Annotated in this window: 99 protein-coding genes, 1 pseudogene, 1 riboswitch and 1 other annotated feature (1 of these 102 cut by a window edge); of the genes and pseudogenes, 81 read left to right on the forward strand and 19 right to left on the reverse strand. The window is 32.9% G+C overall.

Features of this window, described 5'->3' with window-relative positions:
* The 13 genes from ACFVRR_RS04885 to spoIID all read left to right on the forward strand — a co-directional run.
* The coding region (locus ACFVRR_RS04885; RefSeq protein WP_387325334.1) for an NADH-quinone oxidoreductase subunit C at positions 1-1019 on the forward strand (1019 nt) is incomplete at its 5' end.
* A gap of 8 nt (positions 1020-1027) precedes the next feature.
* Positions 1028-2128, forward strand: coding sequence for an NADH-quinone oxidoreductase subunit D (locus tag ACFVRR_RS04890; RefSeq protein ID WP_387325337.1), 1101 nt, complete (start codon positions 1028-1030; stop codon positions 2126-2128).
* Positions 2128-3129, forward strand: a complete 1002-nt coding sequence (gene nuoH, locus ACFVRR_RS04895) for an NADH-quinone oxidoreductase subunit NuoH (RefSeq protein ID WP_387325339.1) — start codon at positions 2128-2130, stop codon at positions 3127-3129. Before ACFVRR_RS04890 ends, nuoH begins: the two co-directional genes overlap by 1 nt.
* Before the next feature lie 31 nt (positions 3130-3160).
* Positions 3161-3580, forward strand: a complete 420-nt coding sequence (nuoI, locus tag ACFVRR_RS04900) for an NADH-quinone oxidoreductase subunit NuoI (protein WP_025568978.1) — start codon at positions 3161-3163, stop codon at positions 3578-3580.
* The gene (locus tag ACFVRR_RS04905; protein ID WP_025568977.1) at positions 3577-4095 is read left to right on the forward strand and encodes an NADH-quinone oxidoreductase subunit J; all 519 of its coding nucleotides are present in this window, start codon (positions 3577-3579) and stop codon (positions 4093-4095) included. Before nuoI ends, ACFVRR_RS04905 begins: the two co-directional genes overlap by 4 nt.
* Entirely contained in the window at positions 4092-4406 is a 315-nt protein-coding gene (nuoK, locus tag ACFVRR_RS04910) for an NADH-quinone oxidoreductase subunit NuoK (RefSeq protein WP_025568976.1), read from the forward strand. The genes ACFVRR_RS04905 and nuoK overlap by 4 nt, the downstream gene beginning before the upstream one ends.
* A gap of 17 nt (positions 4407-4423) precedes the next feature.
* Positions 4424-6280, forward strand: a complete 1857-nt coding sequence (nuoL, locus tag ACFVRR_RS04915) for an NADH-quinone oxidoreductase subunit L (protein ID WP_387325342.1) — start codon at positions 4424-4426, stop codon at positions 6278-6280.
* Positions 6277-7785, forward strand: coding sequence for a complex I subunit 4 family protein (locus tag ACFVRR_RS04920; RefSeq protein WP_335448674.1), 1509 nt, complete (start codon positions 6277-6279; stop codon positions 7783-7785). The genes nuoL and ACFVRR_RS04920 overlap by 4 nt, the downstream gene beginning before the upstream one ends.
* Positions 7786-7788: 3 nt before the next feature.
* Positions 7789-9285, forward strand: a complete 1497-nt coding sequence (nuoN, locus tag ACFVRR_RS04925; protein ID WP_387325346.1) for an NADH-quinone oxidoreductase subunit NuoN — start codon at positions 7789-7791, stop codon at positions 9283-9285.
* Between the two features lie 176 nt (positions 9286-9461).
* Positions 9462-9698, forward strand: a complete 237-nt coding sequence (locus tag ACFVRR_RS04930; RefSeq protein ID WP_387325349.1) for a DUF1146 family protein — start codon at positions 9462-9464, stop codon at positions 9696-9698.
* 80 nt (positions 9699-9778) lie between these two features.
* Positions 9779-10498, forward strand: a complete 720-nt coding sequence (locus tag ACFVRR_RS04935) for a YwmB family TATA-box binding protein (RefSeq protein ID WP_387325351.1) — start codon at positions 9779-9781, stop codon at positions 10496-10498.
* 32 nt (positions 10499-10530) lie between these two features.
* Positions 10531-11835: a UDP-N-acetylglucosamine 1-carboxyvinyltransferase gene (gene murA / locus ACFVRR_RS04940; protein WP_387325353.1), complete on the forward strand. Its 1305-nt coding sequence runs from the start codon at positions 10531-10533 to the stop codon at positions 11833-11835.
* A gap of 278 nt (positions 11836-12113) precedes the next feature.
* Positions 12114-13127, forward strand: coding sequence for a stage II sporulation protein D (gene spoIID, locus ACFVRR_RS04945; RefSeq protein WP_387325355.1), 1014 nt, complete (start codon positions 12114-12116; stop codon positions 13125-13127).
* A gap of 309 nt (positions 13128-13436) precedes the next feature.
* Here spoIID and ACFVRR_RS04950 read toward each other — a convergent pair whose 3' ends face one another.
* On the reverse strand, positions 13437-15056 hold the full coding sequence (locus ACFVRR_RS04950; protein ID WP_387325357.1) for a peptide ABC transporter substrate-binding protein: 1620 nt from the start codon (positions 15054-15056) through the stop codon (positions 13437-13439).
* A 51-nt stretch (positions 15057-15107) separates the two neighbouring features.
* Positions 15108-15403, reverse strand: a binding site (T-box leader).
* A gap of 334 nt (positions 15404-15737) precedes the next feature.
* On the opposite strand from ACFVRR_RS04950, the gene spoIIQ reads away from it, so the two are divergent.
* From spoIIQ to ACFVRR_RS04985, 7 genes are all read left to right on the forward strand, one after another.
* Entirely contained in the window at positions 15738-16532 is a 795-nt protein-coding gene (spoIIQ, locus tag ACFVRR_RS04955; RefSeq protein ID WP_176522483.1) for a stage II sporulation protein SpoIIQ, read from the forward strand.
* Between the two features lie 279 nt (positions 16533-16811).
* Positions 16812-17081: a sporulation transcriptional regulator SpoIIID gene (spoIIID, locus tag ACFVRR_RS04960; protein WP_025569002.1), complete on the forward strand. Its 270-nt coding sequence runs from the start codon at positions 16812-16814 to the stop codon at positions 17079-17081.
* A 157-nt stretch (positions 17082-17238) separates the two neighbouring features.
* Entirely contained in the window at positions 17239-18240 is a 1002-nt protein-coding gene (mreB, locus tag ACFVRR_RS04965; protein WP_025569003.1) for a rod shape-determining protein, read from the forward strand.
* Positions 18241-18794: 554 nt separating this feature from the next.
* Entirely contained in the window at positions 18795-20126 is a 1332-nt protein-coding gene (locus ACFVRR_RS04970) for a UDP-glucose dehydrogenase family protein (protein WP_387325360.1), read from the forward strand.
* 268 nt (positions 20127-20394) lie between these two features.
* Positions 20395-21918 (forward strand): spore germination protein, encoded by a 1524-nt coding sequence (locus tag ACFVRR_RS04975; protein WP_387325363.1) that lies wholly within the window; start codon positions 20395-20397, stop codon positions 21916-21918.
* Positions 21919-21920: 2 nt separating this feature from the next.
* A complete protein-coding gene (locus ACFVRR_RS04980) occupies positions 21921-23102 on the forward strand; it encodes a Ger(x)C family spore germination protein (protein ID WP_387325365.1) in 1182 nt (393 codons plus the stop codon).
* Between the two features lie 17 nt (positions 23103-23119).
* Positions 23120-24238 carry a GerAB/ArcD/ProY family transporter gene (locus tag ACFVRR_RS04985; RefSeq protein ID WP_387325368.1) on the forward strand — a complete coding sequence of 373 codons (1119 nt, stop codon included), beginning with the start codon at positions 23120-23122 and terminating at the stop codon, positions 24236-24238.
* Between the two features lie 26 nt (positions 24239-24264).
* On the opposite strand, the gene ACFVRR_RS04990 is transcribed toward ACFVRR_RS04985, so the two are convergent.
* The 4 genes and pseudogenes from ACFVRR_RS04990 to ACFVRR_RS05005 form a co-directional block, all read right to left on the reverse strand.
* A complete protein-coding gene (locus ACFVRR_RS04990) occupies positions 24265-24522 on the reverse strand; it encodes a hypothetical protein (protein WP_387325371.1) in 258 nt (85 codons plus the stop codon).
* A gap of 255 nt (positions 24523-24777) precedes the next feature.
* Positions 24778-26193: pseudogene (locus ACFVRR_RS04995) on the reverse strand (amino acid permease).
* Positions 26190-26813 carry a YitT family protein gene (locus ACFVRR_RS05000; RefSeq protein ID WP_387325374.1) on the reverse strand — a complete coding sequence of 208 codons (624 nt, stop codon included), beginning with the start codon at positions 26811-26813 and terminating at the stop codon, positions 26190-26192. Before ACFVRR_RS05000 ends, ACFVRR_RS04995 begins: the two are co-directional and overlap by 4 nt.
* On the reverse strand, positions 26794-27933 hold the full coding sequence (locus ACFVRR_RS05005) for an aminotransferase class V-fold PLP-dependent enzyme (protein ID WP_387325377.1): 1140 nt from the start codon (positions 27931-27933) through the stop codon (positions 26794-26796). Before ACFVRR_RS05005 ends, ACFVRR_RS05000 begins: the two co-directional genes overlap by 20 nt.
* A gap of 70 nt (positions 27934-28003) precedes the next feature.
* Between ACFVRR_RS05005 and ACFVRR_RS05010 the strand changes: the two genes are divergently transcribed.
* Together ACFVRR_RS05010 and fabZ are read left to right on the forward strand one after the other, a co-directional pair.
* The gene (locus tag ACFVRR_RS05010) at positions 28004-28639 is read left to right on the forward strand and encodes a Crp/Fnr family transcriptional regulator (RefSeq protein WP_387325380.1); all 636 of its coding nucleotides are present in this window, start codon (positions 28004-28006) and stop codon (positions 28637-28639) included.
* Positions 28640-29001: 362 nt separating this feature from the next.
* Positions 29002-29424 carry a 3-hydroxyacyl-ACP dehydratase FabZ gene (gene fabZ / locus ACFVRR_RS05015; RefSeq protein WP_056469377.1) on the forward strand — a complete coding sequence of 141 codons (423 nt, stop codon included), beginning with the start codon at positions 29002-29004 and terminating at the stop codon, positions 29422-29424.
* Positions 29425-29538: 114 nt separating this feature from the next.
* On the opposite strand, the gene ACFVRR_RS05020 is transcribed toward fabZ, so the two are convergent.
* Together ACFVRR_RS05020 and ACFVRR_RS05025 are read right to left on the reverse strand one after the other, a co-directional pair.
* A complete protein-coding gene (locus ACFVRR_RS05020) occupies positions 29539-30939 on the reverse strand; it encodes a radical SAM protein (RefSeq protein ID WP_387325383.1) in 1401 nt (466 codons plus the stop codon).
* Positions 30911-31666 (reverse strand): prolipoprotein diacylglyceryl transferase, encoded by a 756-nt coding sequence (locus tag ACFVRR_RS05025; RefSeq protein WP_387325386.1) that lies wholly within the window; start codon positions 31664-31666, stop codon positions 30911-30913. The genes ACFVRR_RS05020 and ACFVRR_RS05025 overlap by 29 nt, the downstream gene beginning before the upstream one ends.
* A 138-nt stretch (positions 31667-31804) precedes the next feature.
* Between ACFVRR_RS05025 and ACFVRR_RS05030 the strand changes: the two genes are divergently transcribed.
* Positions 31805-32080, forward strand: coding sequence for a hypothetical protein (locus ACFVRR_RS05030; RefSeq protein ID WP_387325389.1), 276 nt, complete (start codon positions 31805-31807; stop codon positions 32078-32080).
* Between the two features lie 123 nt (positions 32081-32203).
* Here the strand turns inward: ACFVRR_RS05030 and ACFVRR_RS05035 are convergent, their stop codons facing one another.
* From ACFVRR_RS05035 to ACFVRR_RS05045, 3 genes are all read right to left on the reverse strand, one after another.
* Positions 32204-32737, reverse strand: coding sequence for a GrpB family protein (locus ACFVRR_RS05035; protein ID WP_387325391.1), 534 nt, complete (start codon positions 32735-32737; stop codon positions 32204-32206).
* Positions 32738-32802: 65 nt separating this feature from the next.
* Positions 32803-35559, reverse strand: coding sequence for a DEAD/DEAH box helicase (locus ACFVRR_RS05040; protein ID WP_387325394.1), 2757 nt, complete (start codon positions 35557-35559; stop codon positions 32803-32805).
* Complete coding sequence (locus tag ACFVRR_RS05045) at positions 35537-37168, reverse strand: hypothetical protein (protein ID WP_387325397.1); 1632 nt, start codon at positions 37166-37168, stop codon at positions 35537-35539. The genes ACFVRR_RS05040 and ACFVRR_RS05045 overlap by 23 nt, the downstream gene beginning before the upstream one ends.
* 509 nt (positions 37169-37677) lie before the next feature.
* Here ACFVRR_RS05045 and ACFVRR_RS05050 point away from each other — a divergent pair.
* Together ACFVRR_RS05050 and cspD (ACFVRR_RS05055) are read left to right on the forward strand one after the other, a co-directional pair.
* On the forward strand, positions 37678-39666 hold the full coding sequence (locus ACFVRR_RS05050; protein ID WP_387325400.1) for a M14 family metallopeptidase: 1989 nt from the start codon (positions 37678-37680) through the stop codon (positions 39664-39666).
* A 226-nt stretch (positions 39667-39892) separates the two neighbouring features.
* Positions 39893-40093 carry a cold-shock protein CspD gene (cspD, locus tag ACFVRR_RS05055; protein ID WP_025568675.1) on the forward strand — a complete coding sequence of 67 codons (201 nt, stop codon included), beginning with the start codon at positions 39893-39895 and terminating at the stop codon, positions 40091-40093.
* Positions 40094-40466: 373 nt separating this feature from the next.
* On the opposite strand, the gene ACFVRR_RS05060 is transcribed toward cspD (ACFVRR_RS05055), so the two are convergent.
* Complete coding sequence (locus tag ACFVRR_RS05060) at positions 40467-40952, reverse strand: CarD family transcriptional regulator (protein WP_387325404.1); 486 nt, start codon at positions 40950-40952, stop codon at positions 40467-40469.
* Between the two features lie 193 nt (positions 40953-41145).
* Between ACFVRR_RS05060 and ACFVRR_RS05065 the strand changes: the two genes are divergently transcribed.
* The gene (locus ACFVRR_RS05065) at positions 41146-42066 is read left to right on the forward strand and encodes a lipase family protein (RefSeq protein ID WP_387325407.1); all 921 of its coding nucleotides are present in this window, start codon (positions 41146-41148) and stop codon (positions 42064-42066) included.
* Positions 42067-42119: 53 nt separating this feature from the next.
* On the opposite strand, the gene ACFVRR_RS05070 is transcribed toward ACFVRR_RS05065, so the two are convergent.
* Positions 42120-42482: a group I truncated hemoglobin gene (locus ACFVRR_RS05070; protein ID WP_098846502.1), complete on the reverse strand. Its 363-nt coding sequence runs from the start codon at positions 42480-42482 to the stop codon at positions 42120-42122.
* A gap of 348 nt (positions 42483-42830) precedes the next feature.
* Positions 42831-45446 (reverse strand): Ig-like domain-containing protein, encoded by a 2616-nt coding sequence (locus ACFVRR_RS05075; RefSeq protein WP_387325410.1) that lies wholly within the window; start codon positions 45444-45446, stop codon positions 42831-42833.
* A 523-nt stretch (positions 45447-45969) separates the two neighbouring features.
* On the opposite strand from ACFVRR_RS05075, the gene ACFVRR_RS05080 reads away from it, so the two are divergent.
* The 36 genes from ACFVRR_RS05080 to ACFVRR_RS05255 all read left to right on the forward strand — a co-directional run bounded on the left by ACFVRR_RS05080 (position 45970) and on the right by ACFVRR_RS05255 (position 83039).
* A complete protein-coding gene (locus ACFVRR_RS05080) occupies positions 45970-46677 on the forward strand; it encodes a YveK family protein (RefSeq protein WP_387325413.1) in 708 nt (235 codons plus the stop codon).
* A complete protein-coding gene (locus tag ACFVRR_RS05085; protein ID WP_387325416.1) occupies positions 46664-47326 on the forward strand; it encodes a CpsD/CapB family tyrosine-protein kinase in 663 nt (220 codons plus the stop codon). Before ACFVRR_RS05080 ends, ACFVRR_RS05085 begins: the two co-directional genes overlap by 14 nt.
* Positions 47327-47578: 252 nt before the next feature.
* Positions 47579-47752 (forward strand): hypothetical protein, encoded by a 174-nt coding sequence (locus ACFVRR_RS05090; protein ID WP_387325419.1) that lies wholly within the window; start codon positions 47579-47581, stop codon positions 47750-47752.
* On the forward strand, positions 47749-49587 hold the full coding sequence (locus tag ACFVRR_RS05095; RefSeq protein ID WP_387325421.1) for a polysaccharide biosynthesis protein: 1839 nt from the start codon (positions 47749-47751) through the stop codon (positions 49585-49587). Before ACFVRR_RS05090 ends, ACFVRR_RS05095 begins: the two co-directional genes overlap by 4 nt.
* Before the next feature lie 11 nt (positions 49588-49598).
* Positions 49599-50468: a UTP--glucose-1-phosphate uridylyltransferase GalU gene (galU, locus tag ACFVRR_RS05100; protein WP_387325424.1), complete on the forward strand. Its 870-nt coding sequence runs from the start codon at positions 49599-49601 to the stop codon at positions 50466-50468.
* Between the two features lie 45 nt (positions 50469-50513).
* Entirely contained in the window at positions 50514-51668 is a 1155-nt protein-coding gene (locus ACFVRR_RS05105) for a glycosyltransferase family 4 protein (protein ID WP_387325427.1), read from the forward strand.
* Positions 51653-52762 (forward strand): glycosyltransferase family 1 protein, encoded by a 1110-nt coding sequence (locus tag ACFVRR_RS05110; RefSeq protein WP_387325430.1) that lies wholly within the window; start codon positions 51653-51655, stop codon positions 52760-52762. The genes ACFVRR_RS05105 and ACFVRR_RS05110 overlap by 16 nt, the downstream gene beginning before the upstream one ends.
* 3 nt (positions 52763-52765) lie before the next feature.
* The gene (locus ACFVRR_RS05115) at positions 52766-53650 is read left to right on the forward strand and encodes a glycosyltransferase family 2 protein (protein WP_387325433.1); all 885 of its coding nucleotides are present in this window, start codon (positions 52766-52768) and stop codon (positions 53648-53650) included.
* A gap of 32 nt (positions 53651-53682) precedes the next feature.
* Positions 53683-54771 carry an EpsG family protein gene (locus ACFVRR_RS05120; protein ID WP_387325436.1) on the forward strand — a complete coding sequence of 363 codons (1089 nt, stop codon included), beginning with the start codon at positions 53683-53685 and terminating at the stop codon, positions 54769-54771.
* Between the two features lie 39 nt (positions 54772-54810).
* A complete protein-coding gene (galE, locus tag ACFVRR_RS05125) occupies positions 54811-55848 on the forward strand; it encodes a UDP-glucose 4-epimerase GalE (RefSeq protein WP_387325439.1) in 1038 nt (345 codons plus the stop codon).
* Between the two features lie 214 nt (positions 55849-56062).
* Positions 56063-56662 (forward strand): sugar transferase, encoded by a 600-nt coding sequence (locus ACFVRR_RS05130; RefSeq protein WP_387325441.1) that lies wholly within the window; start codon positions 56063-56065, stop codon positions 56660-56662.
* Between the two features lies 1 nt (position 56663).
* Positions 56664-57293, forward strand: a complete 630-nt coding sequence (locus ACFVRR_RS05135; RefSeq protein WP_387325444.1) for an acetyltransferase — start codon at positions 56664-56666, stop codon at positions 57291-57293.
* Between the two features lie 18 nt (positions 57294-57311).
* A complete protein-coding gene (locus ACFVRR_RS05140; RefSeq protein WP_387325447.1) occupies positions 57312-58493 on the forward strand; it encodes a DegT/DnrJ/EryC1/StrS family aminotransferase in 1182 nt (393 codons plus the stop codon).
* Positions 58494-58515: 22 nt separating this feature from the next.
* Positions 58516-58848, forward strand: a complete 333-nt coding sequence (locus ACFVRR_RS05145; RefSeq protein ID WP_387325450.1) for a helix-turn-helix domain-containing protein — start codon at positions 58516-58518, stop codon at positions 58846-58848.
* Between the two features lie 25 nt (positions 58849-58873).
* The gene (locus ACFVRR_RS05150; protein ID WP_387325452.1) at positions 58874-60031 is read left to right on the forward strand and encodes a glycosyltransferase family 1 protein; all 1158 of its coding nucleotides are present in this window, start codon (positions 58874-58876) and stop codon (positions 60029-60031) included.
* Complete coding sequence (locus ACFVRR_RS05155) at positions 60000-61181, forward strand: glycosyltransferase (RefSeq protein WP_387325454.1); 1182 nt, start codon at positions 60000-60002, stop codon at positions 61179-61181. Before ACFVRR_RS05150 ends, ACFVRR_RS05155 begins: the two co-directional genes overlap by 32 nt.
* A gap of 51 nt (positions 61182-61232) precedes the next feature.
* Positions 61233-62423: a glycosyltransferase gene (locus tag ACFVRR_RS05160; RefSeq protein ID WP_387325457.1), complete on the forward strand. Its 1191-nt coding sequence runs from the start codon at positions 61233-61235 to the stop codon at positions 62421-62423.
* 23 nt (positions 62424-62446) lie between these two features.
* Positions 62447-63637, forward strand: a complete 1191-nt coding sequence (locus tag ACFVRR_RS05165; protein ID WP_387325460.1) for a glycosyltransferase — start codon at positions 62447-62449, stop codon at positions 63635-63637.
* Between the two features lie 67 nt (positions 63638-63704).
* Positions 63705-64895, forward strand: a complete 1191-nt coding sequence (locus ACFVRR_RS05170; protein ID WP_387325462.1) for a glycosyltransferase — start codon at positions 63705-63707, stop codon at positions 64893-64895.
* A gap of 16 nt (positions 64896-64911) precedes the next feature.
* Positions 64912-65952: a glycosyltransferase family 2 protein gene (locus ACFVRR_RS05175; protein WP_387325465.1), complete on the forward strand. Its 1041-nt coding sequence runs from the start codon at positions 64912-64914 to the stop codon at positions 65950-65952.
* Positions 65949-66923: a glycosyltransferase family 2 protein gene (locus ACFVRR_RS05180; RefSeq protein WP_387325467.1), complete on the forward strand. Its 975-nt coding sequence runs from the start codon at positions 65949-65951 to the stop codon at positions 66921-66923. The genes ACFVRR_RS05175 and ACFVRR_RS05180 overlap by 4 nt, the downstream gene beginning before the upstream one ends.
* Positions 66920-67828 carry an SP_1767 family glycosyltransferase gene (locus ACFVRR_RS05185; RefSeq protein ID WP_387325469.1) on the forward strand — a complete coding sequence of 303 codons (909 nt, stop codon included), beginning with the start codon at positions 66920-66922 and terminating at the stop codon, positions 67826-67828. Before ACFVRR_RS05180 ends, ACFVRR_RS05185 begins: the two co-directional genes overlap by 4 nt.
* Before the next feature lie 22 nt (positions 67829-67850).
* Positions 67851-68873 (forward strand): glycosyltransferase family 2 protein, encoded by a 1023-nt coding sequence (locus tag ACFVRR_RS05190; protein WP_387325471.1) that lies wholly within the window; start codon positions 67851-67853, stop codon positions 68871-68873.
* Positions 68870-70663 carry an ABC transporter ATP-binding protein gene (locus ACFVRR_RS05195; protein WP_387325474.1) on the forward strand — a complete coding sequence of 598 codons (1794 nt, stop codon included), beginning with the start codon at positions 68870-68872 and terminating at the stop codon, positions 70661-70663. The genes ACFVRR_RS05190 and ACFVRR_RS05195 overlap by 4 nt, the downstream gene beginning before the upstream one ends.
* Before the next feature lie 41 nt (positions 70664-70704).
* On the forward strand, positions 70705-71868 hold the full coding sequence (locus ACFVRR_RS05200) for a polysaccharide deacetylase family protein (RefSeq protein ID WP_387325477.1): 1164 nt from the start codon (positions 70705-70707) through the stop codon (positions 71866-71868).
* Between the two features lie 43 nt (positions 71869-71911).
* Positions 71912-72796 carry a 6-hydroxymethylpterin diphosphokinase MptE-like protein gene (locus ACFVRR_RS05205; protein ID WP_387325480.1) on the forward strand — a complete coding sequence of 295 codons (885 nt, stop codon included), beginning with the start codon at positions 71912-71914 and terminating at the stop codon, positions 72794-72796.
* A 176-nt stretch (positions 72797-72972) separates the two neighbouring features.
* Positions 72973-74166 carry a protein kinase family protein gene (locus ACFVRR_RS05210; protein ID WP_387325483.1) on the forward strand — a complete coding sequence of 398 codons (1194 nt, stop codon included), beginning with the start codon at positions 72973-72975 and terminating at the stop codon, positions 74164-74166.
* Between the two features lie 79 nt (positions 74167-74245).
* Positions 74246-74992, forward strand: coding sequence for a 3-deoxy-manno-octulosonate cytidylyltransferase (locus ACFVRR_RS05215; RefSeq protein ID WP_387325486.1), 747 nt, complete (start codon positions 74246-74248; stop codon positions 74990-74992).
* Entirely contained in the window at positions 74989-76611 is a 1623-nt protein-coding gene (locus tag ACFVRR_RS05220; RefSeq protein WP_387325488.1) for an aldolase catalytic domain-containing protein, read from the forward strand. Before ACFVRR_RS05215 ends, ACFVRR_RS05220 begins: the two co-directional genes overlap by 4 nt.
* 12 nt (positions 76612-76623) lie before the next feature.
* The gene (locus ACFVRR_RS05225) at positions 76624-77295 is read left to right on the forward strand and encodes an HAD hydrolase-like protein (protein ID WP_387325489.1); all 672 of its coding nucleotides are present in this window, start codon (positions 76624-76626) and stop codon (positions 77293-77295) included.
* A gap of 58 nt (positions 77296-77353) precedes the next feature.
* On the forward strand, positions 77354-78358 hold the full coding sequence (locus ACFVRR_RS05230) for a metallophosphoesterase (protein ID WP_387325492.1): 1005 nt from the start codon (positions 77354-77356) through the stop codon (positions 78356-78358).
* A gap of 94 nt (positions 78359-78452) precedes the next feature.
* On the forward strand, positions 78453-79343 hold the full coding sequence (locus ACFVRR_RS05235; RefSeq protein WP_387326046.1) for an LCP family glycopolymer transferase: 891 nt from the start codon (positions 78453-78455) through the stop codon (positions 79341-79343).
* Between the two features lie 527 nt (positions 79344-79870).
* Entirely contained in the window at positions 79871-80641 is a 771-nt protein-coding gene (locus ACFVRR_RS05240) for a hypothetical protein (RefSeq protein ID WP_387325495.1), read from the forward strand.
* Between the two features lie 54 nt (positions 80642-80695).
* Positions 80696-81262 carry a hypothetical protein gene (locus ACFVRR_RS05245; protein ID WP_387325498.1) on the forward strand — a complete coding sequence of 189 codons (567 nt, stop codon included), beginning with the start codon at positions 80696-80698 and terminating at the stop codon, positions 81260-81262.
* Positions 81262-81834, forward strand: coding sequence for a signal peptidase I (lepB, locus tag ACFVRR_RS05250; protein ID WP_387325500.1), 573 nt, complete (start codon positions 81262-81264; stop codon positions 81832-81834). The genes ACFVRR_RS05245 and lepB overlap by 1 nt, the downstream gene beginning before the upstream one ends.
* A gap of 26 nt (positions 81835-81860) precedes the next feature.
* On the forward strand, positions 81861-83039 hold the full coding sequence (locus ACFVRR_RS05255; RefSeq protein WP_387325502.1) for a hypothetical protein: 1179 nt from the start codon (positions 81861-81863) through the stop codon (positions 83037-83039).
* Between the two features lie 97 nt (positions 83040-83136).
* On the opposite strand, the gene ACFVRR_RS05260 is transcribed toward ACFVRR_RS05255, so the two are convergent.
* Both ACFVRR_RS05260 and ACFVRR_RS05265 read right to left on the reverse strand, forming a co-directional pair.
* Positions 83137-83457, reverse strand: coding sequence for a helix-turn-helix domain-containing protein (locus ACFVRR_RS05260; RefSeq protein ID WP_025671315.1), 321 nt, complete (start codon positions 83455-83457; stop codon positions 83137-83139).
* 235 nt (positions 83458-83692) lie between these two features.
* Positions 83693-83824, reverse strand: a riboswitch (cyclic di-GMP riboswitch).
* Positions 83825-84279: 455 nt separating this feature from the next.
* Positions 84280-84801, reverse strand: a complete 522-nt coding sequence (locus tag ACFVRR_RS05265) for a sigma-70 family RNA polymerase sigma factor (protein ID WP_387325504.1) — start codon at positions 84799-84801, stop codon at positions 84280-84282.
* A gap of 308 nt (positions 84802-85109) precedes the next feature.
* On the opposite strand from ACFVRR_RS05265, the gene ACFVRR_RS05270 reads away from it, so the two are divergent.
* Positions 85110-85643 (forward strand): competence protein ComK, encoded by a 534-nt coding sequence (locus ACFVRR_RS05270; protein ID WP_387325507.1) that lies wholly within the window; start codon positions 85110-85112, stop codon positions 85641-85643.
* 117 nt (positions 85644-85760) lie between these two features.
* Here ACFVRR_RS05270 and ACFVRR_RS05275 read toward each other — a convergent pair whose 3' ends face one another.
* Together ACFVRR_RS05275 and secA2 are read right to left on the reverse strand one after the other, a co-directional pair.
* Complete coding sequence (locus tag ACFVRR_RS05275) at positions 85761-86669, reverse strand: accessory Sec system S-layer assembly protein (RefSeq protein WP_387325510.1); 909 nt, start codon at positions 86667-86669, stop codon at positions 85761-85763.
* Positions 86653-89037 (reverse strand): accessory Sec system translocase SecA2, encoded by a 2385-nt coding sequence (gene secA2, locus ACFVRR_RS05280; protein ID WP_387325512.1) that lies wholly within the window; start codon positions 89035-89037, stop codon positions 86653-86655. Before secA2 ends, ACFVRR_RS05275 begins: the two co-directional genes overlap by 17 nt.
* 281 nt (positions 89038-89318) lie before the next feature.
* Here secA2 and ACFVRR_RS05285 point away from each other — a divergent pair, with 281 nt between their 5' ends.
* Entirely contained in the window at positions 89319-90968 is a 1650-nt protein-coding gene (locus tag ACFVRR_RS05285) for an outer membrane protein assembly factor BamB family protein (protein ID WP_387325515.1), read from the forward strand.
* Positions 90969-91185: 217 nt separating this feature from the next.
* Positions 91186-91764: a YARHG domain-containing protein gene (locus tag ACFVRR_RS05290; RefSeq protein ID WP_387325518.1), complete on the forward strand. Its 579-nt coding sequence runs from the start codon at positions 91186-91188 to the stop codon at positions 91762-91764.
* 142 nt (positions 91765-91906) lie between these two features.
* On the opposite strand, the gene ACFVRR_RS05295 is transcribed toward ACFVRR_RS05290, so the two are convergent.
* A complete protein-coding gene (locus ACFVRR_RS05295) occupies positions 91907-93289 on the reverse strand; it encodes a M48 family metallopeptidase (RefSeq protein WP_387325521.1) in 1383 nt (460 codons plus the stop codon).
* A 245-nt stretch (positions 93290-93534) separates the two neighbouring features.
* Between ACFVRR_RS05295 and ACFVRR_RS05300 the strand changes: the two genes are divergently transcribed.
* The 4 genes from ACFVRR_RS05300 to ACFVRR_RS05315 all read left to right on the forward strand — a co-directional run bounded on the left by ACFVRR_RS05300 (position 93535) and on the right by ACFVRR_RS05315 (position 100360).
* The gene (locus ACFVRR_RS05300) at positions 93535-94833 is read left to right on the forward strand and encodes a TcaA 3rd/4th domain-containing protein (protein ID WP_387325523.1); all 1299 of its coding nucleotides are present in this window, start codon (positions 93535-93537) and stop codon (positions 94831-94833) included.
* Positions 94834-95246: 413 nt separating this feature from the next.
* Positions 95247-95864 (forward strand): lysozyme family protein, encoded by a 618-nt coding sequence (locus ACFVRR_RS05305; protein WP_387325526.1) that lies wholly within the window; start codon positions 95247-95249, stop codon positions 95862-95864.
* Positions 95865-96171: 307 nt separating this feature from the next.
* Positions 96172-98583, forward strand: a complete 2412-nt coding sequence (locus ACFVRR_RS05310; protein WP_387325528.1) for an SH3 domain-containing protein — start codon at positions 96172-96174, stop codon at positions 98581-98583.
* 127 nt (positions 98584-98710) lie between these two features.
* On the forward strand, positions 98711-100360 hold the full coding sequence (locus tag ACFVRR_RS05315) for an Ig-like domain-containing protein (protein ID WP_387325531.1): 1650 nt from the start codon (positions 98711-98713) through the stop codon (positions 100358-100360).
* Between the two features lie 526 nt (positions 100361-100886).
* Here the strand turns inward: ACFVRR_RS05315 and ACFVRR_RS05320 are convergent.
* A complete protein-coding gene (locus ACFVRR_RS05320) occupies positions 100887-101543 on the reverse strand; it encodes a sugar transferase (RefSeq protein ID WP_097975012.1) in 657 nt (218 codons plus the stop codon).
* A 1306-nt stretch (positions 101544-102849) separates the two neighbouring features.
* Between ACFVRR_RS05320 and ACFVRR_RS05325 the strand changes: the two genes are divergently transcribed.
* The 12 genes from ACFVRR_RS05325 to secA all read left to right on the forward strand — a co-directional run.
* The gene (locus tag ACFVRR_RS05325) at positions 102850-103470 is read left to right on the forward strand and encodes a YigZ family protein (protein ID WP_387325534.1); all 621 of its coding nucleotides are present in this window, start codon (positions 102850-102852) and stop codon (positions 103468-103470) included.
* A gap of 83 nt (positions 103471-103553) precedes the next feature.
* Positions 103554-104597 (forward strand): LCP family protein, encoded by a 1044-nt coding sequence (locus tag ACFVRR_RS05330; protein WP_387325536.1) that lies wholly within the window; start codon positions 103554-103556, stop codon positions 104595-104597.
* Positions 104598-104887: 290 nt separating this feature from the next.
* Positions 104888-106081 carry a sensor histidine kinase gene (locus tag ACFVRR_RS05335; RefSeq protein ID WP_387325539.1) on the forward strand — a complete coding sequence of 398 codons (1194 nt, stop codon included), beginning with the start codon at positions 104888-104890 and terminating at the stop codon, positions 106079-106081.
* Between the two features lie 150 nt (positions 106082-106231).
* Positions 106232-106909, forward strand: a complete 678-nt coding sequence (locus ACFVRR_RS05340) for a response regulator (protein WP_387325541.1) — start codon at positions 106232-106234, stop codon at positions 106907-106909.
* Positions 106910-107206: 297 nt separating this feature from the next.
* Positions 107207-108049, forward strand: coding sequence for a DegV family protein (locus ACFVRR_RS05345; protein WP_387325544.1), 843 nt, complete (start codon positions 107207-107209; stop codon positions 108047-108049).
* A gap of 731 nt (positions 108050-108780) precedes the next feature.
* Positions 108781-109914: an ATP-dependent helicase ComFA gene (locus ACFVRR_RS05350; protein WP_387325547.1), complete on the forward strand. Its 1134-nt coding sequence runs from the start codon at positions 108781-108783 to the stop codon at positions 109912-109914.
* 146 nt (positions 109915-110060) lie between these two features.
* Positions 110061-110591 (forward strand): ComF family protein, encoded by a 531-nt coding sequence (locus tag ACFVRR_RS05355; protein WP_387325550.1) that lies wholly within the window; start codon positions 110061-110063, stop codon positions 110589-110591.
* A gap of 154 nt (positions 110592-110745) precedes the next feature.
* Positions 110746-111003, forward strand: a complete 258-nt coding sequence (flgM, locus tag ACFVRR_RS05360) for a flagellar biosynthesis anti-sigma factor FlgM (protein WP_387325553.1) — start codon at positions 110746-110748, stop codon at positions 111001-111003.
* A gap of 344 nt (positions 111004-111347) precedes the next feature.
* Positions 111348-113168, forward strand: a complete 1821-nt coding sequence (locus ACFVRR_RS05365) for an APC family permease (RefSeq protein WP_387325556.1) — start codon at positions 111348-111350, stop codon at positions 113166-113168.
* Positions 113169-113410: 242 nt separating this feature from the next.
* Entirely contained in the window at positions 113411-113608 is a 198-nt protein-coding gene (gene cspD, locus ACFVRR_RS05370) for a cold-shock protein CspD (RefSeq protein WP_056469532.1), read from the forward strand.
* Between the two features lie 271 nt (positions 113609-113879).
* The gene (gene hpf, locus ACFVRR_RS05375) at positions 113880-114425 is read left to right on the forward strand and encodes a ribosome hibernation-promoting factor, HPF/YfiA family (protein WP_387325561.1); all 546 of its coding nucleotides are present in this window, start codon (positions 113880-113882) and stop codon (positions 114423-114425) included.
* Between the two features lie 214 nt (positions 114426-114639).
* A protein-coding gene (gene secA, locus ACFVRR_RS05380; RefSeq protein ID WP_387325564.1) for a preprotein translocase subunit SecA crosses the window boundary here: on the forward strand, positions 114640-115343 show its start. Its footprint extends 1810 nt past the window's final position; the window shows 704 of its 2514 coding nt (coding positions 1-704); its start codon is at positions 114640-114642; its stop codon lies beyond the right edge, outside the window.

Below are 115343 nucleotides of genomic sequence, written 5' to 3' on the forward strand. Positions count from 1 at the left end.
AAGAGCCAGAGGCGACATCTGATGATGATAAGGCAAAGGCTTTAGCAGCAGCGAAGGCAAAAGCAGTAGCGGCAGCAAAAGCAAAGGCAGCGGCAATTGCGAAACAAAAAGCAGCGGAATCAGGCGAACAGGCTCAAGCAGAAGAGCCAGAGGCGACATCTGATGATGATAAGGCAAAGGCTTTAGCAGCAGCGAAGGCAAAAGCAGTAGCGGCAGCAAAAGCAAAGGCAGCGGCATTAGCAAAGCAAAAAGCAGCAGAAGGTGAAGAAACTCCAGCAGATGTTGCAGATGATGAAAAAGCGAAAGCAATTGCAGCAGCAAAGGCAAAAGCAGTAGCGGCAGCAAAAGCAAAGGCAGCCGCATTGGCAAAACAAAAAGCAACGGGTGGAGAAGACACAGCAATTGCTGGTTCAGACGATGAAGCGGCAAAAGCAAAAGCGAAGGCAATTGCAGTTGCGAAGGCAAAAGCAGCAGCAGCTGCAAAAGCGAAAGGCAAAACAGATGGTGGTAAAGAGGCTCCAGTTGATGAAGTGAAACCTTCTCATAATCAACCATTGTTAGATGAAGTAAAGGCATTAATTGAAAAAGAGTTTGGAACGGATGTTATTGAGGAAGCAATTATTAATACGCTTTCTAAAGATGATCCAACTTTTACAATTAAAAGGGATGCTTATTTTAAAGTAGCACAGTTCTTAAAGAGTAATGAACAGCTACAATTTACTTATTTATCTGGATTACATGGAACTGATTTTGTTGAGTACATGGAAGTCTACTCTTACATATATTCATATAAACGTAAACATGGAATCGCTTTAAAAGTAAAAGCAGACCGTGAACAACCTATTGTTGATAGTATTACTCCAATATGGGAAGGTGCAAACTGGCCAGAGCGTGAGACTTACGACTTACTTGGTATTCAGTTTGAAGGTCATCCAAAATTGGAGCGTATCTTACTGCCAGATAATTGGGTTGGCTATCCACTAAGAAAAGATTACGTTCAATTTGATGAGGGGGTGTAGGATAAGCCATGATTCGTACGGAAGAAATGCTATTAAATGTCGGACCTCAGCATCCAAGTACACACGGTGTATTTCGTCTTGTGTTAAAGATTGATGGAGAGATCATTAAAGAGGCGACACCTGTCATCGGTTATCTACACCGTGGAACAGAGAAAATCGCTGAAAATCTTCAATATACACAGATTATTCCATATACAGACCGTATGGATTATCTATCAGCAATGACAAATAACTATGTTCTCTGCCATGCTGTTGAAACAATGATGGATATTAAAGTTCCGGATCGCGCAGAGTATTTACGCGTTATTGCAATGGAATTAGGGCGTGTTGCTAGTCACTTAGTTTGGTGGGGTACAAACCTTCTAGATATTGGGGCAGTGAGTCCATTCCTTTATGCTTTCCGTGAGCGTGAAATGATTATCAATCTATTAAACGAACTGTGTGGAGCGAGATTGACTTTTAACTACATGCGCGTTGGTGGGGTTAAGTGGGATGCTCCTGAAGGTTGGATTGAAAAAGTAAAAGAATTTATTCCTTATATGAGAGAGCAATTAAAGGGATATCACGATTTAGTTTCTGGTAATGAAATCTTTATTAATCGTGTAAAAGGTATTGGTGCATATTCACAAGAAGATGCAATTAATTTTTCATTAAGTGGTGCAAATCTTCGTTGTACTGGTGTTAAATATGATCTACGAAAAGATGCTCCATATTCTATTTACGATCGCTTTGATTTCGATGTCCCAGTGGGAACAGTTGGCGATGCATGGGATCGATATATGTGCAGAATGCTAGAAATTGAAGAGTCATTAAAGATTTTAGAACAAGCTGTTGAACAATTCCCTGCTGAAGGTGAAATTTTAGCAAAAGTTCCTAAAATCATCAAGGCTCCTAAAGGTGAAGGATATGTTAGAATCGAGTCACCTCGTGGAGAAATCGGTTGCTATATTGCAAGTGATGGAAAAAAAGAGCCGTATCGTTTGAAGTTTAGACGACCATCTTTTTATAATCTGCAAATTCTTCCAAAGCTATTAAAAGGTGAAAACATCGCAAACTTAATTACTATTTTAGGTGGTATCGATATTGTACTTGGGGAGGTAGACGGATAATGATAGAAAATCTTCTACAAAGTACACCGTCTTGGATAAATTTTCTCATCTATTTAGGCTTAGGCGTTATTTTTCTATTTGTAGTTTTAGGTTTCGTAACATTTGGAATCCTATCAGAACGTAAAGTAATGGGTTTCATGCAAGGGCGTATTGGACCGAACCAAGTTGGTGGACGTTATGGTTTACTTCAAACTGTTGCTGACGTATTAAAGCTACTTTTAAAAGAGGATACAATTCCGAAAGCGGCAGATAAACCATTATTTATACTTGCACCGATCATTGCATTTGCACCAGCGTTTATGGTATTAGCAACTCTACCTTTCACAGAGAACTTACAGTTTGCTGATATAGGTGTTGGATTACTTTACTATATTGCTGTTTCAGGATTAACAACAGTTGGTGTTGTTACAGCGGGTTGGGCCTCAAATAACAAATACTCACTTATTGGTGGTATGCGTGCAGCAGCACAGATGATTTCATATGAAATTCCGTTAGTAATGAGCGTATTAGGTGTTATTTTATTAACTGGAAGCTTAAATTTAAATGATATTGTTAATGCACAGGAGAATGTGTGGTTCATTGTAACTCAGCCGATTGCTTTTATCGTTTTCTTAATTGCAGCTGTAGCTGAATTAAACCGTACACCTTTTGACTTACCAGAGGCTGAGTCAGAACTTGTAGCAGGTTATCATACAGAGTTTTCAGGATTCCGTTGGGCATTTTTTATGCTTTCAGAGTATGTTTACTTTTTTGCAATGTGTTCGCTAATTACGATTCTATTTTTAGGCGGATGGAAACCAATTGCGGGTCTAGACTTCATTCCTGGGGCTGTTTGGTTCTCTTTAAAATTTAGTGTAATTTTATATTTATTAATTTGGTTCCGTGTTACGTTCCCACGTTTACGTGCTGACCAATTAATGGAGTTCGGTTGGAAGGTATTATTACCAATTTCATTAGCTAATATTTTAATAACTGCATTAGTAAAAAGCTTGTTCTTCTAAACAAATAGACCAATCTAAAGGGGTGTGAGTCATGATTGGGTTAGTAAAAGGTTTAAAATATACTCTTCAAAATTTAACGCGCGAGAAAGTGACGTATGATTATCCAAATCAGCCGATTCCGTTACCAGATCGTTTTCGTGGAATTCAGAAATTTTATCCAGAAAAATGTATTGTTTGTAATCAATGTTCAGCAATATGTCCAACAGACTGTATTACATTAACTGGGAAAAAACATCCTGATCCTACGAAAAAAGGAAAAATTATCGACACATACGATATAAATTTTGAAATTTGTATTTTATGTGATTTATGTACAGAAGTTTGTCCAACAGAAGCGATTATTATGACAAATAACTTTGAACTTGCTGAATATTCACGAGATGAATTGTTTAAAGACCTTCAATGGCTTGATGAAAACGATCAAAACATTCGAAAGGAGAATAAAGCATGAGTGGTTTCGTAGTTGCTTTCTTTCTTCTTTCTTTATCAGCCATTTTAGGTGGCGTAATGATGTTAAACTCAACGAAAGTTATGCATATGATGCTTTCGCTTGTATTAACATTCATCAGTATTGCAGGGATTTATGTCCTTCTATCAGCTGAATTCGTAGCAGTTGTTCAAATTCTTATTTATTCAGGTGCAGTAACAATCTTAATGATTTTTGGAATCATGTTAACGAAACATGATATTGAAAGTGAAAAACCAAAAAGAAATTGGAGAAATATAGCTGCATTAATCGGTATTGTTGCATTTGGAGTCGTTATGTTTTTAGGAGTAAACGGACTTTCAATCGACGCATCAGATGTTGATTTAGCAACAAATAATACGAAAAATATTGGATTACAATTATTTACAAATCATATCGTGCCATTTGAAGTAATGTCTGTATTATTACTAATTGCTTTAGTAGGTGCGATTATTTTAGCAAAATCAGATGATTCAAAAGAGGAGGGTACGAAGGAATGAGTTCAGTTCCAATTAATGCTTATCTTCTTTTAGCGCTAATTTTATTTTGTATCGGATTATATGGTGCATTAACAAAACGAAACACTGTAATTGTGTTAATTTGTATTGAGTTAATGTTAAATGCCGCAAATATTAATTTAGTGGCATTTAGTAAGCTGGGTGTAGCACCGTCTTTAACAGGACAAATTTTTTCATTATTTACGATTTCAGTTGCAGCTGCTGAGGCTGCAGTGGGCGTAGCAATTTTAATTGCATGGTATCGTCATCGTCAGACAGTCAATATCGATGAAGCTGATTCATTGAAAAGATAAATAGGAGGTGGAATTTGATGATGCAGTATGCTTGGCTTGTTCCGGTACTTCCGCTAATTTCCTTTCTAATCCTAATATTAGCTGGTACAAAAGGAAAGAAAGGTAGTGGGATTTTAGGAGCAACTTTAACAGGAATCTCATTCATCATCTCCTTGTTCGTCTTATTTGACCGTCTACAAGGGGATACAGTGCAGAAACTATACACTTGGTTAACAATTGGAAATATCGATATTCACGTTGGATATGTAGTAAATGCACTAAATTCGTTAATGCTAGTAATCGTTACGTTTGTTAGTACATTAGTACATATTTATTCAACAGCATATATGGAAGAGGATGATCGAATTACAGTGTTTTTCGCATATCTGGGCTTATTTACATTTGCGATGTTAGCACTTGTTATTTCACCTAGCATTCTACAACTTTATGTATTCTGGGAGTTAGTAGGCTTAGGTTCGTTCTTACTTGTTGGTTTCTACTTTTATAAAGAGGAAGCAAAAGCAGCGGCTAAAAAAGCGTTCATTATGACTAGAATAGGGGACGTTGGTTTATTTATCGGGATGGTACTTTTATTTTGGAAAACAAAGAGCTTTGATTTCGATCAAATTTTCAGTGTAATCCAAGGCGGACAGGTGAGTACTGGTATGTTAACACTTATTGCGATCCTGATTTTCGTAGGAGCAATGGGTAAATCAGGTCAGTTCCCACTTCATACATGGCTTCCTGATGCGATGGAAGGTCCAACACCTGTTTCTGCATTAATTCACGCAGCAACAATGGTAGCAGCCGGTGTTTACTTAGTAGCAACGACTTATCCAATCTTTATTGCTAGTGGAACTGCTTTAACGGTAGTTGCGATTGTCGGAGGATTTACAGCAATTTTTGCAGCGAGTATTGGTCTTGTGCAAAGAGATATTAAGCGAGTACTAGCATACTCTACAGTCAGTCAATTGGGCTATATGATGCTTGCATTAGGTGTAGGTGGTTATACAGCAAGTATTTTCCACTTAACAACTCATGCATTTTTTAAAGCTTTGTTATTCTTAGCTGCAGGTAGTGTTATTCATGCCGTACACACTCAAGACATTTTTAAAATGGGTGGATTACGTCAGAAAATGAAATGGACATCTACACTATTCTTAATCGGTACATTAGCTATTACAGGTGTACCATTACTATCTGGTTTCTTTAGTAAGGATGAAATTTTAGCTGCAACTTGGGAAAATGGCAATTACGTTTTATTCGTAGTAGCTTTAACTGCGGCATTTTTTACTTCTTTCTATATGTTCCGATTATTTTTCTTAGTTTTCACTGGAGAAGAGAAGACTAAAGGTGCGCACGAGTCACCAATGTCAATGGTCCTTCCAATGTCACTACTAGGGATCCTTGCAATATTTGCAGGTTATATTAATACACCATTCTTTGGTCGTCACTTAAATGAGTTTTTATTAGATGGAGCTCCATTTACAATTACTGAGCATAGTCATGAGCCGGTTTGGATTATGATCGTAGCAACGCTTGTTTCTTTAGCTGGTATTACGCTTGCTTACAATATGTATGGAAGAAATGTGAAGCAATCGAAACAAGAAGAAAATGGATTATTCTATGAAATTCTTCTTAATAAATATTATATTGACGAATTGTATAACGGTTCAATTGTAAAAGGTATGTTTGCAATCGGACATGTAATGTTTGCTATTGAGCGTTTTGTAATTGAAGGACTTGCATTACTAGTAAAAGGAATTGTAAGTAGTGTCGGTGGAATTGGTTCAAGGCTTCAAAGTGGTCAAGTCCAAACTTATGGATTTATCACATTACTTGGTCTTGTACTAATCTTATTAGCAATCGTTGTGACAGGGGGGTACAACTTATGATGTCTCATTTCTTATTATGGGTTGTTTTCTCACCTTTATTGGGATTATTACTAGTTTCTTTTGCTCCAAAGAATTCTTATAAGCTTTGGGCATTATTGACTTCGGTTTTATCATTTGCAGTTACTATACTAGCTTATATAGCAGGTCAAAACCATTCTAGTTTAAAAGATTGGAATATTTCATATGATTGGTTTTCGTTTGGAAAATTTTTCGCTGGATCAACTAGATTGTTTCAAGTTAAGTTTGAGCTTGGAGTAGACGGTCTATCATTAGTGATGATTTTACTTACTGGTATTATCTCATTAATCGCTGTAATAGCAGGTTACTCTATTAATAAAGGTTCAAAAGGCTTCTATCAACTACTATTTATTTTACAAGTAGGTATGTTTGGTGTATTCGCAGCTCAGAACTTAGTGTTATTCTTCTTATTCTTTGAATTAACGCTAGTGCCAATGTTCTTCTTAATTGGTAAATGGGGTCGATTTGATAGTGAACGTGCTGGATACCAATTCTTAATTTATAACGGATTAGGGTCTGCATTCTTATTATTTGTTATTGCTGTCCTATTTGCTCGCACAGGCACAACAAATTATGAAGTTTTAGCAAACATTATTCCAGCAGGACAACAAACAGTTAGTCCAATTTCAGAGCATTTAAAAATGGTTCTATTAATTTGTTTATTAATTGCATTTGCAATCAAACTACCATTATTCCCGTTCCATCGATGGATGGTGAATGTTCATACTCAAGCAAATCCTGCTGTGGTAATCATTCACGCTGGTATCCTATTAAAAATTGGAACTTACGGTTTAATTCGTTTTGCTTTAGGTATTTTCCCAGAGCAATTTGAAAAAATGTCGGTAGCTCTTGCGATTATTGGTGTAATTAATTTACTTTACGGAGCTTATATTGCTTTAATTCAAAAGGAATTACGCTCTGTATTGGCATATTCAAGTTTCTCACACATGGGGATTGTTATTATTGGATTAGCAGCAATGAATAGCGCTGGAATCCAAGGAGCAATTTTACAATCAGTATCTCACGGTTTAATTGCAGCACTTCTATTTTTAATAGTTGGCATGTTAGAAAACCGAGGTGATACTACTAGTTTTGACCGTATTTCTGGTCTTTCAAAATCAGCTCCAAGACTTGCCGGCTTATTGCTTTTTGGTGGTATGGCATCGTTAGGTTTACCAGGTCTATCAGGGTTCGTAGGAGAATGGTTATCATTTGTAGGCCTTTTCCAATCTCATAAAGCAATTGCAACTGTAGGTACATTAGGAATCATCTTAACTGCAGCTTATATTTTAAGAGCAATTTTACAATTAAGCTTCGGTAAAACTAGTGAATTTATTTCATCATTCACTGATTTGTCAAAACGTGAAGCAATCGCTTCAGTTATTTTAGTATTTGCGATTGTCCTGCTTGGTGTATATCCAGCTTTCGTAAATGATATGATTGTTTCATCAGTGGATTTTATCATTCAAGGGATTAGAGGTGTATAGAAGATGACTTGGAAAGCATTATCTGAATTTCAATGGGGAACAATGGGTCCTGAGATTATTCTAGTAGCTGCTACGCTTCTTCTATTAACTCTAGAACTCTTACTACCTAAGAATGCGAGTCGTAAAATAGTCGGTTGGGTTGGTTTACTAAGCGTTGTCGGATCACTAGTATGGTTATTCACACTTTATTCACATAAACCAATAAGTCTATTAGCGGGATCGTTTAAACTTGATTCATTTGGGCTTCTCTTTAAAACTATTTTATTAATCGGGGCAATCTTAGTTTTATTACTTGCCCTTGGAGATAAATCAATTGCAGAGCGCTCAGAATACTACACATTGTTTATTACAGCGTTAATTGGAGCAATGTATATGGCTTCAAGTAGTGATTTAATCACATTATTTGTTGGATTAGAGTTACTCTCGATTTCATCTTATATTCTAGTTGGCATTCAAAAGAGAAGAGAAGGCTCATCTGAAGCTGCACTTAAGTATGTAATTAACGGTGGTATTTCAACTGCAATAACATTATTCGGACTAAGCTATACTTATGGCTTAACAGGTACAACAAACTTTACTGAAATGAATTTGGCACTTCAACAAGGAATTCCAAGCAGTAATGAATTTCTAATGATCCTAGCATTTGTGCTAGTATTTGTTGGATTATCATTTAAACTTGCGTCTGTTCCGTTCCATATGTGGGCGCCAGATGTATATGAAGGTGCTCCAACACCTGTAACAGCATTTTTAGCAACAGTTTCAAAAACAGGTGGCTTTATTATCGTACTTCGCATCTTCTTAGCAATTTTTACGGGTGCATTATTGATGAAGGAACAAAAATCTGTATTTGAAGTAATGCAACCAGTTGTTGCCACATTGGCCGCGTTATCGATGATTATTGGTAATACAATTGCTTTAAAACAAAACAGTCTAAAGCGTATTCTTGCATACTCAGGTATTGCACACGGTGGTTATGTTCTAGTTGCATTTGTAAGTATTTCACCATTCATGTTTGAGGGAATCTGGTTCTACTTATTAGCTTATACATTCATGACAATCGGTATTTTAACAATTGTTTACAATGTACAACAACAAAGGGGATCTGACTCATTATCATCATTTGCAGGGCTAATTAAAACAAATCCATTTTTAGCGATTACAATGACAATATTTGTTTTATCGCTGGCGGGTATTCCATTAACTGCAGGGTTTATAGGAAAGTTAAATATATTCTTGGGGGCTTTCGTCCAAATTAAAGGATATTATGTTCTAGGTGGTATTCTACTTTTAACTACAGTAGTATCCTATTTTTACTATTTCGGGATCCTTCAAACTATTTTCTTTAGAAGTGGTGAAGAGCGTAAAGTTGTACTTCCTAAGACACATCTATTCGTTGTATTGGTTTGTGCTATTTTAACAATTGTATTGGGTATTAAACCATCTTTAGCATTAGATGTATTTCATAAGCTAGACATTGTGAAAGACTTCTTTATGGCGTAAAATATATTTAAATTAAAAGTGTAGGTTGATTCCTACACTTTTTAATTTGTAGAAAAAGTTTAAAATTAGGTTTTCAGACTGTTTGAAACTTCGTGTACTAAGAACACATGGGCTAAAAATGCAACTAGGCAATCTGAAAATTTTTTCTATAAAAATGCGGAAAGAGGACGTGGAAAATGGAAGCTTTAGTTGGGACAGAAGCGTTATTAGCAATAATTGTCCATTTATTTTTCATTAGTTTAACTTGGTGGGCGCTAACAGCAATTAAGTGGGAGAGTATTATGAAAAAAGGCCATGTCGCCCAAATTCGACTTTTTATGGTGCTACTGACGATTACAATTTCTTCTGCTGTAAGTAGTTTTTTCCTAGACTATCTTCAATATACAAAAAACATTACATATTTATTGAAATAATTTGTCAAAAAGTATGTTACGTTGTACCGTATAAACCCCTCTCTACCTGTGAAAAATGGAAGTAAGAGAGGGGTTTATTTATGAAAAAGACTATGTACATATTATTAATTACGATTACTTTTGCTTCTGCACTATTTTTTAATTGGGGTAAAATCGGTATGGCTGACACAGGTGTAGGCCAATTGAATCGTTTTGCAGACGTATTAAATAAAAAAGACATTTCGGTTACAAGTTGGAATTTATACTCAAGAGAAGCTAAAATGAATACTTCGGTGTCCAAAATAATCAGTAAATATAAAGAGGATTTTAAAAATTTTAAGTGGACGAAAGCTGACAATGGTAATAAAATAATTGGTACGTTTAACCATAATTTGGTCACAGAAAGAATCGTTGTTACATCTACTGGCAATAACAGCAGCTATGTAATTTATGAACTTAGTGGGACTAAATGGGACCAACAGGCTGAAAAAGAAACGAATAAGCTTATAAAGAATTCATTGGAAAATATTTTTAGTAAAGAACCTACTTTTTTTACTTGTATTAAGGGGACAATCGGTGGTAAACTTGAAGGTGTTTTGCAGGGTATAAAAAATGATTTTTTGGGGACTTTTAAAGCAACAAAAATTGAAGAAATAAAAGAAGGGGCATTCGTCTCTGTTTCAGCATATACTGAACAGTGGAATGACGCTCTGGTTGCAAATGGCAAAAAAATTAATTTACAAATTGCAATACGTGAAAACAATGTTGATAAATCAACGACAATTATTATTGGCACACCGATTATAACAGTAGAATATTGATAGATCTATTTTAGGACACGGAGGGGAAAAGTTTGGATAAAATCATTGTCCGTGGCGGGAAACAGCTTCAAGGCACAGTTCGTGTAGAGGGTGCAAAAAATGCTGTCTTACCAGTTCTTGCTGCAGCGCTACTAGCTAGTGAAGGAAAAAATATAATTCATGACGTACCAACTCTATCTGACGTTTACACGATTAACGAAGTTCTTCGTAATTTAAATACAGAGGTTGGGTTTAAAAATAATACAGTAACAGTTGATGCTTCAAAGGATTTACATGTTGAAGCACCATTTGAATATGTTCGTAAAATGCGAGCATCTATTCTTGTAATGGGACCTCTTTTAGCAAGAAATGGTCATGCACGTGTAGCGTTACCAGGTGGATGTGCGATTGGATCTAGACCAATTGAACAGCACTTAAAAGGGTTTGAAGCAATGGGAGCTCAAATTACGGTTGGTAATGGTTTTGTAGAAGCAAAATCAAACGGTCGTTTAAAAGGGGCAAAAATCTATTTAGATTTCCCAAGCGTAGGTGCAACAGAAAATATTATGTCTGCAGCAGCACTTGCTGAAGGAACAACAATTCTTGAAAATGCTGCAAAAGAACCTGAAATTGTTGACTTAGCAAACTTCATTAATGCAATGGGCGGTAAAGTTCGTGGTGCTGGAACAGGCACTATTCGAATTGAAGGTGTACCAACATTATTTGGTACAACTCATCACATTATTCCAGACCGTATTGAAGCTGGAACATTTATGGTAGCAGCAGCAATTACGAATGGAAATGTATTAATTGAAAATGCAGTTCCAGAGCATTTAAGCTCAGTAGTAGCGAAAATGCGTGAAATGGGCGTAACAATTATCGAAGAGGAAGAAGGTCTTCGTGTAATTGGTACAGACAATTTAAAACCTGTAGACATCAAAACAATGCCTCACCCAGGCTTCCCAACAGATATGCAATCACAAATGATGGCACTTCTATTAAAAGCTAGTGGAACAGGCATGATTACTGAAACAGTATTCGAAAATCGTTTTATGCACGTGGAAGAATTCCGTCGCATGAATGCAAATATTAAAATTGAAGGTCGATCAACTATTATTCATGGACCAAATGATCTTCAAGGAGCAGAAGTAGCTGCTACGGATTTACGTGCTGCTGCATCACTTATCCTTGCTGGTCTAGTTGTTGATGGATATACTCGTGTTACTGAATTAAAACATTTAGATCGTGGTTATGTAAATTTCCATGAAAAGCTTGCTGCACTTGGAGCGGACATTGAACGTGTATACGAACCAAGCACAGCTGTAGAGGAAGAAACACTTAAAGATTTACAAGCGTAAACTAAAAACTAATTCAAATGCCTGGCACTTTGTGTTACCCCACATAGAGCCGGGCATTTTTGCATTTTCATGCAACTTTCTACTATCAGTTATAGACAGAAACCTTATAAAATATTCTAAAAATAATAAAAAATAATACAATTTGTTAAAAGAATCTAATTTGAGATGAATCTATTATTTGTTCTAAATGCTTGTCCATAAACATAAATTATCTTTAGAAAGGGCAATTAGTTGAAAATTGTCATTTAAAGTTGTTTTGAAATGGATAGGAGGAAAATATGAAGTCATTTAAAACATTAATCACTGCAGGATTAACTACTTGCTCAGTCGTTATTATTATCCCTACATTGCTTGTTCTACCATTTCATAGCCATACAGATGGTAGATTGGTTGATCAGCTACAGAAAAAAGCAAACCAAGTCGCAGCAGCGAACAAAAATGACAATCTAAGTATTGAAGTCTTTAGAACAAAAACACAAAAAGTAGAAAAACTACCAATCGAGGAATACGTATTAGGAGTAGTAGCATCAGAAATGCCAGCAAAATTTGAAACAGAAGCACTAAAAGCACAAAGTTTAAGTGCAAGAACATTTATCATCAAACGATTGAAAGAAGGTAAACCACTGGATGAAGGTGGGATTGTTGATGATTCAGTTAATTTTCAAGTCTTTCAGGATCGCGATGATTTGAAGAAAAGATATGGCGCTGAATACGATAAAAATATAGCTAAAATTGAAAAAGCTGTAAAAGCCACTGAAGGACAAATATTAACTTACAATGGACAACCTATAACTGCTTCATTCTTCTCTACAAGCAATGGATACACAGAAAACTCCGAAGATTATTGGAAAAATAGTGTACCATATTTGAAAAGTGTACCGAGTCCTTGGGATTCCGTTGCTCCAAACTATATATCAAAAAAATCATTTACATTAAGTGATTTCGAAAAAAAACTTAATGTGAAAATTAATAAGTCAGACATAGGGAAAGTCACTTTGAGAACACAAGGTAAACGTGTAGAACAAGTAGCGTTTGGTAAAAAAACTCTCTCTGGTAAAGAAATTAGAGAAAAACTAAACTTACGTTCAACGGATTTTTCATGGGAGCGTTCAGGTAATGAAATCATCATTACAACAAAAGGCTTTGGCCATGGAGTTGGTATGAGTCAATACGGAGCAAATGAGCTTGCTAAACAAGGTAAAACATACGATGAGATTGTTAAGTATTATTATAAGGGAATCAACATAAAGAAGCTTAGTAAGAAGGATTATGACCTATTAGAGAAGCTTTGAGAGTTCAGACTGCCCGTCAAGCGCTTGCAGTCAATCTGAAACTCAAGTTTTTTAGTACTCTGTCTACACACTGGACAGACCTCATGAAGGTCTGTTTTTTTGTTTATCAGTTTTATATGAAAAGAAGAAATTAAATTTAAAAACACTCTAAATCGAACTAAGATTCGTTCATTTAGAGTGTTTTTTGATTAAAGAAAGTATTTATTTTGGGATATTAAGAAGTTTAATTGCAGAATTACCAGTGTTATTTGGTTCAATTTCAGTTCCTTAGTATACATAAGAATACAATTCCACTTATTTACTTAGCCCTTACTGCTTTTGAGCATATTTATAATAAAAATATCCAACAAATGGACGTACCTTTATGTTTTTTACATTTGATTTTTGCAAGTATACATAGCCAGCTTGGTAAACTGGAGCAATCGCAGCATCATCTAGTAAAAGGTCTTCGGCATTATGAAGGAGCTGAGAACGTTCTGTTTCGTTTTGTAAGCTGATTGTATTTGCTTTTTGAACAAATTCGTCGTATTTAGCATTTTTATAATTTAATACATTTAAAGCTGATTTAGATGTAAATAGCTCTAAATAAGTTGTTGGATCTGGATAATCTGCGCCCCATGTATCTAGAGAGAGATCATAGTTTCCTTGCTGACGCAATTCGAATTTTTGTTGTGCAGGCTGTACGACAATATTAACTGTTAGACCTTTTAAATTTGTTTCTAATTGTGATTTTAAATATTCACCAATTTTACGCGATGTATTGTTATCACTTACTAGTAATGAAATTGTAGCTTTTGACTTACCACTTTCAGATAAAGCTTCTTTAAATAAAGATTTAGCCTCCTCTAAATTTACTGTAGAAGGATGAGACGTTGAGCCAACAAAGTCGACCCCTTTCGAGTTTTTTACTAAACCTTTAGGAATAATTCGATCAGTAGGAATAGAACCATCGTTTAATATCGTTGTACTAATGTCCTCTTTATTATAGCCATTTGCGATTGCCTTACGTACTTTTACTTTTGCTAAAAATGGATTTTTTTGATTAAAGCTGATGTAAGAGACAATTGGCATAGCTAGTTTGTTTAATTCTTTATCCCCTTTATAACGATCGATAACATTAGAATCAATAATCGCTTGGTCAAGTTCACCTGTTTCATAAAGATTAACTGCAGTTGTTGTTTCTTTCATGATTTTAACGTCAATTTTATTTACATGGACATTCTTTTTATCATAGTATTGCGGATTTTTTGTCATAGTGAATCCAGCCTCATGATTCCATTTACTAACAACGTAAGGACCATTATATAAAGTTGTATTCGCTTCTAAACCATATTTGCTACCTTGCTCCTTAACGAATTTTTCATTTAACGGGAAGAACATCGGTAAACTTGTCAGTTGAATGAAATATGGGATAGGGCGTGCAAGTTTAATTTGTAATGTTTTATCGTCTAGTGCAGTTACCCCGAGTTTATCCACAGATAACTTTCCTTGGTTAATTTCTTTTGCATTTTCAATATCATATAAATCGTATGCAAACTGAGCTTTAGTATTTTGATCAACTGCTCGTTTCATTGCAAAAACAAAATCTTTTGCTGTTACTGGATCTCCATTTGAATATTTAGCATCCCTTAAGGTAAATGTATAAACTTTACCATCCGTACTAACTTTATGTGACAAAGCAGCAGCGGGAACGTATTCTCCTTTTTCATTTGGCATGTAAAGACCTTCCATTACGCTATTAAGTGCGTTTAATGATGGTCCATCTAAAGCTAGTGAACTATCAAGACTTACAATATCTGAAGTATCCATTAAATGTAACGTGTGATCATTTGACTTCGAAGCTGTTTGATTTGATTGTTGTCCACAACCTGCTAGTGCCAATGTGAATAATAAAGTAATTGATATGAAGGTTTTCTTAGTAAATATCATTTTATTTTTCTCTCCTTATTTTTGGGTACAAAAAAAGAGTCCCCGCCTTATAAAAAGGACGAGGACTCCCGTGGTGCCACCTTAATTAGTCTAAAAACATTTAGACTCACTTTGCAGTATCGAAACAAATGAATTGAACTACCTTGTGACAAAAAGCAGTATCGAAACATGAGTTTGAATACCCGTCTCTTTTATCGGTGAGACGTCCGCCAAAGCCTACTGCATAAATAAATGGTTCGGTTTGGGTGCTCAGAAGCCCATTCAAAAATATGTCCGTACTGACTTGCACCAACCGTCAGCTCTCTGAAACTTTCATATAATCTACTCTTCTTCATCATCGCAAAAAATATATAATGACTGAAATAATTTTTTAAGTTTAAGTTTTTAATACATCGTACAAGCTTGTAGTGTGATTATATTTTGTAATAAAGAAAATTGCAAGAAAAATATTTTGTGGACTTCATAATGAGACTTATTAACTTATCCACAAATATTGTGTATAAACCTTGTGGAATTGTGGATAAATCGCTTTTAATTGTTAATATTTTTCTAGTATTTTGTGGATTAATGTGAATTAGTTTGAAATTGTGTGGAAAAATAAGAATTTTGTCGAACTAAAATTTTCTAAATTGCGTATATAATTCCAGAAATCTGTTGACAATGATTGCAGAGGTGATAAGGATGAGAGAGGAACAAAACAAAAAAACTTCTCAAAAGGTTATTAAAATGTTAAGAAAGCGTTGGGTAGTACCAGCAATTTATTTAGTGAGTGCGGCAGTTATTTTGACAGGTGCGTTATGGTATCAATATAGTAATGCTCCAACTCCAACAAAAACTGGAACTACAGTTGATACGAGAGAGCCAGAGGCAATTCCAGCTTCACAGCCAGAAGAAAAATTAACTTACCCAGTTTCAAAGGATGCAACAGTTCAAGTTAAAAGTCATTATTATGACGACTCTGCTTCAAAAGATGAGCAACAAGCATCATTAATCCAAATGGATAATAATACTTTCACGATCAACACGGGTATGGATTTAGTTGATAAAAGTGGAAAAGAATTTGATGTAACTGCAGCTCTTAGTGGTACTGTTACAAAAGCTCAAAAAGATGCTGAGCTAGGTTATGTAGTTGTAGTAGAAAGTGGTAACGGATTAGTTTCATATTACCAAAGCTTAAAGTCTGTAAGTGTTGAGCCAGGAACAAAAGTTTCACAAGGACAAGTTCTTGGAACAGCTGGAACGGCTTTAATTGGCAAAGAAAATGGCATTCATGTTCATTATGAATTACGTAAAGATGGTGTAGCAATTAATCCAGAGAAATACCAAGGACAAGATGTTTCATCAATTATTAGTTCTGAAAATACAAAAAGCGAAACAAAAGAATCGAATACAATGAATACTTCTGGTAATGTATCTGATGACAATGAAGAAGGTTCTTCTAATACTGATTCAACTGGAAATAAAATTCAACAATAATAATTAAGCAATTCACAAAGTGCCTAACACGTGGGAATCATACCCCATATGTGTTGGGCACTTGTTTTTTTCTGATAATTGTGCATAGTTAGACACCTTTGCTAATACAATGTTATAAACCCATCAAAGAGGTGTTTGAGGTGAGGAATCGTGGATTTTCTACCTAGTCAAAATAAATGTACCTCAGCAGGTCAGTCAGAGCAGGAAAAAGAGCAGCTTAGTCAGTCAAAACGAGTCTCATTTCACGCTTCTCACATCCATTTAGAGGAGGAGAGTAGTGTGCACGATTACATCAAAGAGAGAACGATCAAGATTGGGAAATATATCGTGGAGACGAAGAAAACAGTTCGCGTAATAGCCAAAGAGTTTGGAGTGTCAAAAAGTACAGTACACAAAGATTTAACTGAACGCCTACCGGAAATCAATCCAGATTTGGCAAATGAAGTAAAAGAAATTTTGGATTATCACAAATCAATTCGTCACTTACGCGGTGGAGAGGCTACAAAGCAAAAGTATCAAAAAGAAGATGTTGAGAAAGTAACTAAATAGGGTTTCTGAGCCTTGAAAACAAAATTAGAAATATTTAACCTCCTGTTCACAAATATTAATTACTAAAAGTAGTTCTTTATGGTAAAATTATATTTTGGTATGGAACGTATTCGGGGAACTGCTCATGAGTATAGTGAATAAGGAGGAGCCAAAAGGAATGTTTTCTAAGGATATCGGAATAGATCTTGGTACAGCCAATGTCTTAATACATGTAAAAGGTAAGGGAATCGTATTAAACGAACCTTCTGTAGTTGCAATAGAGCGTAGTAGCGGTAAAGTATTAGCAGTAGGGGAAGAAGCAAGCCGCATGGTAGGTCGTACACCTGGTAATATCGTAGCAATTCGTCCACTTAAAGATGGTGTAATTGCTGACTTTGATATTACTGAGGCAATGCTACGTCATTTTATAAATAAATTAGATGTAAAGGGATTCATGTCAAAGCCGCGTATTTTGATTTGTTGCCCAACAAACATCACATCTGTTGAACAAAAAGCAATTCGTGAAGCTGCTGAAAAGAGTGGCGGTAAACAAGTTTATCTTGAAGAAGAGCCAAAGGTTGCTGCAATCGGAGCTGGAATGGATATATTCCAACCAAGTGGTAACATGGTAATTGATATTGGCGGTGGGACAACCGATGTCGCAGTCTTATCGATGGGAGATATCGTCACCGCCTCTTCAATTAAAATGGCAGGGGACAAGTTTGATATGGAGATTCTAAACTATATCAAGCGTGAATACAAACTGCTAATTGGAGAGCGTACTGCAGAGCAAATTAAAATTGAAGTAGGTACTGTTTTCCCTGGCGCAAGAAATGAATCAATCGATATCCGTGGACGTGATATGGTAACTGGATTACCTCGCACAATTACTGTACAATCTGATGAAATTCAAAGAGCATTAAGTGAACCAGTTTACTTAATCGTACAAGCTGCAAAAACAGTATTAGAGCGTACACCACCTGAATTATCAGCTGATATTATTGATCGTGGAGTTATTCTTACTGGTGGCGGAGCATTACTTCATGGAATAGATATTTTACTTGCTGAAGAGTTAAAAGTACCTGTTTTCATCGCTGAAGATCCAATGCAATGTGTTGCAGTAGGTACTGGAATTATGTTAGAAAACATTGATAAGATTCCAAGTCGCTATTTAAAATAAAAATCTCAAGCTTTGTAGCTTGACTACACACTGAAATCTCAAGCATAGAGCTTGGGATTTTTTTGTTTGGAATTTATTAGGAGCAGTTATCTTTGTAAGAAAAGTGTTTAGGTTTTGTAAAGTTAAGATGAACAAGAAGGTAGTCAAAGTTGGAATAGAGAAAAGGAAAGTATCAAAGTTTAAAAAGCTCCATTTAAAGTTTAAATTAAGTAAAGTAATTGTAAACCGTAGATTATCTAGGTAAGCAGTACATATGATTTAATACTTAAAACTCTAACATCTTAAAAATTATGTAAAACGCTCCTCTAGTTTAACTTGGGACTTTATCTAAAAAAATCGGAAAAAGGATGATGATTAGTAGATAGTTAATTTAACTGGTGTAAATGATGAGCAAACTTCAAGATAAGTAGAGATACTAAATTTTATCTCTTTAAAAAACAGTTGACCTATAGAAATCAAATCTGAATTTGCAATTAAAAGTAAATTTTATCACTTTAGGCAGTGTTAAAGGTTTTTTATCTTTACTGATTAATTGTATAGGATGGGGATGAACCATGACGCATATAGTTGTTGCTGGTACGGGATATGTTGGTCTTACTACAGGAGTTTCATTTGCTTCAGTTGGTTACAATGTAACGTGTGTTGATATTGATGTTGAAAAAATTCAATTACTGCAAAAAGGAATTTGCCCTATTTTTGAACCGGGTTTGAAAGAATCATTAGTAGAAAATATTTTCCTTAATAAAATTGAGTTTACAACAAATTACAAAGAAGCTTATAGCCATGCAGATATCATATTCATTGCTGTCGGTACACCAGAACATCCAGATGGAACAGCAAATTTGCACTATTTAAAAGGGGTTGCGAAAGAGATCGCAATTAATGCTAAAAAAAATTTAACAGTTGTTATTAAAAGCACTGTTCCAGTTGGAACGAATGAGGCAGTTAAGAGAATAATGCTGGAAAATGCCCCTCGACATTTAACGATTGATATCGTATCAAATCCTGAATTTTTAAGGGAAGGTTCTGCACTTTACGATCTATTTAATGGTGATCGAATTGTCATTGGTTCCGAAAGTCAAAGTGCAACGGAATTGATAAAGGATTTATATAAACCATTTAATACAGCTATTTATACAACAGATGCAAGAAGTGCGGAAATGATTAAGTATGCATCTAATGCTTTTTTAGCTACTAAAATAAGTTTTATTAATGAAATTGCCACGATCTGTGAAAAATTAGATGCTAATGTTGATCATGTTGCTCATGGTATCGGGCTCGACCACCGAATCGGTTCAAAGTTTTTAAAAGCTGGAATTGGATATGGCGGATCTTGTTTCCCAAAGGATACGACTGCTTTAGTAAAAGAAGCTGAGCTAGTAGGTGTAGACTTAAAACTATTAAAATCTGTTATTACAATTAATAATCAACAAAAAATAAAACTTTTTGAATTAACAAAATCTCTTTTTGGAAATTTAAAAAATAAAGAAATTGCATTTCTAGGAGTTAGCTTTAAACCAAATACAAATGATATTCGACATGCACCTTCTATCGATTTAATTAATCAGTTCATCAGAGAAGGTACTAAAATAACAGTGTATGATCCATATGCCTTACCTGAATTAAGAAAAGTATTCGGAGATTCCATAAAGTATTCAGTTAATGTGAAGGAAGCTATTCATGATAAAGAGGCTACATTAATTTTGACTGAATGGAGAGAAATCGTAGAAACCGATCTCCAATTATATGAGGAGCTAATGAAGCTACCGTTAGTAATTGATGGACGTAATTGTTTTGAATTAACTGAAATACAAAAAATGAACATTCATTATTACTCAATCGGTCGAAAGCCGGTGAATCCAATCCCACAGCTTATTCGTAAATAATGATCTTAAATTTAAGACTCTTTTGGACTGAAATTTCTATGACTCTTTAATAGGAGTTGGACATTTAAGTTACTTGGATAAGATACGGCACTTCTGAGATCGAGTAACCTAGTAGGAAAAAATTTTTAGAACAAAAGTGAAGCGGGGTGTCTCATTAGACAGCCTTTTTTTATGTGCAAAAAAATCCACTTAGAAAACAATACATTAAATGAAATATTTTGGAAAAAGTATAAGAATAATAAGCCATGATTATAGGGTGGTGGAAAAAGTGTTTAACTATAAAGAAACCAATAGTGCAGCTACAAATAAAAAAATTCCATTTCAAAATAATATATCCCGTTCTTTAAGTAAGGACATTTTAGAGAATATTAAAAGAATAAAAGATGATTTTGGAGATAGCTCCGACCTTGTGATTCGTCATGAAACACTTGGGGAAGGTATGCAGTATTCTTTTGCTGTGATTCATATTGACGGAATTTCAAATGAGAAATTAGTGAATGATGGAATCATTAATAAAATCGTTAAAATTAATGCAGAAAAAGAAACAACGTTGTCCTTAACAGATTTAGAGAATGGCCTAAAAAGCGTAATCGCCGTTTCAAGTTTAAAATCACAATCAAGCTATACAAATCTCCTATCAGCATTACTAATTGGAGATACAGTTGTTCTTTTAGATCATGATAGTAATTTCTTAGTTGCATGTACAAAAATGGTGCAATCTAGAAGTATATCAGAGCCTTCAACACAAACAGTAATCAGAGGACCAAAGGATAGCTTTACAGAAAGCTTACGCACAAATACTTCTCTAATTCGTAATAGAATTCAACACCCAGCGCTGCGAATCGAGTCAATGAAAATAGGTGAAGTAACGAGAACTGATGTAGAAATAATGTATATAAAAGGTGTTGTAGATGAAGAGTTATTAAGGGAAGTAAAACATCGTTTAGAGGCTATTAATGCAGATGAAATCTTAGAATCCAGCTATATTGAAAACTATATTCAAAATGACCAAAAGACTATTTTTCCTACAATGATTAACTCAGAGAGACCTGATGCTGTAGTAGGTAACTTACTGGAAGGACGTGTTTCAATTTTTATAGCTGGTACACCATTTGTCTTAATTTTACCAGCTACATTTACACAGTTTTTTCAATCTCCAGAGGATTATTATCAAAGCTCTTATATTGGTACTTTTTTAAGATTGCTACGTTATATGTCCTTTTGGACTGCTTTGTTTGCACCTGGAATTTTCATTGCAATTACTTCATTCCATCAGGCTGTAGTTCCAACGGTTTTATTAGTAAGCTTAGCGGCGCAACGTGAAGGTGTGCCTTTGCCAGCGATTGTTGAAGCCCTTGGAATGGAACTAATTTTTGAAGTATTACGGGAAGCCGGAATTCGAATGCCAAGAGCGGTTGGGCAGGCGCTTTCAATTGTTGGAGCCTTAATCTTGGGGCAAGCAGCTGTACAAGCAGGATTTGTATCTGCATCAATGGTAATCATCGTATCAATTACTGCGATTGCTAGCTTTACGATCCCTTATTATAATATGTCAACAGCCGCTAGGATTCTTCGGTTTATATTATTATTGGCAGCAGCTTATATTGGTTTATTTGGAATGTTGATTGGCGGTTTAATTATATTATTACATATGTGTAGCCTACGATCTTTTGGAGAGCCATATTTTGCACCATTTGCTCCATTCCGTATAAAAAGTCAAAAAGATACTATTTTAGTTGCACCTAGTCAAGGAAACACAAAAACCGTTAAAGAACAAAGTACTGGAGAATAAGTATGAAGAGAAAATGTATGATTTTAATTCTAATTACAAGTTTACTTTTGGTGAGTTGTTCTAATTATAAAGAATTAAATAGTGTATCGATCGTGGTAGCTATGGGTGTCGATTATTTACCTAAAGATAATCAATACAATATGGTTCTTCAAATCATTAATCCGAGTGCGATTGCCAGTGTTACTGGTTCAATAGGTACACCAGTTATTTCCCTAGAACAAAAAGGTAGAACAATTTCGGAAGCGGCTCGAAACATTACAAAAAGTGTTTCTCGATCAAATATATATTCTCACGTAGCACTCGTTGTCATTGGTGAAAACTTAGCAAAAAATAAATCTTTAAACTTTATATTTGATGTATTTGAGAGGGATTCCAAAATACGTGTTAATATTCCAGTCGTTATTGCAAGGAACGACAGTGTTTTTCATGTAATGAATAACTTGCCAGCACTTGATAAAATACCGGCAAAGTCAATGGTAGGGAAAATTAAAAATACGTCTTCACTACTAGGAGAAAATCAAGAAATACAAATGCGTCAAGTAATATCGGCACTTTCAAGTAGTGGTAGAGAACCGGTCGTTAATGGTGCAATTTTAGTAAATGAAACTGATAAATCTGAAACGCTTGATAATTTTTCAGATGTGAAATCATCCTATAACAAGATTGAAGGATTAGGGGTTATTAAAAAAGGAAAGTTAGTTGGATGGTTAGATGGTCCTTCAGCAAAATCGGTTCAAATAGTTGATAATGCGATAAAGGAAACGAATATACAGATAAAATGCAGCAAAACAGAATTTGATTCAATGGAGATTACACGTTTGAAAACCGACACAAAGATTAAAATGAAAGGTAAAACACCAATAATTCACATAAAGGTAAAAGCGATCGCCATTATTGATGAAGTACTTTGCAATGACAATTTTGATCAAGCGAAAACACTAAAAAAATATGAATTATTAAGTGAGAAAGAGATAAAGAAATCCCTAGATGAAGGAATTAAAAAAGCACAAGGATATGGTGCAGATATTTTTGGGTTTGGCGATAAACTACATTTATCAGATCCAAAGGTTTTTAAAAAATATGAGAAAAATTGGAATGACCAATTTCAAAAAGCTAAAGTGAAAATTGATGTTGATGTCCAAATAAATAATGTAGGTATGAGAAAAAAAGCTTATCCATTTTAGAAAAGAAGGGAATGCTAATGAATCGAAAATTATCAATTGGTGCCTACCAATTCTTTAGTATTATATATTTATTTGAAATGGGGAGCGCAACATTAGTAGGACTTGCATCTGGAGCAATGCAGGATGCTTGGATTAGTGTTTTAATAGCTTTGGCTACTGGATGCTTACTATTTTGTGTTTACATCAAATTATTTGACCTGTATCCTGAATTACCATTTACGAGATATGTTCAATCTATTTTAGGGAAGTTTGCAGGCAAATTACTAGCGATGGCTTATATTCTCTATTTTATTTATCTTGGAGCACGAGTTCTTAGAGACTTTGAAGAATTATTAGTGATTACACTTTACAACGCGTCCTCTCTTATTTCAATCGGTATTTTATTTATGTTTTTATGTATGTATGCTGTCTTTAAAGGCTTTGAAGTATTCGGTAGAGTATGTGAGTTTCTATTTTTCGTAATCATCTTTATAATCGTATCAATAATTGGTTTTGAAGTAATTGCAGGACTAATAAAATCTGATAATCTAAGACCTGTACTAGAGACGGGTTGGAAAACCGTAATAAAAGAAGCATACCCTTTGACTGTTACATTTCCATTTGGTGAAATGATTGTATTTACAATGATTTTACCTTATTTAAAGAAACCGGATTATGCATGGAAGGTCGGCATACCTGGATTAATTTTTGCAGGATTGCTTTTAACATTAGAAACAATGTTTAATATTTGTATTTTAGGAGCAAATACGGTAGTCAGAGCTACTTATCCTATCTTAACAGCAATTAGTTACATCAATATTGCTGATTTTATTCAAAGACTCGATTCAGTCGTCGTCATTGTTATTGTTGTAGGGGGATTTATTAAGATAACAGTTTTTTTCTTTTGTGCGATCATTGGAGCGGCAGATTTATTTAAAGTGAAAAAATCGGATACACTTACATATCCAATTGCAGTCATCATAGTAATTTGTTCCGTTTGGATGGCACCTGATTATTTAGAGCACTATAAAGAAGGGTTTGACATTGTACCTTACTATTTACATATACCTTTACAAATCATTATTCCTACTGTTCTATTGGTCATTGCAATCATCCAAAAAAAAGCAAAAACAAAAACGAAAGAGAATGCAGAATAGAAGCCTTAACTGCATTCTCTTTCGTTTTAATTAGAACTATTTTGATTTTGTTCTTGATTTCGTTTCTTTTTTAGTTTCTTCATATACGATAGGACGATTTTGGTAACGCCGAATGGTACGGTAAAAAAGAAAATTAATACATAATCTTCACCAACTAGTTCAGTTTTGCTAAGCTTTATATTCGTTAGTAAGTGAGGAAACTGATCCCCATTATATAAGTCGATTCCTTCCAATAAGCACATCTCTAGAATAAATAAACAAAGAAAAACCCAAAATACTTTCAATGCCCGCACCCCATTTATAATGACTAATTACTATTATTTTGGTATATGATGGCAGTGATTATACGAAGAGTTAGGGAAACTTCAAGAAAAGTCCATATGAGCTTTTACCTGCAAATTTAGAATAAAATAAAAGGGGTGAGTTAATTGATCCAAAAGAATAAAAAGAGACAGATATAAAAGGCAATTTCCTCTTTATACCTGTCTTTTTGTTTGTATTTTTAAATTAGTAATCTTTAAAAAATTCGAGCTAAATAATTAAAGTGCTGATTTATTATTTGAATTATGTTTGTATAAAATGGATTTGCGTCTTTTTTGGATCCAGTAACCAATTGATACTAATAGGACCCATGGAACACCAATTTTCCAAGCGGAGTTCCAATCCGGTGAAAATGCCATAGTAATTAAAATACCACTAAGTAGTAGTATTCCGATCCATTGTAGAAATGGAAAGAGCGGTGCCTTAACTGGTAATGGCTCATTATAATGAAGGTGAACGGTTTTTCTAAAACGAAGATGACTAATTAAAATCATAAGCCATACTAAAATTCCACCAAAGATTGAGATACCAAATAATTTGTTAAATGTATCTGGGTAGTACATAGACAATACAGTTGCGATTAATACACCTGCACTTGAAATGAAAATAGCCGTTACTGGCGTACCATTTTTAGATAATTTACCGAATGATTTTGGAGCATAATCTCCACGAGATAAGGAGAATAACATACGTGATGTTAAGTATAAATTAGTATTCATACTGGATAGTGCAGCAGTTAAGATAACAAAATTCATAATGCCAGCCGCATATCTCACACCAGAACTCTCAAAGACTTTTACAAACGGTGATCCAGAAACCTCATGGGCACCTGCTTGCATCCAAGGAATAACAGCAACGATGATTCCTAAAGATAGAATATAGAATAAAAATAAACGTAAAACCATGCTCTTCATTGCTTTAGGAATAGCTTTTTGTGGATCTTTTGATTCCCCTGCTGTTACAGCGACAATCTCTACACCATAAAAACTAAAGATTGCCATAAGTACAGCCATCCAAACGCCTTTAAATCCATTAGGTAGGAACCCGTGCTGATCGGTATAATGTTGAAATCCTACAGAGTGTGAATGTCCAATTCAAAATAGGAGCGAAACACCAAAAACGATGAACAGTACAATAGCAACGACTTTAATCATTGCAAACCAATACTCGATTTGACCAAAGTTGGAAACAGACCTGCTGTTCACAAGGACTAAAGCAATACCAAATCCAAGTGTCCATAACCAAACAGGAATACTTGGGAGCCAATACTGCATGTACAGTCCAACCGCAACAGCTTCTCCACCAATTGCAATTACTTGTGCCGCCCAATATGTGTAGCGAATAAGGAAACCTGACCAAGGATTTAAATACATCTCTGCATAAGTACCGAATGAACCGGCTGTCGGGTGCACGACTGCCATTTCAGATAAACTAAACATCATTATGACTGCTATGAATGCAGCAATAATATAACTTAGAATAACTCCAGGTCCAGCGTATCCGATTGCAATGCCACTTCCCATAAATAAACCGGTACCAATTGCTCCACCAATCCCAATCATAGTCAGCTGTTTACTAGTCAGCGAACGACTTAGTCCTCCTTCTCGATCAATTACAGTTTTGTTTTCATTCATATTGTTTCGCCACCTTTCTTGAATTGTTTTTTATAAGATAACGTCCAATCAACACTTTTTCCGGCAATCAGCATACTAAAAAACGTGAGGAAAGTTCGCTGTAATCCTTCTCCGATTAAAGAACACAAAAGGACAATTCCATTTATAACCATCATCGTTTTTCCAATAGAAAAATTCGGGAATTTTCTATTGATTACTACACTTGCTATATCAAGTCCTCCAGTTGTACCACCTGCTAAAATCACGATCCCAATCCCGATTCCTGACAAAATCCCACTGAGTATACATCCTATTAACGGAAGATACGGGCCTGGTAGTGAGGAGAAGAGAGTTAAGAAAAACGATAAACTACACATTCCGAGTAAACTAAGCAATGCAAATGGTACTCCAACTGCTCGGTATCCAATTAAAAATAGTGGTATGTTTAATAAAAAGTAAAGAATCCCTAGTGGAATAGGTATAAATTTAACAAGCAACATACAAATACCACCAAGTCCAGGAGCTACAATACCATTTGGCACCTGGAAAAAGTAATAGGTAAGTGCGACCAAAATTGTTCCGACAATTACCAGAAATGATTTTTTGAAATATAGTTTTTTGTTAGCTTTTCCTAATTGCATAAGCAATTTCCTCAATCGCGCGTACAACTTCATCTTCTGTATTGTAGAAGTGAGGAGCTACACGTAAAACGTCATTTCGGGCAGAGACAATTATTTTTTTTGTTTTTAAGTATTGCTCAACGACATTAGCTTGTTCCACTCGAATGGCAGTGTTACTACCTTTTATTGATAAATCTGTTGGGCTAATGACGGTCAATCCGAGTGAATGCGCTGTTTCAATTGCAACAGTAGATAAGTAAGATAGATAATCCTGAATGGATGGAACACCAATTTGATTTAATAAAGAAATACCTGCTTCAGCTGCATAAGCGTTTATCATCATTGGAGTTCCGGTATCAAATCTCCTTGTCCCTTCGGCATAATCAAGAAGATTTTGATCAAAAGCAAATGGATTTACTCGACTAAACCAACCAGTTGTTGGGGGTTGAAGAGACTCTGCTAACTCTTTTCTTACATATAAAAAGCTAATCCCAGGTATACCAAGTAAAAACTTTTGTGCACCTGTTGCGAGTGCATCGACTCCCATTTCCTTTACATCGATTGGAACACTTCCAGCGGATTGGTAGGCATCGACAAATAGTAGTGATCCATTCGCTTTGGTAATGTTTGATATAGCTTTGATATCTTGAATAAACCCATTATAATAAGACACATGTGGGACAGAAGTAATAAGTGTGTTTGAATCCACTGCCTTTTCAAATTGTTCGATTTGAATTTGATGAAGGTTTTCATTTAAAAACGTGACGTTTGCGCCACGTGGTACTTGTGATAGCCAAACGTGACCAATGCATGGGAAATCAATATCTGTTGTAACAACTTTATTTCGACATCCAGTAAAATCTAACGACGCTGCAAATGATGAAGCGGCATCAGATACGCTAGATAACACCGCGATTTCATCAGGTGAGGCATTTATTAAAGTAGCAAAGGCGACTTTTGCTTCATATACTTTGTCCATCCATCCTTCCCAGTCCATACCTTTTTTGGTCCAGCTTGTAAGGTAAGATTGAATACTTTCCTTCACCGGTGATGAGATTGCACTTTGGGAACAACTTGATAAATGAATTGTTTCAGATAAGGTCGGAAAAAGAGAACGCTTCTCTAAAAATGGGCTAGTCATATTAAATTCATCCTTTCACTGTTTTGATAGCGTTTTCATTATTTGATACATAATTAATTTGAGGTGACATATGAATCATCAATCCTTATGGTTTGAACAAGGCGAATGGACAGCAGCACCTTTTCTTAAAGTGGGTAAAGAACTGTCATTCTCACGTGAAGTCGTATTATTTCAACAAGATGAAAATCATCCATTTGTTTATCTCGTCCTTGAAGGGCGAATTCGTATTTACTTGCTATCACCTAATGGAGCCGAGCGCCATTTATATATCGTAGGCTCTGGTAATCTAATCGGGGAATCAAACGTATGGGCAGATGAAGTATATGGATATAACGCTTCTACCTCGTCCATCGCACGTGTCCTTCGAATTCCAAAATCAACATTTCGCGATCTCGTTATGAGTGAGCCAGAACTCATGCCTAAAACGCTAAGATCGCTAAGTAATAAACAATCAGCTCTACTTCTTCAAACGAGGTTAATGAGTTTTTCAGATGTAGGAGAGCGTGTCTTAACAATGTTGCGCCAATTAGCATCCTCATATGGTAAGGAAACACATAAGGGGATAACAATTACAATTCCATTCACTCACCAAGAACTAGCTTATGTAGTTGGTTCATCACGTGTAAGCGTGTCCTATGTAATGAATGAATTATGTGAAAAAGGATTTATTGAGAAACAAAATGGGCGATACACACTGTTGTCCTAAGGAGCAGCATCTCTTTCTTGTTCTAACTTAATGATAAAAAAATCGGTTCCTTTCGTCTGTCAAATACTTTACAAAATTTCTAACTTTTGTAAATTTTCTGTAAATGATACTTATGAACAGTCGAACACAGTAGGTAGCTCTTGAATAAGTTGAGGATGACCCTTTGTTTATAGGTGTTCACTAATAACGGGGCTTATGAGTAATTGGAGTAATACTGGTAAGCTATTGAGCGGTTTCATTATTGGTTTGCGTTAACTTAAAAAATAAGATAGTATTATATTAATAGCGCATAGAAGCTGGTCTTAAGACTTGCTTCTTTTTTATTAACATATTGAATCTTTACAATTGGAGGACTACATAAAATGTTAGATATTAAAGCAATAAAAGAAATTCTTCCTCATCGTTACCCATTTTTATTAGTAGATCGTATTATTGAGCACGAAGAAGGTAAACGTGCGATTGGTATTAAGAATGTAACTGCTAACGAAGAATTTTTTAATGGGCATTTCCCTGATTATCCTGTAATGCCTGGGGTACTAATTGTAGAAGCTCTAGCACAAGTTGGAGGAGTTGCGGCGTTAAGCCTTGAGCAAAATAAAGGAAAACTTGCATTATTTGCTGGTATCGATAATTGCCGCTTTAAAAGACAAGTAGTACCAGGTGATCAGCTAAGACTAGAGGTTGAACTAGTGAAAATGCGTGGACCAATTGGTAAAGGTAAAGCAGTAGCAACAGTTGACGGACAAATAGCTTGCGAAGCTGAACTTACATTTGCACTTAAATAAATAGAATGAATAAAAAAGAAGCCTATTGAAAAAATAGGCTTCTTTTATTTTTAAGAGATGAGCATTTAAATATAAGTAATTCAAATTTACTTTTATTTTAAGTGAGGGTTTGCTTTACTTTATAATTTCTTCTCTAAGTGTCTCTAAGTACGACTCTTTGTCATCCCTATAAAACAAATTATATGTGTCAAATGGAATCATTTTATCATCTGTTGTTACAAAATGAACACATGATTTTTTTACGCTACGAACATCTAAATCGTAATTATCTTGGAATTTCATAATTAATACTCTAAATACATTTTCATATCCCATTCCACTTGGTAAAATAACTTTTGGTAAACAACATAGAAGATCCTTTAAGCCTTGAAATCCACTTTGAGGGGAGTGATTTAAACTAAATAACTTGAAAACTTTGTTTCGTAGCTCTTCATCACTCTCGAAAACTATTGTATTCCTTTCACCCTCAAGCAATACATTCTTATCAATGATACTAGTTAAAGGGGTGATTTTACCGCCCATTTTTAAAGCATAGCCCATTGCTAAACTGTCGGGATGGCACGGCACTGGAATAATATCGTCTTCAGAATAGAATTCACTTTGTTTAATAATCTCTTGGCGAACTTCACTCAGCGTTAAGCGTTCAGTTGATGGATCGTAATTCTCTGTTCTTCCGGCATGTTGAATAGGTTGGAATGTTACGCCACGTACACATTTTTGTTCTGTACCCCATTTAATAATTTTGCCTATTTCATGGTCGTTTAAGCCCTTTTTTAGGACAGCAACCAGTGTAGTACTAATATTAAACTTATTTAAATTATGAATAGCTTTTTGTCGCACCTCTCGTAAATCGCGCCCTCTTAGCTCAAGAAGTGTTTCCTCTTCAAAACTATCAAATTGAAGATAAATTTCAAAGCCAGGTTTGTAACTTGCGAGTCTTTTTACAAAGGCTTCATCAGTGGCAATTCGAATTCCGTTTGTATTGACCATGAGGTGTTTAATGCTTCGCTTTTTTGCCTCATCTAGTATTTCAAAAAAATGAGGGTGGATTGTCGGTTCACCACCGGAGATTTGAACTACATCTGCTTCCTTTTCATTTTTAATAATCGTATCAAACATCCGTTTAATGGTTTCTAAGTCTTTCCAGGTAGTTCGTTTAGGAGAACTCTCTGCATAACAAATCGGACATTGCAAATTACATACATCTGTTATTTCAACAATACTCAAACAACTATGTTGTTCATGATCTGGGCAAAGACCACAATCGTATGGACAACCGTATTTAATTGGGGTGTTCCATCGGTGGGGCATTTCACTTGGTTTAATAAATTCTCTACATAATTGATAATAAGGGATATCTGTAGAAATTAAGACTTTTTCCATACCGTGGTGCATACAGCGTTTTAACATATAAACGCAATCATTTTCATAGATAATTTTTGCTTCTACTTTTCGTAAGCATTTACTACAAACAGATATTGTAAAATCACTGTACGTATAAGGACGATTTGGCACGATAATTTCTCCTTCTCTGATAGATAAAATAGATAGCGTAATATAGTACGCCTAATAAACAAGTTAGTTGAATGCTACTCATTTCTCCATATGGCTTGATTGTTGGTTTTAGCCACTCAATGAAAAACCTATAAAGAAAGTATGAAGTGGAAAACAGAGCAAAGTGAAAACCCTCATAAGGTTTTTGTTTAAAAATGTATTTTATAACGAACAGTAAACAGCATAAAAAAGCAATGTCATAAAGTGATGTTGGATGACGTTTTATTCCATCGCCTAAATCAATTCCGAATACACTTGACGTAGGTATTCCATATGTATCATCAGTTAATCCAGTTAAAAAGCAACCGATTCTTCCAATGCACATTGCCAGACATAGTGGGAGAACCATATCATCACCGGTTGAGCTTGTTTGGTTGCAAAGTTTTTTACTTAACTCAACTCCAATGATACCGCCTAGTAATCCACCAACAATGGTTTTTCCTTGAAATATTCCAAATAGACCATGACTATGAATGGTGTGCAACAATTTTGGGATGTCTTGAAGTGAAGCGACAATCAGACTGCCAAAAAGGGAACCAAGAATTGCTCCAATTAGTACGTATACAGTTTTTTCTTCACTAATCGTTCCTTTTCGGCGGAACTTAATATATACTCTAAATCCAATAAAAAAGGCTAAACTTTCAAAAACTCTATGTGGATGAAGTTCCATACCAAAAAGCGGGATCATTACAGGGGTTTGTATAGTATCACTTCCTTTTTTATTTCAAAAATTTATTGTCATGATGCTAACCCTATGATACTATTTTTCTGAATATTCTACTATCCTATATTTAAAGGAAGTTAAAATAAGGGAGGGGGGATGAGGTTGCCAGATCACCGCGATCATCATCCAGTTGCTAATTTTTTTAAAGGGCTTTTTCTTGGAACTCTTACTTCATTCAGTGGAATCTTTGTTACACTAATGGGAATCGGTTCATTTCCTATTGCAGCAGGAATTGTTGTTGCTATACCACTTCTAATAGGCATTTCTCTTTTAGTAGTCTCAAAAAGAAAGTTCTTGGCAATTGGGTTTTTCATGTCTCTCCCGATTGTATTCTTTATTTTCTATTCATTTTGTGGGACTTTTTTATATGATATTTGATAAATTATCTCCTTTACCGAGCAAGCATCACTATTATCCAGCAAACTGCAATTTAATATTGAAACAAAAAAAAACATGCATATTCCCATTGCATGTTTTTTACTGTTTTATTAGCCGTATTAATTAAATGGTTTTTCTCCACTCTATAGCTTTTCGCTCTATTTCCTTAACAAAGGCATCTTTTCCGTCCATATATCCATAAATATCATTTGGAAATTTTTTAGCAAGCTGCGCTTTTAATTCTCCATATGCTTTCATCTCATCTTCATGTGCTCTTAAATAAGCAGGAACCGCAATATGACGCTCAATTTCTTTTTCATTATCAAACTGGTACATATGCATTTGATGGGTACGATTCTCGCCACCTTTTCGGAAGTATCTTCTACCTGGAAGACCGAACTCACCAAGTCCCTCATAACCAATTTCAGCTAATTGATTATTATACTTGTCGATATTTTCTATGTTTTTAACGACAGGTAACATATCGATAATTGGTTTTGCCTTTAAATTTGGAACTGATGTACTACCTATGTGATGAATTTCAATAAGCTCATCTTTTAAGATTTCACGTATAAGGTTAGCTTCTTCTTGAAATAATTTTTTCCAATTTTCATCATGGTTTTTGACAATTACGTTCCTTCCAGTATTTGTGCCCATAATAAAACCTCCGTTTAATAGAAAATGGGATTATTTCTATACAATAATCCCATTTTTCCGTCATATTAAACACCTAACAAATTAACAAGCTCATCCATAGACAATTCTGTAATCCACTGTTCGCTCGTTATGATTGTATCGTTAAGTGATTGTTTCCGTTGTAGCATTTCGTCAATTTTTTCTTCTAGCGTTCCGATCGTTACAAATTTGTGGACTTGAACGAATTTTGTTTGGCCGATTCTGTATGCTCGGTCAGTCGCTTGGTTTTCAACTGCTGGGTTCCACCAGCGGTCAAAGTGCATTACGTGATTTGCAGCTGTTAAGTTTAATCCTGTTCCACCAGCTTTGAGTGAAAGGATAAACACTTTTACATCGCCGTTTTGGAAGCGGGAAATCATATTATCCCGGGCAGTTTTAGGAACACTACCGTTTAAGAATATTACTTCTTCACCAAATTTTGCTTGGATTGCCTCTTTAAGCATATCACCCATTCTCACATACTGGGTAAAGATTAGACAGCTTTCTTTTTGTTCAAGGATTGGGTCTATTAATTCGAATAGTCGTTCAACTTTACTTGATCTCTCTTCGAATTCAACAAGCTGGGATTCCTTTAAGAATAAAGAAGGGTGATCACAGATTTGTTTTAACTTATTTAGCATCCATAAAATGCGGCCTCGGCGTTCGATACCAGTTAATGTATCGATTTGTTTTAGGCTGTCTTGAACAACTTGCTCGTATAATGCTGCTTGTTCAACTGATAACGGACAAAGCATCTTTTGTTCTTGTTTTGGTGGAAGATTTAAAGCAACATCTTCGTCTTGCTTAGTTCGTCTAAGTAAGAAAGGTGAAATTAAACGATGAACAGCATTTATCTTTTCTTCATCTCGGTCCTTCTCAATAGGGTTTACATAATTGCTAGCGAAACGGTTTAGTGAACCTAGATAGCCTCTATTTATAAAATCAAATATTGTCCAAAGCTCCGTTAAACGGTTTTCCATTGGAGTACCAGTAAGAGCAATCCGGTGCTCAGCTTTTAACCCGCGAACTGCGCGAGACTGCTTTGTCGTTGGATTTTTTATGTTTTGAGCTTCATCGAGAATGATACTTTTCCAAACATATTGCTTTAGGTCTTCATAATCTAAAACGCTTAAAGCATAGGAGGTGATGACAATATCGACATCTCTCATTATTGAAAATAAGTCTTCACCTTTTAAACGGTTACCACCATAGTGAACATGAACAGTTAAATCAGGATAAAATAATTCAATTTCTCGTTTCCAATTGTTGATAACAGAAGTAGGGCAAACAATCAATGATGCTCCTTGTTTTTCTTCGTTTTCTTTACGATAAGCTAAATAAGAGATCGATTGAATTGTTTTACCAAGCCCCATATCGTCAGCAAGTAGTGCACCAAATCCCATATTTTTCAAATGAACTAACCATTCGAATCCTTTTTGTTGATATGCACGTAATGTTGCTTGCAGACCATCAGGAACATTAAGCTCAGGAACTTCTGAAATGGATGTTAATCGCTTAGTTAATTCTCGGAATACATCATCTACTTCAATTTCAACTTCAGCAAAAGGTGAGTGATCGTCCTCAGGTTTTTCAGTCCCTTGTAGTAGTTCATGTTGAAGAACTTCGTGAAATCTTAGTCCTTGCTTTTCAGCCTTTGCCATCATTTTCTTCATACGTGCAATAAAAGCAGGGTCAAGTGCAATCCACTGACCGTTAAATTGAATTAAACGTCTTTGATTTTCAACAAATTGTTGGAATTGTTGTTCTGAAAGCTCCATTCCATTTGTAGAAATTCGCCAGTTAAAGTCAACTAATGTTTCCATATTGAAAAATGAGTTTCCAGCAGGTTTACCTTTTACACTTGCTTTTAAAGTCATCTTATTTTGTTTTAAAGCTTGCCACCAGCTTGGTAAAAGAACCTGAATATTTGCGGAAAGTACTTTTTCACTATCCTCTGTTAAAAATGTCCAAGCTTCTTGTTCGCTTAAAACTTCTTTTGGCTTATGATCATCGATTAAGTTTGGTGCTAATAATCCTACTCCTTGGAATGTTCGATCTAAATACTCAGCATAAGAAGAATGCTTTTTATGTAATGATTCATGTCCGTTATATTCATAAGGTTTTATAGTTTTTCGCTCATCAATTAAATAGGTACGTAAATTCCAGTCATCATGCTCACTCAGTGGCTCTTCAAGTACTAATCGAATTGAAAATGGAACATCATCGTCTCTTAGCCCGATTTTTACATGCCAATCGTCTTCATCAATACTATGTGTGAGTTGCTGTTTTATATAACTTGGATTGTGATACAAGCCCCTAGCAATATCCCAGCGTTTAGACTGTAAAGTTTCTATTTCAAACTGTTGTTTAATTGCAGAAGAAACCAATTCTTGTAAAGTTGGTTCTAATTGTTCAAATCCATCAATTTTCCATAGCTCATCGCCAGTCTGATAATGAGCAAAGCTTGGAGAAACGTGGCCCTCGTTAAAATCATCGTATAAACGTGAGATTACCGAATGAAACTCATTTGCTTCATCTAAATAAGTAATCTCTACTAATGAGTTTTCTTGATGTTCTCTAAAAAAAGTAAGTGCTTCGATTGGAGTTAAAAGAATTCCTTCAATCTGTCCGACTCGGGTCGGCTGCAATAATGTCCCATAATATGAAGGTTCATGCCATTGAAACACTAGATGCTTCCATGCGGTTACCGGTAAAATGACACCGTGACTTTGCATTCCATAAAGGAGTAAGCCTTTTCGCTCAACCCATTTTACGGCAATACTAAGATTTGCTAGTCGCTTCATTGACTAATTTTCCTTTCTTTAATTCCTCTTGAAGTGCACGTAAACGAATAAATTGAGATTCAACATACTGAATATAGTCATCCCATTCATTCATGCGCTTTAATTTTTTATAATTTGTTCTTAGTTTTTTCAAATATCGAACTGCTATTTTATAGTTTGCTCGGCCTTTTAATTCAATGTAATAAAGAACCAAGTGATGGTATATAGGTAATACAGATTGAGGTGAGTACTTATGTACTTCCTGAAGGTCATGTTTATCAATGTAATCAGGATTGTAAGAATATAAGTGCATTTGTAGCTCAGCCCATCGCTTGTATTCTCGATTATGCATTAAATAATCAGTGTACTGCATCACACTATATGGAAGTAATGCTTGATAAACTACTTCTAGCCCGGCTGTTTCATTTGTGTAAAAACTATTGTACTCATAATTAGTAAGGAAATGTTTCGCAAAAGTAGTTTTTGCATATTCATCATCGCCATTTTTTAGAAAGTGTAAAAGCATCTCGTAATACAATGGCAAAAATAATGTTAGCCGATCTGTTTCATTGTTTTTTCGAAGACTTTCTATCCAGTAGGTAAAGCAATAAAGAGTACGTTCATTACTGCTGTAATGTTTTATAATGGACAGCATTGTTTCATCTTCTTTTAATAAATAATATAGATGAGCTTTTCCTAAGTCTGCATAATAATTGTCCTCAACCTTTGATAAAGTTTCTAAATCCTTATATAAAATCTTTGGACTATTTAATAGCTCTTTATATACATGACGAAAAGAGTTATATCGTGGAACTATACAAAGATTTCTTTCTAATAAAAGAGCCTGTAACTGCTCACGAAGAACTTCTTCATACTGAGTAGACACGGAACCCCCAGTTAGATTATGTAATTGTCTACTTACTGCCTCAATTTGATTTTCTAGCATTGTCATTTCGCGTGGTAAATGTGCATTGTCGTAAACTGTGCTTTGAATTTCGATTTGTCCGACCATTTTATTCATTGTAAAAATTGACGCAAGTAATTGATATAGTAGCTTTTCCTTTTCTTGACGTGGTTGTTGATTCAATAATCCATGATAAAACCGTTCATATAATGGATATACAAAGTAAACATCTTGGTAAAATGACGTTCTTTGCTGTTCTATATACTCCTTATACTTTTTCTCAAATAACTCCACTGTCTCTTTCGGTCGATCCTGTTCAAACATACTCATTTGATCTAACAATTGGCGACCAGTCATGATATTCGGGATACTTTTTAAGGAAGACTGCTTAAACTTCCTCAAAATATCTCCGACTAAAGAAAATGAAGCGGCAGCATAGCAAAGAAGTGCAATTTGATGTTGGCATGGAGGAGCTTCGTAGCAATCACATCCATTTTGATCATGGTTTTCAATATGTAGAATTGGTAAATGAATTTGGTCCCCTTCTTCGACAACACCAACTAGGCGACCTTCGCGAACCGAAACATTATATACTTGACCTAGTCGATACAACTGCAGGCCAGTTTCAACAAGCTCTGCGTCCCTCGTATTTTGAGGAGAAAGCTTTGAAAAAAGTGAATATGAAAGTTCATAAATAATATCTTTACTTAAATCACGCTGAAGCATTCGATGCCTCCTTACTCGAAACATTCTTATTGGTAATTATACCCTAAACAAATACGATACACATAGCCGAAAAGGGAAAAATTGAAAGTTGATATAGATTGTTACTATTAAGTTATATTTAAGATTTTGGAATCATAAAAAAAGAGTGGGAAGCAATTAAGATTCTGGAACGCAAATGAAAAGTGTAAATCGCAATTAAAATCCTGGAATGGCAAATAAAAACTATCAAATCAAATATATTCAAAAAATAAATCGCACATATATGTAAAATCCTCAGTTTCAACTAAAATCGATAAAAACATACCTATATTAAAGTAAAATACGTAACAGGAATGGGTAAGTGTGTAATACAATTTTAATATGCAATGAAAATGCTAATATATTAAAATATTAATATATTAGACAATTAAAAAAAGCTCCCTAAATGGGGAGCTTTTCGTCTGTTATGAGAAAAAAACAATTACTTACATATACACAATTGTTTTTGATTAACTAGAGAGGTGAAGGGATTGAAGAAAGGTTATATTAGTTTAATTGTTTTAGTACTTATGTTTAGTATGTTTAAAGATGTATTTGCGGAAACAAAAGCTGCAGACAAATGGGTTGTAACTCTAAAACCTACAGAATTGAGCATTCAGAGTACTGGAGCTGGAGGAACAACCAGTGGCACAACAACTGGAGGAACAACCGGCGGTGCAACAACAGAAGGAACAACCAGTGGCACAACAACTGGAGGAACAACCGGTGGTGCAACAACAGAAGGAACAACCGGTGGTACAACAACAGAAGGAACAACCGGTGGTGCAACAACTAGAGGAACAACCAGTGGCACAACAACTGGAGGAACAACCGGCGGTGCAACAACAGAAGGAACAACCGGTGGTACAACAACAGAAGGAACAACCGGCGGTGCAACAACAGAAGGAACAACCGGCGGTGCAACAACTGGAGGAACAACCGGTGGTGCAACAACTGGAGGAACAACCGATGGTGCAACAACTGAAGAAAAAACCAGTGATGTAACTAACACAACAACTACAATAACAATACCAGCGAACGTTAAGTTAAAAGTAGATAAAGAGGAAAATGACCTTTACTATGTTACTTATAATGGGAATGCTGGGTCTATTTTGAAAAGTGCAGTCCGAGATGCTACTCCATGGGAAATCTACCCTACGGCGAAAATCTTTAAAGTAACAAACGATACACCTCTATTATTAAGTGAAAATGGTAAATTAGTGAATAGGGGAACAGTAAAAGCAAATACGGTTTTTAGTAAAATAGGTGTGAAGGATCAGTATTTAATGATCCAATATTCTAATCAAACTGCTTATATTGATAAAAATAAAACAATTCCTTTACCAAATGGGACATTGCCTGTAATCAATATTGTGACTCAGCCTGTCAAAATTACAGCAGGTGTTGCAGTGCGAAATACTAAAATTGTCTTCCCGCGTGATCCGAAACCAACAATGGTTAACATACCTGCTAAGCAAAAAATAGTAATTGATTCAGCTTATTCCACTTATTATGTCGTTAAAGTTGGGGGACTTAAGGGGCTTATCCCTAAAGCGGATATTTCGTTAAAAACATATAATTACGTTGACCCAAATGGTGATTACTCATATGAAGAATTGACAGCGGATTTACAGGAGTTGAATGCTTGGTATCCTGGATTTACTAAAGTTGAAACGATTGGTAAATCGGTAGATGGTAGAATTTTATATGCGATTAAGCTAGGGACTGGAAAAGCTGAAATTAGTATAAATGGTTCGCATCATGCTCGTGAGCATATGACAACAAATGTCATAATGGAAATGCTTGATCAGTACGCTAGTGCGTATGAAAAAAATACGAAAATTTCAGGTTTTGATGTAAGAAAAACTTTATCTCAAACGTCTATTTATTTTGTACCAATGGTTAATCCTGATGGTGTAATGCTTGTACAAAAGGGTGCGAGCAGTGCAAAGAATCCAAATCAGGTCATTAAATTAAATAATGGTAGCAAGAATTTTAAAGCTTGGAAGGCAAATGTACGTGGCGTAGATTTAAATCGTCAATACCCAGCTGGGTGGAATACGATTTCTGGTAATAAGTCAAAGCCTGGACCTGATAACTATAAAGGTACGAAGGCTCTAAGTGAACCAGAAGCTAAAGCTTTATATGATTTCACTAATAAACATTCATTCAAAAATACAGTTGCATACCACTCATCAGGAAATATTATTTTCTGGCATTATAATCAATCAGGGACTCAAATGGCTAGAGATAAGGCAATTGCTACAAAATTATCAAAACAAACAGGTTATAGTTTGGTCGCTCCCGCAAAAGGTGGAGGCGGTGGATATAAAGACTGGTATGTCGCTGCAAAAAAACGACCTGGATTTACGATTGAAATTTCTCCTTATGTAGGGAACAAACCAGTTCCAAATAGTTACTTTAGTAGTATTATGAAGAAGAACTTACCAGTTGGTTTAATACTTGCTAACGAAAAGTAAAAAATAAGGCAATTTTTATATTAAAATTATTAATTTAAATTATTCTTCGTGCACAATTTGTTTTTCGTTTCATTTTATGTTACTATAGGTACATACTTAATAAGAAATTGGTTAATTCAATTCATGTGTTAAAAGGGACGAATTTTCATCCTGTTCTAATGTGTGTATTTTTTCTTAACAATACTCATTAAGTGTAAAAAAACAGGTATATATGGAGGTTCGTACAATGAACACAGGTACAGTTAAATGGTTTAACGCAGAAAAAGGTTTCGGATTCATCGCTGTTGAAGGTGGAGACGATGTATTCGTACATTTCTCAGCTATCCAAGGCGACGGTTTCAAATCTCTTGAAGAAGGCCAAAAAGTAAGCTTTGAGATCACTCAAGGTAACCGTGGCGCTCAAGCTGAAAACGTAGTTAAATTATAATTTCACTTTTGAGTGAATAAAAGGCTGCTAGCATTTTTGTTAGCAGTCTTTTTTTATTTTTGTGGAGAAGTGTTAATGGCGTCGCCTGCAAATAAAATGTCCACAATCGTATATAAACTATTTAAAAAAGTAAATCTGAAAAAAAAATTAAAACTTCTAATATCTTCCATTATAATTGTATTAAATTAACTAATCGAATTAAAACTGGTAAATATAAAAAAATCTTACCGAGAAAACACATAAGGTGGAATCGAAACTATATTCATACTTTATTTTGATCAGTTGGTCCTCCTGGGTATTCATGAAAGTAACTAATAAGTTCGAAAATCAACAAAAAAAGAGCTTAAAGTAAGCTCCTTTTCCTAAAAATTTTTTATTTTAATGCAGAATCAATTAATTCGGTTGCTTCAAGCTGTGATATGCCTTTAATTAAGCTAAGTTCGCCAACAAACATGCGTTTAGCCATGTCTAGCATTTCTCTTTCACTAGGGTTTAAAGGTTTTTCCCTGCCTTGAAGCGTTAGATCACGCACAACTTGAGCACCAGCGAGTAATTCGCCAGACTTTAGTTTCTTCATGTTTAAATCATATTTTTGTTTCCAAGATAAGGAATCGTCGGGAAGACCATTTGAAAAGTCATCTAATACATTACTTAAATGTTCTTTGTCTTCGACTAAACGAATTTTCGTATTTGACACATTCCCTTGAGGGACCATCAATTTTAAATTGCTGGATGGTATGTTGATTATGTAGTACTGTTGTGTTTTACCTTGTATAACTTTCTCTTCGATGGAATCAATTACTGCAGCTCCCTGCATTGGGTAAATAATTTGATCGCCAATTTTGAACAATGTACCCACCTCCGAAAATTCTTATAACTTAAGTATAACATTAATAAATGAAATATCAAAATTTATATGATAACATTTGTAAAATAAAACTGTCAATAATTTTATGTATATTTTTTTACTTTTTTGGGGAAAAGATGAACATGTCATATGGTCGTGGACATAATATGAAGAAAGAGACTGTCGAAAGGAGGTTAGGTTACTAATGAATTTTCGTGTAGTTATTTTTATCGTTACAGTACTTACTTTTTTTACAACGACCACCGGATGTAGCCAACAAGAGCAAAGAGAGCTACAGAAGCTTCCCGATGGCGTTTTACTAGCAGCATCTGAGCTTTCTTATGAAGCATTTCTAAGTAAAGAAATTGGCAAAAGCTTAAGAGAACATAAAGGGATTGCTGATCCATTACTTACTCAAGTTCATAAGAATCTTAGCGATTATAGTCTTGTTTCCATTACATCTGGCAATATTGGTTTTTCTGCAATAGCATTAAAAAACAAAAAAAATAATAGTTTACTATTTGCTTTTAGTGGATTAAAGAAAATTAATATACAAGATATTTACCAAAGATTAGTTGAATTTGAAACTCCTGAGAATGGTTCACCAATTGTCGTAGATCAACAAGCTCAGCAAGCATATGACTGGGTTACAACAATATTAAATAAAAAAGAGAACAATCATTCAAGTGTGTATGTTACTGGTCATTCGTTTGGAGGTTATTTGGCTCAATTTGTGGGTTATCAACTTAAGAATGATAAAAAATTGAAAAATCATCTATTTGTACAGGGCGTTACATTTAACTCATTAGGTGTACTATTAGATGATGGTTCGAAAAAACTTCATGCAAAATCACAAAAAGTCCAAAAAACGTTTAAGCCGCTATTTACAAATTACATTGTTAAGGGTGATCCATTGGACTACGCCAATAAAACCTTCTTTAAACAAATAACTGGGTACTCACTCCAGCATCTCGGTAATGTCAAATATATTACAGTTGATGAGAATTATAAATCGTCTTTAACTGCTTTAGAAAAAACAACGGATTTATGGACAAAAGCAAGATTATTGAAACCTTTGTACCCATATCACGATTTAGTTGAGTTTGAGGGTGCGTTTTGGAAATAATACGGATAAGAATAAAAGCTACTATCAACAGATAGTAGCTTTTATTCAATTATTTATTTATATTGTATGTCATCTCTTAGTGATTCTACCTTTGTTAGGGCTTGATCAATGTCTGCTTCGCTTACCCCGAAGTGAGCTAGTGCATCATGGAGATGGGTAGCGATTGCATTAAAATGTTCGGGTTGAATATTCATTCCTTCATGAGCTTTTGACATAGATTTACCAGTATATTTATTAGGTCCACCTAAAGCGAAACTAATAAACTTCGTTTGATGACGACGTTGCTTGTCCATATCCGTTTTATCAAAGAAATGATTAACTGTTTCATCTTTTAGTACTAATTCATCGTAAAAATAATCAACTACTTTTCCAACTGTTTCTTCTCCACCATATTTTTCATATAGAGTTTGTTCCATTTAGAAGCTTCCTTTCAAAATAAGATATAAGTAGAATCCCCGAAATTATATGGATATATTACAATCTGATTAATTAACGATAGGTTTCTTAATAGTTACCTTTTAAATGTAAGTCTAATCAATCAGTGTAAACAAATTGATTAGACAATATAGATTCAACCACCTAATCATATCCTAGAACTAACTTACTTTCTTTGTAGAAAGTTTTAAACTGTGTACAAAGTAATATGCGAACGTTAGAATGAGTTTTTTATATTTATATAAGATAAATTAATGGTAGCTGAACTTTAATTTAATAAATAATTAACGCTCCTATAGCGGCTTATCTTACTCTTTCAACTATTTCTATTAAGTGACTGTATTGTTTTTATTAATATCTTTAGATGTTAATGCAAGTGTATTATTGATTAATGTGTTGTCTTCAATATCATAAGGAGGTGCACCGATGCCACCGTTAGTTGTGTCAATTCCAACCCTTTTTATTTTGGATGTTATTTTGTTTCCTTTAATTACTGCAACTTGAACTTGAGTAGGAGAATCTTTCCATGCGTCACGGCCGATTTGAATTATTGGATGATCCGCAGAAGTTGTTACACTATCATAGATTGTATTGTTAAGAAAAGCAAAATTTGTTGCATTATTTACTAAAATAATGTTACCAGATACGGATTTATCAAAGTTGAATGTGGAACTTGATATAGTAACATTTGGATATCCATTGTCGTTATCAAGTATAACAGTACTATTTTTAAACTGACCCTGGTTAATAGTTACTTTCCCAGGATAGAAATTTATCTTTCCATTTGTAACAATTAGATTGTTATAGTTTCCAGAAGCTAATCGAGATTCAGTTGTATTATTAAATGTAACATTCGAGTATACATTCGAAGCTAGTCCATTTCCACTTAGACCATTGTTTCCTTCTAGATAAATAGTATTCAATGTTATTGGCTTGTCTCCCCATATTGCAAAACCATGCAATTCTGAATCTTGTCCAGAGGATGTAAGAGAAATATTGGAAGCGTTTATGCCGTTTTCAACCGTCTGGGTAAAGCTGACATCTGAATCAACACCAACAAGACCATCTACAATTATATTTTCTCCACCGTCAAAAACTACCCCACTTTTTGTTAGTTTGTTATTTATAAAAGTAATATTAGAAGAACCGTCAGAACTTTCAAATGAAGAATTGTCAAAGGTGTTATTGGAAGCAGAGACGCCGCCCCAGCTAGTTGAAGCGAAAGCAGCATTAGGACCAAAGTAGTTATTGTTTGCTATTGCATGGCCACCATAAGAGAGTACCATATGAATTTTATTATTTAAAAATTCATTTCCGCTTATCTCCGTATTAATACCCGGATAAAATCCAGGCTCTAAATCAACTCCACTTCCAGGAGCGACTCCACTTATATCGTGAATTTTATTATTTAGTATTTTGACGCCATCTGTACCTACTAAACTTATGCCTTGTCTACGGTTATTTCCTATATTGCAATTTTGTATCAGTAAATTTTCTGTAACTGCAACAGACATCATTTGAACACCGACATTTGCTGTACTAGAAGCATTAAAAACAGCACGCCATTTAACTGAGTCATCTGGAATCTTAGAATATCCAAAAGATGAATTGAAATCTTGATCTTTATCAATTTTAACTAAACTTCCATCTGAGCGGTAATAATATAAATCGTATTTTCCGGATACTCCTTCAGGATTCCACATCATAATATTTCTAAAATGAGGATTTTGATACGCTGGATCACTTAGTGTATAAGGTTTTGTGCGGATTTTGCCTGATTGGCTAATAGGGTTTCCGTTTGCATCTAATCCACCTAGTTCTAGGTTAGCTGAATCAATCCACTCGCCTGTGACTGTTGTACCACCAGCTTGAACACCATCACCGGTAAAATCTGTAAAATTAACGCCATCAATAATGACATTACTTGCTCCCTCTGTAATGATTCCAAATCCCCACTCATGTGTACCCGAAGTGTAAGGACCAACATAAGTGTAATCATGAGTATATCGGTCACCTTTCAAGGTACCACCTTTTATAGTCACATTCACAATCTCTTTACTTAGCGAAATAATAGCGTATTGTTCCCACTTATTTGTTTCCTTTTGAAGTACCGTATCGCTATCCATTAAAAATGTCATATTACTTACCATATTAATTTGAGAATTATGATCTCTATCTTCTACGCCCTTAGCTATTAAGTACGTACCACCTAATACATGAAAGGTAGTGTATCCGTTGCTAGTTGCCCACTGTAATGCCTGGTTAAATCCATTCGTTGTTTCAATTGGATGAGAATTATCATTATAAATTCCCCATTTAGTTCTTTCTTGTGAAGTTAATTCATATACTCCTCCCGGAGGTGAAACAACCGTAGTATCTTTTGTAACAACTGAGGAACTCGTAGATTGATTGCCATATTGATCATTCGAGACAGCAGTGATTGTAATACTTCCGTTATTTAATGTACTCATATTAAATATTACTGAAAAATTGCCGCTTGTATCAGATGTAGTTACTTTAGATAGTGGACTATGAATACCATCACTAACCGTTACTGTTACTTTTTGGTTTGCTTCCACTTTTCCAGTTACGGGATAGGCATTTTGATTTTGTAATGTAACATTCGAGACACTTAAAAGAATTGCTGGCCCAATGGTGTCTTTTAAAACAGTCTTATTAACCTTTCCACTTGTATTACCTTTTGTGTCCTTTTGGTAAGCTTCCAGGTTTAACTGGCCATCTTTTAGAGTAGTTAGGTTTAATTTTGTAGAAAAGGTACCGCTTAAATTTGCTTTAACAGTAGTAGAAATCATATTTTTACTAGAATCTTTAAACGTTAAATAAATAGTAGCATTTGCAATCCCGCTACCACTTACGGTATAGGAGCTTGCGTTTATACTTGTTACAACAGGTAAACTATTAATCTTTGGACTACTAATTGCCAAATAACATGACACTCCTTATAAATTAGTCTATTTATAGGAGTAGTATATTTATTTCAGTCCAAATTGCTTGTACTAATTAAGATATAGCATGAAAGATGGTGAATCTATCTAGTAAATAAATGAAGAATTATTAAAAAAAACTAATACTCACTAGTAATTAAGTATGGTAATTGTTCGTTTGAAAGAACATCTTTGTCCTTATGATTAGTACTGAACATAATTTATTAACAATAAATTTACTAGGAACTTATAATTAATTTACTAGAATCTACTATTATTAAAGCATAGTAAGATAGGTATAAATTGGAGCGAAAATGTTATTGACTAGTTCATTATAAAGAATTAAAATTAAGTTCATAATTACCCTAATTTTCAGATTTTACTAGGTCATAGGAGTACTTAAAATGCATAATTAGATGCGTACATAATATTTGGATAGCTTATTAAAATGTTGTTCGTTATATAGAATCTTTAGTCATGTTTTTATATCCAGTAAAAAATACTAAAAAATGAAGGTGAATGGATGAATAGTGTAAGGCCAAAGGAAATTGATATAAAGGAATACTTTGATGTAATTAAGAGTCGATTTTGGATTATTATTGTTTTTACTATTTTAACTACATCAGCTGGCTATCTATATCAGAAATATTATAACAATTATGTTCCTGTGTATGAGTCCTCTACGAGAATAATGCTTAATACAAAGGATGACTTGAGTACGTTAGCAGTTATGATTGATGATCCAACTGTTTTGGCAAAAGTAATTAATAATTTACAACTTAATATTTCTAAAGACACTCTAGCAAAAAAATTAAATGTGAAAAGAATAGGCGACTCAACTATTTTTAGTATTACAGTGCAAGATACCGATTCAACTATTGCTAAAAATATTGCGAATGAAACTGCAAAGTCATTTAAAGATGAAGTTAGTAATATATTAAATTTTAAAAACGTTCAATTATTAACTCCAGCAGAGGCAACTTCAATGCCAATTAATCAGCAAAGTAATAAAGTTATTATTTTTGCATTTGTGATGGGAATAGTAATTAGCGTTGCATTAATATTTTTACTAGACTCTTTGGATCAAACAATTAAAAGAAGAAGCGAAGTTGAAGAAATCTTAGGGGTACCTGTAATTGGCGTTGTTCCAAATATGAATAAGAAAAAGTTATTAACTGAGAAAAAGAAATATAAATTATTAAAAAACGAAGGTGAGAATGTTGATATTTAATAAAAGAAAACAAAACACAGCCTTTAAAAAAAGAAATCTAGTAACGTTTACAAACCCAAATTCAATTATATCTGACCAATTTCGAACAATACGTACAAATTTACATTTTTTAACTGAGGAAACAAAGAATAAGATCCTCTTAATTACTTCAACTGGTAAAGGTGAAGGAAATTCAACAATTAGCGCTAATTTAGCTGTATCGATGGCTCAGCAGAAAGAAAAAGTCTTATTGATAGATGCTAATTTAAGGGAAGCTTCAATCCATACAATTTTTAAATTACAGAACTATGTTGGATTAACAGATTTGTTAACAAAACGTTTAGAGCTTAAAGAGGTAGTAACAAGTACTGATTTTGAAAATTTGGATGTATTGACTAGTGGCACAATTAATTTTAATCCTGTAGAACTTTTGGCGAATTCAGCGGTTAAAGAGTTATTTAAAAAATTGATTACATCTTATGATATTGTACTTATTGATTCACCATCTATATTAGATTATACAGAGACAAGGGTACTTGCAAATCAATGTGATGGTGTAGTTTTAGTACTTAACCGTGGTAAAACTGAAATAGAGAAGACGAGTGAGGCCAGTAGAGTAATTGAGCTATCACACGGAAGATTAATCGGTGCAATTATAAATGAAAAGTAAGTAAAATTTTTATTATTTTGTTCTTAATTAAGAATAATGTTAAATAGAATAGTTTAGGTAATGTCTACTTTCCTTTATCAATGTAGGCACTCGATCATGCTGTGGGTTGAAATTTACCTTAGACGCAAGTCGTCAAGAGTGTGGTGTGAGGGTGGGTTGAATGCCCGTTTTTTATATAAAGTGTTTATTTATGTGCTTTTTTAAAAGAGTGCAAAAATAAGCACTTTATTAATACAGTATGGAGATGTGAATATGAAAAATAAGGATAGGCCATCTAAAACACTAAAGAATAAAATTAGATTGAATCAACAATTTGAACGGCTAAGTGAAGCTAGTTGGTTACCAAATAATAAAATAAAAGACGATGGAAGAAAAAAGCTTGAATTAAATAACGTAGGATGGTTTATGAGAGGAGTATTCAAGTGACTTATAGGCAAAGATTATCTCTATTTATAATTATTGATTCATGTATTGTACTCACATCCATTTTTATTAGTCGATTTTTAGTAGACGCAACAATTGATATTTTTATTAAACCTGTTTTTATAAGTTCACTTTTTCTTTTATTAAGCCATCATATTTTTTCATTCATTTTCAAACTTTATAAAAAGGCATGGGAATATGCAAGTATAGGTGAAATAATTATAATCTTTAATATTGTAACGTCTTCAATACTTACATCATTAATTATTCAGCAAATGATTATGCAAAAAACGTATTTCAGGTTATTTGCGGTTGCTTGGTTACTTCATATGTTATTAATAGGTGGTTCAAGATTTACTTGGAGGTTATATCGAGATTCATTCGTTAGAAAAAATATTATTAAGAAGAGAACCTTAATTATTGGTGCTGGCGCAGCAGGCACTATGGTTGCGAGACAACTTTTAAAGAGTAACGATAATTATAGTCATCTCCATCCTGTTGCTTTTATAGATGATAACGTAAAAAAACATCATTTAGATATATTGGGTATACCCGTCTTAGGAGGGGTTGATAAAATTGAAAGTGTAGTAAATAAGTATTCAATTGAAAATATTATTATCGCCATTCCTTCTTTACGTAAAAAAGAGTTAAATATTATCTTTCAAGAATGCTCTAAAACAAACGCTAGTACTAAAATACTACCAATGTTAGAAGATCTAATTACTGGTAAGGTTTCAGTCAATCAATTCCGTGATGTTCAAGTAGAGGACTTATTAGGAAGGGATCCTGTTGTAATGGATATGGGGAGCATTTCTGAATCGATTAAAAATAATGTTGTATTAGTTACAGGAGCGGGAGGATCAATCGGTTCGGAAATATCGCGACAAATTTCTAATTTTAATCCGAAACAATTAATTTTACTTGGACATGGCGAAAATAGTATTTATTCAATTGAAATGGAACTAAAGAATAGTTTTAAGGATTCTAGTACTGAATTTATTACAGAGATTGCTGATTTACAAGACGATAAGAAAATGATGTCAATTATGGAACAATATAGTCCGGATGTTGTCTACCATGCAGCAGCACACAAGCACGTACCTTTAATGGAGCGAAATCCGGAGGCAGCGATTAAAAATAATATAATTGGTACGATGAATGTTGCTAAAGCTGCTAGCTGGCATTGTGTAAAAACATTTGTCATGATTTCAACTGATAAAGCTGTCAATCCAACAAGTGTAATGGGTTCAACAAAAAAACTTGCAGAAATGATTATTCAAGATATGGATAAAAATAGTGATACAAAATTTGTAGCAGTTCGATTTGGAAATGTACTAGGTAGTAGAGGGAGTGTTATTCCACTATTTAAAAAGCAAATCGAAAATGGAGGCCCTGTTACTGTTACTCACCCTGATATGGTGCGTTATTTCATGACAATTCCCGAGGCATCTAGGCTAGTAATACAAGCAGGAGCATTAGCAAAAGGTGGCGAAATCTTCGTATTAGACATGGGCGAGCCGGTGAAAATAGTAGATCTTGCTAGAAATTTAATTTTATTATCAGGTAATTCACTTGATGATATAGAAATCGAATTCTCAGGAATGAGACCAGGGGAAAAACTATTTGAGGAATTGTTAAAAAAAGAAGAAATTCATGAAGAACAAATTTATCCGAAGATTTATATTGGAAAAACAACAGATTTGCGCATAAGTGAAATACATGAAATTATTAATAACTTTTCAGATTTAGATAAAGATGATCTTAGAGAAAGATTATTGAATTTGGCTAATAATAGAGTTATTTCTCAAACGAATGTTACAATGCAAATTTTAAATTAAGGGAGAAAAAAATGAAAATTAAAAAAGCAATAATACCTGCTGCTGGATTAGGAACTAGATTTCTTCCAGCAACAAAAGCAATGCCAAAAGAGATGTTGCCAATTGTAGATAAACCTACTATTCAATATATAGTTGAAGAAGCTATTGAATCAGGAATAGAAGATATTATTATTGTAACCGGAAAAGGAAAAAGAGCGATTGAAGATCATTTTGATAATTCATTTGAATTGGAACAAAACCTATTGGAAAAAGGTAAATTTGAATTATTATCAGAGGTTCAGAAATCATCAAAGATGGTAGATATTCATTATATTCGTCAAAAGGAACCAAGGGGCTTAGGTCATGCGATTTGGTGTGCACGCAAATTTATAGGTGATGAACCATTTGCAGTGTTATTGGGCGACGATATTGTTAAAGCCGAAACACCATGTTTAAAGCAGATGATTGGGCAATTTAATCGGTATAATGCTTCTATATTAGGTGTACAAACTGTAAATGAAGCTGAGGTTTCTAGATACGGTATTGTTGACGGAAGTTTAATAGATAATCATTTTTATAATGTTCACAGTTTGGTAGAAAAACCAAAGCAAGAAGAAGCTCCTTCAAATTTAGCGATTTTAGGTCGCTATATACTAACGCCGAGAATATTTGATATTTTAAGTAATCAGAAGCCAGGGGCTGGAAATGAAATCCAACTGACTGATGCAATTGCTGAACTTAACAAACAAGAAGCAGTTTATGCTTATGAATTTGAAGGAACAAGATACGATGTAGGCGAGAAATTAGGTTTTATTAAAACTACTCTTGAGTTTGCTCTTAAAAGAGAGGACTTGAGAAAAAATGTTCTAGATTATTTAACGGAACTAATGAAAAAAAATTAATTAGCGGGTCAAATGATTAGAAAATAATGTTGATAGGTGAAAAAAATGAAAAAAAAGGTGCTTTTTTGTGCAACTGTGGATTATCATTTTACGGCATTTCATATGCCATATATAAAGTGGTTCAAGGATAATGGCTGGGAAGTACATATAGCTGCAAATGGTGAAAACAATATTCATTATGTGGACAAAAAGTTTAATCTACCTATCCAAAGATCGCCTTTTAATTTTAAAAATATAAAGGCACTAAAAGACCTTAAAAATATAATAGATGAAAATAATTATGAGATTATACATTGCCATACACCTATGGGAGGGATACTTACTCGCCTTGCGGCTCGTAAGTCCAGGGTTAAAGGAACAACAAAATTGATCTACACAGCACATGGATTCCATTTTTGTAAGGGTGCTCCAATATTAAACTGGCTATTATATTTTCCAATTGAAAAATTCATGGCTCCCCTATCAGATTGTTTAATAACAATTAATAAAGAAGATTATGAGTTATCAAATAGAAGTTTTAATGTTAAAAGAATCGAACATATTCATGGAGTTGGGATAGATACAGGGGTTTTTAAGCCAATTGATGAATTAAATAAAAAAGTAATACGAGAGTCGTTTGGATATCAGCCAGATGACTTTTTGCTTTTTTATGCAGCAGAATTTAATAAAAATAAAAATCAACAATTTCTACTTCATTCATTGTCCTTAATAAAAGACGAATTGTCGAATGTAAAACTTCTACTAGCTGGTGAAGGTGCTTTACTTACTGAATGTAAACAGTTAGCAAATCAACTTGGAATTTCACATATGGTAGATTTTTTAGGTTTTAGAAAAGATATTAAAGAACTTCTGCCTATTTGTGACGTTGCAGTTGGCTCTAGTCTACGTGAAGGTTTGCCGGTCAATATAATGGAAGCAATGTCTTGTGGCTTACCAATTATAGCGGTAGATAATCGGGGGCATAGAGAGCTTGTAACGAACAACAAAAATGGATGGCTTGTTGAGAGTAATGATTTCACGGGTTTCTCAAGCGCCATAAAAGACCTTGTTAAAAGTAAGGGTCTCAAAGAGAGGCTTGGGTCTAATAGTAGAAAAATCATTATGAGAAAATATAGCATTGATAAAGTAATATTGGAAAAAAGTGAGGTATATAAGAGCTATATGAAGGAAATGGAGGATAAAATGTGGGCAACCCTTTAAGAATCTTACATACCGTTGTTAACATGAACAGAGGTGGCGCGGAAACATTAATAATGAATTTATATCGTAATATTGATCGAACGAAAATACAGTTCGATTTTTTAACGTGTAATGAAGGGGCATATGACTCTGAAATAATTGCAATGGGTGGAAAGATTCATAGAATTCCATATATAACGGACGTTGGTCATTTAGGTTATATAAGAAAACTAGATAAGTTTTTCAGGCTAAATCCAAATTATAAAATCGTCCATTCTCATATGGATAAAATGAGTGGCTTAGTTTTAAGGGCAGCAAAAAAAGCTAATATACCTACGAGAATTGCCCATAGTCATAATACAGAAAGTGAAGGTGGATTGGCATCACAGGTTTACAAATGGTATGTAGGTAAATACATTGAACCCAATGCTACTCATTTATTTGCTTGCTCGGAGTCTGCAAGTAGGTGGTTATTTACTAAACGTTCTAATGAATCTCTAATCCTAAAAAATGGAATTGAAAGTGAGAGGTTTCAATTTTCATTAAATTTAAGAAAACAAATTAGGGATCAGTTAAATATCTCAGACAAAGCATTTGTACTTGGCCATGTTGGAAGATTTAATCAACAAAAAAATCATCTATTTTTACTAGAAATTTTTGCTTCACTATTAAAAAAAATGCCGAATGCAGTTCTAATCTTAGTTGGAGGGGGTTCCCTTCAAGCTAAAATAGAATCGAAAATAAAAGAACTTCAAATAGAGAAAAATGTAAAGTTACTTGGTATTAGAGATGATATTCATAAACTTTTACAAGCAATGGATGTATTTGTTTTCCCATCTTTGCATGAAGGTTTACCCGTAACGTTAATAGAAGCACAAGGTGCAGGTTTATCTTGTATTATTTCAGATGCGATTACAACAGAAGTGGATATGGAGATGGGACTAATTCAATACTGTTCTTTAAATGACAGTGAAAAATGGGTTGAGAAAATCTTGAAAGAAGCAAAAAGAAATTTTAATAGAGGAAATGCGGAGAGTGCATTGATCCAAAGAGGATATGATATTCGCAAAATAGCGGAGAATACCCAAAAGACATATATCTCGTTAGGGAGGTAGGATATGAAGAAGTTAACTGTATTTACTCCAACATTCAATCGTGCATACTGCCTTCACAAATGTTACGAGAGTTTAAAGAATCAAACATGCAAAGAATTTATCTGGTTAATCATTGATGATGGTTCAACTGACAATACTAAAGAATTAGTTAAAGGTTGGATCGAAGAAAATAAAATTGAAATTATGTATTATTGGCAGAAAAACCAAGGAATGCACGGTGCTCATAATACCGCTTACCAGAAAATTGTCACAGAACTTAATGTCTGTATTGATTCAGATGATTATATGCCTTTAGAAGCGGTTGAAAAAATTATTGAGTACTGGAATCAATTTGGTAACGATAATGTGAGTGGAATTATTGGGCTAGATGCATATTCAGATGGGAAAATTATTGGTACACAGTTGCCGGTTAATAGAAAACAGACTAGGTTATTTGATTTATATAATAAATTTGGCGTAACTGGTGATAAAAAGCTTGTATATCGGACTGAGTTAACAAAAGAATTTCCATATCCACTATTTAAAAATGAACGTTATGTTGGTCTAGCATACAAATATCACATGCTTGATAAACAATACGAAATGCTATTAATGAATGAAATTTTATGCCATGTAGAGTACCTTGCAGATGGATCATCGTTAAATATGTTAGGTCAATATATTAAAAATCCGAATGGATTTGCGTTTTATAGAAAAGAAATGATGAAATTGCCCTTTGCAAGTCAATTGTTTAAATTCAGACAAGCCATTCATTATGTTTCTAGTAGCATTATGAGTAGAAACTGGAGTTTTTTAGACGAGACGCCTAAAAAATTTTTAACAATCTTAGCGATTCCATTTGGGATAACTTTATATATTTATATTACGACAAAAACAAAAGCCGCCTAAAAAGTGGTTTTGTTTTTTGGAAGGATATTGGTATGACTATATTTTGGTTCAATTTAGCAATTGTATTTGTTTTTTCATTCATGGCACGAGTAGCCTCAAGGGCCAGCATATCTAGCACCGCAACTTTATCATCAGTCTATATAAAACCTAATAAAACGTTGGCGTTTGTTGCATTAGTAACTCTAGTTTGCGTATCGGGACTTAGATCAAATATTGGGGATACATATGCATATGTGGATATCTATAAAAGACATAACTTTACATGGAACTATATTTTAGAGTCTAAGGATATTGGATTCGGCGTTTTGCAAATGATTTTAAAATATTTTTCTTCAAATCCTCAAATATTGTTAATTACAACAGCGATTATCACGAATGTATTGGTTATTTTTACATTGTATAATTACTCAAGAATTTTTGAATTGAGCGTTTATGTGTATATAACTGGTGGGTTGTTTCTGGTCTCCATGAATGGAATCAGACAAGTACTTGCTGCCTCCATTGCTTTTGCAGGCATTCGACTTTTGCTGGAAGGTAGTTTTAAACGCTATCTACTCGTTATATTACTTGCTTCTTTATTCCATCAAACTGCACTTATTTTAATTCCAATTTATTTTCTTGTGCGTTTTAAAGCATGGTCAAAGGTTACAATCGCCTTATTGTTATTTTCAATCGTATTCATTATTGGATTTAATCAACTATCAACTTATTTGTTTAACGCAATTCAAGATACCCAGTATGCAGTCTATAAAAACTTTCAAGAAGGTGGAGCTAGCATTATAAGAGTTGCAGTAACCTCAATACCGCTATTAATTGCTTTTATGGGAAGAGAGAAGTTAAGAGAAATGAATCCAAAGAGTGATATTGTTGTCAATATGGCTTTACTTGGATTTGTCTTTATGCTTATTTCAACGCAAAATTGGATATTTGCAAGAATTTCAATTTATTTTAGTTTTTATCAACTAATTTTAATTTCATGGATTGTGAAATTATTTAGAGTAAGAGATCAAAAGTTAATCTATTATGGCATAGTAATTTGCTACTTTTTTTATTATTACTATGAAAATGTAATTAGTCTGCAAATACAATATTTCAGCAATTATATTAATTTAAACTGGTAAAAGTGATCGTTTTTTAGTCTTTTATAGGAGGGAAAATAAATGGCAATTCTTGTAACTGGAGGAGCAGGATATATAGGGAGTCACACTTGCGTAGAGTTATTACAAAGTGGCAATGAAATTATTGTTCTAGATAACTTTTCAAATAGTAAGCCAGAAGCATTGAAAAGAGTGTCAGAGATAACGGGTAAGTCATTTAGAACATATAATATTGACCTATTAAATAGAGGTGAGTTAGAAAATATATTTTCTCAGAATAAAATATCGGCTGTCATCCATTTTGCTGGACTTAAAGCGGTAGGCGAATCAGTCCAAACTCCTATTAATTACTATTATAACAATATTACAGGAACGATTAACCTTTGCGAGATGATGAGAAAATATGAAGTGAAAAAACTTGTTTTTAGTTCTTCTGCCACAGTCTATGGTTCAACAAATGAATCACCGATACCAGAGAGTAGTATATTAGGTGCCTCTAATCCATACGGACGAACTAAGCTTATGATTGAGGAATTCCTTAGGGACTTATACGAATCAGACCATACTTGGAGAATAGCATTATTGAGATATTTTAATCCGATTGGTGCACATCATAGCGGTTTAATTGGTGAAGATCCAAATGGTATTCCGAATAACTTAATGCCGTTCATTTCACAAGTAGCAGTAGGGAAATTGGAGCAATTAAATATTTTTGGAAACGACTATCCAACAATAGACGGCACAGGTGTGAGGGACTATATTCATGTGGTAGATTTAGCAATTGGTCATATTAAAGCACTTAAAAACTTAGAAAACAACACTGGAATTGAAGCATATAACATTGGTACAGGCACTGGCTATAGTGTTCTAGAAATGATTGAAGCTTTTGAAATAGCATCTGGTAAAAAGATTCCTTATAGAATTAAAGAGAGACGTCCTGGTGATGTTGCAGTTTGTTATGCGAATCCAACAAAGGCTATGCAAAAACTTGGCTTTACAGCTACTAAAGGAATTCATTTAATGTGTGAAGATACATGGAGATGGCAAAAAAATAATCCGAACGGATATACTGAAGAGATTGAACAAGTTACAGTGCAATAATGCAGTGTTTTTTTTGTTTGGGAGGAAAAAATGGAATCAATTAATTTATCACAACAACAATTAATAGATATTCTAAAACTCTTTTACTGTAGAGGAAGCCTATCGAGTTAACTAAATACGATTGATGTTATAAATGATATGAAAAAACGATCTTAATGATTGTACAAACAATTTAGTGGAAACGAAGTAATTAATTTTTAGGAGTAAACTAAAAATGAAGAGAGTAATAGATTTAGGATTTTCAATAGTAATATTGCTGTTGCTATCGCTACCTCTAATAGTCGTAGCAATTTTTGTTAAATTAAATATGGGTGCTCCTATATTATTTACTCAACAGCGCCCTGGTTTAAATGGTAAACCATTTTACTTGTATAAATTTCGGACAATGAGCGATTTGCATGATTCAGAGGGAAACCTCCTATCGGATGAATTACGCTTAACTGCTTTCGGGAAGTTTTTAAGAAAGTATAGTATTGATGAGTTTCCACAATTAATCAACGTGGTTAAAGGGGAAATGAGTTTAGTCGGACCTAGACCATTTTTAATGGAATATCTATCTTTATATACAGAAGAACAAATGTTAAGACATAATGTAAAGCCTGGGATTACAGGTTGGGCCCAAGTAAATGGACGCAATTCACTTACATGGGAGGAGAAATTTAAAATGGACGTATGGTATGTGAAAAATAAAAATCTCCTTTTAGACTTAAAAATCCTCATTAAAACAGCCATTAAAGTTATAAAGAAAGAAGGAATTTCACAGGAGGGGCAAGTGACAATGGAAAAATTCACTGGTTCTAATGAAGTGATGTAATATGAAGATAATTATTTTAGGTAATGGGGGACATAGCAAAGTTATCCAAGACATCATTTACTCAATAAAGGGAAATGAGATTATTGCTATATTAGATGACAAATATAAGGCTGAAAAACATGAGAGTGGGATTATATATGCTCCATTTGTTTCTCTCAAAAAATTCCTAGATCAAGACACTAAATTAGTCATTGCAATAGGAGACAACAAGCTTAGAAAAAATATAGTTAGTTCAATTAATATTAAAAAAGAACAGTACTTAACAGCTGTTCATCCTTCAGCGGTTGTTAGCACTACGACTAGAATTGGATACGGAACAGTGGTCATGCCGAATGTGGTTATTAATGCACAAGCGCAAATTGGCGACCATTGTGTAATTAATACTGGCGCAATAATTGAACATGATAATCAAATCGGTGACTATACGCATGTCTCTCCAAATGCTACTTTAACAGGAAACGTTTTAGTTGAAGATGGTGCACATATTGGGGCATCAGCGACTATTATTCCTGGAATTAAAGTAGGGTGTTGGTCAATTGTAGGAGCGGGTTCTACGGTTATTCACGATATTCCATCTCTTAGTACAGTAGTAGGCTGCCCGGCTAGAATTATTAAAAATTTAAATTTATAGATTAAATTTTTCGAAAAGGTGGTAAGTGAATTGACCTTATCAAGAATTTATTTATCTCCTCCTCATATGAGCGGAGAGGAGATAAAGTATATACAGGAAGCATTTAATACGAATTGGATTGCACCACTTGGACCCAATGTCGATGGATTTGAAAAAGATATTATTAATTATGTAGGAGCCAATGAGGCGTTAGCTGTTAGTTCGGGAACAGCTGCAATTCATTTGGCTCTTTCTTTATTAAATGTCACAAAAGGCGATAAGGTATTTTGTTCCAGTCTTACCTTTGTGGCTAGTGCTAACCCAATAATCTATCAAGGGGCCAAACCAATATTTATAGACTCGGAGCCCGATACATGGAATATGTCACCAAGAGCACTTGAAAGAGCATTATATGACGCTTATTTAGAGGGAACCCTTCCAAAAGCAGTAATCGTTGTTAATCTATATGGACAAGTTGCAAAAATGGATGAAATTCAATCGTTATGTGCCAGGTACAATATACCTATTATTGAGGACGCTGCTGAATCACTAGGTTCTACTTATAAAGGAAGAGTTAGTGGTACTTTTGGTCATTTTAGTATTTTTTCCTTTAATGGAAATAAAATTATTACGACATCTGGTGGCGGAGCACTTGTCTCAAATAATACTGAGTTAATACAAAGAGCAAGATTTTTAGCGACTCAAGCTAGGGATGATGCGCGACATTACCAACATAGCGTAGTTGGTTACAATTATAGGATGAGTAATATTTTAGCAGGGGTTGGCAGGGCTCAATTACAAGTATTAGAGGAGCGAGTTGAAACTAGAAGAAAGATTTTTCAACGCTACTTTGAGGAGCTAAGGGATTTACCAGGTCTAACTTTTATGCCAGAGTTAGCAAATACACGCAGTAACCGTTGGCTTACGGCATTAACGATTAAAGAAGAAGAATCCAAGCTATCGGTAAATAATCTATTAGATGTATTAGAAGAAGAAAATATTGAAGCAAGACCAGTGTGGAAGCCATTACATATGCAACCTCTATTCAATGGAGTTCGTTATTATTCTCACGAAGAAAATAACCATGTTGCAGAGAGGTTGTTCAAAACTGGAATTTGTTTACCTTCAGGATCGAATCTATCGTTTGATGATCAAAGTAGAGTAATAAGCTGTATCAAAAAAGTATTTTATAAAGTAGCTTGTAGGGAGGGCATTCTATGAAGGAACAGCCGAGGTGCCAAAAATGATAGGAAAAAACATTCAGGAAATTCGTATCAAAAAGGGACTTACTTTATCAGAACTTGCAGAAAAAGCTAATATTTCTAAGTCTTATTTAAGCAATATTGAGCGTGAATTAAACGATAATCCGTCTATTCAAGTTGTAGAAAAGATTTCGAAGGTATTAGGAGTTGATTTTAGAACATTACTTGGGACTAATAAAGAAAATAATAAACTCGAAAATGACTATATTGACCTTATAAAGGAATTAGTTGAAATTGGCATTGGAAGAGAAGAATTAAGAGAATATAAAAAAGTATTTGAATTCGTGAAATGGAAAAACTCTAAAAACTATTGATAAGAAATGCAAAAGGGAGTTATGTATGGATAAAACAAAGCCCTTAAAGGTCCTACATGTTGTTGGTGCAATGAATAGAGCAGGGACCGAAACAATGCTAATGAATATATACCGAAATATAGATCGGAACAAAATTCAATTTGATTTTATTTCTTATAGTCAAAATGAAGCACACTACGATCAAGAAATTGAAAGATTAGGCGGACGCATTATAAGATTGGCAAAAACATACTCAGTAAAAGAAATTTATGCGGCGATTAAAAAGTACGGTCCGTATGATGTAGTTCACGCACATACACTATTTAATTGTGGTATAGCCAATTTAGCGGCGCAATTAGCAGGTATAAAGATTAGAATATCACATGCACATACAACCTTAGATACTAATCAATCTATAATTAGAACAATCTATAAAGGAATAATGCGAAAGCTCATCAATGTAACTTCAACTAAATTGTTGTCATGTAGTAATGGTGCTGGACGATATTTATTTGGAGAGAAAGAATTAGTAAAAACAAGATATTCCTATTATCCGAATGTAATAGATTATAAAAAATTTCTAGAACCGCCATTAAAAGAAGTGAAGAACTTCAAAAAGGAAGCTGATTTAGAAAATAGTTTTGTAATTGGACATATCGGTAGGTTTATGGATGCAAAAAATCATTTGTTCTTAATTGAGATAATGAAGCACATTTTAAAAAAACAAAAAAACATTTCCTTGTTATTAGTTGGAGATGGGGAATTAAGAGCAAGTATTGAAGAGGAAGTTGAAAAGTTTGGAATTGATGAGAACATTAAATTTGTAGGTGTTAGGGAAGACATACCAACGCTATTACATAGTATGGATTTATTTGTTTTTCCATCTTTGTACGAGGGATTAGGACTTGTTCTTTTAGAGGCCCAAGCTAGTGGTATACCTTGTATTGTATCTGAAGCAATACAGCCTGAGGCAGACTTAAATATTGGACTGGTAAAACAGCTCATGTTAAGCGAAGGACCAGAAATTTGGGCAAATACAATTTTAATGAATTCACGGAATAAAGAAGGAAATATTAACCGAATAATTAATGGATTCGAAACAGAAGGATATTCGGTTTCTAAAGGAATATCAAATTTATTGGCTATTTACCAATATTCGACAGGTGAACTAAATGAAAAAGAATATATTAGTGGCATCCTTTGATCTAGAGATTGGAGGAGTTGAGAGAAGCCTAATCAGTATGTTAAATAACTTTGATTATACCGACTATATAGTCGATTTAATGCTTTATAGTCACTCAGGTGAATTCATGAAGTTGTTGCCCAAAGAGGTAAATCTACTTGCAGAAAGTAAGGCATATAAGACATTTCGAATGCCAGTCCTAGATGTCATAAAAAGCGGGCAAATAGGTCTTGCACTTTCTAGACTGTTAGCAAAGTATTTGGCAAATAAAAATCACGCTTCCGAAAATGGATATAAACAAATGCAATATATGTGGAAGTATTCAGTCCCAATACTACCAAAACAAAGTAAGAAATATGATGTGGCAATTAGTTATTTATGGCCACACTATTTTGTCGCGGAGAAAGTAGATGCCCAAATCAAAATTGCATGGATTCATACAGATTTTTCAACAGTGGAAACAGACATTGCATTGGATGTAAAAATGTGGAGCAAGTTCAATTATATCGTAGCAGTCTCGGATGAATGCAAAAATGCATTCATAAGTAAATATCCAGCATTAGGGGAGCGAGTCATCGTAGTGGAAAACATTACAACTCCTGAATTGATTAATACATTAGCAAATGAAAAAGCAGATAATCCAATGGTGGAAGATGCTAGATTTAAAATTATAACTGTGGCTAGACTTTCATATGCTAAAGGGATTGATTCCGCGGTTAAAGCATTGAAAATGTTAAATGATCGAGGATACAAAAACATATGTTGGTATGTAGTTGGTTACGGAGGCGACGAAGAACAAATTAAAGATTTAATAGAGGAAAATAATTTAACCGATCAGTTTATTCTTTTAGGAAAGAAAATAAATCCCTATCCATATATAAAAGAAGCTGAATTATACGTACAACCATCTAGGTATGAGGGAAAAGCAGTTACAGTGGTCGAGGCGCAAGTTCTTTTGAAGCCAGTTCTTATAACAAATTATCCAACAGCTAAAAGCCAAGTAAAAGATGGGTTTGATGGTTCAATCTGTGAGCTCTCAGTTAAAGGTATTGCAGATGGCATTGAAAAACTTTACTTGGATTCTCAAATGAGAGAGCAATTAGTAAACAATTGTAAAAGCACAGTTTTTAGTAATTTAAATGAACTAAACAAACTTTATAGCTTAATATAATTTGCAACAGCTTTTGCTTAAATATAAACCAGTATAAGGGAGGTTTTTCTAGTGAAAAAAAATATACTCTTTGTAATTGATTCCTTACACATAGCAGGAGCAGAAAAAAGTTTAACAACACTATTGAATTTATTAAATCTAGAAGAATACTCCGTTGATCTAATGTTATTCGCACACGGTGGTGAATTCGAGAAGCTGGTTCCTAAGGAAGTAAATATTTTACCCCCTCTTAAATACACCAAATTTACTGAGCTAAGTATGACTGACTCGGTTATCTACTCATTAAAGAAACTTAAATTTGATATGCTATTTTCAAGGCTAAAGTATTCCTTTGAAATAAGGAGAAAAAATTATAGTATAGCGGAAGAAGCAAGAATATTTTGGGAAAGTGTTTCCAATGTGATCGAGAAAAATGAAAAAGTATATGATATTGCGATAAGCTATGCACAAGGTATTCCTACTTTTTATGTCGCTGATAAAGTTTTAGCTAAAGAAAAATATGCATGGGTAAACGTAAGCTATCATTTAACCGATCATGAAAGGAATTATCAAGAGCCGTTTTATGATCAATACAAAAAAATTGTAGCTGTATCAAATTCTACACGTGAAATCTTCATAGAGACCTTTCCTAGGTATTCCAGTAAAGTTGAGGTTATTTTTGATATAAATAATCCGGAATTTATTAACCAAATGGCATTAAGTGGAGATAGTTATCAAGATAATTTTAATGGTATTAAAATTTTAACCATTGGAAGGTTAGCCCACCAAAAAGGTTATGATCTAGCTTTAGAAGCATGCAAAAATCTGAAAGAAAATGGCGTTGACTTTAGATGGTATGTATTAGGAATGGGACCGTTACAACAAGAAATTGAAAAATATATTAGGAATCATCAGTTATATGAAAACTTTATATTGTTAGGAGTAAAATCAAACCCTTATCCATATATAAAAGATGCAGATTTTTATGTTCAAACTTCGAAGTTTGAAGGATTTGGTCTTGCAATTGCTGAAGCTCGTATGCTAAATATTCCTGTAGTTACAACAAGGTTTGACGCAGTTTATAGTCAAATGATTGATGGGAAAAATGGTTTAGTTGTAGATATGACGGCTGAAGGTGTAACAAACGGGATATTGAAATTAATCAAGGATAATGAATTGAAAGAGAAAATAGTAAAATTCTTACAAGTTGAGAAAAAAGGCAATGTTGAAGAACTAGCAAAATTTTATGAGTTAATAGGTTAATGTAAGAAGAAAGAGTGAAGCCTATGAAAACAAAGATATTATTTATGATCATAAATATGAATATTGGTGGAACTGAAAAAGCACTACTAAATATGTTATCTGAAATGAATGATGATGAATACGAAATTACTGTACTTATGTTAGAAGAGTTTGGTGGTTTTTTAAATGAATTACCAACTAATGCTCGAATTGAATATGTAAAAGATTTCGACAAAATAAAAGCTTTACTAAATAATCCACCATTATTTGAAGCAAAGGAAATATTAAAAGATGGTAAACCGGTTCGCGCTATTAATTTAATCTTTCATCACTTACTTTCAAAGATTATGAAAGATCGAAGTTCATACTTTAAATATGTATTAAAGGATTATCGCAAATTTGAAAAAGAATATGATATAGCAGTAGCTTATGCAGGTCCAATGGATTTAATAAGCTATTTTGTTATGCACAAAATAAACGCCAAAAAGAAAGTTCAGTGGATTCATTTTGATGTAACTAAAATTTCTTTTAATAACAAGTTTGCTATTAATCTGTATAAGAAGTTTGATCATATTTTTGTTGTATCAAATGAAGGAAAAGAAAAACTTATAGAGAAGTTATCTGGAATAAAAAACAAAATTAATACATTCGGAAATATTATTTCTTCAAGCTTAATCCAGAAGATGGCGGAAAGAGAGTCAGGATTTGATGAAGACTTTAAAGGAATAAAAATTCTAACGGTTGGAAGACTTTCAATTGAAAAGGGTCAGGATTTAGCAATCAAAGTATTATCGAAACTAAAGAAAGCTGGATACGATGTTAAATGGTATTGCATTGGAGATGGAGAAGGTAAAGCAGAGTATCTCAAATTAATAGATGAGTATAATGTTTCGGAAGACTTTATATTATTAGGTACGAAAACAAACCCATACCCTTATATGAAGCAATGCGATCTATATGTTCAGCCATCGCGACACGAAGGATATTGCATTACTCTTTCTGAGGCAAGATGCTTTAATAATCCAATCGTCACAACAAATTTTACCGGTGCAAAAGAACAGCTTATAAATCGGGAAACAGGCTTAATTGTTAATTTTGATGAAGAGGAAATGTATAAGGCAGTGAAAGAATTACTAGATAATGAGATTTTAAGAAATAAAATAAAAATTAATTTACAAAAAGAATCTGTAGATACTACAAAGGAATTAGAGAAATTGAATTTACTCAATGTATAAAAAATTTACCTCATTAGTCATCTAGATCGATATACTGGTTTTTTAATACTCATTTTTGGGGTGAAATATGAAGAAAAAAGTTTTATTTATGCTTAGTAGTATGAATATAGGCGGTGTAGAGAAATCTTTTCTATCACTATTATCAGTAATTCCAAAAGATAAATATGATATAACGCTCCTCCTTTTGGAGAAAAAAGGCGGATTTTTCGAGAATATTCCAGATTGGGTTAATGTAGTAGAAGCTACATGGTTTACCACAATTAAAGATATTATATTACAGCCTCCACACAAAACTTTGAAAGATTACTTTGATAATAAGCAATACGTAAAAATGCTATCTTTTTTAAGCAAATACCTAATTTCCAAAAAAACTGCAGATCGAAATATTTATTATCGCCATATTTTTAAGGATGTTCCAAAAGATTTTACTTTGTATGATGTTGCTATAGCATATCAAGGCCCTACTGACATCATTGATTATTATATCGCCAACAGGGTAACTGCAAAAAAAAAGGTGTCATGGGTTCACTTCGATGTTTCAAAACATCTAATAAATACAAAATTATATAAAAAGCTTCATAAAAAGTTCGATAAGATCTTTGTCGTTTCAGAGGAAGCTAAGAAAAGGCTAATTGAAAAATTACCACAAGATGTAAATAAAACAGAAGTATTTAAAAATATACTTTCATCAAGTGTAATTAATAAAATGTCTTTAGCAGAGGTTGACTTTGATAATAGTTTCATAGGGAAGAAAATTTTGACAGTTGGAAGGCTTTCAATCGAAAAAGGTCAAGATATGGCTATAAAGGTATTATCAAAATTAATTGAAAATGGATATAACGTGAGATGGTATTGCATTGGTGAAGGTGAGGATCGCAAGGAATACGAGACATTAATTCAAAAGCTTGGGTTAGAATCCAATTTCATTTTATTAGGTGCAAAACAAAATCCATATCCGTATGTAGCAAATGCTGATCTCTATGTACAAACTTCTAGACACGAAGGTTACTGTCTTACTTTAGCTGAAGCTAGGTGTTTACATAAACCAATCGTCACTACAAATTTTACAGGTGCATATGAGCAAATCACTGATAATTATGATGGATTAATTGTCAAATTTGACCAAGAAGAGTTATTTGAAAAAATAACATACTTAATTAACAATCCTGGAAAAAGCGAGGACTTATCTAGAAATCTATTAAACGAAATTGTAGATACTACTTCTGAAATAGATAAGTTATATCAATATATTGGATAAGATGGAGTGAAATGGAATGAATCCAAAAATCAGTATTATTGTTCCTGTATATAAAGTAGAATCCTATCTTCATAAGTGTATAAATTCACTATTGGATCAGACGTTTGCTGATTTCGAATTAATTCTAGTTAACGATGGATCACCAGATAAAAGTGGGGATATTTGTGATCATTATGCCTCTAAAGATAATAGAATTAAAGTAATTCATAAAGAAAATGGTGGGCAGGCTAGCGCAAGAAATATGGGACTGGATATAGCGAAGGGCGATTATATAGGTTTTGTTGATAGCGATGATTATGTTGAAAATGATATGTTTGAATCACTAATTGAGAATGCATTGAAATTTGAGGCAGATGTTGTAGAGTGTGGCATAAAAATTGTAAATGGAAATAAGGTAGAACAGATTCAAAATGATAACCAATTAGAAATTGGCGATAATATTTTCGCTCTAAAAGGATTATTAAACAATGGATACAGGAATTCAGTTTGTAATAAGTTGTATAAAAAAGAAATCTTTGATGATCTTAGATTTCCTAATAAGTTATATGAAGATGGTTTTTTAGCATTTAAAATATATTATTTGGTAAAGAAATACGTATTTATTGGCGCAAGTAAATATTATTACGTACAAAGAAACGAGAGTACAATGTCAAAACAAGAAATATTCACTTTAAGGAACTTAGATGGCTTAGAGTGTGACGAAGAGAGATTTCATTTTATAAGGGAACGGGTTAGTGAACAATCATTACTTACTTTATCAGAATCTTATTTTTTTACCCGTATCTTATTTTTTTATCAAAAACTACTTAACAATAAAGAAATTGATCCAAATAAGAAATATAGAAATGAACTAAAAAACAAAATCCTAAAAAGTTACCGAGAATTTTTAGAAAATCCAAATTTAAAGAAATTTTATCCTATAGTAAAGACTTCGAAGTTAAACATAAACAAGTTTAACTTTATATTTACGAATTATATGTGGGGATTAAATCATCTTTTAAGAACATACTCTAATATTCGTAAAATATTTATAATGGAAAGGATAGTGAACAAATGAATCCCAAAATAAGTATTATTGTTCCCGTGTATAAAGTAGAGCTATATATACATAAATGTGTGGATTCAATCTTAGCTCAAACGCTAACTGACTTTGAACTTATCCTTGTCGATGATGGATCACCCGATCAATGCGGATTAATATGTGATGAGTATGCCAAAAAGGATAATCGAATAAAGGTAATTCATAAAAAAAATGGCGGACAGGCAAGTGCTAGAAATGCTGCTTTAAACATTGCTAAAGGCGATTATATAGGATTTGTAGATAGTGATGACTGGATTGAACCAGATATGTATGAACTACTTTATAATATTTGTATCGAGAATGACTGTGATATTGCAAACTGTACGAGCATAGTTCATTATAACGACAAAACAATCGTAAATGGATCAGAGCCATTAACAATTCATAATAGAAGTCAAGCAATGAAGGCATTATTTGAAGGTGCATTGTATGATGAAGTTGTTTGGTCGAAATTAATGAAAAGAAAGCTTTTGGAAAATCTTAGATTTCCAGAAGGGATTATGTATGAGGATACAGCATTTACTTATAAAGTAATTAATGAGATTGAAAAAGTATGCTATATTGGTGAACCAAAATATCATTATATTAAGCGCGAAAATAGCACAATGGATCTGGCAGTAAAAAATAAAAGTATTGATGCAGTCCTAATTTATGACGAAATCTATACTTATGTAAGCCGATATTATCCTGAACTAAAGCCAATCATAACACTAAAACTGGCTAATAATGCAATGGCCGTTTTAAACACAATTTCACTAGATCCAAATCATATTTTATATCAAAAAGAATATAAAAAAGTAACCGAGATTTTAAACAATTACTTCATAGAAACAATCAAACTAAAAGAGTATGTTACAAATGTAAAAATATTATTATTTGCAACACGTATTCACCCTATTTTGTATAAGTTAATAATTAATTTCCTATCAAGGAGAAAAAGAGGATGAGCATATACCGAAGAATGTATGTGGTAGGTTCAAAAATAAAAATAAGAAGTATTGAACAGATTACCACCCTATTTAATGGAATGGTTTTTTTATTTTATAGCCAACCTTTTGTAAAAACAACTGATGAAAGCTTAAACCTAATTGTTCAAAATAAATGTTCTATAAGTAGATATGGCGATGGTGAGTTCAATTTAATGAACGGTAAAAGCTTAAGGTTTCAGCCATATTCAGATGAGTTAAGCTTAAGATTAAGGGAAATTATCAAAAGTAAACAAGAAAATCATGAAGTCTTTATCCCAAATGTTTTTAAAAATGTTGACTGGTGTACAGACAGATCAAGAAATTATTGGAAACGTTACTTAAATTTAAATCGATATAAGATTTATAAACTACTACAAAAGAAAAAAGTCTATTATGATTCATTGGTGACTCGACTTTATATAGACTATAAGGATAAAAGTCAGGCTGAGTTCAGGTTTAAGACTTTTAAAAAGCTGTGGCATCAAAAAGAGGTCATTATTATCGAAGGAGAGCAAAGTAGACTAGGAATTGGAAATGATTTGTTCGATAATACCAAATCAATAAAAAGAATTTTATGTCCAGTTACTGACGCATTTGCAAAGTATGATCAAATAGTTGAAGAGGTAATAAAACACGATAAGTCAAAACTAGTGTTAATTGCTCTCGGGCCTACAGCTACGGTATTAGCTTATGACTTATCAAATTATGGCTATCATGCAATTGATATTGGTCATATTGATATTGAGTATGAATGGTTTTTAAATAAAGCAAAAGAAAAAGAAGCAATTAAAAATAAATATGTAGGTGAAGTTCCTGAAGGTACTGATGTTCACGGAATTAACGACATTAAATATGAAGAAGAAATCATTTCTAGAATATCGTAATTTTAGAATAGGGTGACATTGAATGGCTTGTGAAATTTCAATAATCGTTCCTGTATATAAGGTAGAAAATTATCTTAATAAATGTATCGATTCAATACTTGGTCAAACATTTAAGGATATTGAACTAATCCTAGTAAATGATGGATCCCCTGATCATTGTCCGAAAATTTGTGATGAATATGCGGCCATCGATCAACGGGTAAAAGTAATTCATAAAGAAAATGGTGGTTTATCATCAGCGAGGAATGCTGGTCTTAAAATAGCAAAAGGAAAGTATATTGCATTTGTTGATAGTGATGATTTCATCCATTTAAAAATGTATGAAGTCTTGCATAGTAATGCTAAGCAAAATTCATCAGATATTGTGATTTGTGACTATTTAAAAGTAAATGAAGGTGAAGAAATCAAATCAGATGATGAACCTAATCTTCAATTTAAAGAAGAACATTATACGAACATAGAAGCTTTAAACGAATTATACGGAAATAAAGGAGTGAAATTTGTCGTTGTTTGGAATAAATTGTTCAAAAAACACTTGTTTGACAATTTAGAGTTTGAAGAAAACAAAATCCACGAAGATGAATTTATCGCTCATCAATTACTTTATAAAAGCTCGAAGGTAACATACATACCTATACAATTACACTTTTATTTACAAAGAAAAAATAGCATTACACAGGCCGGATTTTGTATTAGACATTTAGACTTTATTAAAGCCTATAAAGAAAGAGTCAACTTTTTTATGGCAATAAATCAATATGATCTACAAAAAAAAGCTGAGTATTGTTATATACCATTATTTTTTAGATATTATTACAAAGCAAAAAATGAAATACCTAATAGTAACAAAGAGTTAAAAAGATTAAAATTTGAATTCTGCCTTAGGTTATTTTCATTTATAAAAAATCCATATTTTATAAAAAAAGAAAAAATAGGTTGGTTTATTTTTATGTTTAATACGAGCTTATTTGATATTTTAGTTCAAAAAAGACTAAGAAACTTTTTAAAAATTAGTTTACTAGTCTTATTTATTTTTAAAGGGTGATAAATTTGAAGTCTTCATTAAGTAAATTACTAATGCTTTTTAATAAAAAAGAAAAGAATAAACTATTTATATTATTTCTCATGATGATAGCCGCAGCAGTATTTGAAACAATTGGAATAGGAGCAATCTTCCCTTTTGTAGGGATATTAACTGATCCAACAATAATCAAAGAACAAGCTATTTTATCATTTGTTTATAAGTTTCTTAATTTTCAATCAGTAAACGGATTCATCGTATTTGCAGGAATAGCACTACTTGCAGTATTTTTTATTAAAAATATATACTTACTATTTTTTAACCATTTACAAGTACGAGTCATACTAAACCAACAAGTTAGATTATCAAGAAACTTATTTAAAGAATACTTAACGAAACCATATATATTTCATTTACAAAGAAACACATCAGAATTACTACGAAATATAAATACAGAAATTACAAAAGTATTTCAAGGAATCATCATTTCGGGTTTTCAGTTATTAACAGAAATTCTTGTTACTTCATTTATATTAGTTTTGTTAATTATTACAGCTCCTTTAGCAACAATAATTGCTTCGACTTTACTGGGTGGAAGTGTATTCCTATTTTTTAGGTATTTTCGTAAAAAGATTAGTCGCTTAGGTACTGAACAACAAGAAGTAAACGCTGCAATGATTAAATGGGTAAATCAAGGATTAGGTGCTAGTAAAGAAGTTAAGGTATCGGGTAAAGAAGACTTCTTTGTAAATGCTTTTACTAATCAAAGTCAAAAAAGTGCAAGAAATAGTAGACAATTAAATATATTAAATCAAGTTCCGAGATATTTTATTGAAACAACTATGGTAACAATCGTACTAATCACGATGTTAATAATTGTCTTTAAAGGTAGTAATACTACAAGTCTAGTTTCAACTATGGCACTCTTTGCTATGGCAGCATTTCGTTTAATGCCTTCAATTACCCGTATTGTAGGGTTTATAACTGCGATACGTTATTCAGAACCTGCGCTATCGATTATTTATGAAGATTTATTCCTAAATAAAGATCATCTTGTAAATAGTGACGATCAAACTAGCAAGGAGAAATCAAAAGTGGTTGGTCATAATGAGAGAGTTTTCACTCAATCAATTAAATTGAACAATATTTCCTTTAAATATCCTAATCAGAGAGACTTTTCAGTTAAGGATGTATCATTAACGATTCCAATTGGTCAGTCTGTGGCATTTATTGGTGAATCCGGTGCTGGTAAAACAACACTAGTTGATATCATTCTAGGGTTATTCCATCCTGAAAATGGTGAAATCTTAATTGATGGAAATGATTTAAACAATCAAAGAGAACTATGGAAACAAAAAATTGGTTATATTCCGCAATCGATTTTCCTATCGGATGATACAATTCGAGGAAATATTGCATTTGGATTAGATGAGGACCAAATTGATGAGAGTGTAGTATGGAGAGCATTAGAGCAAGCTCAATTAAAGGAATTTGTCAAATCACTTCCTGATCAATTAAACACGACAGTAGGTGAAAGGGGAGTAAGGCTTTCAGGTGGACAACGCCAACGCATTGGAATTGCTAGGGCATTATACCACAATCCAGAAATAATTTTTATGGATGAAGCAACGTCCGCATTGGATAATGAAACAGAAAAAGAAATTATGAAAGCGATCGATGGCTTAAAGGGAGAAAAAACTTTAATTATTATTGCACATCGTCTAAGTACAATTGAAAACTGTGATATTGTTTTCAAGTTGAATAAAGGTAGATTAGTGACAGTTGAACATAAAATAAAGCACTCAGTTATTTAATAGTTGAAAATATTTTAAACTATTCTTAAAGGAGGTACGTAATGTTTAGGAGAGGATTAGAAAAAATAAAAAATAAAGTGGCACAAACTTTGTATTGGCATGGATTTTATAGGAATTTAATTAGCGAATTAGAAAGGAAAATAATATCAAGGAAAGAAGAGGATGAAGTTCCATTCGTAAATAAACCTGGTATTGCTTTTTCATTTGATGACAGTTTTAGAGTCGAGCAATGGTATAAATATGGCATGGATTTATTTGGGTATTATGATATTAATGTAACATTTAATATTAATGCATTTCACCATTTTGAAGGTGAAAGAGAACATAATCAAAAGGAAATCGATTTGTTACTAGAATTACAAGCAAATGGTCATGAACTTGCTCATCATGGCTTAAAACATAAAAATGCTAAATCATATATTAATGAGTATGGCTTATCAAAATGGATTGAGAATGAAATAGAATCATTATTTAAATGGTTGGAAAAACAATCTCACTCTAAAACAAAGGAAAGGTTTAAATTGCCAGTAACATATTCATTTCCTTTTGCAGCGTGTAATGATGAAATGATAAACGAGATCGTTCCGAAGTACTTTAAAGTTGTAAGGGGACATTCGTCCGCTGATCATTTAACGCCTTTTAATCATACTGGATTTGCGCCTGCTATTTGTATAGATAGTATATTTTTAAAGAATAAAAAATATATAAAAAGGATTTTAAGAGTCGTTAAGAAAACTGGGCTAAATTTAATTTTAATGTCGCATTCTATATTACCAGAAGATGTAAAGTGGAAAGATTTTGGATGGGGAGAAGAATCAGAACTTGCTGGAACGTGGAGAACTTCACCTAAAATGATTGAAGAAATTATAAAAGAAGCTAAAGCGTTAGGGTTGGAATTCTATACTACAGCTGAAATAGCTGGTGTTGCCACTTTTATAGATCACAACTTAGAAAATTCTATCAGACAGCATCTTCATGATCCAAAGGTAAAATGGATCTCCATTTCTGAATTGAGCTCGATAAAGGAATTAGATTTAAGTGGTCAAAATATATCAAATCTAGATGGTATACAGTATCTAACGAATTTGGAGAGAATTAACCTATGTGATAATAAGATAACGGATTTTAGGTTACTAGACAGACTTGGTAAGTTAAAAGAAATAAATATAAATAATGATCAAATCGAATCTAAAACAGGGGCTTAATTTTTAAAAATCTAATTGAACAATAAAAAGGGAATGGGAAAATATGATAATAAAAGACATCTTAAAAAGTAATAAGTTCACATTGTACTTTTATGATTTTATTAGAAAGTTTCGATATAATTTTATTCCTATGATTAGGCCAGTCATTATACCAAATATAGTTTTTAACTTTAATAAGTTTTTAAGAGTAACTCGTATTAATAGAAAAAGTCAATTCGAGAAATTAAAGAATTTAAAAAACAAACATTTAGGTGAAAGATGTTTTATTGTCGCAACGGGACCGAGCCTGAAGCTTGAAGACTTGGAAAAACTTCGTAGAGAAATTACCTTTAGTATGAATTCAATTTGCCTAGCATTTGAAGAAACTGACTGGAGACCTACATATTATGGGATTCAGTGTATTGGAAATTATGAAAGGTTTGAAAAAGATATTAAAGATTTGGATTCAGAATGTAAATTCATTGGTGAACCTATTTCAAAACATAAAAAGATTCCGGAAGAATTCTATGTTTATCCAATGAACATGCTAAATCACTATGTCTTGCATAAGAAATATAATTCAAAATTTAGCGATGATGCTTTTGCAGTTGTGTATGATGGATATTCAATAGCTTATTCACTTTTACAAATTGCAGTTTATATGGGATTTAAGGAAATTTATTTACTTGGTGCAGATTGCAATTACTCTAGTGATCTGAATCACCATTTTAAAAATTACGATTGTTTTGATCCCACTTATTCGGTGGCGGGAATAAAAATGATTCATGCGTATAAAGAAGCAAAGAAATATGCGGATTCGAAAGATATTAAAATCTTTAACGCTACTAGAGGTGGAATGCTGGAAGTTTTTGAAAGAGTCGATCTTGATGATGTTTTGGCTAACAATGGAAGAGAAGAATCTTTACAACAATTATCAAATATAAATTGATAATTGTTTAAAATGATGGTAATTTTTGAGATAAGATGTTCTTGGTTAAGAAAAAATCTTTACTACTTGTTAGATCTCTTTACGCTTTTTTTAATGTTAGTTTAATATATTGAACAAACGGTTTCTAAATTCTTAAAATGATTATCTTACAACTAAATATAAAAGAGGGAGATTTAATGGAGGAGTTTAGATATATATATGTAGATAATTTTTTATATAGTTCTCTCTACATAAACTTAGATCAGAGTTTAATCAGTCTTATATACTTCCTTTTTTTCAAAGGTAAACCTTTTGGGTTTCTTGAGAGGAAGACAAAAATTTATATTATTAATTTTTTTCTACCAATTGTTAGGCTTATTCGTGTTTTGCAATTTACTTATTTATATAAAAGAAAAAAGAACTTAAATAAAAAGTCTCCTGATTTATTTCCGACACTTTCGTCAGTGCATTGTGGAAACTGTCTCATTTTGGGAGGCCAAGGTGAGTACAAAGTAATAAATTTTAGAGAGAAAAGTGTCACAACTGTATTCCCTGATGATTATCCAAAAAGTGTGATGGTGAATAGGATTTATAAACTAAAAGAAGCGCAAGAGTGTAAATTATCTCCTAAACTACTAGATTTTGATATTAATGGTAGGTATATGAAGGAAAGTTATTTAAATTTAAAGCCTATATTTTTCGAATTAAATGATATAAAGAATGTTTATTTAGAAACTCTACCTATATTAAAGGATATTTTGTTAAGTAAAGAACCTCAAAATATATGCTTAAAACAACATATCCATAATGTTTCAAACAGAATTGATCAATTATTAAGTCCTTTTCTAAATCATAATGTTAGTTTTGTAAATAATATAAAAATTATTTTAGAATTTATTTCTGAAATACATAAAGAGCTAAATAAAGATGCACTCCAGACAGAAATTATTTTAGGATTTACACATGGAGATTTTTGGGAAGGTAATATTTTGAAAAGTGGGAAAATATCAAAGGTAATAGATTGGAATACTTTGGAAACCAGAAGTGCTTTTTTTGATTTTTACTTTATTACATTTGATAAAGTTTCTAGTGCAAAAACGGAAAATCTATACGAGATAGATCAGGAAATTGAAAAAGCATATCATACTTTTATTCGTAATTATTTAGAGGGAAATTTTATAAATTCTAGATTAGCGACAGTCCTAGTGCAACATTTAGAAGTATATAGATACATATTTTACTTAGAATTTATTACTCAAAGATTAGTGGAAAATCCTTTTGGGGAACAGAAATATTTTAAGTATTTAGCAGATAGAATTAAATTTTTTCAATTGTATGAAAGTGAAATATACAAAAACAAATTTAATAAAAATATAGTTGGAAATATTTAGTAGAAGCTTTTAAGCGAACGTTCTTTAAAATGAACAAAACCTTTTGTACTATAAGATGATATCAGGAGGAAGATAATTTATGAAAATCATTGGTGTTATTCCAGCTAGATATAATTCGTCAAGATTCCCAGGCAAGCCATTAGCAGATATTTGTGGAAAACCAATGATTTGGTGGGTTCACGAACGATTAAATGGATTAGAGGGACTAAGTGAGGTATATGTAGCAACAGATGATCTACGAATTAAAGATGTTTGTGAAAGCTATGGAATAAAAACGATTATGACTTCTGAAAATCATAAAACACATCTTGACCGACTATACGAGGTTTCCACTTTAGTAGACGCAGATTTTTATATAAATGTAAATGGGGATGAACCATTAATAGAAACTGAGGCAATTAGAAGGATTCTTCCTAAAGAGGTTGATTCGAATTCATTATATGTATCAAATTTAATGACAGAGTTAAAAAATCCTTTGGAGGCGGTTGATTTTTCAAAGATTAAAGTTGCCACGGATGTTTTTGGATATGGATTATATTTAGCTCGAAGCCCAATACCTTACCCAAAAGGGACATACGATTTCTATTATAAAAAGTTCGTTGGAGTACAATGTTTTACAAAAAGTGCATTGGAATTCTGTTATTTGGCACCAAGAGGACCTTTGGAAGCAGCCGAAGACATTGATGAGTTTAGATTTATTGAGAATGGTCAAAAGATAAAATTTGTGGAAGCAAATGTGACGACTCTTTCCGTAGATACTCCAAAAGATTTAGATAAAGTACGAGATATCATAAAAAATCGTTTAGAAAGTGTGGTATTTGAGTGAACAATATAAAGTTACTCGATTGTACTTTACGCGATGGTGGATATATCAACAATTGGAATTTTGGTAAGAGGACGGTTAAAAAAGTAATTGAAAAATTGACACAATCTAATATAGACATTATCGAATGTGGATTTCTTAGAGATGTGGTTTATGATAATGATACTACAATTTTCAATGATATCGAAAACATCAAAGAACTGATTCAGCCAAAAAATAAAGATACTATTTACGTAGCTATGATTGATCAACCATTCATCTCAAACGATAAGATAAAAGTATATGATGGTACTTCAATTGATGGAATTCGATTAACGTTCCATGATAATGAAAAAGAAATTGCTGAAGCATTAGAATATGGAAAAATGTTAATTGAAAAAGGGTATAAAGTGTTTATTCAACCCGTTGGTACTACTAGCTACACTGATGCAAATCTGTTAGCTTTGATCAAAAAAGTTAATGAGTTAAAACCATATGCATTTTACTTAGTAGATACACTTGGGATTATGTACAAAAATAATTTACTACGAATGTACCACCTACTAGATCATAATCTTGATAAAACAATTAACATCGGATTTCATTCTCATAATAATTTACAATTATCTTTTTCAAATGCTCAAGAATTGCTAACATTGCATACTAAAAGAAATATAATAATAGATTCATCAGTATTTGGTATGGGAAGAGGTGCCGGAAATTTATGCACGGAGCTAATTTCCGAGTACATCAATGAAAATATTGATGAAAAATATAAAATAGTACCGTTATTGGAAATTGTAGATGAACATTTGGGTAGATTTTTTAATGAGCCTAAATGGGGTTATTCCGTTCCCTATTTCATAGCGGCAATCAATAATTGTCACCCTAACTATGCATCATATTTACTGAATAAACAGACGATTTCTGTTAAGTCAATCAATACAATATTGAGGCAAATCCCGAACAAAAAACGTGATATCTATGATGAAATTTATATTGAAGATTTATACATAAATCATCAAATGCAATTGGTAGACGATACAGAAAGTTTGAAGAGATTAAGGAAGCAAATTGGTAATAAAAAAGTACTTATTATAGCACCAGGTAAATCAATCGAAAAAGAATTAGAGAATATTAAAACGTTTATAACCGAAGAGGATCCGTTTATTATTAGCGTAAATTTTTTACCATGTGCTTTGAACTGTAACGCCATTTTTATTAGCAATAGTAAGAGATTTAAGAGTATGGAAGAAGTAATAAAAGATAGAGCAATTACTACAACTTTGATTACAACGTCTAATATTACAAACTTAAAAGTCGATTCATCAATAGTCGTTAATTATGCTGATTTACTACTAGAAAACCCCTTAATTTCAGATAACGCAGGATTAATGGCTATTAATTTATTAAATCGTTTATTTATTGATCATGTGTATCTTGCGGGATTTGATGGGTTCAGTTTAAATAAGGCTAAAAACTACTATTCAACAGAATTAATTAATCATATTGAAATGGTTGAGCTTGTTAAAAAGAATGAAGTAATAAAAAATTACTTAGCCAGTGTAGAAAAGCATATGGGAATTCACTATGTAACATCGACGATTTATAAAGATGTTCATTTGTATAGTAAGACATATTAAAGCGGAGGGCATATGAAATATTCTACAATCATTTTTGACTTAGATGGAACATTATTAGATACAGCGGAAGGAATCATGATTGGTGCGAATCATACTGCAATTCTAATGGGGGCACCCGAATTAACAGTTCAACAGCAGAGACGATTTATTGGTCCACCACCTGCCGAATCTTTTATGCGAGAGTGCGGTTTTAATGAAGAGAAGGCAAGAGAAGCCGTAAAAATATATAGAACTAGATATAAAGAAAAGGGTAAATTTGAAGCTAAGCAATATAGCTATATTAAAGAGTTACTATTTTCATTAAAAGAGAAAAAATGTACTACGGCAGTTGCAACACTGAAGAGGGATGATCTAGCAAAAGAAATTTTAGGGAATTTCGAATTAAGCAAGCACTTTGATGTTATTTTTGGAGTCGATGATGCCGATACGCTTAGTAAATCAGATTTGATTTTAATGTGTTTAGAAGAGATAGGTCAAAATGATTTATCAAAAGTAGTATTGATCGGTGATAGCATGCATGATGCAATTGGTGCAGAGAAAGTGGGAATTGATTTTATTGCTGTGACTTATGGTTACGGATTTGAAAGTAAAGTCGACGCAAGTAAATGTAAGAATGTTTATGTAACTGAAAGCGTTGAGGAGCTCTTTGATTTTTTCGAATTAAAGCAGACGATCAATTATTAATTTCATTTGAAAGGGTTATCAATCCTTTGTATAAAAAGTGGGTAATGGAGCGGTTACTTTGAAAAATAAATTAGCAAAAGTAGTTGCAAGGTTAATCATATTATTTATCTGTGCTCTAGTAATTTATATAATTTGGGATAATAACAGAATTACAATAGCAAAACAAGATGTCTTAGTAGACCATTTACCAAAAGAATTTGAAGGATATAAAATTCTTCAAATTACAGACTTGCATAGTAAAGAGTTTGGTGAAAATCAAAGTCGCTTGTTAAAATCCATTAATTCCACCGATTATGATGCCATTGTTTTTACTGGGGATATGATTCTTAAAAGCCAAAGTCAAAGTACTAATATTAAGCCCTTCTATCAATTATTAGAAGGCATTAAAAACAAAGAGAATGCGATTTATATACCTGGAAATGAAGATCCAGAGGCATATTATGTAAATTCAAAAGGTGTATTAGTAAAAAGTAAATTCATAAAAGGAATTGAAAAACGTGGTGTCAAATTCTTGGAATCTGTTTATTCAGTCAAAAAAAACAATTCCACAATTAACTTCGTTGACTTTGAAACGTCGATCCTGAACGCTTCTCAAAGTGAAAAACAAACAAATGGAATCTTCTTACCTGAATATGTACAAACCAAGCAGTATATTGAGCATCGTAAAACTTTAATGAAAGAGATGTCCGGTATTAATTATTTAAAGAATGATGTCTTAATTGCGCTTAATCACTATCCTATAGTTGATAAGAGAATTGATAGTCTTTTAAATGATTCTAGTCTGAAGTTTAGAAATCGGAAATACGATTTGATTATTGCTGGGCATTATCATGGAGGACAAATTCGTTTACCTTTTATAGGAGCACCATTCGTTCCAGAGGGATGGTATAAGTGGGGTGGTCTGTTTCCCCCACAAAACCGCGTTAAAGGTCTTTGGGAGTACAAACATACTAAACAATATGTAAGTACTGGTCTTGGAAGCAGCAATTTTATTCCATTCCTAAAGTTTCGTTTATTTAACCCACCTGAATTTAATGTTTTAACATTAAAACAAAAAAAGTAAAAATAACAAGACGTTGAAACATATTTTCTTTAATCTAGTCTAACAATTTTAATTTTTACTAAAAGGAGCAATATCCGTGAGCTGGAAAAAAATAATGTTGCGCATTGGAATTGTTTTGATTGTACTGGTAGTTATAGCTGGGGCTACTGGATTTTATATTTATCATGAAGTCACGAAAACGACAAGCGTTATCTATCACCCAATTGAAAAGACGGAGAAAAGAGTCGAACCCGTCAGCGTTAAAGAAAATAATCCATTTTCAGTTTTACTATTAGGAGTAGATAAACGTCCAGGTGACCAGGGGCGCTCTGATTCTCTAATGGTCTTAACCGTAAATCCTACAAAACATACGACGAAAATTATTAGTATTCCACGCGATACTCGTACTGAAATAGTAGGGAAAAATCGTACTGATAAGATTAATCATGCGTTTGCATTCGGTGGTATACAGATGAGTGTAAACACTGTGGAGAAATTTTTAAACATACCTATTGATTATTATATAGAGGTAAATATGGAGGGATTTAAGGGTATTGTAGATGCAATTGGTGGAGTAGAGGTTATGAATACACTAGACTTCACAAATGACGGTTATCACTTTAAAAAGGGTTTATTGTCTTTAAATGGTGAAAAGGCATTAAGTTTCTCGCGAATGCGTTACGAGGATCCACAAGGTGATTTTGGACGAGAAGCTAGACAACGTCAAATTATTCAGGAAGTAATTAATAAAGGTACAAAAATTAAAAGTTTAGTGAGTTATAAGGATATATTAAATTCGATTAGTAAAAACCTAGAAACTAATTTAACTTTAGATGAAATGTTCGATATTCAGAAAAGCTATCGCGGTGCCACTGACAGTATTGAACAACAGCAACTAGAAGGAAGTGGGAAAATGATTAAGGGAATCTACTATTATTTAGTACCGGAAGAAAATCGTTTAGCACTTTCAAACGAACTACGCGATCAGTTGGGATTAACACAATAGCGTGAATTTTTATCGAGAGAAAAAACCCCGATTTGTAATATAGTTTGACTATATTACGGATCGGGGTTTTTTTTCTTTGATCTTTAATCTGAACGAAAAGACTATTCCTCTGATATTTACCCTCTGTAGTTTCTACAAATTTCTACATATTGATATTCGATCGCAAACCTACGGACTACTAAAGACCTAGTACTTAATCCTGATTTTTCCTTTCAAATATGAAAAAAATAGAGAATCAACAGTATTTACGATAAATCATTTTCGTAATTTATGTGTAAAAAGGACTAACTAATAGAGTGAGAGTTAGTAAAGTTCTGTTTTGACAACAAAAAATAACAAATTAATACAACACTCGTCAAAAAGTGATTAAAAAAAACAACATTCTCGTCGTTTTTTGTCAAAATAACACTTTTCATAAAGGTTTAACTCAATTGTTAGATTATTTAGTCTTTTGTATAGTTAAATTGTATACGTTCTCACTGGAGAACGGTACACAAAATATATACAATTTAGGGAGAGAGAAAGAAATGAAAAAGGTTAAGAGTAAAGTTGTAATAGGTATTGTATCTGCAGGTTTAGTTATTTCTGGAGGAATTGCATTCGCAAGTACTAACGCTGGGGAGTTATTAACAAATTGGGCAAATTCGAAAACTTCTGATGCAAAAACAGAGCTTTCTTCATCATACAAACCAAAATATGATTCTTCAGTTGCAGATATGAAAACTAACGTAAATAATTACAAAGTTGATGCTGCAAACACGATCGAATCAGTAGGAGACGCTCAAACAAAATTGGCAAATCAACAAATTAGTGCGGCTTTAAATGAGCATATTGCTGCAATTTCTGAGGCTATGGCAGCTTTAAACATGAGAATTCCTGCTGACTTTGCTAACTATGTTTCAACAACAAATGGCAAAACAACTTCTGATTTAAATGCATTATCAGATACGCTAAACAGTAGCTTTAACACTCAGCTTTCAGCAGTTGCTAAAAGTGCAGATACAAAACTTCAATCTAATTTAAATTCTTCTCGTACAACAGCTATAAACACGTTAACACAAAAAATTAATGATGCTAAAACTGAGATCTCTACTTTAATTAATGGTCAAGCATCTGATTCTGAAAAAGCTGTTTTAGAGCACTTATCATCTGAGATAACTCGTATCGAATCTTCACTAAAAGCTGAAATTGATGCACAAGAAGCAGCTTCTATCAAAACTTTAGAGGATACGCAAAAACAAACTGTTAGCGATGCAACTAAAGAGCTACAAGATTTAGTAGATGCAATTAATAAGTAAAAAGTAAATTTGTTAAAAGTTTGTTTTTTCATTGTAGTCATTGGGAGGTAAATTATGCAGAATAATACTGAAAAAACTAAAAAACAAACATGGATCTCCAAAAAATTTAATAAGCTTTTAATTGGATCTGTTACGTTAAGCGGTGGGTTACTAATCGCAACAACGTTATCATTTGCTGATACGAATTTACCAGCGGCAATGACTGCATGGACAAAAAAACAAACTCAGGAAGCAAGTGATTATATTATTGGCATGACAGAAGCAGAAACAATTAAGCAAAAAGCACGCTTAGTTAAAGAGGTGCAAGAGAAATCTAATGAATCTGCTGAAGAAATTCAACAATATGCAACGCAAAAAAGCTTAGAATCACAAGAAGAGCTTCAAAAGTATGGAGATCAATTGATTAAACAAATAGATAGTAAGAATGAAAAAGATGTACAAGATGCAAAAGCGAGAATTGATAAAATTATACAGAATGCTCAGGAACAAGTAAAAGAAGATATGAATCAACAGATTCCTAAGTTGAACTCAAATAATGAAACTGAAACATCTAACTCGAAAAAAGATGATTCACAAAATAGAAACAGCCAAGAACAGTCTAACGATGCAGGTCAACAGTAATGGGTGCTACTAAAATTGAAGAACAAAATACATTGGAAGAAAAGAGTACAAAAACTTTTAGTCAATCATTATCTGAATGGTTGAAATTCTTTCTGATTTTAAGTGTTCTTTTAGTGATTTTATTAAACACAGTTGGACTTACTAAAGTCAGCGGATTTTCGATGTACCCTACTTTAAATGATGGGGATGTAGTCTTAGTGAATAAATTTGCTCGTTTTACTCATGATCCACAGCTAGGTGATGTAGCGATTATGAGATTAGAATCTGAAGGATTTGATGTTGTAAAACGAATAATTGGCGTTCCTGGAGACACAGTTTTTATAAAAAAGGGAATTATTTATGTAAATAACGAACCAGTCCCTGAAATCTCTACAAATGGGACTTCGGAAGATATGGAAAAAATAACGGTTCCTAAAAACGACTTATTTGTTGTGGGCGATAATCGAGAGCCAGGAATTAGCTACGATAGTCGAAGTAAAGATTTTGGATTTATACCTATTAAAGATATTAAGGGGTATGTACTTATTTCAATTTTACCAATTCATAAAATTGCAAAACCACTTAAAGTGTAATCTGTCTAATGGAGGCACGAAGGAAAATGGAGAAGAAATCAATTAAAAAGAAAGTTGCAGTCGGTATACTGGCTGCAGGAATTTTAACAACAGGTACTGCATTCGCATCAACTAATGCTGGAGCATTATTTACAAACTTTGCCTCTCAACTATTAAATGACGCACAATCAACTGTAAGTAGTACATTAGGTTCGAAAACTACAGATGCAATTGGTGCCATGAAGGATCGATTAGGTTCTTTTTTATCTAACTCAGAAGATGGGGTAAATAATAAACAAGGCGAATTATCTCAAGCAGGAGCTAATTCAATTAATGGTCAGTCAAACGAACACGTTGAAGCGATCAACAATGCTTTAACTGGCATTAAACAAAATACGCCAAACGAATTTGCCCAATTAGTAAACCAACTAAATGGACAAACTACTAGCGGGGTTGAATCTGAAGTAAATGGATTAAAACCAGACTTCAGTTCACAAGTTGCAAACGGTAAACTATCAATTACTGCTGAGCAAGCAAAAGCGCTTGATGCTTTAGAAGATGAATTAGATAAAGCAAAGGCAAGTTTAGCAGAGTTAATTGAAGTACAAAAAAGCACTAATGATGCAAAACTAAAAGACTATTTAGCAGGTGAAATTGCTAGAATAACAGATGTTATTAATACTGCAACAAATGACTTAGAATTCAAAAAATCGAAAGCATTAGCTACTAAGGCAACAAATATTAAAAATGATACACTTAATGATTTAGATTCTGTAACTAGTGGATTATATACTCCGCAAAATAGTTTTCTAGCAGACTTTGAAAGTGCAAGTTCACCATTTTCTATTGCTGGTGATTGGGAAAGAATTAATTCAAAAGTAGATGGGAAAACTGACTATTATTTAATTAGCAGTAACGTTTCTAATAATAGTTCGTCTACTGCTGAGGTAACAATTAATGTACCAGATAACGCATATAATACATTCTTATCTTTTGATTATTTAGTACTTTCTCAACTAAATAAAGATATCTTAACGATCTCATTAGATGGCAATGTACTAGTTAGTGAATCAGGTACAGATAACCATTGGACAAATAAAAAACTCACTATTCAACCAGGTAAACATGTGTTAAAACTTACTTATGCTAAAGATAAATCTGGCAGCTCAAGTAAAGATGCTGGTTATATCGATAACATTTCTTTAAAATATGATTTACGTAAATAAATGATAAGAAGGGCGCTCTTCGTTTGAAGTGCGCCCTTCTTATTTTTGTTGGAAAAAAAATCTTCAAATTAAAATGGAAACATTTTAATTTGAAGGTTTATTTACCTTGTTTATACTTATTAAACTCAATAAATTTTAATAATTCATCTTTTGGTATACCTGAATTAATTGCTTCTTGAAGGATATCCATCCATTCAGAATCAATAATTTTAGTTGGATCAATATCATCTTTCAGGAGGCTTTCTGCCGTTGTATTGAAGACGCCAGCAATTTTTTCAAGTACTTGAATTGAAGGATTGCTTTGTAGATTTCGTTCAATCGAACTTATGTAAGATTTTGCGATACCAGCACGTTCTGCGAGCTCTGTAAGTGACATTCCATGTTGTAAACGTAGTTTTTTAATTCGTTCTCCAATCATATAAGCTACTCCATATCTTTTTGACTATTACAAAAAGTATATCATAGTAGGGAGTAGTTATCCTAGTTTTGACATGAATCTTTAACGCAATTGTAAAGAAATGATCGCACTTCATCAGGACTTATACCTACTTCAATGCACTCTAGTAGCAAGTCGATCCAGTTTAATTCGGCAGAATGTTTTTCCAATTGACTGTACATGGATAATGGCCTCCTAAAATTAAGGTATAAAATACCTAGGTAACCCTGCTATCTTAGTTCGTTTAATAGTTAAAAAATAAAGTGAAATAGTGCTTTTTAACTATGTTTACTGATTAAGATCAGTGGCTTTGCGTCCCAATCTCTCAACTGGTTTGCCTTTTTCTAGAGAGAGTTCTGGTGTATTTATTACAATTTTTAAAAAATTTATATCACAATTATATAATGAATCCAATACATAGTTTGTAGTAATTTGTAGTTTCAAAAAAAACAATAATATTGCTAATATTTCAATTATATTAAAAGCTTTAGATAAATCAAGGCGTTTTTTTACATTTGAAACAATTGGAAAAATTTTAAGAGAATACATTTCGACATTTGCAAAAAAAATGTCGAAATACCAAAAAATAACTGGAAAAATTTAGTGATTTTAGAATAATATTCAAGACTAGGCCAAAATAGAAGAAAACGTTTAAAAATGTACGGAGTTCACTCAAAATGGCATAGTTTTGAAATTTATAAAAATAGGAGGAAAGTAATGGGTAATTTGGATTTAATTGTAATTAAAGTTGATAAACTAAAAAAATAAAGTAATCAACAAATAGATTACTTTATTTTTAAGATTTTATCTTGAATTTCTTAATCTTTTTAATGCATAACGATAACTAGATCGAACACTGGATTCTTTCATATTTAGGCAATATGCGATTTGTGGAAACTCATGATTGTAGTAGATACGTCTAATTAGAATTTGCTTCTGTAAGGGAGAAATCCCATCTAGAAAACTTATAAAATTATCTAGTGAAAATACTTCGTCACAATATATTACATCTTCATGGTTTTGTTCTACTACTACGTTTCTCTCATCATATTTAATTGCTTTGGATAGCTCGTTTAATAAATAGCCTCTAACTGTAATATAAGCATAACTTGAAAAGCTCCCTTTCTCAGTTTGATACTGCTGATAAGCCTTCCACAATGCTATTTGACCAATTTGATAATATTCATCAAAGTTTTTATAAATATGTAACTTCTTCATAGTTGCTTTTATCATTCGGGAATACTGGTTTAAGCATTCCTCGAATGTACTTGGCTTTAATTTTCCTGAAATAACTTGATAATCTACATGTTCTTCACTACATTTCATGCTTACTGCCTTTCTAAAAAGGCATGCCCTTGTGTGTATTCCGCGGTGATGTAACTATATAAAAATTTAAAAAACATATCATATTTGGATACATCAATTAAGAATAAAAAAAATAGAGTGAAATGTGAGTTTCATATTTAAAACTTTAAATTTGCCAGAAATAATTAAATGAAATCTTATCTATTTATATTTTTAAACGTAAGTAAAGTTTACTAAAACACAGGCTAAACGGTCATAGAAGTTTCAAAAATACGGAAAGATAATTTTGATATAATCGATATGTAAAAAATCCTAAAAAGGAGGCACATATGTCAAAATTAGATTATGTTGTATCGTATGAAACAATGCTGATTGAAGCTGCGGATCATCCAGAGTTTTTAACCAAAATAACTGATAAAAACAAAGGGGTGATCTATTCAAAGCGGCCAATGAAAGCAATCTTGAATGAATCCGCCCTCTACCATAATCAATCTATTAAAGGTCATCTCGAAGTCGTAAAAAGTAAATATCCAACTATGAAAAAGATTCCTCTTATGATTAATCCCACATTATCAATTATTATGATTCCTACATCTTCGCAAAATAACATATCTTGCAAATGGCTAAATTTTATCCAAATAAATAAATATATAAAAGAAAAAAGAAAAACAAAAATACAGTTTAGGAATGGAGAAGAGAGGGTATTCCCAATTTCTTATTACATTTTTGATAAACAAATTAGTAAAGCCACAAAGATTATTAGTATGTATTTAAGTCAGAAAGTAGAGTATAAGCTAAAATCAGATGAAGAAAAGTTAATGATGATTAAGGAATTAATAGAAGGATATTCTTCTGATTGGTAGGCTTAGGTAAGTTATTTTAGGAAAGCAGGGGCAGGAAATACAAAAAGCAGGCCTTAAGATCTTATTTGATCATAAACCCTGCTTTTAATCTTTTTGAATCTATTCTTTTATTATGCCTTAAATAACTTCTTGTTCAGGTATTCTAATTGTCCATTGTGAGAACGCATTTATTTCTACTAGTTCTTTAGGGAAGATAAATGTCCATGGTTTACTCGTATTTGCTTGGATTGTTAATGGAGGTAGTGTGAATAAACCTTTCGCAATTATTTCGCCATTCTCATTTAACATTTCTAGTGGTAGTAATTCTAGACTAACAGCTTGTGTTGATCCATTTCGAACTAAAATATTAACGCCTAAGTTTCCTTCTTCATTATAGCTTGCTCGTAAAGCATGTAAGCTCACTTCATTTATACGTAATTTAGGTAAAGAATTTACAAGATTGCTTAATTCTGAAATTTGTTCTTCAGTAAGTCGGCCTTCCCATGATGGATCTATATCTAATCGGTGGATAGTTTTTGATAAATCAAATGCTAACTCAAAACCTGTTTCAGGCAAGTCCTCTTTTAGTAAATACTCTCGTTCAAATACAAAACGCCATGGGCGGCTACTGCAAGGAGGCATTTCGCCAAGCTCTTCCAATCTAAATCCTTTTTTAGCTAAGAGTTCTCCTTCTTCACTAATCAATAATAGAATTGCGTCTTCTAAACGAACTAATTTTTCTAAACTGTTACGAACGAATGCAGTAACAGTTGCACTTCCGTCATCATTAGTTTCAAGCTCGATTGCAGATAATGATAATTGATTTGGTTTTAAAGGAGAAAGCTCGTTATTTAAAAATTGATAAACATAACGCTTTTCATCCTCAATATGCATTAATGGGTGGAATGAAATTTTAGGAAAAATTTCAACCACTTCATTTTCTTCAACTTGAACTGCTTGATCAGTAGATGTTTGTTGCAATAAATCACTCGATGAAACTGTTGAATCTTTACCTTTTTGTAATAAACGCTTAATCGACGATAACATTTTGTTTTTCTACCCCCTGTGGACAAGATAATTCTTGGAATGTTGAAGCAAGACTTGCTGATATTTCTTGTTGTATTGAGTTATAAGTATGTTCAAACAGAGTAAATCCATCAAATTCATATAGTCGAATTGGATCTTCTTGTTGATACTGTCTTAAGTGTATCCCCTCAATCAATTGTTGTAAATGCTCTAAATGTTCAGTCCAATATAAATCTATAGTACTTAATGCCGTGCTTTTTAAAACACTAATAAGTTTTACTTTTTTCTCTTCCTCCATACCGTTTAATACATTTTTATATACTGAAAAAGCTTCTTTTACGTTATGCCAAATCTCTTGTTCAGTATTAAAATGTTGAATATCTATTCGAAGTGGTGGTATAAGTTGTTCAAGTGCTGTTTTACCTTCAAGTAGATCCCAATCTTCAGGTGTACTATCTTTAGGATAGAATTGAATTAATAAGTGATCAATAGTTTCTTCAGCTTGATCAATAAACCAGTCTAAACCAGTTTCATTTTGTAAAAAGTTATTTCTTAATTTATAAATAATACGGCGATGTTCATTTGCAACACCATCTAATTTAAGCTGCCATTCACGAATTAAAGATTGATTTCCTTCACAGAGCTTTTGTGTATATGCAACAAAGTCTTGAATCGTAGAATTTAGTACTCTACCAAATTGATCAGCCTGTAGATTTTTATATAATTTCTCTAGCTTTTCTGTATTATATTTTACAAATAATTCATCTTCTAATGACAGATAGAATTGAGATGAACCAGTGTCCCCTTGTCTCCCTGCACGCCCTTTTAATTGTAAATCAATACGCTCACTTTCATGACGTTCGGTTCCAATTACATGAAGACCTCCTAAATCTGATACACCATCAGCTAATATGATATCAGTCCCTCGACCCGCCATATTGGTTGAAATGGTAATCATACCTATTTGACCAGCATGGGCAACCATCTGTGCCTCTTCTTCAACATTTTTTGCATTAAGGAGCTGAAACTTTATCGATTCTTTCTCTAATAATTCTGCGAGTTCTTCAGATTGACGAATGGAGGTTGTTCCAATTAGAATTGGTTGTCCCTTTTCATGTCGTAATTTTACATCAGCCAGAACTGCCCTGAGTTTTTCTTCTGTTTTTTCAAACACAATATCCTCGTGGTCAATACGAATTACCGGTTTATTAGTAGGAATTCGATAAACTTCCATGTTATAAACATGTAGGAGTTCTTTTTCTTCCGTTTTTGCAGTTCCAGTCATGCCAGAAAGAATTGGGTACATACGGAAATAATTTTGTATTGTTACAGATGCAACGGTATGATTTTCTTCAGTTGTTTTTAACCCTTCTTTTGCCTCGATTGCTTGATGGAGACCGTTACTTAATGAGCGTCCTTCCATCATTCGGCCAGTAAATAAGTCAATTAGTCTAATCTCGCCTTCGTGAATTATATAATCAACATCGCGTTGAAATATTAAATCGGCTCGCAATGCGTTATGAACATAGTGGAAAAGCGTTGTATGTTCTAGGTCATATAAATTTTCTACCATAAAGGCTTTTTCAATCTTTGAAATACCTTCTTCGGTTAAAGTAATTGCCTTAGTTTCTTGATCTAAAAAATAATCACTACCGTTTATAAACGTGCGAATAAAGCGTGCACAAAGCGAATATAAGTGTGATTGTGCGGTTTTTTTTCCTGCAATAATTAGTGGTGTTTTTGCTTCATCTATTAATATTGAGTCAACTTCATCAATAATTGCATAATGATATGGGCGTTGAACTTGTTCAAAGAAAGAAGTAACCATATTATCTCGTAAATAATCAAAACCAAATTCTGTTCCGATTCCATAAGTAATATCTGCATTGTATGCAGCTTTTTTAGCCTCCAAAGGTAAATTGGGAATGTTTAAACCTACTGTAAGACCTAAAAATTCGTGGATTTGCCCAATTTGAACCGCATCGCGTCGGGCCAAATATTCGTTTATGGTAATAATATGTACGCCCTTTCCCTCAAGCGCACGAGTATAGGCAGGTAATGAAGAAACCAATGTTTTTCCTTCCCCAGTTGGCATTTCAGCGATATTTCCATCTAGTAATGCAAGTCCCCCAATTAATTGAACATCATAATGGCGCATCCCTAAAACACGTTTTGATGCTTCACGTACTAGTGCAAAAGCATCTATCGTAATTTCATGAATAACAGCTTCTTTATTAGAAATTTTTTGCTTTAATAGATAAGTAAATTCACGCAAATCTTCATCTAGAAGACTTTCAAAGAATGGCTCCTTTGTATTTATCTCTTGAACAACTTTTTCATATTCCTTTAATTTTCGATTGCCAATAATTTTTTGCAAAGTCTGGATCAAGGATGTTCCCTCCTGAGCTGGTAATCTATCAAGTCTCTTCTTTAAATGTATCATAAGTTTTACGGGACTCAAGGTGTAAATAGTGGGAATTTATAGAAAAGATTGAAAATTATATTATTAATACTAAAGGAACAATTAGTAGGAATCAAAATGAAGCGAACGATCTTTAAGTAAAAATAACTAGTTAATTTCAAAATGTGACAAATTACTTACTTCCTATTATATATAATCTTAGTAGTTTCATATTAATAGTCTACTAAGATATGAGGGAGAGAGCTTTATTGAAGACAAAGATCGGTATAATCTTTTCTGCTGCAATACTTTTAACAAGTATATTTAGTTCACCATCGTTGAAGCATAGAGGCACTAAACATGAGACCAATTTAATAAGTAATAATGAAGTAAAAGCTGCAACAAATCAAACTAGTAGTGGACAATCAACACTTCAAATGGTTGAGACAAATCAACAAAAAAAATGGGAAGCACTACAACTGAATCCACTCCCAAGTAGTAAAAATCTATCGTATAGTTTCAGTAATAGTACAAAAGTGTTTACAAAACCTTTCCCAGAGCAGTATCAAACTATTAATGGGATATTGAGCTTTCGAGGCGGACCTTTCCGAAATAACGGTTCGATGGGAACGACAGTTATTTCAAAGCAAAAGTTAGTTAAGAGTTGGTCGTTTCAAACATCTTCTTCATCTGGATGGGGCGGGGGCTCAGGATGGACTGGCCAACCTAGTGTAATTGAATGGAAACCACAAGAACAAAAAATTATGAATTTATATTCTCAATTTAAAACAAAGTCAAATTTTAAAGAAGTAGTTTATGGATCTTTAGATGGAAGAGTTTACTTTTTAGACTTAGCAACAGGGAAGAAAACAAGAAATCCAATTAATATTCAAAATCCAATTAAGGGTAGCGTGGCTCTTGATCCACGTGGTTATCCTCTTTTATACGTTGGACAAGGTATACCACAAACCGGAAAAATAGGTATGAGGATTTATAGTCTAATTGATGGCTCTCAATTAGCATTTATTCCAGGAATTGATTCCTATTCTTTTCGTGGTTGGGGAGCTTTTGATGGCTCCGCGTTATTTAACCGAGAAGATGATGCGATGTTAGTCGGCGGGGAAAATGGACTAGTTTACTTTATCAAACTAAATACCAAATATGATCCTAAGGCTAAAACGATAAAAATTTCTCCAGTAATTTCAAAATATCGATATAAACTTAAAAATAATTCATACCAAGGTATTGAAAATTCAGTAGCGGTATTTAAGAATATTGCATATTTCGCCGATAATGGTGGTGGTATTCAAGCGCTGGATATTATTAAGAAAAGGCCAATTTGGGCAAATAATGCATATGACGATACAGATGCGTCAATTGTCATTGAGAATTCTAATGGTACACCGTTTTTATACACAGGTTCTGAAATCGATAAACAAGGAACTAAAGGCTATGCACGCATTCAAAAGTTAAATGGGCTTACTGGTAAAGTAATTTGGGAGAAAAAAATACCGGGTTATTCGATAAAAGGTAATCATCCTGTTAATGGTGGACTGTTAGCGACTCCAATTGTTGGAACTGGGCCATTAAAAGGGCAGGTTATTTTTAATATTTCAAGGTATAAAACGATAAATGGGGGCTTATTAATTAGTTATGATACTGTTACTGGAAAAGAAAAATGGCATTTAGATTTACCAAACTATGCGTGGTCATCTACAGTAGGGGTTTATACAAAGGATAATAAAGCTTACTTAATTCAAGGTGATTCTGTAGGGAACCTGTACTTAATAAGTAGTAGCGGAAAAATGATCCATAAGATTAATCTAGGTGCCAATATTGAGGCGTCTCCAGTTGTAGTTGGTCAACAAGTAATTGTTGGAACTAGAGGAGGTAAATATGTTAGCGTCAATATCCAATAAATATTGTGATGAAAGATCCCTAATTCCGTTTGTGGAGCTAGGGATTTCTTGTGTATTTGATATAGGATTTTTTAAACGGTCTTTTCAGTTGTGTTAATAACATATTAAACTTCTATTAAAAGAATTGGATTTTTAGCAAATAGATTAGATAATATGATAGATGTATTTATTTTAATTAATTAATTTATTTAGAACTGTATTAGAGGAGTGAAAGAATTTGGCTAATAAGGCAGAAAACAATGTTGAAAGTCGTTCAGAACATAGAAAACTTAAGAATAAGGAAGATGGTTTAAGTAATAAACGATACTTTTCGTTAATACTCTCGATAGCTGGAGTACTTATAATTGGTGCTACAGCAATTTTTTATGTCTACCCAAAAATAATGAATGAAGGTAATTTTCATCCGGAAAATGCTTCTACAAAGGCAGTAGCGGATAAGGATGTAAAAAAAGAAACAAAGAGTGATAAGACGACTGAAACTAAAACTAAGGAAGTTGCTAAAGAAACAACTACTAAGGAAACAAAAGCTACTGATGAAGAAAAGCAATCAAAAGATTATGTTTTACCGGAAAGTAATAGTAGAAAACTAACGAATGCAGATCTAATTAAATTAGCTCCTGATGATTTACGTTTAGCCAGAAATGAAATCTATGCTAGGCATGGTTTAGTATTCAAATCTAGTGACTTGACGATTTATTTCACCACGAAGTCTTGGTATAAACCTAATCCAGCATATAGCGGAGAGCTTAATGATGTAGAAAAATATAATTTAAATTTAATTAAATCAAGGGAATAGTTGGAAATACGACAGTTTCTTCTTCAATTGTATCAAGTTATAAATTAGTAATAAGCTATTAAAAAAAGCAAAGTTCAGTGATTAATGAACTTTGCTTTTTTACTAACTCTAATGCTTTTGATAAGAAAATACTTGTATTGTCTTAAAGGTTAATCTCGGTTTCTTGATTATCAAACCATTTTAAGATTTTCTTTGCTCCATTTTCCTTAGCTACTTCTTTTAATGTCATTCCATCCACATTCTTTATTGATAAGTCTGCACCTTTTTTAATTAGATACTGGAATGTTTTTAAATCATCTACTTCATATATTGTATCAAAAATAGGCGTTTCTCCAACATTGTCTGGTTGGTTAATATCTGCTCCGTATTTTAGTAATAAGTCAATTGCTTCCTTGTCACCCAAATAAGCTGCAGCATGTAAGATTGTCCAATCATCTGCATCTCCTATAGTAGGATTTGCTCCATTATCAAGTAATAACTTTAGCATCTCTAAGTTTAGAGGTTCTCCATCAGTATATGATGCTTTAAGAAGTGGAGATTCATGATCTCTATTCAATTCATTTACGTCTTCTCCTTCGTCAATTAACTCTTTAACTTGTTCAATATCGTTATCAAGTACTGCTTGCGTTAATGGTGTTTCCGCAGATAAATAGCCATCAACGAATGATTGTGCTAGTGGAATCGCTTTTTCTACTAATAAACCTGCACCTACTATAACCCCGAATGACAACCCGAATACAATTACAGCAATTCCGTACACGCGTTTTGGTGTTTTAAATTTAATATTACTTTCTACATTATTAAAATGAAGCAAAGCGTTAATACGTTTTGGTAAAGTTGGATGGGACATTAATCGTTCACTTAACCAGATAAAAAAGCCTTTTTCATTGCTACTATTTAATAAATATTCATGCTGATCAATTTGTTGATAATATTTGCGACCAATAGCTAACATTGTAAGTGCTTGAGTCGATGCTTCAAAATCATTTATATAATGACTAGCCATTCGATCACTTGTATACTCACATGCACGTGAATATGCCGAACCTAAAAAAGGAACCCAATTTGCAGGCAATACAAAAGCCTGTTTTAGAATATGATTTCGTTTAATATGTGCAAGCTCGTGTGCAATCACGAAATCAACTACTTTTGGATTTGATTCAATCTCTTCGAATAGATCTGAATATAATACAATCATATTCCGTCCAAAGAAACGCGTAGCAAAGGCATTTAACAGTCCTCCAGATTGGACTACATAAACATCTGGTAAGAAATAAAAGCCCATTTCCTTTGAAATTTCTCTTGTTCTGAAATATACTTCTGGAAATTGTTTTTCAGTAATCTTAACACCATTCATACGTATGTGGGCAGTGACAATTAAATGGGCAAAGAGAGGTAAAACGATTAAAATTCCTAAAATAATAAGACCAACAACACTTAAAATAAGTAAAAAATAAATTGGAATACTAATAAGTAAAAGTAATATAAAATAAATCGATTCTTTCCGATTAACTAACGACTTCAATTTCTCTCCTCCTATATCTCAATTCTTATAGTTTAACAAGTAAATGGATAGGATGTCATACATATATTTAAGAGAAATGAAACCAATTACTTCCACTAACTAATAAAAAAATTTCTTTTTACCCTTTAAATAAAAAATAGTATGATAGACTATAGTCTACTTTTTTAAGTATTTATTTAGATTCAATTTATATATTAAAAACATGCACTTTATAGTATGAAAATTTAAGGGGAAGTTAAAAATAAATGGAAACTCAGTTAAGAGAACAAAATTCCTTGTCAAGAGCGGGTATACGAATAATGCGAAAAAACCGAATACCTAGTTTTAAAAGAAAATGGATGTTTATTTTAATACCAATTCTCGCGATATTAATGACACATTTAACATTAAATTACTTAAATTCGCCTAAAAGATTAGTGAAGATTTTTGATAAAGCTGTATCAGATAATAATTATAAAGAAGTCACACATATGCTACAAAAAGGCGGTACGGGGGCATCCCTAGATGAAGACTCAGTAATCGCGTTTATGGATTACTTAAATAGCTATGATGTTTTAGATAATTTAGACGATATGATCCAAAATAATAAAGTAATTAATAGTAAGTTAATAGACAGTCGTGGAAATTATGTGCTTTCAATTAAAAAGGGTAGTAAATTATTAGGGATTTATCAAACGTATTTAATAAGTGCCCAACCATTCGAACTAAAGATTTCTTCACCGATTGATGACGTTGAATTAAAATTAAATAATCATATTACACATTTAAATAAAGATGAATATGAAACAACATACCACAAAATTTTACCTGGAAAGTACACTATGGCTGTTTCATATAAAGGTGTTTATAGTGATGTTAAGGATTCAGTTGATATAGATTTTTCTTCTGCTTCAAAAAATAAGTTATCACAAGAATTAACTTTTAATGTTAGTTATGTCCAAATTTACTCGAACGAACCTGAGGCAGAACTTTTTGTAAATGGAAAAGATACGGGGCAAAAAGTAAGTGAACTAGATCGTTTTGGTCCTTTTTTATTAAATGGTAAAACAGTAGTTCATGCTGAAATTGAAAAGAATGGTGAATTATTTAAAACGGATGATATTCCGGTTACAGGAAAATATGTAGATTTAATGTTTGATACGCCAGTTGAAAATCAGGACGAGAAAGATCAAAAAGATGGTTTCTTTGCAGGACTTAAACGTTTTTTTGATAAGTATTTACCTAGTCCAAAGCCTTCTTCTGATTTAGAAGAAAAGCAACTAATCAACGGCTTGTTTAATCAAAATGGCCAAGCATTCTTACAGTCTAAGGAATATCAAGACAAAATTAAGAAAAAGGATACAACGCAAAAACTCACAAGCTTTTCTATGAAAGATTCAAAGCAAGATGATTCAGGTATGATCATTACAACAAATGAGTCGTATGAGATCACTGATAAACATGGTAAAACTAAAATGAAATCATTTGAAATTACTTACCACTTCTCAAGAGAAAATGATGAATTAAAAATGGATCATATTTTAGAAGTAAAAGAGATAAAGTAAATTGTAGAAAAGAGTCCAATTTAAGTTGGACTCTTTAGTGTGTAGACAAAGTACAAAAACTTGAGTTTCAGACTGATTGCAAGCGTTTGTCTTTCGAGGCGCGAAGCCTGGTGAGGAGCGGAGTTACCCTAGACGGTAATGAGCACCGTAGACAGGCGAAGCAACGAAGAAAGCGAGCGTTTTCGGGCAGTCTGAAGAGTCCAATATAGGTTGGACTCTTTTTTTTTGAATGCAGAGTGGAAGATCCCGCAATTATTAAGCTAGGATTAAAAGGGTACAATTCTTATTAAATGATTATTATAAGAAATATTTCTTTTTTCACATTTTAATGTCAAATATATGTAGTTTTAGCACATTACTTTTTTAAATAGGAATATTCGTTATAATGTATTAAAGAGAAATGTTTGGAGGTAATGAAAAAGAATAGAATGTGGAAATTTATTAAAAGACTTCTTTTATTTACACTTCTGATGTCAATTATTGGGTTATTTGCGATCTATCGTTACTATTTCCAAGATGTGCTGAAGTATGAAACACAAGTTTACACTGAATTAAAGACGTCTGATTTAGAAGAATACACACCTTTATTACTAGGACTAATGATGCAAGAAACGAAGGGTAAAGGAAAAGATCCAATGCAGGCTTCAGAATCATTAGGATTGGCGAAGGATAGTATTCAAGACACTTCAAAAAGCATACAACAAGGGGTCTCACACTTTAAAGACGTGTATTCCTATGGTAAAAAGCAAGGTGTTGATTTACAAACCATCATACAAAGTTACAATATGGGGATTGCTTATATTGATTTTGTAAAAACACATGGAGGTAAACATACAGTTCAACTTGCTAAAACTTATTCTCTATCGATGGTGGAGAAGAATCCTGAGCTTTATACGTGTAATAATAATAAGAAAAATTTCAGATATCCATATTGTTATGGTGACTTCACATATAGTCAAAAAGTAATGAAGAAAACAAAGTACTTCGAGATTTTAGTCCCACTTAAACATAATATAGTAGGAAAACCATAGTCCATGAAGAAGAGATAAATGTCTTCTTTATGGACTTTTTAACTTTTTTTTTAGAATTATGTCAATTTAATTACAAAATGGTTGTCGTTTCGATAAAATTAAACAATTTCCTTTTTTTACCGATATAATTATTGAAAAAACAATTCAAATTCCGACATTTTATGACTTATACTTAATTTTAGTGTTAATTTTTTGTTAATTTCATTTTTAAAAAATTATAGTTTATTAATTTTACTAGTTTAATAGAATTGGATTGTTTTATTCTACGGCTTAAATGTAATAATGGTAGGAAAGGAAAATTTGATACATGAAAAAAATGGGAAGAGTACTTTTGGTATCAACAGGCATATTAGTAGGCACCTCCAGCATTTCCTGTCCTAATATCGGTTTGGAAACATCAAAAGCGAGTGCAGCAATTGTAAATATTAAAACAAATTATCAAACGACAGCAAATCTATATTTAAGACAGGGTGCAGGTACAACCTATAAATCACTTGTGATTATTCCAAAAGGAAAAGTAATTACCGCTACTCAAAGTAATGGTAATTGGTACAAAGTGACTTATAGTTCAAAAACTGGTTGGGTAAGTGGTACGTATTTAAAGGAATATTATAAATATACTACTCAAGCGACCGCTTATTATTTTACAAATAAAACTACTAAGCTATATCCAACGCCTGATACAAAAAAAGCTGCAGTATATTCTGTAGTTGTTAATAATGGATTTTACAGTACTCAAAACATTGTAAATAGCATTGGCCAAACATGGTTCCGCGTTAGTTATAATGGCAAAAACTTGTATGTAAATAGCGCAGATGTTACGAAAAGTGCGGTAGCTACATTTGCACCAACAAAATATAAAGCAATTAAAAATACAAGTTTATATCAAACCTATGGTGCATCTTCTAAAGTACTATCAAGTATTCCAAGTGGTACGGTCATTTCATCATCAAAACGTGTCGGTAACTGGTATAGCGTCACGCTTAACGGTAAAACAGGATATGTTTATATTAATAATTTTACAAAAGTAAATGAAGTAAAATATGAAACAACAAGTACTGCATATTATTTTACGAAAGCAGTCACTAACTTATATGCAACTCCAGATGCGACAAAACCTGTAGTAACTACAGTTAATGGAGATAACGGCTTCGCTTCAACTCAAAAAGCGACAGATCTAGTAGGGAAGATCTGGTATCGAATTAATTACAATGGAAAAAATCTGTATGTTAAAAGTGAAGATGTATCTGCAAATAGCTTCACAACATTTACTACTACAAAATATAAAGCGCTTAATGCAACATATTTATATGAATCGTTCGGCAATGCATCAAAACAACTTATTCAAATTCCAAAAGATACAGTTATCCCGATTAGCAAAAAAATTGGTAATTGGTATAGTGTGTCTTATAACGGTGTAAATGGATATGTAAGAACAGCAGATTTCGGAAAAAGTGATGTCGTGACGATAACTAATATAACCGATACGACTTATATTACGACTTCAGAATTAAATTTGCGTCAAACGTATGATGCTTCTTCACCGTTGCTTACAGTAATTCCCGTTAATATGGTTTTAATGGTGACTGATAAAACGTCTAACAATTGGTATAAGGTTAGTTACAATGGGAAAACGGGATATGTATCAGGATCATATATCAAACAAGTAAAAACTGGTGACCCAATGACATCAAGAGATAGCTATCAGTTTATTGATCTGCGTACACCTTCGCCTGTAACTGCTGCGCAAATTAATACCTATATTGCTAACAATGTGAAAAGTGGAGTTAAGAGTATACTGACTGGTCAGGGACAATTGTTTATTGATGCTGGAAATAAATATGGTGTAAATGCACTTTATTTAGCAGCGCATGCCATTCATGAAAGTGGATTTGGTACTTCTCAAATTTCATTAGGTAAAAATAACTTATTTGGCTTTGGCTCATATGACACAACACCATATATAGCTTCATACAAATTTATGAGTGTACAAGAAAATGTAGAGTATATTGCTCGCTCAATTAAATCTACTTACTTAAACCCAAGTAACTGGAAATATAAAGGTGCATATCTTGGTTTTAGTACGAAAGATATGAGCAATGTAAGAATAGATGCAGCGAGTGAAGGGATGAATTTTTATTACGCGACTGATCCAAACTGGGGTAAATTGATTGCTCAACATATGCAAAAAATTCTACCATTTAATAAAGCGTACTATGATCAAGCTCAACCGAATACTACGATTCCAGGAAGTCCATCAACTCCTGTTGGAAGTGATGTATTCCCTGCTAATATCCAAGCGGTTGCAAAAGGAAACATTGATCTATACACCGCAAAGGGAGATACGGCTAAAGTTAAATCGATTACAGCCGGTACAACTTTCCTTCTTCTTGAAAAAACAAATAATTATTGGATTAAATTATCAATAGATGGGAACGTTTTTTGGACAAATAGTATCAAATTAAATGCATATAGGCAAACCTTATCTGTTAAAAACTTAGGTAGAATAACAACAGATGGTTTAAACGTGCGCTCAGCTGCAACTACAGCTGTAAACAATGTAATTGGTAAGTTAAACCTTAATAATTACGTAAGTATTGTTACAAATATAGATGGTACTTTAACAATGGATAGTACAAAAAAATGGTATGAAATCCAACTAGCGAATGGAAGCTTTGGATGGGTATCTTCAAGTTATGTCAAACAAGAATTAAAGTAAAAAAAGTGACTCCTTGTGAGTCACTTTTTTACTAGTTTAATTGAGTGACAATTTTAAAGAATAATATGTTTATATGATACAATGAAAGATAGAAAATTATTTAAGTAGATTGGGGAGGGGGAAAAGTTTGAAATTAAAAATATTAAAAGTTGCTTTATTAACGACACTTTCTATTGGTTTACTTGCAGGAAAAGCATCAGCAGCTACGGATTGGTCTACGAAATGTTTGCCAATTGGCGAAATTAAGCCAAAGGAAAATCCATCTAATCAACAAATTAACTGTTTATTAACCAGTGCAGCGCTAAATGCAAAAATTCCACCAGAAGTTGTAATTGGTGTTGCAGGGCAAGAATCTTCTTGGAGACAGTTCGAAAATGGTTCAGCTTCAACTGACGGTAAAGGTTACGGAATTATGCAAGTTACCGACAATAGGTATGATCAAGATAAATTACAAAGTGATATTATTTATAATATACAAGCCGGTGTTGACATTTTAAATGAAAAGTATGAATTACAAAATACTGCCCAAATTCCTAAAATAGAAGGAGCAGGGCGAGATATTATTGAAAATTGGTATTTTCCTGTTATGGCATACAATGGTCTAAAACCTGTAAATAGCCCAATTAAACGTAGTGACAGTTCTAGAAATTGGAATACGTACCAAGATCAAGTATTTAATAAAATACAAGCTGAAAGCTATATAAATGATACAACTTTAGCCCAATATCCATTTAAGTATAATGATTTTGAATATGATTCAAATAGTAGTGAGAATATAAAGTTTAACACATTACAGTATTTTCTGAATGATGAGCTACATGAGTCAGCCTATGTACTTAAAAAGGGCGATATCGTTAAAGTAACTGAAGGGAATGCAAATTTAAGAGTACAACCTAAAAGGGATTCAACAGGAACTTTACTTCCATTAAATAAGACTCTAGTTATCGATGGAGATTTCAAATATACTGAAGGGCAAAGTAGCACAGATCATCCTATATGGTATGTTTGGTTCCCAGTAAAAACAACTGATGGAAAAACATCAGGATATATATCTTCTGCATATATTGCCAAAAAGAAAGATTTTGTAGCTCCAATCGTAACAGGGGTGAAAAATAATATTTCTTATAATAAAGACGTAAAGATTACATTTGATGAAGGTACAGCTTTATTAAATGGTGCAGGTTTTAAAAATGGTCAAATCGTTAGTAAGACGGGCAAATACACTTTAGTTGTGAAAGATGAAGAAAGTAACACAACGACAATCACCTTTACAATTGATAAAACAAAACCTACAACTCCAACAATGAATACAGTTTCAGATCAATCAACTACTATTACCGGAACAGCAGAAGCAGGTTCTACAGTTAAACTATATATTAATAGCAAGCTTCAAAAAAGCACGACAGCTGCTTCAAATAAAAGCTACAAATTTACAATTTCAAAGCAAAAAAGTGGAACGACAGTAAGTGTAACTGCTACTGATAAAGTTGGAAATGTAAGTGCAACAAAGTCTTTAAAAGTATTAGATAAAACACCACCAGCACTTCCAGTTGTTAATAAAGTTACTTCAAAATCAAAAACTGTAACAGGTAGTGCTGAGAAATATGCTTCAGTGAAGATTTATCGAGGAAGCGCATTAATAGGTCAAAGCTCGGTTAATTCCAGTGGTAAATTTTCTGTATCAATAAAAGTACAGAAAGCAAACACATATTTAAAGGTTTATGTCACTGATAAATCGGGAAACAAAAGCGTTCGTACAATTAAAGTTGTAAAATAGTTAAAATACGATGCAATAAGTTTTTTTCTTATTGCATTGTATTTTTTTATTTTTCAAGTTCTTATTGGAAAGAGTAAGTTTATTTGTTTAGAACTTTACAATTGCTTCACGATAATTAAGTAGACGAGGATCTGTTTTACAAAATATTTTTAAGATGAATGCGATTTGTTTTTAATATGTGGATAACTTGTGAATAAAATTAATACTTATCGACAGGAAGAAAAGATTAACAATTTTCATTTTGGTAGAATTTTGTCGTATCTTTATATTTCTTAGCTACTTGAATTAATTTATAAACAAGTGGTTTGTGGATAACTATTATATGTTATCCACAAATTGTTAATAAACTTCTGAAATTGTGGGTAATTTTCGGAATTTAAAATGTTTTTCACGTTTACAAACATTTTAATGACTAATGATACTTATTATTAAAGAAATTCAAAGGCCATTTCCCAATTGAGAAATGGCCTTTTGTTAAGCTATTCTTATTTTTGATATAAAGAATTTTGAACTTGTCTTATATTACCTAACGAGCACCTTCACCAGTCAAGACAACTTTAATTGTTTTAAACATAATTTGAATGTCCAACATGATTGATCGATGTTCAATATAGTGTAAATCCAAGACTAACTTCTCTTTCGGTGTTAATTCATAACCGCCATTCACTTGTGCCCAACCAGTTAACCCTGGTTTGACTGTTAAGCGATTAGTGAAGCCTGGTACTTCATGATTAAATTTTACTAAAAAAAACGCTCTTTCCGGTCTAGGACCAACAAGACTCATATCTCCACGTAAGACATTGACGAACTGTGGTAATTCATCGATACGAGTTTTTCGAAGGAAGTGACCAAGTTTTGTAATGCGAGGATCATCTGTACTAGCCCATTGTGGTCCATTTATCTCTGCATCCATACGCATTGTTCTTAACTTGTAAATATTAAAAATCTTCCCATTTAATCCAACTCGTTCTTGGATGAAAAGAGCAGGACCAGGAGAATCAATTTTAATTAATGCGATAAAGAACAAAACGAATGGTAAAGAAATGACAAACGCGAGCGACGCAAAGACTATATCCAATGTTCTTTTTATAAATGAATAAAAAATACTTTTCTTTTTTAATGACTCAAGTTGTTGAATTGAGTAGCGGCTTTCAACCTTTTGTTGAGTATTCTGTAAGGCCATTTAAACACCCCAGTTTATAATTTAGGCCCATCCTTGCAAGTGCATTGCAACATGTCCTAATGTATAACGTTTACGTTTTATAACATCATAACAATTATAAATGTTCGCAGAAAAAAATCAAATTATTTTTATGTTACAAGCTTATTACTCCACATAAAAAGTTCACAAGGGTACCTTACACTTATAGTGTGTGCAAGAATGATTTATTAATCGGCATTACAATAGTTAGTAATTGATCAAACTTTTGTCCAGGTCGACTTTTTAGGTATTATTATTTTAGCATAAAGTAAGTGGAAAAATACGTCGCGTTATAATAGCACTTTCCCAAAGGAATTAAAACCCCATATAGATATAGAAGCGTTTTGTCTCTATACTTAACGTTATTGTAAGAAAATAAAAGCGCTTGTTATATGGACAAAGGATCTTACTACATTCTAATAACAGTTAAATTTATTTAATTTGTGTGTGGGGATTAATCCTTTTTATAACCTTGGTTTTGTAATTGGGTATGTAATAACAATATTTTGATGATTCTCCTTATAATTTATTATGAATAAATTTAGTTTTTTTATCCTTCATTAAATCCTTGTTTTTTTGTTTCTCCAAAAATCAACTCCCTCTTCGTAATTGTTCAAGAATTTTTTAGCATTTTTCATTGCATTATATTTGATTTTGAATTAAGCGAACGAAATTTATTAATTTATGTAGTTCCATTAAGGACTATATTTACTATTGAGGTGGAGTATTGCTTTTTAATCATACGATTGTAATAAAATGCTCTTATTTAATTTCCGCATTATTAAGCTTATTACCGCAGAAGAAATATGATTCTAATATTTTTTGAACATTTAGGATAATCTTCTTCTTAAAAAAGGTGTAATCTATAATTTTTAAATGAAAAAACGAATTAAATTAGTGGGGATATAGCTGGATATGACCAAAGATGAAATGGATTTATCACTTAGTTTTCAATCTTGTTAAATTTAATTTAAATTGAGTAGAAATCTCTTGATGTGGAATCAGTAATTGATATAAGTTTTTTATGCATAGTGGATATACAGTTTGATATTCATGTGAATATGAAAACTTTACATATACGTGTGAAATGATTAGATCATATTGTAGTTGCTAAAGTTTAAAATTAAGTTATTAAGCATTATTTCTAATGTTACTGTATAAAATCTTGTCAGTAAATACTTACTTTTGAAGAATGTTAGTGTTTTTTAAGGAATGGAATGAATAATTGTAGTAATATATTGAAGTGAGTCGAAATTTTGTTTAATTTAGTCGAAAGGTTAGGTGTTAAATGCTAGCGAATTATTTCACTGTTTGTGGCTTTGGTAGTCATGAGATTGAGATTGAAAAATCGAAATTTATTTGTTACATAAATGAAGCGAAAACTGAAGTTGATGCGCAACGATTCATTTCAGAAATTAAAAAAAAGCATTTTGATGCATCTCATAATTGCTCAGCTTATTTAATCGGTGAAAATGATGAAATTCAAAAAGCCAATGATGATGGTGAACCGAGTGGTACGGCTGGAGTTCCAATGTTAGAAGTTTTGAAAAAGAGAGGATTAAAAGATACAGTTGTTGTTGTAACAAGGTATTTTGGCGGTAAAAAGCTTGGAGCAGGAGGCTTAATTCGTGCATATGGACAGGCAGTCAGTGAAGGGTTAAATGCTGTTGGAATTGTTGAGCGTTCATTAGTTAAAGTAATGAACGTAAAGATTAATTATAAATTGTTAGGCAAAGTAGAGTTCGCTTTACGGAACTCACATTATCATTTAGAAAATGTTAACCATATGGAAGAAGTAAGCTTTGAACTTTGGATTAAGATTAATGAAGTAGAGATCTTCAAAAACTGGATGATTGAGTTAACAAATGGTAGTTGCCATATAAATGAAAGTATTGTTAAATACATGTAGTAGTCTTGCTTTATAAATAGTAAATATATGACTAATTTCAAATAGAACAATCATACTAACTTTAAAGGAGGTCTATTCGAAATATGAATCAGAATCATTCTCGAAAAATGGCCAAGAAAAGAAGAAAGAAAAAGAGAGGCTTAATTGCTAGGGTATTATTACTTATCATTATAGTAGCCTTAGTGTTTGTAGGATATAAAGGCGTTAGAACATATCTTGAATTAAATAAAGCAACAAAGGGAGAAGATATTTCTTCAAACTTAAGAAATGAAAAAGTTGCAATATCGAAAGATCCAATATCGATTCTCTTCTTAGGGATTGAGAACTATTCAACTGGTGGAAAAGGTGGACGAACTGACTCGATGATCCTTGCTACCTTTAACCCTAAAACGGAGACAATAAAAACAATGAGTATTCCTCGAGATACATATGTAAGTATCCCTGGACATGCAGATAAAACTAAAATAAACCATGCATATTCATATGGCGGTTTACAATTAACAGTTGATACGGTTGAGCAATTCTTAAATGTACCAATTGATTATTACGTTACTGTCGACTTTAATGGCTTTAAAAACATAGTTGACGCTGTTGGTGGAATTACTGTTGATGTACCTTTTGACTTCTGGGAAAATACAGATACTACACCAAGGAGAAAGGTTTACTTTAAAAAAGGTCCGATGAAATTAGATGGAGAACAGGCATTAGCATATTCTCGTATGCGTAAACGTGATCCTCGTGGTGACTTTGGGCGTGAAGAAAGACAACAGCAAGTAATTAAAGCGATCTTAACTGAATTAAAATCACCTGAAACAATCATGAAAATGGATCAATATGCGAAAGTGTTCAGCAAAAATATTAGTACAAACATGAAAATAAGCGGTGGTATTTCACTTGCGAAGCATTTACCTAATATCACTGAAAATGACTTGGAAACTATAAAATTAAAAGGTCACGATGATACGATTCACGGTATTTACTATTATGTTCCTGAAGAGGAAAGTGTAAAAGAAATTACTAGTAAATTCCGAGTTCACTTAGGTTTAGAAAAACCACCTACAACAAAAACAACTAATACAATTAATTCAGATAGTAGTTCTGAAAATGAAAATAGTACCAATCAATAAATAGGCAGAAAGCTGATTCTTTTACAGGAATCAGCTTTTTTATTGGGTCAATCGTAATATTTTTGTAATACTTGTTAACGTTGTGTTAAGGAAGTTATAGAAGGGTATGTATTTTTTAAAACTTATAATAAAATATCAATATATATTGGTAATATAAGGTTTGAATCGGAAAAATTAAAATTTTTGCTTATTTCAAATTTTTGTACAATTATAATCCTAATTACATTATAATATTAGATATATATAAATTTATTAGTCATTTAGTAATAGGCTAATGGGGGAAAAGGTGGATGACAGCTAGGAAAATGGACAATCAGACACTAGACGAAATCATGGATAATATGCTCTCATCTGTTATAGATAGTAAGTCCCATGTGTTTGGAATTGTTGAAGATACTCGCTCAGAATACGAGAAATTAGGAGTAGAGCTTGAAGAAGTAAAATTACAAGTAGTAGAGAAGATTGAAAATACGGTTAGATTAGATTTATTAGCCCGAGCGGCTCGCCAAAAATTAACTGAAGTTGATGGGGATATTAATCAGTATACTGAATCTCGAGTAAAGTCAGTATATGAAACTGTCCAAACTATTCAGGAACAGCATTTTCTTTCATTAAAGGAAGAAAAAGTTCTAAATCATCGTAGAAAAGAATTAGAAAATAGACTTCAGACTTTGTTAGAGAAGCTACAAAAAGCAGAATTATTAGTTGCACGTATTTCAATTGTTTTAAACTACCTTAATACAGACTCTAAGCAAGTTAGTCATTTACTTGAAGATGTAAAACAAAAACAAGAGTTCGGATTTCAATTGATACAAGCTCAGGAAGTGGAGCGTATAAAGTTATCACGCGAAATTCATGATGGACCAGCCCAAACGTTAGCCAGTATATTAATGCAGTCAGACTTTTTAATAAAAACATATCGCCAAAGACCAGAAGAAGATGCAAGAAAAGAATTAGGTGATATAAAGGAACAAGTCCGTTGTGCATTAGGGGAAGTTAGAAGAATTATATACGATCTACGCCCAATGGCTTTAGATGATTTAGGTTTAGTTCCAGCCCTTAATAAATATTTAAAATCGCTTGAATCATATAAGCATATTGAAATGAAATTTGAATATTGCGGTCAAAGCAAAAAAAGACTTAATTCAAAAATAGAAGTTGCAATCTTTCGGATCATCCAAGAGGCAGTTCAAAACGCATGTAAGCATGCCGATCCATCAACAATTTTTGTGAGATTAGAGTTTTTAAGTAACAAAATTAATGTTTTCGTACAGGATGATGGAGTAGGTTTTCTTGTTGGAAAAGGCCAAAGTGAAAACTCTTTTGGGTTAATAGGAATGAAAGAACGAGTTGAGTTATTAAATGGAGATTTTAAAATCGAATCAATACTAGACGTAGGTACGAAAATTAGGATCACTTTAGATGTAGATATAGAGAATGAATTAGAAATGTCATTTCAAAATAAAACGTCTGAAAATTTCTAAAAGTAAAATTTTGTTTCACGTTTTTCGGAGATTTGCGTCGTAACTACTCATAAAATATGTTAAAATATACTATAATTTAGAAAAAAATACCAATTTCTACAAATTTCGATAGATAAGCATACTAGAACAAATAAACAGAGGAGTAATGAAATGAAAACTAGAATTGCAATTGTAGATGACCATAAATTGTTTCGTGAAGGAATTAAGAGAATCCTAGATTTTGAAGAGAGTTTTGATGTTGTTGCTGAAGGTTCTGACGGTACAGAAGTTGTAAATATCATGGATCAACATCAAGTAGATGTATTTATTGTTGATATAAACATGCCGACAATGAACGGAGTAATAGCTACAAAAGCATTGCTAGAAAAACATCCTGAAGCAAAAGTAATCATTTTATCAATTCATGATGATGAATCGTATGTAACTCATGTCCTAAAAGTAGGTGCAAGAGGCTATTTATTAAAAGAAATGGACTCTGATACACTAATTGAAGCAATTAAAGTCGTTACAAAAGGTGGATGTTATTTACACCCAAAGATAACTCACAACCTAGTAGAAGAATTTAGAAGACTATCACTTAAAGAACAATTATTTAAATCTCGAGAAGTAGAAGTGCGCCGTCCATTACATTTACTTACTAGAAGAGAATGTGAAGTACTTCAAATGTTAGCAGATGGTAAAAGTAACCGTGCTATTGGTGAAGCTCTCTTTATTAGTGAAAAAACTGTCAAAAACCATGTAAGTAATATTCTACAAAAACTAGAGGTAAATGACCGTACCCATGCTGTAGTAACGGCAATTCGAAACGCTTGGGTAGAAGTGAAATAATTAGGTGCAAAAAGCAGAGTATCGGATGATCGGTACTCTGTTTTAGTTTATAGACAAAGAACAATATATTTTATTTTTCGCTTTTAGTCTAAAACATAGAATCAATAAAATCGCCACTTTTTCTTTTCAATAAATAGCCTTTTAAGTATAATAAGTCTTTCTAAGTCTAACTGTGTTGTCGAATTGACTCAGAGTAAAGAGAATAAAATACAATGATTTTACTTAATTAGTTGTGTAAAATTAAACCATTAAATACATAGTTAAACGTTACTATATATAATAAGAAAGGATATGACAATGAGAACTGCAATTGTTACAGATAGTACATCCTATATCCCAAAGGAAGTAAGAGATTCTTTAGATATACATATGTTGCCTCTTAATGTAATCTTCGGAGATGCGTCCTACCAAGAAGAAGTTGAAATTACAGCCGAACAGTTTTTCCTCAAGGTCCGTGAACAAAAGGAGCTTCCAAAAACTTCACAGCCTGCATACGGCACGATTATTGAAAAATTTGAACAGCTTTCAAAAGAATATGAGGCTGTTGTTGCGATCACTTTATCAAGTGGAATTAGTGGAACCTATCAAAGTATTGTATCAGCTGGTTCAATGATTGATAACTTAGAAGTAGTCGCTTACGATTCAGAAATTAGCTGCATGGTCCAAGGGTTTTATGTCATTGAAGCTGCGAAAATGGCAAAGAAAGGTGCTGGACCAACTGAAATCATTGAGCGTTTAGATGAAATAAAACAATCTGCAAATGCTTACTTTATGGTTTTTGATTTAGATCACCTACAACGTGGTGGAAGACTTTCGAGTGCACAAGCATTTGTAGGAAGTTTACTACAAGTAAAGCCAATTCTAACATTTGTAGACAAACAAATTGTCGCCTTTGAAAAAATTCGAACTGAAAAAAAGGCAATGAAACGAATTACAGATTTATTTGGCGAAGTTGCATCAAAAGGCGAAAAAATGAAAGCAGTTGTTATTCACTCCAATCGTGAAGGCGATGCAAAAAAGTTAGCCCAACAACTTAGTGAAACATATCCGAATGTTGAATTAGAAATTTCATATTTTGGCCCAGTAATTGGAACGCACCTTGGAGAAGGTGCTTTAGGATTAGGTTGGTACATTGTTTGAGTAGGAGCTCCTTTGATTAGGGGCTTTTTTTGTTTTTTCCAGTGGGAATTTGATAACGTAATTAAATGTGAGCATCGCAAATAAAAACAAGTAATCGCAATTAAAAATAGAAAATCACAAATAAAACCTTGTTATCACAAATAAAATAAGCGAAATCGCATTTAAAAAGAAAAACTCAATAAACTATTGTAGATTTTGTTCAATTTCAATTAAAGTTGTTAATTTTTTAGGAGTTTATATAGAATTTGATCAAAAATACTTCATTTTTAACTCGAATTGAATTATTTTTAGTCTACTTTATAAATGAACTGTAGAATTATTGAAAATGGATTTTTAATAATGTAGTCACTAAAAGATCGTCACAATAAATCTATATATTTGACAAGGAAATTTCACTGGAATTAACGTCGTTAGTGACTAATTGGATGTAATATTTGAAGATGGTCATATTTATGTGGGACCTTTTTAAAACTCCCAAGTTTTATCCCTCAAAATATTTCTTATAAGAAAGTAGGTTAAAAATGGACAAATTTTACGGTAGAAAACTCCAACTTCTCTCCACAATAAACCTTCAGGACATCCCCTCAACAAGTCTAATCATTCAAGCGGTTCAAAAAGTTAAAAATCGTTATCAATGCTTTCGTTGTGGTAATCAAAATCAACACTTTTTCGCTACTCATTTTTGTGCTAAATGTTCATCACAGTGTACGTATTGTCGAAAATGTATCACTATGGGAAAGATGTCGACATGTACTGAGCTAGTCATTAATGAAGTGGATATGAAATTCGATACCTCAATCTCTGGACTCGAATGGGATGGTAAACTCTCACCACAGCAAAAAGAAGCTTCTATTAAAGTAGTTGAAGCTGTGAACGATAATCAGAATTTGTTACTTTGGGCAGTTTGTGGTGCAGGGAAAACAGAAATGTTGTTTGAAGGGATTGAAGCTGCACTGCAGCAAGGAAAATTAGTTTGTATTACAACTCCACGAGTAGATGTTGTTTTAGAGCTATCGATTCGATTCAGACAGGCCTTCCCTACTATTTCAATTGCAGTACTTTATGGAGGTAGTGAAGAGAAATGGGATGAAAATAGGATAACGATTTGTACAGTACATCAGTTAATGAAATTTAGACATACCTTCCACTTATTAATTATTGATGAGGTTGATGCTTTTCCTTATAATATTGAAACACATTTGCACTGGGTTGCAAATGAATCAAGAACGATTAAAGGTTCTACAGTACAAATGACAGCTACCCCATCTAGTGAACAACAACTACTTGCGCTAAAAAACAAAATCAAAAATGTAATGGTCCCCGCAAGATACCACAGGCAACCTCTACCAGTACCTAGCTTTAAATGGATCGGTAACTGGCGTAAAACAATCCGAAAAACACCAAAACTTCCAAATCCTTTAGAAAAATGGATAAAATTATTTATTCAAAAAGGCTGCCCTATCTTTTTGTTTGTCCCTACAATTAATGAATGTGTTTTCATAGAAGAGGCTGTTAAAAAGATAACAGTTAAATCGGCATCAGTTCATAGTCAAGATCCACAAAGACATGAAAAAGTAAGTGCTTTTCGAAACGGTGATACTCAAGTTTTAATTACAACGACAATTTTAGAGAGAGGCGTTACGATTTCGAATAGCCAAATTGCAGTACTAGGTGCTGATGAAGAGACTTTTACAGAAAGTGCACTAGTTCAAATTGCTGGGCGTGCTGGTAGACATATTAATTATGCAAATGGAGAGGTAATCTTTTTCCACAATGGAATTAGTGAAGAAATGTTAAAAGCTAAAAAGCAAATACTTCTAATGAATCATTTAGGTATCGAGAAAGGCTGGTTGGATAATAAGTGATTTGTGTATATTGTGGTGTTCGATTTATTGAGAAGTTTTCCTTGCATAAATTGTTTTTTCTAAGCAATGAATCAGCTTGTTCACAATGTATAGCGAAATTTAAAAAAATAATAGGTCCTGTTTGTGAAATTTGTTGTGGTTGCATTATGGAGAATCAAAAGCATTGTAAAAATTGTGTAGAGTATATGAGTTTAAAGTTAGATGTGCCGTTAATTATTAATCAGTCGATATTTCATTACACAAATGAAGTAAAAGAGTGGCTCAATCATTTTAAATTTTGTGGTGATATTCAGTTAGCATCCATATTTGCAAATGATTTGAGGGAATACTATGAAAATTCTTTCAAAAATTATAAAATAGTTCCAATACCTCTAAGTGATGCGAGGCTAAAGGAAAGAGGCTTTAATCAAGTTGAAGTGCTTGCACAATATGCAGGTTTAAACTTAACAAATTGTTTAGAAAGAATTCATACTGAAAAACAAAGTAAATTAAACCGTTATGAAAGACTTAGCCGAGAACAAGTTTTTTCTTTTTGTGGTGAGGAAAAAATAGATAACGAACCGATTGTATTACTTGACGATGTGTATACAACTGGTAAAACGATACAAGATGCCGCAACGATATTGTTACAAAATGGTGCTTCTGAAGTACATTCCCTCACATTAATTCGGGCATAAAGCTTGGAGGCTTGTTAATTTTATAGAACTTAATTTTACTACGAGTTTTACCGATATAAATAGTGGTCATTGGACAGAATAAAACAAAAATACAGCTAAAGGATCGTAATTTAATAATAAAGCGTATAAAACGATTAGCGATGAGGTGAGAAAAATGAAGGGTAATATATCTGATGAGGACAAAGTTCATTTACATCAATACAACGTAGAAAAAATTGAACAAAATAAACGAGAACAAGAAGGAAAAATAGAATTCTCCCCTCAAGCGAAGGATTATCAAACCGCTAATCAGATATTCGAAAAACGTGATGAACGTATACAGCAATTAAAAAAACAAATAGACGAGGGAACATACAAAGTTCAACCAATGAAAGTGGCTGAAAAAATGCTTAGTTATTTTAATAAGAAATAAAGACTAACAATCGAACCGGGTTGTTACAAAAATTGTTAATTAAATAAGAAGAAAAAGAAAAGAACTTAGCAAAAAAGTTAAGTTCTTTCTGTGTTTAGGCAAGGATATAAAATAGGATTTTCATCCGAAACATAATCTTCTGTTATTTGGGGCGTGAAGTTTTTTAAAGTGGTCATTCATTTTATAGTATTTTAATTTGATTTAGAGGAAAGTTAATATTAATTATTTTGACAAAAACTTAATAAAATAATGGAAAGATTTTCTTAATATATCACACAATTTTTTCTAATAATGTGATAAACTCAAATGGTTTAGTTATTTACTTTTTATGTAGAGGTGTACATATGTTATCGATTTTAAAACGATACTTAATTGGTAAACCACTTAAGTCAACAGAGTTAAGTGAACAAAAGTTATCGAATACGAAGGCCTTGGCAATTCTATCGTCAGATGCGCTTTCTTCAGTAGCATACGGTCCGGAGCAGATTCTGATCGTTTTAACTACGGTTGGGGCGGTAGCGTATTGGTATTCGGTTCCGATTGGTATAGGCGTACTGATTTTATTATTAGCATTAATTTTATCTTATCGCCAAATTATTTTTAGTTATCCTCACGGTGGTGGCGCTTATGTCGTATCTAAGCAAAACCTCGGTGTTATTCCAGGTTTAGTTGCCGGTGGATCCTTGCTAGTTGACTATATCTTGACTGTAGCGGTTAGTGTGTCTGCAGGAACGGACGCGATTACATCCGCCTTTCCAGTCTTGCATGCTCATACAGTATTTATTGCTGTTATTTTGGTTATATGTATTACAATTTTAAACTTACGCGGACTAACTGAATCTGCTTCAATTTTGGCATATCCGGTTTATTTATTCGTTGTAGCACTTGTTATCATCATTATCGTAGGTTTATATAATGTCTTTACAGGCCATGCACCACAAACAGCACATTCAGCGATTGGTACTGCTGTTCCAGGGATTTCGCTCTTTATTCTTTTAAAAGCATTTTCATCTGGTTGCTCAGCCTTAACCGGTGTAGAAGCAATTTCAAATGCTATTCCGAACTTTAAAGAACCTTCAGATAAAAATGCGGCAAAAACACTATTGATGATGGGGTCGATTTTAGCAGTACTATTTTCTGGAGTTATGTTTTTAGCTTACTGGTATGGAATTGTACCAAATGCAGAAGAAACAGTTATGTCCCAATTAGGTTCTGATATTTTCGGACGAAATATAATCTATTTCTTTATACAAGGGACAACGGCGCTAATCCTTGTATTAGCAGCTAATACAGGATTTTCTGCATTCCCATTACTAGCTTATAACTTAGCAAGTGATAAATTTATGCCAAGAATGTACTTACTTCGAGGAGATCGTCTAGGCTATTCAAATGGTATTATTACACTTGGTATAGCTTCAATTTTATTAATTATTGCTTTCCAAGGTAAAACAGAAGCATTAATTCCATTATATGCTGTTGGTGTATTTGTACCATTTACACTTTCTCAAACAGGTATGGTAATTAAATGGATTAGGGAAAAACCTGCTGGCTGGTTACCGAAATTAACTGCCAACTTTGTTGGAGCATTTATTTCAGCAACAGTTTCGATTATTTTCTTAACGACTAAGTTAAATCAAGTTTGGTCCATATTTATTTTCTTACCTTTGATTGTTATTCTATTCTTAAGAATACGTAAGCATTATGAAGCAGTAGGTGACCAATTAAGATTAAATAATGATATTCCTGAAAAAATTAGTGGAAATATCATGGTAGTTCCTGTCGCTGGGATTACAAAAGTAGTTGAACGTACAATGCAATATGCTCAAGGGATTGCTGATGAAGTCTATGCTGTTTACATTTCTTTTGATAAAGAAAGTGAAGAGCAAATGAGAGAAAAATGGGAAGCATGGAATCCTAACGTAAAATTAATTGTTGTTCACTCTGAGTATCGAGAGATCACAAGACCTCTTTTAAAAGTAATAGATGAAATGGAAGCAAAAGCTCATGAACAAGGTTTTGAAATTACAGTTTTAATACCACAGTTTATTACGAGAAAAAATTGGCATAATGTTTTACATAATCAATCAAGCTTATTACTTCGAGCGTATTTACTTCATAAACGAAGCGTTATTGTAACTACTGTACCTTTTAGATTTAAGGTGTAGAGAGCAGAGGTTTGTAGGAAAAATGTTATAAAATTTCTTTTTATAAAAATAGGAAAAAATAATGGGACAAGTCAAAAGGTAAGCGAATATGATAGGTAAGGAAAATAATTAGAATTTTTCGTTATTTGTCGAATTCGTGAAAAAAAAGGCGATAAGCTACTTTTGACTTGTTCTAGTTTTATGATGTATAGTTGAAATGTGGAGAAGATTCACAAGTTTTCGACTGAAGGGAATGGATTTGAATGCAAGGTAAAGTAAAATGGTTTAATGCAGAAAAAGGTTTTGGATTTATCGAGCGTGAAGATGGAGACGATGTATTCGTACATTTCTCAGCTATCAACGCAGAAGGTTACAAATCTTTAGAAGAAGGCCAAGCAGTTAGCTTCGAAATCGTTGAAGGTAACCGTGGACCTCAAGCTGCTAATGTTACTAAAATTTAATTTTTTCCGTTAATAAGTAAGTATTTGCTTATATAGATTCGGACCACGAGGGCTTACTCATTTGAGTAAGCCTTTGTTTGTTTTGGAAAATTTTTGAGTATCTTTAAATTATTATAAAAATATAATCTGATATAAACAGTAAAAGTTCATAAAACGGACACAGAAATTTCTCATATTTGACAAAAATTTCAAGGAGGAAATAGAGATAGAAGTGTAGAATATAAATATGACAGCTTTCACTATTTGGAGCTTGATGAAGGAGGAAACCCATATGATGCTAAACATCCGAGGCGAAAATATTGAAATTACTCCAGCTATTCGTGATTACGTAGATAAAAAATTATCGCGATTTGATCGTTATTTTGACGAAGAGTTATCGGCGAGAGTTAATGCTAAGGTATTCCACGACAAGCAAAGAATTGAAGTAACTATTCCTGGAACGTATATGTTATTACGTGCAGAAGAAGAGCATTCAGATTTGTATGCAGCTGTCGATTTAGTTATTGATAAACTAGATCGTCAAATTAGAAAACACAAAACAAAAGTAAATCGCAAGTTAAGAGAAAAAGGTTCATTAAAATTCATGTTTGCACCATCGACTACTGAATCAGCTGTTGCAGTAGAAGAGCACGAAAATGATATTGAGTTAGTTCGTACAAAGCAATTTGATCTAAAACCTATGGATGCAGAAGAAGCAGTGTTACAAATGAATATGTTAGGTCATAACTTCTTTGTATTCTTAAATGGTGAAACGAATAAAACGAACATCGTTTACGCTAGAAAAGATGGGCGTTATGGTTTAATTGAAGCCAAATAAAAATTAAAAAAATAATAATAAAAGGACTGAGCTGAACAATTAGCTTAGTCCTTTTTTGGTTTTTTTGCTTATTTTCTAAAATATTAATTAATTCTAATAGAACATTCTCGACATAAGGTTGTCACGTATCTTCATTTAATGATAAAATTAGAAATAGTATCTAATAACTTAATGACATTTTAGTTTATGACTTTATAATAGAGGAGCGTTACGAATGCTTGGAATGATAAAAAAGGTTTTTGATCTTAATCAGCGACAATTAAATAAAATGCAAAAACAAGTTGATCAAGTGTTATCTTTACAGGATCAGTATGCAAAATTATCTGATGATGAACTTAGTGGTAAAACATTTGAATTTAAAGAGCGTATACAAAAAGGTGAAACTCTTGATGATATTTTAGTTGAAGCATTTGCTGTTGTTCGTGAAGGGGCTACCCGTGTGCTTGGTATGACTCCATATCCTGTACAGTTATTAGGTGGAATTTCCTTACATGAAGGTAATATTTCAGAAATGAAAACTGGGGAAGGTAAAACTTTAACTTCCACTTTACCTGTTTACTTAAATGCATTAAGTAGCGAAGGTGTTCACGTTGTTACAGTCAATGAATACTTAGCTAGTCGTGATGCTCGTGAAATGGGTGAATTATATGAGTTCTTAGGACTTACTGTTGGTCTAAACTTAAATAGTATGGAACCAGATGAAAAGCGTGAAGCATATGCTTGTGATATTACGTATAGTACAAATAATGAATTAGGATTTGACTATTTACGTGATAACATGGTTGTATACGCTGAACAAAGAGTTCAACGTCCACTAAACTATGCTATTATCGATGAGGTTGACTCAATTTTAATTGACGAAGCACGTACCCCATTAATTATTTCTGGACAAGCAAAACAGTCTGCACAATCTTATAT

The sequence above is a fragment of the Gottfriedia sp. NPDC057948 genome, assembly GCF_042887255.1.
GTDB lineage: Bacteria > Bacillota > Bacilli > Bacillales > Bacillaceae_G > Gottfriedia.

Excerpts from the sequence above, each read along its gene's own strand:
- ACFVRR_RS04890 (WP_387325337.1), top strand. The coding sequence starts at position 1,028 with ATGATTCGTACGGAAGAAATGCTATTAAATGTCGGACCTCAGCATCCA.
- nuoH (WP_387325339.1), top strand. The coding sequence starts at position 2,128 with ATGATAGAAAATCTTCTACAAAGTACACCGTCTTGGATAAATTTTCTC.
- nuoI (WP_025568978.1), top strand. The coding sequence starts at position 3,161 with ATGATTGGGTTAGTAAAAGGTTTAAAATATACTCTTCAAAATTTAACG.
- ACFVRR_RS04905 (WP_025568977.1), top strand. The coding sequence starts at position 3,577 with ATGAGTGGTTTCGTAGTTGCTTTCTTTCTTCTTTCTTTATCAGCCATT.
- nuoK (WP_025568976.1), top strand. The coding sequence starts at position 4,092 with ATGAGTTCAGTTCCAATTAATGCTTATCTTCTTTTAGCGCTAATTTTA.
- nuoL (WP_387325342.1), top strand. The coding sequence starts at position 4,424 with ATGATGCAGTATGCTTGGCTTGTTCCGGTACTTCCGCTAATTTCCTTT.
- ACFVRR_RS04920 (WP_335448674.1), top strand. The coding sequence starts at position 6,277 with ATGATGTCTCATTTCTTATTATGGGTTGTTTTCTCACCTTTATTGGGA.
- nuoN (WP_387325346.1), top strand. The coding sequence starts at position 7,789 with ATGACTTGGAAAGCATTATCTGAATTTCAATGGGGAACAATGGGTCCT.
- ACFVRR_RS04930 (WP_387325349.1), top strand. The coding sequence starts at position 9,462 with ATGGAAGCTTTAGTTGGGACAGAAGCGTTATTAGCAATAATTGTCCAT.
- ACFVRR_RS04935 (WP_387325351.1), top strand. The coding sequence starts at position 9,779 with ATGAAAAAGACTATGTACATATTATTAATTACGATTACTTTTGCTTCT.
- spoIID (WP_387325355.1), top strand. The coding sequence starts at position 12,114 with ATGAAGTCATTTAAAACATTAATCACTGCAGGATTAACTACTTGCTCA.
- ACFVRR_RS04950 (WP_387325357.1), bottom strand. The coding sequence starts at position 15,056 with ATGATATTTACTAAGAAAACCTTCATATCAATTACTTTATTATTCACA.
- spoIIQ (WP_176522483.1), top strand. The coding sequence starts at position 15,738 with ATGAGAGAGGAACAAAACAAAAAAACTTCTCAAAAGGTTATTAAAATG.
- mreB (WP_025569003.1), top strand. The coding sequence starts at position 17,239 with ATGTTTTCTAAGGATATCGGAATAGATCTTGGTACAGCCAATGTCTTA.
- ACFVRR_RS04970 (WP_387325360.1), top strand. The coding sequence starts at position 18,795 with ATGACGCATATAGTTGTTGCTGGTACGGGATATGTTGGTCTTACTACA.
- ACFVRR_RS04980 (WP_387325365.1), top strand. The coding sequence starts at position 21,921 with ATGAAGAGAAAATGTATGATTTTAATTCTAATTACAAGTTTACTTTTG.
- ACFVRR_RS04985 (WP_387325368.1), top strand. The coding sequence starts at position 23,120 with ATGAATCGAAAATTATCAATTGGTGCCTACCAATTCTTTAGTATTATA.
- ACFVRR_RS05000 (WP_387325374.1), bottom strand. The coding sequence starts at position 26,813 with ATGCAATTAGGAAAAGCTAACAAAAAACTATATTTCAAAAAATCATTT.
- ACFVRR_RS05005 (WP_387325377.1), bottom strand. The coding sequence starts at position 27,933 with ATGACTAGCCCATTTTTAGAGAAGCGTTCTCTTTTTCCGACCTTATCT.
- ACFVRR_RS05010 (WP_387325380.1), top strand. The coding sequence starts at position 28,004 with ATGAATCATCAATCCTTATGGTTTGAACAAGGCGAATGGACAGCAGCA.
- fabZ (WP_056469377.1), top strand. The coding sequence starts at position 29,002 with ATGTTAGATATTAAAGCAATAAAAGAAATTCTTCCTCATCGTTACCCA.
- ACFVRR_RS05025 (WP_387325386.1), bottom strand. The coding sequence starts at position 31,666 with ATGATCCCGCTTTTTGGTATGGAACTTCATCCACATAGAGTTTTTGAA.
- ACFVRR_RS05035 (WP_387325391.1), bottom strand. The coding sequence starts at position 32,737 with ATGGGCACAAATACTGGAAGGAACGTAATTGTCAAAAACCATGATGAA.
- ACFVRR_RS05040 (WP_387325394.1), bottom strand. The coding sequence starts at position 35,559 with ATGAAGCGACTAGCAAATCTTAGTATTGCCGTAAAATGGGTTGAGCGA.
- ACFVRR_RS05045 (WP_387325397.1), bottom strand. The coding sequence starts at position 37,168 with ATGCTTCAGCGTGATTTAAGTAAAGATATTATTTATGAACTTTCATAT.
- cspD (WP_025568675.1), top strand. The coding sequence starts at position 39,893 with ATGAACACAGGTACAGTTAAATGGTTTAACGCAGAAAAAGGTTTCGGA.
- ACFVRR_RS05065 (WP_387325407.1), top strand. The coding sequence starts at position 41,146 with ATGAATTTTCGTGTAGTTATTTTTATCGTTACAGTACTTACTTTTTTT.
- ACFVRR_RS05070 (WP_098846502.1), bottom strand. The coding sequence starts at position 42,482 with ATGGAACAAACTCTATATGAAAAATATGGTGGAGAAGAAACAGTTGGA.
- ACFVRR_RS05080 (WP_387325413.1), top strand. The coding sequence starts at position 45,970 with ATGAATAGTGTAAGGCCAAAGGAAATTGATATAAAGGAATACTTTGAT.
- ACFVRR_RS05085 (WP_387325416.1), top strand. The coding sequence starts at position 46,664 with ATGTTGATATTTAATAAAAGAAAACAAAACACAGCCTTTAAAAAAAGA.
- ACFVRR_RS05090 (WP_387325419.1), top strand. The coding sequence starts at position 47,579 with ATGAAAAATAAGGATAGGCCATCTAAAACACTAAAGAATAAAATTAGA.
- galU (WP_387325424.1), top strand. The coding sequence starts at position 49,599 with ATGAAAATTAAAAAAGCAATAATACCTGCTGCTGGATTAGGAACTAGA.
- ACFVRR_RS05105 (WP_387325427.1), top strand. The coding sequence starts at position 50,514 with ATGAAAAAAAAGGTGCTTTTTTGTGCAACTGTGGATTATCATTTTACG.
- ACFVRR_RS05115 (WP_387325433.1), top strand. The coding sequence starts at position 52,766 with ATGAAGAAGTTAACTGTATTTACTCCAACATTCAATCGTGCATACTGC.
- ACFVRR_RS05120 (WP_387325436.1), top strand. The coding sequence starts at position 53,683 with ATGACTATATTTTGGTTCAATTTAGCAATTGTATTTGTTTTTTCATTC.
- galE (WP_387325439.1), top strand. The coding sequence starts at position 54,811 with ATGGCAATTCTTGTAACTGGAGGAGCAGGATATATAGGGAGTCACACT.
- ACFVRR_RS05130 (WP_387325441.1), top strand. The coding sequence starts at position 56,063 with ATGAAGAGAGTAATAGATTTAGGATTTTCAATAGTAATATTGCTGTTG.
- ACFVRR_RS05135 (WP_387325444.1), top strand. The coding sequence starts at position 56,664 with ATGAAGATAATTATTTTAGGTAATGGGGGACATAGCAAAGTTATCCAA.
- ACFVRR_RS05145 (WP_387325450.1), top strand. The coding sequence starts at position 58,516 with ATGATAGGAAAAAACATTCAGGAAATTCGTATCAAAAAGGGACTTACT.
- ACFVRR_RS05150 (WP_387325452.1), top strand. The coding sequence starts at position 58,874 with ATGGATAAAACAAAGCCCTTAAAGGTCCTACATGTTGTTGGTGCAATG.
- ACFVRR_RS05155 (WP_387325454.1), top strand. The coding sequence starts at position 60,000 with ATGAAAAAGAATATATTAGTGGCATCCTTTGATCTAGAGATTGGAGGA.
- ACFVRR_RS05165 (WP_387325460.1), top strand. The coding sequence starts at position 62,447 with ATGAAAACAAAGATATTATTTATGATCATAAATATGAATATTGGTGGA.
- ACFVRR_RS05170 (WP_387325462.1), top strand. The coding sequence starts at position 63,705 with ATGAAGAAAAAAGTTTTATTTATGCTTAGTAGTATGAATATAGGCGGT.
- ACFVRR_RS05175 (WP_387325465.1), top strand. The coding sequence starts at position 64,912 with ATGAATCCAAAAATCAGTATTATTGTTCCTGTATATAAAGTAGAATCC.
- ACFVRR_RS05180 (WP_387325467.1), top strand. The coding sequence starts at position 65,949 with ATGAATCCCAAAATAAGTATTATTGTTCCCGTGTATAAAGTAGAGCTA.
- ACFVRR_RS05185 (WP_387325469.1), top strand. The coding sequence starts at position 66,920 with ATGAGCATATACCGAAGAATGTATGTGGTAGGTTCAAAAATAAAAATA.
- ACFVRR_RS05190 (WP_387325471.1), top strand. The coding sequence starts at position 67,851 with ATGGCTTGTGAAATTTCAATAATCGTTCCTGTATATAAGGTAGAAAAT.
- ACFVRR_RS05200 (WP_387325477.1), top strand. The coding sequence starts at position 70,705 with ATGTTTAGGAGAGGATTAGAAAAAATAAAAAATAAAGTGGCACAAACT.
- ACFVRR_RS05205 (WP_387325480.1), top strand. The coding sequence starts at position 71,912 with ATGATAATAAAAGACATCTTAAAAAGTAATAAGTTCACATTGTACTTT.
- ACFVRR_RS05210 (WP_387325483.1), top strand. The coding sequence starts at position 72,973 with ATGGAGGAGTTTAGATATATATATGTAGATAATTTTTTATATAGTTCT.
- ACFVRR_RS05215 (WP_387325486.1), top strand. The coding sequence starts at position 74,246 with ATGAAAATCATTGGTGTTATTCCAGCTAGATATAATTCGTCAAGATTC.
- ACFVRR_RS05225 (WP_387325489.1), top strand. The coding sequence starts at position 76,624 with ATGAAATATTCTACAATCATTTTTGACTTAGATGGAACATTATTAGAT.
- ACFVRR_RS05235 (WP_387326046.1), top strand. The coding sequence starts at position 78,453 with ATGTTGCGCATTGGAATTGTTTTGATTGTACTGGTAGTTATAGCTGGG.
- ACFVRR_RS05240 (WP_387325495.1), top strand. The coding sequence starts at position 79,871 with ATGAAAAAGGTTAAGAGTAAAGTTGTAATAGGTATTGTATCTGCAGGT.
- ACFVRR_RS05245 (WP_387325498.1), top strand. The coding sequence starts at position 80,696 with ATGCAGAATAATACTGAAAAAACTAAAAAACAAACATGGATCTCCAAA.
- lepB (WP_387325500.1), top strand. The coding sequence starts at position 81,262 with ATGGGTGCTACTAAAATTGAAGAACAAAATACATTGGAAGAAAAGAGT.
- ACFVRR_RS05255 (WP_387325502.1), top strand. The coding sequence starts at position 81,861 with ATGGAGAAGAAATCAATTAAAAAGAAAGTTGCAGTCGGTATACTGGCT.
- ACFVRR_RS05260 (WP_025671315.1), bottom strand. The coding sequence starts at position 83,457 with ATGATTGGAGAACGAATTAAAAAACTACGTTTACAACATGGAATGTCA.
- ACFVRR_RS05265 (WP_387325504.1), bottom strand. The coding sequence starts at position 84,801 with ATGAAATGTAGTGAAGAACATGTAGATTATCAAGTTATTTCAGGAAAA.
- ACFVRR_RS05270 (WP_387325507.1), top strand. The coding sequence starts at position 85,110 with ATGTCAAAATTAGATTATGTTGTATCGTATGAAACAATGCTGATTGAA.
- ACFVRR_RS05275 (WP_387325510.1), bottom strand. The coding sequence starts at position 86,669 with ATGTTATCGTCGATTAAGCGTTTATTACAAAAAGGTAAAGATTCAACA.
- ACFVRR_RS05300 (WP_387325523.1), top strand. The coding sequence starts at position 93,535 with ATGGAAACTCAGTTAAGAGAACAAAATTCCTTGTCAAGAGCGGGTATA.
- ACFVRR_RS05305 (WP_387325526.1), top strand. The coding sequence starts at position 95,247 with ATGAAAAAGAATAGAATGTGGAAATTTATTAAAAGACTTCTTTTATTT.
- ACFVRR_RS05310 (WP_387325528.1), top strand. The coding sequence starts at position 96,172 with ATGAAAAAAATGGGAAGAGTACTTTTGGTATCAACAGGCATATTAGTA.
- ACFVRR_RS05320 (WP_097975012.1), bottom strand. The coding sequence starts at position 101,543 with ATGGCCTTACAGAATACTCAACAAAAGGTTGAAAGCCGCTACTCAATT.
- ACFVRR_RS05325 (WP_387325534.1), top strand. The coding sequence starts at position 102,850 with ATGCTAGCGAATTATTTCACTGTTTGTGGCTTTGGTAGTCATGAGATT.
- ACFVRR_RS05330 (WP_387325536.1), top strand. The coding sequence starts at position 103,554 with ATGAATCAGAATCATTCTCGAAAAATGGCCAAGAAAAGAAGAAAGAAA.
- ACFVRR_RS05335 (WP_387325539.1), top strand. The coding sequence starts at position 104,888 with ATGACAGCTAGGAAAATGGACAATCAGACACTAGACGAAATCATGGAT.
- ACFVRR_RS05340 (WP_387325541.1), top strand. The coding sequence starts at position 106,232 with ATGAAAACTAGAATTGCAATTGTAGATGACCATAAATTGTTTCGTGAA.
- ACFVRR_RS05345 (WP_387325544.1), top strand. The coding sequence starts at position 107,207 with ATGAGAACTGCAATTGTTACAGATAGTACATCCTATATCCCAAAGGAA.
- ACFVRR_RS05350 (WP_387325547.1), top strand. The coding sequence starts at position 108,781 with ATGGGAAAGATGTCGACATGTACTGAGCTAGTCATTAATGAAGTGGAT.
- ACFVRR_RS05355 (WP_387325550.1), top strand. The coding sequence starts at position 110,061 with ATGGAGAATCAAAAGCATTGTAAAAATTGTGTAGAGTATATGAGTTTA.
- flgM (WP_387325553.1), top strand. The coding sequence starts at position 110,746 with ATGAAGGGTAATATATCTGATGAGGACAAAGTTCATTTACATCAATAC.
- ACFVRR_RS05365 (WP_387325556.1), top strand. The coding sequence starts at position 111,348 with ATGTTATCGATTTTAAAACGATACTTAATTGGTAAACCACTTAAGTCA.
- cspD (WP_056469532.1), top strand. The coding sequence starts at position 113,411 with ATGCAAGGTAAAGTAAAATGGTTTAATGCAGAAAAAGGTTTTGGATTT.
- hpf (WP_387325561.1), top strand. The coding sequence starts at position 113,880 with ATGATGCTAAACATCCGAGGCGAAAATATTGAAATTACTCCAGCTATT.